Genomic DNA, 109,718 nt, shown 5'->3' on the forward strand with positions numbered 1-109,718 from the left:
CCGGTCGGCCTCGGCCAGGGTGGAGGCGATCACCACCGGCAGTTCCAGGCGCTGCTCGATGGCTTCGCGCAGCATGCCGGTGAACGCACGGGAGTTTTCGACCAGCAGGATCCGCTGCGGCAGCGGATCGGCCAGGTCGCCATCGACGGCGGCCTGCGGCAGCACGGGCATGATGCGGTGGCTCACGAGGGAGGGGCTCGGCACGGATAGCGGCGGTTTCGGGTGTAACTTTAGCGGAGCAGCGTGCCCTGCGCGTCGTTCCCGGTCAGGCAGGCGATGCGAATGCCGCCGCTGTACCCGCAATCGATTCGTGCAGGACGAGCCGGAGCCGGTTGCTACGGCAATGCACCGTGCCGCCGTAGGCCATTATCCGGCCGGCCAGACGCTCGGTGGCTTGCTGAACGGTCCGGTTCGACAGCGTGCAACCACGGTCAAGCAGGCCCACAACCACCACGATGCCGCGGCGTTCGCCAGCCTGGCCGCTCCGGGCGCGCACGCTGACCTGTCCCGATTCCAGCTCCAGCAGCAGCGACACCGCCTCGATCAGCGAGCGATAGATGGCGAGTTGCAGGTCCACCGTCAGCAAGCAGGGGTTGCCCTCCAGCCGGGGCGGAATCACGCGATGGGAGTTGTTCCAGGTCTCGCATGCGCCGCCAACCCGAAGCGCGATATACAGCCCAACCTGCTCCAGCCCCGTGGGGTAGACCAGACTGGCCTGTTCACGGAACAGCCGCGAGTGCACGGATGAGGCGTGCTGCAGGCTGTTGGCCACGGCATGATGCCCCTGCGCCTTCAGCCAGCTGACCATCTCGCCGAGCGAGCTGTCCATGCCTTCGCCGAGTTGCTTGAGATGGGAGGCGCGCTCGCGAAGCTCACGCTCACGGGTCTGATGCGAACTGCGTGCCAAGCGCAATGTGGTTTCCTCAGCCAGTCCACGGGACCGTGCACGCTCATGGTGATAGCTGATGCTGGATCCCAGTGCGAGCAGTGCGACACTCATCACGGCCATGTTCTGCTGGGTGGCGAAGGTGCCCAGGTCGAACGAGGACGGTAGGCCGGTGCTGGGTGTGGCGAAATGGAGTGGAAGGTTCAACAGCGGAATCGCGATGGCAGCGCCACGCCACCCATGCATGAAGGTCAGGGCGATCGCTGGGAGGGAGGACAGCAGCACCAGGTGGGTGCGTGTGGTGTGGGCGCTGATGGCCGTCAGCTGCATGCACAGGCCCAGGACCAGCATCACCAGGATGGCCGTGACCGTAGGCGCAGCAAAGCGGCGCGTCCAATTGGGATCCGCGTGTCGTCGCGACCAGAGGAATGCCAACGGCACGAGGGTGATGATGGCGGCGAAGTGGCCAAAGATCGTGCGATCAACTGCGCTAAGCAGGTTGCTGGGCGGCGGGTTCGACCACAGAGCAAATGAAATGCCCATATTGAGAGCCGGGACGAACAATGCCGTGCAGAAGGTCAGCGACAGCAGCCAGAGGCCGGTGGCGGACTCTGATGGCATTCTCATGCGATGCAAGTAGACCACCAGCATCGCCAGCGGCATCAGCAGAGTCGAGGCCAGGATGACCCAGACCAGGCCGTAGCTATCGATCATGGGGATGCGCAGGGTTGCGAAGTACGCGTACTCCCCAAGCAGCAGGTAGGGCCACAGGCGGGTCGGGACGATCAGTAGTGCCGCTGCCCGGATGCCCGCAGGCAGGAAGAACTGATCCAGCGAGAACTGACGGGAGGCAAGGCAGCTCAGGGCGTAGACGGCCGCGAGTGCGATTCCGACGGGTCGGATCCGGAAGCTCAGTTCAATCGATTCTTTGAATCGCTCCAAGCCCGCGTCTCCCGTCTCCCGGCCAATGATGACTGGCCACTTCCGAAGACATTATCGACAGTTGGAGAAGGGCGCAATCGAGGTGCGTGGCCTCCCTTTGCGCTGCAATTGGCGGCTTCCTGTGCTTCGTGGCCCTACACGCCCGGCAGTGCGGCGGCATAGCCACCAACGGACGGTTAATCTTCCACAATCAGCGCGCCCACGGTTCGATCACGTTTTAGCCGTTGCACCAGGCACATTGGGCAGTTGATGCTGTCCGCTGTGTTCCCCATCACACAATCGACGATGTCCTGCAGTTACACGCGCTTGTCCAGGTCCTTGTCTCAGATGCCACTGACCTGCACCGTGGCGGGTTTCGATGCAGGTATTGGCGATTTCGGACACAGCATCGGCGTGGCATGGGTTTGCATCGATCCAGTGGATTATGTCCCATGGGCACTACGGAGTCCGCCCGGTATATGCTGATGCGATTGGCGGTAGCATCCTTCTTGATCCGTATTGCATCCAACCTGGAGGTTAGTGTGAGAAGTTTCCGAATTCATGCATTTGCTGGTGCATTGATGTTGGTGCCGGTATCCGTTTTTGCTTTTGCCCCGGGTGACGACCATGGAATCAAGATGGCCGGCCAAGGACTCGGCCAGTCGATTCCGCAGGCACAAGACCTGAGCGTGGATCCCGGCTGGTTGGTCTATGGGTTCGAGCGCGATGGCATGGACTATTTCCAGGTAAACGATCTCGCAGGGCACGTGCACATCGTGATCGGCAATGCTGCGGGCACGTTCTGGGTGCTGCCGGCAGGTGACCCATCTGCGAGGGTGTCGTTGCCGGAGCAGCGCCTGCCTGTTCCCGCAAAAGCCACCAGAACGGTTGTCTATCGGTCTTCCGCATTCACGCTGGTCAGATATGCTGGCGGAGCTGATGTGTTGTGGGCGGTAGAGGCACCCTGATACTGCCTGTTGCCGGGATATCGGCGAGCTTGAGTGTCGGGCTGCATGGGCACCCGGATGTTCGCCGGGTGCCCATGACGCCCTTGGCCAGGGGATGAGCGGGACGCTTATGCGATTCCGCTGCTTTGGTTCGCTCCGGCCGCTTGACTGTGAAATGCACTACTGCAGCGCAGAGGGTGCGGGGCAGCTGTACTGCGATGGAGCGCTGGGCACTGCCTCAAGTTTTGATTCACGGTCGAGGAACAGAATCCTGACCCGGTTGCCATAGCAGTCAACGGTCCCGTCATAGGGCAGGGTTCGCCCGGACAGCCGCTCGAACGCTGCCATGGTTGTCTGCTGGGAAAGGCGCCGACGCGACTCCAGCAGCGACACGACCATGAGGATTCCGCGCCTGGAACCCATTCCGCCGCACCTTGCACGAATGCGAATCTGGCCACCTTCATGCTTGAGAAGAATGGAGACCGCATCAATGAGTGTTCGGTAAGCGGCCAACTGCAGTTCCACGCTCAGGTTGCAGGGGTCGCCCTTCAGATCCGGGCGGAGAACGCGCTCCGTCAGCTTCCATGACTCACGGATGCCGCCAGCCTGCAAAGCCACGTAAAGCCCAAGATGCTCCAGGCCCGAGGGATAGACCATGCTTGTCTGTTCGCGAAAGAGCCGCGAATGTACATTTGAGGTATGCAGAAGGCTGCTGGCCACTGCGTGATGTCCCTGGGCCTTGAGCCAGTCGGCCAGCTCAACCAGCGACGTATCAATGCCGTCGCCGAGCTTGCGAAGGTGCAGGGCACGCTCACGCAGCTCCATCTCGCTGGCCAATTGCGAGCTCCTCGCAAGATGGATGGCGTCCCTTTCCCCCATCTCGCGCAGCCTGTAACGATGGTAGAAGTGGGTGATGCGTGATCCGAGCAACAGCAATACGATGCCGCTGATCGCCATGATCTGCTGGGTGATGAAGGCCGCTGGATCGAATGCGGTTGGATGTGTGTTGGGCGTGGTCAGGCCGATGACCATGTTGAGCACCGGCACTGCAAGGGCGGCACCCTTCCAGCCATACAGGCAGGTAAGTGCGGCCGCGGGGAGTGCCAACAGCAGCAGGAGCGTTGCCTTCAGCGCAACCCAGTCTGCGGGCAGTTGAGTTGCTGCTATCCCGATCAGCAGCATCAACGAAAGTGCCGCCAGCATCGGGGTCTTTCGTCCAGCGTTCCACTCCTGCCCCACGTCCTGTCGCGCCCACAGCATGGCGATGGGGGCCACCGTCAGAATGCCGATGAAGTCGCCCACGCTGTAACGCGCCGCATTGGTCAGGAAGGGCGTGGAAGGGGGTGTTGGCCAGAGCAGATGGGAAAAGCTGAGGTTCAGCAGAGTAATAACGACGCTGGAAGCGGCGGCAATCAACAAGAGGCCGATCGTCTGCGACTCCGCCATCAGTCGCCGTTGCAGCTTCACAATCAACATCACTGCGGGCATGAGGAACGCGGAGGCAACAATGACCCATGTCAGGCCGTACTTCTCGATCATTGGCACGCGGGACTGTGCAAAGTACGCATATTCGCCCAGCAGCAGATAAGGCCACAGGCGCGGCGGGCACAACAGTACGGCCGCCACCCGGATGCCGGCTGGCAAATAGAACTGATCCAGCGACAGCTGTCGGGTTGCCCAATAGGCAACTGCATAAAGCAAGGCAAGCATCAGGCCAGCCGGACGAATGCGCACCTTCAGCAACAATCCTTCTTTCCACCAGTCCAATCGCACGTCCCCCTCTCCTACGTGTCCCCTGTCAGCTTCCATTCGCCGCGGGGCCCGGTTTCTCAGGACGTTATCGGTCTGCGAACGATTATGCAATTGCACAGCTGCGCATTTAGGTAATTGACCAACCATCCATCACACATGTTGCGTGAAAATCTGTGACGTGTGCAGCACGATCAGCGCTGCGGTGCGCTTGTCAGAACGTTCAATACAGGTGGAGATGCAGAATCTTCACCACAACGCATCCCGCAGCTTGTACCACGACATCGCCGCCACCAGCAGCGGCGTGCGCAGCAGCCGGCCGCCAGGGAAAGGCGCATGCCGCAGCCGCTGGAACACGTCCAGGCGCTCGCTCTGGCCGGCAATCGCGGCGGCGATGACTTCGCCGGCCAGCCCGGCGGCGGCCACCCCATGGCCGGAGAACCCCTGCGCGAAGTACAGGTTGCCGTCCAGCCGGCCCCAATGCGGGGCGCGGTTGCGGGTGATGTCCACGTAACCGCCCCAGACCTGCTCCAGCGGCACGTCGGCCAGTTGTGGAAACACCTGGTGCATGCGCCGCTGCATCACCCCGTGCAGGCCGGGTGGGGGCAACGCCGAGTAACTGGCGCGACCGCCGAACAGCAGCCGGTGATCGTGGCTGAGGCGGAAATAGTCCAGTGCCCACGCGGTGTCGGCCACGGCCATGTTGTTGCCGATCAGGGCGCGGGCGCGCTCGGCACCGAGCGGCGCGCTGGCGCCGATATAGGTGCCGACCGGCATGATCCGGCGTTCCAGCTCGGGCAGCAGGCCCTGCAGCCAGGCATTGCCGGCAACCACCAGGTGCGCAGCGCGCACGCTGCCCCGCGCGGTATGCAGGGTGGGCTGCGGTCCGCGCTGCACGCGGGTCACTGCGGAGTTCTCGTGGATCACCACGCCGGCCGCGCGCGCCGCATCGGCCAGGCCACGCGCATAGGCCAGCGGGTGCAAGTGCGCGCTGTGCGGATCGAACATCGCGGCGCGGTAGCGCGGGCTGTCCAGCTGCGCGCGCAGGGCATCACGGTCCCACCACTGCATCGGGTAGTCGTAGTGGCGCTGAAGGTGCTCGCAGTTGGCGTGCAGGTCGCGCTCGTGGCGTTCGCGGATGGCGACGCTGGCGTGGCCCTCCACCCAATGGCAGTCGATACCATGGCGATCGATGCGCCTGCGCATCGCCTGTACCGCTTCGCGCGACCAGTCGAACAGGTGGCGCGCATCGTCACGGCCGAGCTGACGCTCCAGTTCGTCCACCTCGCAGCCATAGCCGGCCAGCGCCTGGCCACCATTGCGGCCGGACGCGCCCCAGCCGACCCGCTGTGCGTCCAGCACCACCACGCGCTGGCCACGCGCGGCCAGTTCCAGTGCGGCGGTCAGGCCGGTATAGCCGGCGCCCAGCACCGCAACGTCGGCCTGCACCTGCCCCTGCAACGAGGGCAGTGCGGGTGGTTCGGGCAGGCTGGAGGCATACCAGCTGGGCGGAAACGCGGCGCTCACTGCAGGCCTCGCGGGTGCAGTGCGGGAGGGCGGAGCAGGGCAGGTCGATCAGCGTTCACCCCGGTAGTTTCGCCGATGCGCGGCAGCTGCGGTGTGACGACAGCGACTTGCCGCCGTTGCCAGGCGACGGGTAACGTGTCGGCACGCCAAGGAGTGACCCCATGCGCCGCCTGCCCTGGGTGGGCCTGCCCACCGACAGCACCGTGCTCGGCCACCACCGTTTCGCGGTGGCCGGCGAGAAGTACGTGCGCGCGCTGGCCGAGGCGGCCGAGGTGACCCCGGTGGTGTTGCCGAGCCTGCAGCCACCGTTGCCGGCCAGCGACTGGCTGCTTGGGCTCGATGGCCTGCTGTTGACCGGCGCGGTCAGCAATATCGAACCGCAGCACTACGAGGGTGGCCGCAGCTGGCCAGGCAATCCGCATGATCCGGCCCGGGATGCCAATGCCTTTGCGTTGCTGCACGAAGCGCTGGCGCTGGACCTGCCGGTGCTGGCGATCTGTCGTGGTTTCCAGGAATTGAACGTCGCGCTGGGTGGCAGCCTGCATCCGCAGGTGCATGCGGTGCCCGGCCTGGCCGACCATCGCGAAGACCCGCAGGCGCTGGTGGAAGTGCAGTATGGGCCGGCCCATGCGGTGACCCTGGCCGCCGATGGCTGGCTGGCGCAGTGGCACGGCAGTGGCCGCGCGCAGGTCAATTCGGTGCACGGACAGGGCATCGCCCGCCTCGCGCAGGGCCTGCAGGTCGAGGCCATGGCCGATGACGGACTGGTCGAGGCAGCGCGCAGCCTGCACCATGGATTTGTGCTCGGCGTACAGTGGCATCCGGAGCGGCGTGTCACGCAGACGCCGTTCTATCACGCTATTTTCCGTGCGTTCGGCCAAGCTTGCCGGCAGCACCAACAGAACCGACTGGATTCCCGATGAGTTCCCGAACGCGCCCGCGCAAGACGGCCACGCCCCCCGCACCGCAGGAAAGCAGCCTGCTGCGCTGGCTGAAGGAGCGGCGCATCACCGAGGTGGAATGCCTGGTGCCGGACATCACCGGCAACGCGCGCGGCAAGATCATTCCTGCCGACAAGTTCTCGCACGACTACGGTACGCGCCTGCCGGAAGGCATCTTCGCCACCACCGTCACCGGCGAGTTCCCTGACGATTACTACGACCTGACCTCGCCGTCGGACTCGGACATGATGCTGCGGCCCGATCCGGACACGGTGCGCATGGTGCCGTGGGCGGCCGACGCCACCGCGCAGGTCATCCACGATTGCTACACCAAGAACGGCGAACCGCACGAGCTTGCGCCGCGCAACGTGCTGCGCCGCGTACTGGCGGCTTATGCGGAACTGGGCCTGCGCCCGGTGGTGGCGCCGGAGCTGGAGTTCTTCCTGGTGCAGAAGAACACCGACCCGGACTTCCCGCTGCTGCCACCGGCCGGTCGCTCGGGGCGCCCGGAGACCGCGCGGCAGTCGTACTCGATCGACGCGGTCAACGAGTTCGACCCGATCCTCGACCTGATGTACGACTACGCCGATGCGATGAAGCTGGACGTGGACACGCTGATCCACGAATCCGGCGCAGCACAGCTGGAGGTGAACTTCACCCATGCCGATGCGATGGACCTGGCCGACCAGGTGTTCCTGTTCAAGCGCACCATGCGCGAGGCGGCGATGCGCCACGGGGTGTACGCCACGTTCCTGGCCAAGCCCATGGAGAACGAGCCCGGTAGTGCCATGCACATCCACCAGAGCCTGGTGCGGGTGAGCGATGGCAGCAATGTGTTCGCTGGCGAGACCGATGCTGAGGGTGAGTTCAGCCCGGTGTTCGGCCACTACCTGGGCGGTCTGCAGAAGTACGCGCCGCAGGCGATGGCGTTCTTCGCGCCGAACGTGAATTCCTACCGGCGCCTGGTGTTCGGCGAGGTCTCGCCGAGCAACGTGCACTGGGGTTTCGACAACCGTACCTGCGGCCTGCGCGTGCCGCTGGATACACCGGAAAACATGCGCGTGGAGAGCCGGTTCGCTGGTTCCGACGCCAATCCGTACCTGGCAATGGCGGCCACCCTGGCCTGCGGCCTGCTCGGCATCCGCGAGCGGCTGGCGCCGGACGCGCCGGTGACCGGCAGCGCGAAGGAACTGGGCTACAACCTGCCGCGCTCGCTGGGCGAGGCGCTGGACGGGCTGGAGCAGTGCAGCGAGCTCCAGGCCCTGCTGGGCGAGCGTTTCTGCCGCGCCTACATCTCGGTCAAGCGCAAGGAATACGAGACCTTTTTCCGCGTCATCAGCTCGTGGGAGCGCGAGTTCCTGCTGCTGAACGTCTGAGCATCTGGAATAGAAAAATCCGCCGCCGGGGGGTAGGCTGGCACCCGTCGCCGGCCCCGCCGGCCCCCCTTCCCGCATTCTGGAGCACCCGATGAAGCTGCGTATCCTCACGCTCGGCCTGGCCTCCGCCATGCTTGCCGCCTGTGGCGGTGGCAACGGCGGCGCGCTGGACAGCCAGGTCCTGAACGTCTACAACTACAGCGATTACATCGCCGAGGACACCATTCCGACCTTCGAGAAGGAGAGCGGCATCAAGGTGACCTACGATGTGTTCGACAGCGATGAGATGGTCGAGACCAAGCTGCTGGCCGGCAACAGCGGCTACGACGTGGTGGTGCCGACCCTGAACTTCTTCGGCCGCCAGATCCAGGCCGGCGTGTTCCTGCCGCTGGACAAGAGCAAGATCCCGAACCTGGCCAACCTCGATCCGGCGGTGATGAAGCGCATCGCCACCCAGGATCCGGGCAACCAGTACGGCGTGCCGTACATGATCGGCACCACCGGCATCGGCTACAACGTGGACATGCTGAAGCAGCGCTTCGGCGGCAGCACCGATATCGCCAACAGCTGGGACCTGGTGTTCAAGCCGGAGAACATCAGCAAGATGAAGGACTGCGGCGTGACCATCCTGGACACGCCGGCCGACATGATCCCGATCGCGCTGCATTACCTGGGCCTGGATCCGCACAGCGGCGACCCGGCCGAACTGCAGAAGGCGGCCGACCTGCTGAAGTCGATCCGCCCGTACGTGCAGAATTTCCACTCCTCGCAGTACGTCGGTTCGCTGGCCAATGGCGGCACCTGCCTGGTGGTCGGCTGGTCGGGTGACATCATCCAGGCCCGCGACCGCGCCGAGGAAGCCAGCAATGGCGTGCACGTGGCTTATTCGATCCCGAAGGAAGGTGCGCCGCAGTGGTTCGACATGCTGGCGATCCCGAAGGACGCCAAGCACCCGGAAGCGGCTTACAGGTTCATCAACTATCTGCTGGAACCGAAGGTCGCCGCGGCCAACACCAACTTCATCCACTACGCCAACCCGATCCCGGCCGCGACACCGCTGGTGGACGAGGCGATCCGCACCGACCCGACGATCTATCCGCCGGCTGACGTGGCCGAGAAGATGTTCACCTACTCGATCAACACGCCGGAGACCGACAAGCTCTACACCCGGCTGTGGACCGAGGTGAAGACCGGCCGCTAAGCCGGTCTGGCGCCGCCGGGCGTTGCCCGGCGGCCACCTTGCTCCACCGTGCCGGAATCGGTACCGCCGCTCTCGCCAAGGTGCCTCAGGATGGCTGGCAGCAGGTCGCGTGCATCGCGGCCGCCGTTGCACAGGAACGACGAACTCATCCGCTGCAGGTTGTGCATGCCGATGAAGAACAAGCCCGGTTGCGGGGAAACGCCAAACTCGCCCAGCGGATAGCCGTGGGCATCCAGCGCGCCCTGTACATCGAGCCAGGGCCACTCGGCGACGAAACCGGTGGCCAGCACCACCGAGCGGATGTCTGCGGACGGCAGATCCAGCTCGCACGGGGACGGTTCCGGCTCCCAGTGCAAGTAGACCTCTTCGGGAATGTAGCGGGCATCGTCGGTGCGCGGTTCGGGCCGCGTGGCGTAGTACGCGCTGGCCAGCGAATCGAGATAGGCATACTCGGCCCGCGTCGCTTTGATCGCGGCGCGAAGTTGCGGGCGGACATCGGCGAAGCGGGCGGTGTTCCCATTGAATTCCTGCAACCGGCCCAGCAACCTGATGCCTGCACGGTGCATCGCCAGCAGGCTGATCGAACTGCCCAGGCCGGCGCCTCCCTTGCCGGAAATCAGGGGGAACTCCGCGGTGCGGGCCTTGCGCAGCGCGTCCGGCTCGCCTGCCAGTACGGCCGCCGATTGGCTTACGTGTTGATGGATGCGCCCGGCCATGTCCCACCAGGTCATCGAGTCCTTGCCGCGCAGCCGACGGGTGTGCGAATGACGATCGGCCAATGACCAGTACACGCTGCGACCACCGTCGCGCAGGTCCTGGGCGATCTGCGCGCCGGACTGGCCGCCGCCGATGACCAGCACCGCGCCCTCGGGTAGCTGGCCGGGACCGCGGTAGTCGCTGGAGTGCAGCACGGTGAGGCCTGGTGCGGGCGCGAACGGGGCCCGGGGCAACCGCGCCCGGCGGTATTCACCGGTGGCAACCACCACCGCCTGGGCATGGATCAGTCCCCGGCTGCTGTCGATGGCATAGCCACCGGACTCGGGCCCGACCCGATGGACCACGCACCCTTCGCTGATCGGCAACGAGCGCTCGTCGGCATAGTCGCGGAGCCTCCGGATCACTTCCGGGGCCCCCATGAACCCTTCCGGGTCATCCCCGGCATAGGCATGGCCATGCAGGGCCATGGTCGCGTTGGCGGTGTTGGTCTGGAACGAATCCCAGCGTCGCCGCCAGCTGGCACCCACGGTTTCGGCCTCCAGCACGCGATGCTCGACGCCGGCCTCCTGCAGGAGCGCGCTGAGCGACAACCCGGCCTGGCCGGCGCCGATGATGACCAGCGGCAGCCGTGCAGGCAGGCAGCCTGGCAGGCGGGGCGGGAAAGGGGAGGGGCTGTCCGGGGAAATCACCAGGGTCGGTCCATGCAAGGCCTAGATCCGGGGCATTGCGCGGGGAATGTCCCGGGCTTTCAATGGATCCCGTTCTGAAAAATGTTGCAGATCGGGCTGCCGCCCGTGGTGTCTGGCCGGGTCGACCGCCCGGGCGTCGAGGAGGGGCCGGGCCTTCCGGCGGACAGGCCACCATGGCGGGGGAAAACCGACACGCGTCGGGGTCCCTGGGCGGGCCAGCGGCCGCTTCCACCCACTGCCGTCATATCCCCTGCGGCCCCCGGCCGTTAGAATGACCGCCGCTGTCCACCGCCCGCTCCCGGAGCCCCCATGCCCGTTGAAGCCCAGCCGGTAGCCGCCGTCGTCGACGTCGCTGGCGGTTGAAGCGGTCCGTAGCGACCCGACCATCTACCTGCCGCCTGACGTGGCCGAGAAGATATTCACCTATTCGATCTACACGCCGAATATCGACAAGCTCTACATCCGGCTGTGGGCCGAGGTGAAGATCGGGCATTGAGCGCTGGTCGGGAGGCGCGGGTGATTGCCGACCGTTGGTCAGCGCGCCTTTAGATGAAGGCGCATGCCGTGCAGTCAAGCAGCGATGGAAACAGCCCATGACGGAAAGCGCACAGTGGGGGTACAGGAGTGAAGCGGATGCAGACACGTCTCCCTAGCCGAGAATTCCTTTGAGCAGGGCTGCACTGCAAAAATTCTGAAAATGGCGAGTGGATCAGCATTCGTTCGTTGATTTCTTGCATTTTCATTCTCATGTCACGGATGCTTGTTCCATCCACCTCAAGGGAGTGAATAATGAAAGCCATATCCTGGATCGGTTCCGTAGTCATATTTCTGGCCGGGGCTGCTTCGGCAAATGCGCAGTTGTCCGTGCAAATGAAGCAGGCAACAGGAGCCGCCATGGCTGACGTAGTGGTCCACGTCACCTACATCAATTCGGGCGCAGTGGCGCTCAGTATTCCCGAGAGGGGGCTACCCAGAGTCCTGCAGGATGGAAGGCTGTGGAATGATGCGTTTCTTGTCGTTTCGCAGGATGGAGATGCAGCTGCATATCGCGGAATCATTGCCCACCTGAGTGCCGCAGCTCGAGAGAAAACGCTGACGCTGGAGCCTGGACAGCGGCTTGTTCGACAGGTCAATCTTTCCCTGAACTATGAGCTTCGTCCGGGTCAGACATACAAGATTTCCGCTCCGATTCTTAGATACCGGATTCTTGACGGTACGGAGACTGCGGGGGCGGCCGCGATCGACAAGGAGGCTTCCACATCTCCCGTCTCGTTGCTGATCGTCGCTCCGCTGCCTCGTGCAGGCCAGCGCGCCGAAACTGCGCCGCAGGAAGCATCCCGAGTGGCATCTTGCCCGCCAGCCCGATTAAAGGAGGTAACGGCGGGAATTGCCGCTGCGGCGGGTATCGCCCGCAGTTCGAAGAACTATCTGGAGTCGCTTTATGGATATGAGTCTGGAGAATCATCCATTATCGTGACGTTCAAAGAGACTGCTCGCTACAGGTCGTGGTTCGGTGAGCATGGCGATCCTAACATCGCAAATCCGGTCAATGACCGGATCAGAAAGACAGTCTCGGGAGTCGCTACCCGGTTCGCATTGCTCAAGCAACCTTCTTGCGATTGCCCGGAAGAGATGGTTGGAGACACCAATGCTTGGATCTCCACTGCAGTTCCCTATGTTGTGAATTATTGCCCACGTTTTTTCGATCTCCCGATAGGTCCCAATGTGCCCTCTGGGTCAAAGGCGGCGACCATCTACCATGAAGTAACTCATTTTTCCGATACCTTCGCACTTGGAACGACCGATCTGGACGAGCAGTTTCCAAGCCCGGAAGACGCGCGCTACGTCGCTAGGACGGCGCGTGATCTGGCATCTGAGCATTCATACGGATACGAGTACTTCGCTGACAATCATGGCAATGAGAACTGATCGGCGGCGCATGAAGGGAGGTGTTACTTTGTAACGATCGTATTGGTGCGTGGGGTAGCGGGCGGGAATGACGGGTCCGCGGCCGATGCATCGGCGTCCTCTTGCCAGCTCCCCGTCATATCCCCTGCGGCCCCCGGCCGTTAGAATGGCGGCCGCTGTCCACCGCCCGCTCCCGGAGCCCCCATGCCCGTTGAAGCCCAGCCGGTAGCCGCCGTCGTCGACACGACCGGTGCGCCCGGCTATCTCTCCATTCGTGATCTGCGCAAGGAATTCGACGGTTTCGTCGCCGTCGACGACGTCAACCTGGACGTGCGCAAGGGCGAGATCTTTGCTCTGCTCGGTGGCTCCGGCAGTGGTAAATCGACCCTGCTGCGCTGCCTGGGCGGCTTCGAGACGCCCACCAAGGGCATCATCACCGTCGATGGCCAGCGCCTGGACGCGCTGCCGCCGTACCAGCGGCCGGTCAACATGATGTTCCAGTCCTATGCCCTGTTCCCGCACATGACGGTCGAGCAGAACATCGCCTTCGGCCTGAAGCAGGATGGCCTGGGCAAGGACGCGATCAGCAAGCGCGTCGGCGAGATGCTCGACCTGGTGCAGATGGGCCACCTGGGCAAACGCAAGCCGCACCAGCTGTCCGGTGGCCAGCAGCAACGCGTGGCGCTGGCGCGGTCGCTGGCCAAGGGGCCGAAGCTGCTGCTGCTGGACGAACCGATGGGCGCGCTGGACAAGAAGCTGCGCTCGCAGATGCAGCTGGAACTGGTCAGCATCATCGAATCGTCGGGCGTGACCTGCGTGATGGTCACCCACGACCAGGAAGAAGCGATGACCATGGCCACCCGCATCGCGGTGATGGATGCCGGCTGGATCCAGCAGGTCGGCAAGCCGGACGAGGTCTATGAGCAGCCCGCCAACCGCTTCGTCGCCGAGTTCATCGGTTCGGTCAACCTGTTTGACGGGGTGATCGACGAGGACCTGCCCGAGTACGTGACCGTGCGCTCGCCGCTGTTCCCGGCGCCGATCTACATTGCCCATGGCATCACCTGCTATGAAGGGCAGCCGGTCGCGTTCGCGCTGCGCCCGGAGAAGGTGATGATCGGCAAGGACGAGCCAGAAGGGCACACCAACAAGGCGCAGGGCGTGATCGAGGACATCGCCTACTTCGGCAGCCACTCGGTCTATCACGTGCGCCTGCCCAGCGGCGCCAAGGTGCTGGCCAACTTCGCCAACTCGCAGCGCTGGGCCAGTGATGGCTTCACCTGGGGCGACGAGGTGTGGGTGCACTGGCGCGACAACGACGGCGTGGTGCTCACCTCATGAGCGTCGCCGGCCTGAAGCGCTGGCTGCCGGGGCTGCGTGCCACGGTGATCGGCATTCCGTACCTGTGGCTGCTGCTGTTCTTCGCAGTGCCGTTCCTGATCGTGCTGATGATCAGTTTCTCGCTCAGCCGGGTCGGCTCGCCGCCGTATACCTGGCTGTTGCAGTACGTGGACGGCGGGTTCTCGCTGAAGCTGAACCTGGAGAATTACCTGGCGCTGTTCCGCGATTCGATCTATGCGCAGGCCTTCCTGAGCTCGATCAGGATCGCGGCCATCTCCACCTTCCTGACCCTGCTGATCGGCTACCCGATGGCCTATGCCATCGCCCGCCTGTCGCCGGCCGCACGCAACGTGGCGATGATGCTGGTGGTGCTGCCGTCGTGGACCTCCTTCCTGATCCGCGTGTATGCGTGGAAGGCGATCCTGGACCGCAACGGCCTGCTTGACCAGTTCCTGCAGTTCACCGGCCTGCAGGCGCTGATGACGTCGATGGGCCTGCCGAAACTGCAGTTGATCGATACGCCGACCGCGGCCTACATCGGCATCGTCTACTGCTACCTGCCGTTCATGGTGCTGCCGCTTTACGCCAACCTGGTCAAGCATGACCACCGCCTGCTGGAAGCGGCCTACGACCTGGGTGCCAAGCCATGGCAGGCCTTCCTCCGCATCACCCTGCCGCTGTCGAAGGCCGGCATCATCGCCGGCTGCATGCTGGTGATGATCCCGGCAGTGGGTGAATTCGTGATTCCGGAAATGCTGGGGGGCTCGGAGACGCTGATGGTCGGCCGCCAGCTGTGGAACGAGTTCTTCAACAACCGCAACTGGCCGGGCGCGTCGGCGATGGCGGTGGCGATGATCCTGTTGCTGCTGGTGCCGATCCTGCTGTTCAACCGATCCCAGCAGCGCCTGCTGGAAGGGAAGCAGGCATGAGCCCGCGTACCGCCAAGGGCCTGGGGCTGGGCGTGCTGCTGCTCGGCTTCGCCTTCCTGTACCTGCCGATCCTGCTGTTGATGTTCTATTCGTTCAACAGCTCGCGGCTGGCGATGGTCTGGGCCGGGTTCTCCACCCGCGCCTACAGTGACCTGTTCGCCGACCGTGCGCTGATGGATGCGATGTGGACCAGCCTGGTGGTGGCGTTCTGGACCGCCTGTACCGCCACCGTGCTGGGCACGCTGGCGGCGATGGTGATGACCCGCTTCAAGCGCTTCCGTGGCAAGCCGCTGTTCGGTGCGCTGGTCACCGCGCCGCTGGTGATGCCGGATGTGATCCTGGGCTTCTCGCTGATGGCGCTGCTGGCCTCGATGGGCGCGATTCCGGGCTTCCCGGCGCGCGGCCTGGCCACCATCTGGATCGCGCACGTCACCTTCACCCTGTGCTTCGTCACCGTGGTGGTGTCTTCGCGCCTGCAGGAAATGGACCTGTCGCTGGAAGAAGCCGCGATGGACCTCGGGGCCAGCCGGCTGACCGTGTTCACCCGCATCACCCTGCCGATCATCGCGCCGGCGCTGGTGGCGGGCTGGCTGCTGGCGTTCACCCTGTCGCTGGATGACGTGGTGGTGGCCAGCTTCGTCGCCACGCCGGGCTCGACCACGCTGCCGATGAAGGTGTTCGCGTCGGTGCGCATGGGCATCAGCCCGAAGATCAATGCACTGGCCACGCTGCTGGTGTCGGCGGTATCGATCGCCGCGGTGATCGGCTGGTACATCAATGCCCGCGCCGAGAAGCGGCGCCAGCGCGACCTGCAGCTGGCGCGGCAGGACAACGGCTGAGTACACGATCCGTCCACTGTGCCGGCAACACCCGGCTCACGGCCGGCGGCGCACAATGGGGGTCTTCCAGATGGAGATCCCCCATGACCGTCGAGATCGTCGACCCGGCCACCGGCCAGGTGACCTACCGCCATGAACTGATGGGCGCTGCCGACATCGAGCAGCGCCTGCAGGCCGCCGCCGATGCGTTCCCCGGCTGGGCCGAGCGTTCGCTGCAGGAACGCGGCGCGATCCTGCGCCAGATCGCGGCGCAGCTGCGCACGCGCCGCGACGACCTGCAGCAGGCGATGACCCACGAGATGGGCAAGCTCAAGGCCGAAGCGCTGGCCGAGGTCGACAAGTGCGCTGCCGCCTGCGAGTATTACGCCGACCACGCGGCCGACTACCTCAAGCCGCAGTTGATCGACACCGAAGCCCAGCGCAGCTACGTGCGCTACGAGCCGATCGGCTGCGTGTTCGCGGTGATGCCGTGGAATTTCCCGATCTGGCAGGTGTTCCGCTTCCTCGCACCGGCGTTCATGGCCGGCAACGTGGCCCTGCTCAAGCACGCCAGCAACGTGCCGCAGTGTGCCGACCTGATCCTGGCGGTGTGCCGTGATGGCGGCCTGCCGGACGGCGTGTTCGACGTGCTGCACATCGACAACGACCAGGCCGCCGACGTGCTGCGCGACGCACGGGTGAAGGCGGTGACGCTGACCGGCAGCGAGCGGGCAGGGCGCTCGATCGCCTCCAACGCCGGCAGCCAATTGAAGAAGTCGGTGATGGAGCTGGGTGGCAGCGATGCCTTCGTGGTGCTCGACGATGCCGACCTCGGCAAGACGGTTGCGGCAGCGGTGAAGTCGCGCTTCGACAACAGCGGGCAGACCTGCATCGCGGCCAAGCGGTTCATCGTGGTCGAGGCGGTAGCCGATGAATTCACCCGCCGCTTCGTTGAAGCTGCGGCCGAGCGCCAGTACGGCGACCCCGATGAGCGGGGCACCACGCTGGCGCCGATGGCCCGTGCCGATCTGCGCGATGAACTGCACAAGCAGGTACAGGCCAGCGTGGCCAAGGGTGCGCGGGTGCTGATAGGCGGCGAGCCGATTGCCGGCACCCATGCCGGCTATCCGGCCACGGTGCTCGACCAGGTCGGCCCGGGCATGCCGGCCTACGACGAGGAACTGTTCGGTCCGGTGGCTGCGGTGATCCGGGTCGCTGATGAGAGCGAGGCACTGCGCGTGGCCAACGACACGCGCTTCGGCCTGGGCGGCAGTGTGTGGACGCGCGATCCGGTGCGCGGCGAAGCCTTCGCGCAACGCATGGAATGCGGTGCGGCCTTCGTCAATGCCATCGTCAAAAGCGATGCGCGGCTGCCGTTCGGCGGCAGCAAGCAGTCTGGCTTTGGCCGGGAACTGGCCGACCACGGCATCCATGAGTTCATGAACATCAAGACCGTTTACGTGGCTTGATGCCGAATGGCAATGCCGGCCGCTGGCCGGCATTGCCCTGGTTGCCGGCGAGCGGCCGGCACTACCACCAGCGGGTCACAACCACTTTGCGCGCTTGAACAACCGGTACAGGCCCACGCAGACGCCGCCCACACCAACGATCATCAGTGGGTAGGCCCACGGTTGGCTCAGCTCCGGCATGTGGCTGAAGTTCATCCCGTACCAGCTGGTGATCAGCGTCGGTGCCGCCAGCAGCGCGGCCCACGCACCGAGGCGCTTGACCGTCTCGCCCTGCGCCAGCGTGACCAGCGACAGGTTCACGCTGAGCGCGGTGCCCAGCATCTCGCGCAGGGTGTCGATCACATCGCTGATGCGTACCGCGTGGTCGTGCACGTCACGGATGTACAGCTTCACTTCGTCCGGAACCAGCTCGCCCTGGTAACGGCGCAGCTGGGCCAGCACATCCTGCAGCGGCGCCACCGCCATCCGCATCTTGTTCAGTTCGCGCTTGAGCTCGTACAGGCGCACCACGGTGCTGCGCTTGTAGTTCTCGGCGAAGATGTCCTTTTCCAGCAGGTCCAGGGTGTCGCGGAAGCGGTGCACGATCGGCAGGTAATTGTCGACCACGAAGTCGGTCACCGCGTACAGGCAGTACGACGGGCCCATCTTCAGCAGCTGCGGCTCACGCTCGACCCGAGCACGTACCGGCGCGTAGGACAGCGAGGCGCCGTGGCGCACCGTCACCAGGAAGCGCGGGCCGAGGAAGGCATGGGTTTCGCCATACTGGATGCGCTCGTCGACCATCTGCGCGGTGGTGACCACCACGAACATCGAATTGCCGTAGGTCTCGACCTTGGGCCGCTGGTGCGCGTTGCGCGCATCCTCGATGGCCAGGTCGTGCAGGCAGAATTCTTCCTGCAGTTTCAGCAGCACATCGTCGTTGGGATCGTACAGGCCGACCCACACGAAGCCATTGCCACTGGCGATGACATCGCTGATGGCGTCCAGGCTGATATCGTGGCGTATGCCCTCGTCATCATAGTGGACGCAGTTGATGACGCAGGCGGGGTTGGCTGAAGCAGGGGCGGAAGCGGAGGCGGGCAATGACATGCCCGCCATCGTGCGTCAGCGCCGTGTTTCGGACAAGTGAGGACGGCGCCCCAACACCCAGGCCAGTGCCGCGTGCACGGGCAACAGCAGTACGATCCACTGCACGTTGTACTGGGCCTGCAGGCTCAGCCAGTGCAGCACCAGCGCGGCCACGGCCTGTACCGCCAGCAGCCACAGCACGATCCTGAACATGCGCCCCGGCACGCGCCGGCGCAGCAGGCTGATTGCTCCGGGCAGCAGCAGCACGGCCAGCGGCGAAAGCAGCAGCAGGTTGCGGTTGGCCCAGGCGGCGTAGTGGGTGCTGAAGCCCCACAGGAACACCAGCAGGCTGCCGGCGACGGCGCACAACAGCCAGAACGGCAGGGCCAGCCCAGCCAGCAGGCGCGGCCGGTTGCGCAGCGCCAGCACGCCGCCGGCCACGACCAGACCAAGCAGCAGCCACGGCCACCAACGACGCGCGAACTCCTTCGGCTCCGGATCAATGCGGTGCGGCAGCAGTTCCTGTTCGGACTGCACCAGCGGCCGGCCATCACTGTTGCGTGCCTGGCGCAGCGCATCGGCCAAGCGCATCGGCACGAATGCTTCCTGCCAGCGCGACAGCGGCTGGTCGGCGAACGGCCCCAGGCCGACATCGAAGCCCAGCCACATCCACGGGGCGGGCGAGGCCAGGCGCACCGACTCGCTGCGGTAGGTGTTGCCGCGCGAACGCCCCGACAACTGCGACTGCAGGCCACCGCCCAGTGCCTTGTCCACCGTGTCGCGTACCATCGTGGCGCAGTTGGCGGTGTAGTAATCGTAGTGGTAGCGCGCGTTTTCCGGCTTGGCCCGCTCGGCCAGGTCAGCGGCCAGGGAACGCGCCTGTTCGGGGCGCAGGTCCAGCCACTGCACGCTGGCACCGCGGCCGGTCTCGTCGTAGTACGACAGGTCCTGCTGCAGCGGCAGCGCCACCAGGTAATACATCATGTCGCCGCGCACGAAGCGGCTGATGAAGTCGTCCTCGGACGGATCGAAGTAACCGAAGTTGTATGAGGTCGCTTCGCCACTGGCCGGATCGACCACGACGATGGCGTCATGGCCGAAGCGTTCGAAGAAAACCGTGCCCGGCTGCATGGTCACCACGCCGATGCGCGGGGCCGGGGCCTCCGCGTTGGCGGTGGCCGGTGCGGGCACGGCTGCCGCCGGCTGCGCGAAGGCCGCCAGCGGCAGGGCCATGGCCAGCACCCACAGTGCCAGCCACACCATGAGGATCAGGCCGCGGCGCTTCAAGCGTCGTCCTGCGCGTCCGGCGGCAGCACGGTTACGTGGAAGGCCTGAACCCGGCGCGCATCGGCGCGGGCCACGCGGAACATGAAGCGGTCCAGTGCCAGCTCATCGCCGACTTCCGGAAGGTGGCCCACGGCCTCGGTGACCAGGCCACCGATGGTGTCGTAGTCCTCGTCGGAGAACGTCGCGCCGAAGCGCTCGTTGAAGTCGCCGATCGGGGTCAGCGCGTCGACCACGTACTGGCCGTCGGACTGGATGGCGATCTGCGCGGACGGATCCTCGGCCTCGTCGTGCTCGTCGTCGATCTCGCCGACGATCTGCTCCAGCACGTCCTCGATGGTGACCAGACCGGCAACACCGCCGTACTCGTCGACCACGATGGCCATGTGGTTGCGCGACAGGCGGAACTCCTTCAGAAGCACGTTCAGCTTCTTCGCCTCCGGGATCAGCACCGCCGGGCGCAGCAGCTCGCGCACGTTGGCCGGGCCGTTGTCGGCGACCACGCCGCGCAGCAGGTCCTTGGCCAGCAGGATGCCAAGGATGTCGTCCTTGTTCTCGCCGTGCACCGGGAAGCGCGAATGGCCCGATTCGACCACCTGCTTCATCAGTTCCAGGAAGGGCGCTTCGACCGGCAGCGAGACCATCTGCGAGCGCGAGATCATCACGTCGCCCACGGTCAGCTCGGCCACCGAAATGGCGCCTTCCATCATCTTCAGGGTATCGGCGGCGATCAGACCCTCTTCCTGCGCGGTGTGCAGGACAGCGACCAGCTCGTCGCGGGTGTGGGGTTCGCCGGAGAAGGCCGAGGTCAGGCGTTCAAGCCAACCGCGCTTCTTTTCACTGTGCTCCGCAGGGGAGCTACTACTGTCGTCTTCTGACATCTCTGGAAAAAAGGCACCCGGCAGGCCGGGCGTTGGCCCAAGTCTAGCAGGATGTGGCGGCCTGTCAGTGACCGTCGCTGCCCGGTCCGGTGATCGGCGGCGGGGCCAGTTCAGGCCGGGCAGGGGCTTCTTCTTCAGGCAGGTCCAGGCTGTAGGTACAGCCGGCCAGGGTCTTGCCCGGATGGGAGGCCACGGTGGAGACGCTGAGGATGATCGACTCGATCTGGGCCTCGCCGCTCTTCGGGTCGGTCACGTCGCGGCTGACCAGCTCGCGGCCGGCCATGAACTTGCCGTCCTGGTCGTAGCCGGTCTCCAGCGCCAGGCGTTTGGCCAACGGCCGCGGGTCAGCCTGGTCGAGGATCGCCATGATGCTGGAGCCGGCCACGGCGACCCGTTCGGTGCGGTCGCCGAACACGCTGATCGGCTGGGCCAGTCGGTACTCGCTCATGAACTGGTTGCCCTGGGGCAGCGGCTGCAGGCCGTGGGCGACGGCCTTCAGCGGATCAGCCAGCAGCGGTGCCAGTGCAGCGTGATCGGCTACGCCCTGGCGGCATTCGATCAGCGCCGGCAGGTCCAAGGCAGCGGCCGGGGCGGACGCGACGAGCAGCAGGGGCAGGACAATACGCAGCACGGGCACTGGATCCGCAACGGAAGGCAGGCCGGTGATCGTACCGGTCCCGGTCGGCTATCGCGAGCGTCTCTACGCAGTCAGGGAGATTGCAGGTGCGATGCCGCTGGGTACCAGCGCAGCCTGACCGGGTAGCCCAGCAGCGCCTGCAGGTGGTCGCGCACGGTCGCCGCCGTTGCGCGCGCGCCAGCGGTATCCCGGAGTTCCAGCTCCAGTTCACCGGTCATGACGTCCAGGCCATAGCCGGTCAGGCCGGGCAGCTGCGGGATGAACCAGCCCTGCTGCGCCTGAAGACGGCGCTGCATCTCCGCTTCGGTCATTGAAGCGCCGATGATGTAGCGCACGCGTTGCGGGCCGTCCGCCCCTGGATGGGTCTCATCGGCCGCAGGTGCCGGCCCAGTCAGTCGAACGACGACGTTCCACCCCGTCGCATTGTCCACCCACATACCGGCCAGGCGTGCCGCGTGGCGCGCCCTCAAGCGTTCCATCAACGCGTGCTGCTGCGCCTCGGCGACCGCCTGGCGGGCCGTCTGTTGGCTGACGTCAAAGAAGGCCTGCACCTCGGCGACTTTGGCTGCAATGTCGGCGGCGCTGTCGCTGGCCGGGAACGGCGACGGTCGTTCCCGGTCGGGGTCGATGCCCGGGGCAGTGGTTACCTGCAGAAGAGCGGCAATGAGTGCGGGCAACAGCGCGATGGGGGTGTCCTCTGTGATGAACCCGGTATGCGTGGCCGTCAGCGCTCGCCCGCGTACGGGTCGTCAATGCCCAGCTCGGCCAGGATGTCGCGCTCGAGCTGCTCCATCGCCTCGGCTTCCTTGTCGTCTTCGTGGTCCCAGCCGAGCAGGTGCAGCACGCCGTGCACGGTCAGGTGCGCGTAATGGGCGTTGAGCGCCTTGCCCTGTTCGTCGGCTTCGCGGGCCACCACCGGTGCGCAGATCACCAGGTCGCCGAGCAATGGAAACTTGACGCCCTTGGGCAGGCCTTCGGGCACGTCGGCCGGGAAGCTGAGCACGTTGGTGGCGTAGTCCTTGCCACGGTAATGGCGGTTCAGCGACTGCCCCTCCTTGGCATCGACCACGCGGATGGCCAGGTCGGCCTCACGGATGCGGCCCTTCAACGCAGCGGCCACCCACTTGCGGAAGCTCACTGCGGCCGGCAGCCCGGTACGCGGCAGGGCATAACTGACGGCGACGTCCAGTCGCACGGGACCACGGGTCATGGCGTTGCTCCAGGCTGGATCTGATGCAGGTCGCGGCGGTCGTAGGCGCTGACGATGCGCGCCACCAGCGGATGCCGGACCACGTCGCGGGATTCGAAGAAGGTGAAGCTGACGCCCTCGACCTCGCGCAGCACATCGATCGCGTCGCGCAGGCCGGACTTCACGTGCTTGGGCAGGTCGGTCTGGGTCAGGTCACCGGTGACCACCGCCGTGGAGCCGTAGCCCAGGCGGGTCAGGAACATCTTCATCTGTTCGATGGTGGTGTTCTGCGCCTCGTCCAGGATCACGAACGCATCGTTGAGCGTGCGGCCGCGCATGTAGGCCAGCGGCGCGATCTCGATGACGTTCTTCTCCAGCAGCTTGACCACCTTCTCCACGCCCATCATCTCGTACAGGGCGTCGTACAGCGGTCGCAGGTACGGGTCGACCTTCTGGCTCAGGTCGCCGGGCAGGAAGCCCAGCTTCTCGCCGGCTTCCACCGCCGGGCGCACCAGGATAAGGCGCTGCACCCGTGACTCGTTCAGTGCTTCGACCGCGCTGGCCACGGCCAGGAAGGTCTTGCCGGTTCCGGCCGGGCCGATGCCGAAGTTGATGTCATGCGTGGCGATCTGGTGCAGGTAGCGGCCCTGGTTGGCGCCGCGGCCACGTACCGTGCCACGCTTGACCTTGATTGCCACGTCCTGCGCTTCGTAGGAGCGTTCGGCGATCTGCTCGACGTTGGCCTGCGCCAGGCGCAGGTGGATGGCGTGGTTGTCGAAGGTGGTTTCGCCGGCTTCGGCGTACAGCGCTTCAACCAGCTTCTGCGCCTCGACGATGGCTTCGTTGGGCCCGCTGATGCGGAACACGAAGCCACGATTGGCGATCTCCACGCCGAGCTTCAGCTCGATCTGGCGCAGGTGCCCGTCGAAGGGGCCGCACAGGTTGGCCAGTCGCTCGTTGTCTTCCGGTGACAGGGTGAAGTCTCGATGATCGATGCTTTTCATTGCTTGGGGTGGGGCGGGGGCGCCGTCCACCACGATGGACTCGGGGTGACAAGGTTACGCGGGTACCGGGCATGCGGCCAGCGGCGGGCCGATACGCGGTTTTCCACACCCGGTGTGGACGGAGGGCGCGAAAAGCTGTGGATAGGCCTTCGCAGTGCTTGTGCCACAAGGCGTATGAGGTGGTGGTGAAAAAACCGTCACGGTCGGCCGCTCCTGTGACGGCAGCGCATCTTCCGCTGCCAGGCAGCCAGTACGGCCGCCCCCGTCCGGTTCTCCACACCGGCTGTGGAATGATGCTGAATCAAGCTGTGGATAGGTGGCGAGGAACCTTGCAGCAAAAGGCTCGCCCGTACGTGGCGAAAAAACCGTCAGGGCTGATCGGAATCATTGAGGGTGCACGGGGCAGGTGGCACCGTGTCGCCGTCGCAGGAGGGGATGGCATGGGCATCGGCAACGGGATGCGTGGACTCGGGCTGGCGGGCATCGGCCTGCTGGCGGGCTGTGGGCAGTCAACGCCAACGGCGCTGGGCACACTGGAGTGGGACCGGATCACGGTGCCGGCGCCGGCGGCCGAGGTGATCGCCACGGTGGAGGTGCGCGAGGGCCAGCGGGTCAAGGCCGGGGCCGTGCTGATGCAGCTCGACCCCGCCCGCGGCGACGCGCAGTTCGCGGCGGCGCAGGCCGACACGGCGCGCGCGCAGGCCCAGCTGGAAGAGCTGAAGCTCGGCCCGCGGCAGGAACAGATCGCACAGGCCCAGGCACAACTGGCCGCGTTGCGCGCGCAGTCTGCTGAAGCCACTGCCTACTATCGTCGGGTGCAACCATTGGCACGCCAGCGCCTGATCGCCGCCGCCGAGCTGGACCGTGCACGGGCAGCCGCCGGCAATGCCGCGGCCAGCGTGCGTGCCGCCGAGCAGGCCTGGCTGGAACGGGTGCACGGCAGTCGCGCGCAGGACATCGCTCAGGGCCAGGCGGCCGCCGACGCCGCACAGGCGCAGCAGGTGGTGCAGGGCGTCAACCTGCAGAAGCTGCAGCTGCGCGCACCGCGCGATGGCGTGATCGATGCCTTGCCCTACCGGCAGGGTGACCAGGCACCGATCGGGGCGCCGCTGGCGGTGATGCTGGTCGGCGAGCGCCCCTATGCGCGCGTCTACCTGCCGCAGCCGCTGCGCCTGCAGGTCAAGGTCGGTCAGCCGGCACAGATACAGCTGGAGGGAGGGGGCACCACCGTACTGAAGGGCCATGTGCGCGCGATCCGCAGCGAGCCTTCTTTCACCCCGTACTACGCACTGACCGGCGATGACGTCGAGCGCCTGAGCTACCTCGCCGAGATCGAAGTGGATGCAGCCAGCGACATGCAGAAGCTTCCGGCCGGACTGCCGGTGCAGGTGCGCTTCTGAACACCGGTGCGGACATCGCGGTGCATGCGCAGGGCCTGACTCGCCGCTTCGGTGAACTGCTGGCCGTGGACAAGGTCGACCTGACCGTCCCGCGCGGGCAGGTGTACGGCTTCCTGGGCCCGAACGGGTCAGGCAAGTCGACCACCATCCGCATGCTGTGCGGCCTGCTGGAACCCAGTGCGGGGCAGATCGAGGTGCTGGGCCTGGCGGTTCCCGAGCAGGCCGAAGCACTGCGCCGGCGCATCGGCTACATGACCCAGCGCTTCTCGCTGTACGAAGACCTGTCGGTACGCGAGAACCTGGAATTCCTCGCCGCCATCCAGGACCTGCCGCGCAACCAGGCCCGGCAACGGGTCGATGCGCTGCTGCAGCAGTACCGGTTGCAGGACCGGCAGCCGCAGCTGGCCGGCACGCTCAGTGGTGGACAGAAGCAGCGCCTGGCCCTGGCCGGCGCCGTGGTGCATTCGCCCGAACTGCTGTTCCTGGATGAGCCGACCAGCGCGGTCGACCCGGAATCGCGCCGCGACTTCTGGGAGGCCCTGTTCGAACTGGCCGACGCGGGAACCACGGTGCTGGTTTCGACCCATTACATGGACGAAGCCGAGCGCTGCCATCGCCTGGCGATCCTTGATCGCGGCGCACTGGTGGCCGACGGCACGCCGGCCGAGCTCTGTTCACGGCTGCAAGGACGCACGCTGCAGGTCACGTCATCGCAGCCACGCCAGGCCAGCCGCGTGCTGGCCGAGCTGCCCGGCGTGCTGAGCGTGGCGCAGATCGGCACCCATCTGCGCGTGCTGTGCAATGAGGGCGCAGCGGATGTCGCAGTGCTGCGGCGCGCGCTGGCCAGCGCCGACCCGCAAGCGCATATCGAAATCGTGGCGCCGAACCTGGAGGACGTGTTCGTGGCCGCCACCCGTGGCCGTGGCAGGGAGCCAGCGGCATGAACCTGCGCAGGCTGTGGGCGATCATGCTCAAGGAGCTGCGGCAGCTGCGCCGCGACCGCATCACGCTGGCGATGATCGTCGGCATTCCGGTGATGCAACTGCTGCTGTTCGGGTATGCGATCAACCTCAACCTGCGCCACCTCGATGCGGGTATCGCCAACCAGGCCAACAGCGCCGCCTCACGCGCGCTGGTGCAGGACATGGCCGCCACCGGCGTGATCACGCCACGCAGCGAGGCCTACACGCCGGACCAGCTGATGCAGGCGCTGCGCCGCGGCGAGATCAGCGTCGGCATCGTGGTGCCGGCGGACTTCGAGCGTCGCCGCTTCGATGGACGCGAAGCAGTACAGGTGCTGGTCGATGGCAGCGACACCGTGGTGCAGAGTGCGGCGATCCAGCTGGCGCAGGTGCCACTGGATACGCGCCCGACCAGCAATACGCGGCCGCTGCGCGAAGGCAGCATTGCCGGTGGCCAGGTCAGCGTGACCAGTTTCTACAACCCGCAACGGCGCTCGGCGGTGAACATCGTGCCCGGCCTGATCGGGGTGATCCTGACCATGACCCTGGTGATGTTCACGGCGGTGGCGGTGGTGCGCGAACGCGAGCGCGGCAACATGGAACTGCTGATCGCCACGCCGGTATCGCGCAGCGAACTGATGGTCGGCAAGGTGCTGCCCTATGCAGCGATCGGTCTGCTGCAGACCACGCTGGTGCTGGTGCTGGGCACCTGGCTGTTCCAGGTGCCGATTCGCGGCAGCCTGCTCGACATCTACCTGGCCGCGGTGCTGCTGGTGCTGGCCAACCTGGCGCTGGGCCTGCTGATCTCCACGCGCGCGCGTTCGCAGTTCCAGGCGATGCAGATGACCCTGTTCCTGTTCCTGCCGTCGATCCTGCTGTCGGGCTTCATGTTCCCGTTCGCCGGCATGCCGCGGCCGGTGCAGTGGCTGGCCGAAGTGCTGCCGCTGACCCACTTCCTGCGCCTGGTGCGCGGCATCATGCTGCGCGGCGCCTCGCTGTGGGAGCTGTGGCACGACGCACTGGCGCTGCTGGCCTTCATCGTGGTGATGATGACCCTGGCGATCCTGCGTTTCCGCAAGCGCCTGGATTGAAGGCAGGGGGTCGGATCCCCGCAGGGGCTCCGACCCCCTTTGCCGGGGACTTATTCCGCCACCACGCGCCCGCGCAGCGAATTGGTCAGCGCTTCGGTGATCAACACATCCACGAACTGCCCGATCAGGCGCGCAGGCGCCGGGAAATTCACCGACCGCATGTTCTCGGTCTTGCCGGTCAGCTCGTTCGGGTTCTTGCGCGACGGCCCTTCCACCAGCACGGTCTGCACGGTACCGACCATCTTCTCCGAGATGCTGGCGGCGTGCGCATTGATGCGCTCCTGCAGGCGCGACAGGCGCGCATGCTTCTCGGCATCGCTGATCGTGTCCTCCAGATCGGCCGCCGGCGTACCCGGTCGACGCGAATAGATGAAGGAGAAACTGTGGTCGAAGCCGATGTCCTCGATCAGCTTCATGGTCTTCTCGAAGTCGGCATCGGTCTCGCCGGGGAAGCCGACGATGAAGTCCGAGCTGATTGAAATGTCCGGGCGCACCGCGCGCAGCTTGCGGATCTTCGACTTGAATTCCAGCGCGGTGTAGCCGCGCTTCATCGCCGACAGCACGCGGTCGCTGCCGGCCTGCACCGGCAGGTGCAGGAAGTTGGCCAGCTGCGGAACGTCGCGGAACGCATCGATCAGCGAATCGCTGAACTCGAGCGGGTGCGAGGTGGTGAAGCGGATGCGGCCGACCCCATCGATCTCGGCGATGGTGCGGATCAGCAGGCCGAGGTCGGCAAACTCACCGTCTCCATACGGGCCGCGATAGGCGTTGACGTTCTGGCCGAGCAGGTTGATCTCGCGCACGCCCTGCGCGGCGAGCTGCGCCACTTCCACCACCACGTCCTCGAACGGGCGGCTGACTTCGGTGCCGCGGGTGTAAGGCACCACGCAGAACGAGCAGTACTTGGAACAGCCTTCCATGATCGACACGAACGCCGAGGCACCTTCGGCGCGTGGCTCGGGCAGGCGGTCGAACTTCTCGATCTCGGGGAAGCTGATGTCCACCTGCGGGCGCTTCTGCTCGCGGCGTGCGCGGATCAGTTCCGGCAGGCGATGCAGGGTCTGCGGACCGAACACAAGGTCCACGAACGGGGCGCGCTTGATGATCGCTTCGCCTTCCTGCGAGGCAACGCAGCCGCCCACGCCGATGATGACCTCGCGGCCCTTGTTCTTCAGGCCCTTCCACACGCCGAGTTGGCTGAACACCTTCTCCTGCGCCTTCTCGCGGATGGAGCAGGTGTTGACCAGGATGACGTCGGCGTCGTCCGGGCTGTCGGTCAGTTCCAGGCCATCGCTGGCGGCAAGCACGTCGGCCATCTTGGCCGAGTCGTACTCGTTCATCTGGCAACCGTGGGTCTTGATGTACAGCTTGCCCTTGACCTGGTCAGGCTTGCGCGGACCAGCGGGCAGGGCAACGAGCGGGGTACCGCCCGGCGTGGCGGGCGGAAAGACGTCTGGCGTCCCGGTCATGGCGCTTAATCCATTCGGGTGGCGGGAAAGCGGGCAATTCTACCCGCATCCCGCGCCAGCCGCCGCGCCCTTGTAGAGCCGAGCCCACGCTCGGCTGCTCTTCCCGCTTCCCATGGGGCAGCCTGGCATGGCCTGGCTCTACTGAAGCCAGCCGAGCGTGGGCTCGGCTCTACAAGGAAAGCCAGCCGGCGCTGCTCCAGCCGGCGCTGCTCCAGCCGGCGCTGCTTATGCCGCCGCCAGCTCCGCATCGATCTGCCGCGAACGGTCGAAGGCGGTCATCGCGCTCATCCGTGCGATGTAATAAGCCGTGGCCGGCGCAGGCTGCACCAGGCCGAAGGCCGTGGTCCAGGCCAGCGCATTGCCCCACAGCACGTCGGCGGCACTCATCGTCTCGCCGAGCAGGTACGGGCCCTGCGCCAGCTGGGCCTCGACCACCTGCAGCACAGTCTCGGCGTCGTTGTACGGCGACATCAGGCGCGGCGGCGGCTCGCGGTGCATCGCCTTGTCGATCATCGCCGGCTCGAAACAGGCACCGTAGAAGGCCATCCAGCGCAGGTAGGGGCCGCGCAGGGCGTCGCCGATCGGCGGGGCCAGCCCCGCCTCCGGATACAGATCGGCCAGGTACAGATAAATGGCGACCTGCTCAGTCACCAGTGCGCCGTTGTGGACGATGGCCGGCACCTTGCCCATCGGGTTGATGGCCAGATAGGCCGGGGCCAGGTTGGCACCGGCCTTCAGGTCCAGCACCTGCATGCGGTAGTCGGCACCCAGCGCTTCGAGCAGGGCCACGGCGCCGCTCGAACGGGATCGGGCGGCGTGGTACAGGGTGATCTGGCGTGAGTTCATGGCATTGCTCCTTGCGGTGGGTGGTGAACTGGATGCCATCCTGAGGCACTATTGCGGACGACTTCTGTCCTCGATTCTTCATGCGCCATACCGCCCATCGACTGCTGCGCCTGATTGCCCTGCTGCAGGCCCGCCGCCAGTGGTCCGGGGCTGAGCTGGCCGAGCGCATGGGCGTGGACCGGCGCAGCATCCGCCGTGATATCGAACGCCTGCGCGAACTGGGCTATCCGGTGCGGGCCTCATCGGGGGTCGGCGGCGGCTATCAGCTCGGGGCAGGGGCACCGGTGCTGCCGATGCTGCTGGACGAGGACGAGGCGACGACCCTGGCGATCGCCCTGCGTGCCGCGTCAGCGACCGTCGCTGGCATCGACGACACCGCGCGGGGCCTGCTGTCCAAGCTCGATCCGCTGGTCCCCACCCGTCGCCGGCGGCAGGCCGGCGAGGTGCATGCGGCGACGGCCACCCTGTCCGACCTTCCCTCCACCGACGCACGCCTGCTGGGACGGCTGGCCCAGCACTGCCGGCAGGCGTCACGGCTGGCCTTCGAGTACCGCAGTGCGCAGGAGGAGGTGACCCAGCGCGAGGTCGAGGCGCAGCATCTGGTCAACTATGGGCGGCGCTGGTACCTGCTGGCCTGGGACCTGGGCCGCCAGGACTGGCGCACCCTGCGCGTGGACCGGATGGGCGCGGTGCGCGAATGCTCCGGGCCGGGCATGCATCGGCGCCCGCCCGCGCCCCCGGACGTGATGGTGCGGCAGGCGGTCAGCCAGGCGCCCTTCGCGCTGCAGGCCATTGTCCGCCTGGCCGGCAACCGCACCGAGCTGGAAGGGCGCATCCCGCCGTGGTGTGGTGTGCTGGAGGCTGATGGTGCCGACCATTGCCTGTTGCGCATGGGCGCCGAGAGCCGCGGCATGATGCTGGCGCAGATCCTCAGCCTGGACCGGGTGCCGGTGGCGTTGTGGACCACACCGCCGGGCCTGCGCGATGAGCTGGCACAGCGTTTGACCGGATTGGGCCAGGTGCTGGCTGTGCCGCCGGTCACAGGCTGAGCCACATCGCTTGGCAAGCCCCGGCGAAGCTGGGACACTCGCGGCATGAAGGGGATACTGGGGACAACGGCGATCATCATCGCTGCGCTGACCGCTGCGCCGGCCAGCGCTGGCACCCTGTACAAGTGCCAGGGCGCCGACGGGGTCACCAGCTACGTTAGCAAGCGAGTGGCCGGCGCGCGTTGCAGCAGCATCAGCTACAGCCGTGATACCCGCCCGGCACCGCGCCCCGTGGTGGCCGCACCGAAGCCTGCGCCGACCTCGGTGGCCAGCATCGAACGCAATCCGGTCGCCGTGGCGGCCAGCGCCGCTGCGCCCGCTGCAGTCGCGCCGACGCCTGCTGCACCCGCGCCTGCCGCGGTACCGACGGCCTCGCGGGCCGGGCGGATGGTCAGCGGCCAGGTCTATTCCTTCATGAAGGATGGGGTGCGCCACTACACCAGTGCGCGGCCGACCCAGGTCGCCAACCTCGGCCCGGTGCGTACCATCCGCTACAGTTTCATGGAGCGCTGTTATGCCTGTGGCGTCAACCCACGCGTGGACTTCGGTTCGGTGCGCTTGAACACCACCGCGTTCCAGACCGAGATCACCTCGGCCGCACGCGAGTTCGGCGTCGAGGAGGCCGTGGTGCGTGCCATCATCCACGCCGAATCGGCCTACAACCCGACCGCGCTCAGCCGCGCCGGCGCGCAGGGGCTGATGCAGCTGATGCCGCCGACAGCCGCGCGCTTCGGGGTCAGCGATTCCTATGATGCGGGGCAGAACATCCGTGGTGGCGTGCAGTATCTTGCGTGGTTGCTGAAGCGCTTCAATGGCGACCTGACCCTGGCCGCGGCCGGCTACAACGCCGGCGAAGGCGCGGTCGACCGCCACGGTGGCGTGCCGCCCTACAGCGAGACCCAGTACTACGTGCGCCGGGTTGGGCAGCTGGCCGAGCGTTACCGCACCGCATTGACACACCAGTAGTGCAGGCCGCTGGCCGGCAACCCCGTAATCAATGTTGTTGCAATGCGTTGTGTGGCGCGCGACGGTTCCGCTACACTCGCCCATGATTCAATGCGGCTCTGGCCCCCACCGGATCCGCTGGCAGCCTTAAAGCTACCTAATCAATATCGGAGTGCCGGATGGCCAACGATGGGGTACACGATCCAGTCAACACCGGACGTCGGCGTTTTCTTTCTGCCACCACTGCTGTGGTTGGCGCCGTCGGCGTCGGATTCACCGCCGTTCCTTTCATCAAATCCTGGAACCCCAGTGCCCGTGCCAAGCTTGCCGGTGCACCGGTGGTGGCCGACATCAGCGCCCTGCAGGAAGGCCAACGCCTGATCGTGGAGTGGCGTGGCCAGCCGATCTGGATCGTCAAGCGGTCCAAGGCGATCCTGGATGCACTGCACGGGCTGGATGGCCGCCTCAAGGACCCCGAGTCCGGCGAGAAGGACCAGCAGCCGGACTACGTGCTGAAGCAGAACCCCGAGCTGCGCTCGATCAAGCCGGACATCTCCGTGCTGGTCGGCCTGTGCACGCACCTGGGCTGCTCGCCGGAAATGGTCGCCGAGATCCGGCCTGAGCCCTACGACCCGCAGTGGAAGGGGGGCTACTTCTGCCCCTGCCACAAGTCGCGCTTCGACATGTCCGGCCGCGTCTTCAAGGATGTGCCGGCACCGATCAACCTGAAGGTGCCCGCGCACCATTACCAGGACGACAACACCATCATCATCGGTGTCGATCCGCAGGGGGCAGCCTGATGGCCAATATCCTCGCCCGTACCGCCAGCGGCGTCGCCGACTGGGTCAATGCCCGCGCGCCGGGCCTGATGCCGGTCTATCGCAAGCACGTCAGCGAGTACTACGCGCCGAAGAACTTCAACATCTGGTACTACTTCGGCTCGCTGGCACTGCTGGTGCTGGTCAACCAGATCGTCACCGGCATCTTCCTGACGATGCACTACAAGACCAGCGCCGCCGAGGCGTTCGGCTCCATCGAATACATCATGCGTGATGTGGAGTGGGGCTGGCTGATCCGCTACATGCACTCCACCGGCGCCTCGCTGTTCTTCATCGTGGTCTACCTGCACATGTTCCGCGGCCTGCTGTACGGCAGCTACCAGAAGCCGCGCGAGCTGGTGTGGATCCTGGGCATGCTGATCTACCTGGTGCTGATGGCCGAGGCCTTCATGGGCTATGTGCTGCCGTGGGGCCAGATGTCGTTCTGGGGCGCCAAAGTGATCATCTCGCTGTTCGGCGCGATACCGGTGATCGGCAACGGCCTGACCGAATGGATCATGGGCGACTACCTGCCCAGTGACGCCACGCTCAACCGCTTCTTCGCGCTGCACGTCATCGCACTGCCGCTGGTGCTGCTGTTGCTGGTGGTGCTGCATCTGGGCGCGCTGCACGAAGTGGGGTCGAACAACCCCGATGGCGTGGAGATCAAGAAGGGGCCGAAGGGCAACCGCTGGTCGCCGAATGCTCCGGCCGACGGTATTCCGTTCCATCCGTACTACACGCTCAAGGATGGTGTCGGCGCCGGCTTCCTGCTGATCATCGCCGCCTTCATCATCTTCTTCGCACCGGGCTTCGGCGGCCTGTTCCTGGAACACGACAACTTCACCGAGGCCAACCGCCTGGTGACCCCCGAACACATCAAGCCGGTCTGGTACTACACGCCTTACTACGCGATGTTGCGCGTGGTACCGAACAAGCTCGGTGGCGTGCTGGTGATGTTCTCGGCCATTGCGATCCTGTTCCTGGTGCCGTGGCTGGACAAGGCCAGGGTGAAGTCGGTGCGCTACCGCGGCTGGATCTCGAAGGTGATGCTGGGCGTGCTGGCGGTGTGCTTCGTGTGGCTGGGCGTGATCGGCTCCGGCCCGGGCACCGACGTGCATGAAACCTACATCGGGCGGGTGCTGACCTTCCTGTACTTCGCGTTCTTCATCACCATGCCGCTATGGACAAGGTTGGACAAGACCAAGCCGGTACCGGAGAGGGTGACCACGCATGACTGAGCGCTGGATGGTCCGGCTGGCCCTGACGGCCACCCTGATGCTGGGCAGTTTCCTGGCCTCCGCCGCCGAGGGCGGCACCAAGCTGCTGCAGGCCGGCAACGACCTCGGTGACCGCGCCTCGCTGCAGCGGGGTGCGCAGCTGTACATGAACTACTGCTCCGGCTGCCACGCGCTGAAGTACCTGCGCTACTCGCGGATGGCGCAGGACCTGGGCCTGACCGAAGAAGAGGTGATGAACAACCTCAACTTCACCGGCTCGGCGATCGGCGACCCGATCCCGGTGGCGATGCCCAAGGAGAACGCGGAGAAGTGGTTCGGCAAGATGCCGCCCGATCTCAGCCTGATCTCGCGCGTACGGGGCAGTGACTGGGTTTACACCTATCTCAAGTCGTTCTATCTGGACAGCAGTCGCCCGCTGGGCTGGAACAACGCGCTGTTCGCCAACGCCTCCATGCCCAACCCGCTGTGGGAGATGCAGGGGCTTCAGCATGCAGTGCACGGCAAGGCGGAAGCGCCCGGTATGGACCCGCCGGTGACCGGCCTGAAGATTGAAACGCCGGGATCGGTCGATGCCGGGCAGTACGACCAGGCCGTGCGGGACATCACCAACTTCCTCGAATACGCCGGCGAACCGGCCGCACTCAAGCGCCAGCAGCTGGGCGTGTGGGTGATCCTGTTCCTGGCCCTGCTGACCTTCCTGCTGTACCTGCTGAAGAAGGAATACTGGAAGGACGTTCACTGATTCTGCCACCGGCCATCGCATGGGCCTATTGGCTTTTGTGATGGTCGGTTGCACACTCGGGGAGGAGTCGACCGCTGGCACGGTGCCGGCGGCGCCGATGCGGCAGGCGGTCTCCTGTCGTGGGAGAGCCTTTGATGGCGGCGAGCGTACGCATGCGCAATACACTGACGCTGTTTTCCTCGAACGACGACGTACTGTGCCACCGTGTACGCCTGGTCCTGGCGGCCAAGGGCGTCACCTTCGACTTCGTTCCGGTCGATCCGCAGAACCCGCCTGAAGACCTGATCGACCTCAATCCGTACCACTCGGTGCCGACCCTGGTCGAACGCGAGCTGGTGCTGTACGCCGCATCGGTGGTCAGCGAGTACCTGGATGAGCGCTACCCGCATCCGCCACTGATGCCGGTCGACCCGTTGTCGCGTGCACGCATCCGCCTGGCCATGCTCCGCATCGAGCACGACTGGGTGCCGCAGGTGCAGGCCGTCCAGCTGGGCAACAAGACCCAGGCCGAGGCCGGGCGCAAGCGCCTGAAGGAACTGCTGACCGCCTCGCTGCCGCTGTTCAAGGCCAGCAAGTTCTTCCTCAACCCGGAAATGAGCCTGGCCGACTGCGCGATGGCGCCGATCATCTGGCGCCTGCAGTCGCTGGATGTGCCGCTGCCGAAGGACGGCAAGGCGATCGAGGACTACGGCAACCGCATCTTCCGCCATCCGGGATTTGTCCGCAGCCTGACCGAGCAGGAAAAGAAACTGCGCGACCTGCCGGTCTGATCCGGCCCCGCGTTACCCGTCTGCACGCCGACCGGCGTGCAGACGATCCGCCCCGGCGGGGCGCCGGGCGCGTACACTTCACGCATGACCGAAGACTTCTTCCACATGACCAGCCACCGCCCGTACCTGCTGCGGGCGCTGGTGGAATGGATCAACGACAACCAGCTGACCCCGCACATCCTGGTCGACGCCGGCGTCCCCGGCGTGCAGGTCCCGCCTTCGGCGGTCAAGGATGGCCGGGTCGTGCTCAACATCGCCGAACGTGCCGTGGTGCGGCTGATGATCGACAACGAAATGGTGAGCTTCTCGGCCCGCTTCTCCGGAACCAGCTACCCGGTGCAGGTGCCGATCAGCGCCGTGCTGGCGGTCTACGCCCGCGAGACCGGGCAGGGCATGGCATTGCCGGATGACATTCCGGGCAACGAAACCGCACCGACCCGCGATGAGCTGCTGCACGAGGAAGGCACGCCGCCGGACGACACGCCGCCGGCCAGTCCGCCGCCGAAGGGCCGCCCGAACCTGCGCGTGGTCAAGTAACCCTTCCGACGCCGCCTCGATGGGCGGCGTCTTCCTTTGCAGGTTTTACCGGTGGGTGCCGGAATTGTGTGGGTGCCGACCGTTGGTCGGCACACCTTCAGTTCTTACACATCCTCGGCGTCCTCCACATCCGGCCGGATCTGGCTGATCCGCGCGGCACCGGGGCCGGTGAACGAGATCAGCTGGTCGCCACGCAGCACCATGCGGCCCACGTGGCGATCGATGCCATCGTAGGAATACTCGAATTTGAAGGTGCGCTCGAAACCGAGCCGGCCATCCTCGCCACGCGACAGTCGCAGGCCGGTGGCGTGCACCGCCTGGTCCAGCCACTGCACGTCGGCGGCGCGGCAGGCATTGCGTCCCAGCTCGACCGCGCGCTCGGCGGCCGAGCGTGCGGCGTTCCAGAAGAAGTAGATGATTCCGCCGGCAATCAACAACAGCAGCAGGGTAGGCATGGCGTCAGCCGTCAGAGGTCGATCCGGGAAAGATGGCGGCGAACGTGCGCTGGATCAAGCACGGGTATCACCGCCTCGGCGGTGGCTGGCCCGTCGTCGGCGCTGCGGGCGCGTTGGCCGGTACGGCCTGCATCGGCGCTGCGGAGGGTGACGGCATCACCAATGGCGCAGTCGCGGTCAGCTGCAGCAGCGCTGCCCAGTCCTGGCGGTTGAAGCTGCATTCGTCCTCGCGGCCCGGCGTGCAGCTGGGGTCGATGCCGGTGCTGTTGCGTTCGCGTGCCGGGGGCAGCTTGATCAGCCCGGTGCGGTCCAGCGGCAGCAACCGCATCGCCACGGTGTTCATCACGTTGCCACCGACCAGGTACAGGGTCTGGTCGCCTCCCAGGTTGGCAGCCACCACCACTTCGCAATGCGATTTCCAGTGGCCCACCGAACCGTTGCCCAGCGCCTGCACCAGCCCGCTGTGGCTGAGCGTCGTGCTGCGGTCGCGCAGGAAGCACAACAGGTCGCCCGGTGCGGGCTTTGCGGTCGCGGGATCGACCAGCCGGTACGGCACGCCCGAGGGGCCGCCCTGGTACGCGGCACGGATGTAGTCGATGTGGCGCGGCGACGTGTTGAAGCCGGGAACGCCGGCCTGCACCATCACCCAGGAAATGAAAGCGGCCGACCACGGGTTGTCGATCAGGAACGCGCGGCAGTCGCTGTCGGTGTAGCGCGTGCCCAGTGGTGCCAGACAGCTGCTGGCGCCGGCGATGCTGCCCATCGCGTTGAGCGTGCCGCTGTTGCGCCAGTAGCCGGCCACGCGCTGCCAGGCGATCAGGCCGTTGTCGGCCAGGTGATCGCTTTCGGCTTCGGTGACGCTGAGGCTGGCGGCGCGGCCATCGCGATCGATGAAGGGCCGGAACCACAACCGGTGCTCGTTGCAGGCGGTATTGCGGATGGCCACCGCCAATGGGCTCAGGCCGAAGCGGGGAGGGACATCGCAGGCTTCAGCGGCTGCGGCGGACAAGGGGGCTGCCGCGAGCAGCAGACAGGCAGGCAAGAGCATCCGGCGCATGCGCGGCTCCTGTGGGGGATGCCCGCAGCGTCGCAGAGGCTGGCGTAGCCGAGCCGTGAAGGCGCCCGGGTCGTGTAGAGCCGAGCCTACGCTCGGCTCATCGCGCAAAGCGGGTGCCGGGCGCGCCGCAGATCGAGAAGCAGCCGAGCGTGGGCTCGGCTCTACAAGGTCCCGTAGGCCTCAAGCCGGCGGCGGGCCCAGCTTCAACGACAGATCGATGGCCTGCACATGCTTGGTCAGTCCGCCGATGGAGATGCAATCGACGCCATCCTCAGCGATCGAGCGCAGGCCGCCCAGGCCGACGCTGCCGGAGACTTCCAGCGGAATGCGTCCGGCGGTGATGCGCACCGCCTCGCGGCGCAGGTCGGGACTGAAGTCATCCAGCAGGATGCGTTCGCAACCGGCTTCGAGCGCCTGGCGCAGCTGTGCCAGGTCTTCGACCTCGACCACCAGTGGCAGCGCAGGCCACTGCCGGCGTGCGGCGGCCACCGCCGCGGCCAGCGAACCGGCGGCGCGGATGTGGTTCTCCTTCAGCATCACCGTGTCGTACAGGCCGAAGCGGTGGTTTTCGCCGCCGCCGCAGCGCACCGCGTACTTCTGCGCCAGGCGCAGGCCGGGCAGGGTCTTGCGGGTGTCGAGGATGCGGGTACCGGTACCGGCCACCGCGGCCACGTAGCGGGCAGTGGTGGTCGCCGTGCCGGACAGCGTCTGCAGGAAGTTCAGCGAAGTGCGCTCGGCACTGACCAGGCTGCGGCTGCGCCCGTGCAGCAGGGCCAGCACGGTGCCGGCGGTGACGGCATCGCCTTCGGCGATGTGCCATTCAATGCGCACGTCAGGGTCGAGCGCGCGATGGGTAGCGTCGAACCAAGGGCGCCCGGCGATCACCGCATCCTGCTTGCACAGCAGGTAGGCGCTGTCGGCCTGGTCGGGGAGCAGGGCGGCGGTGACATCACCGCTGCCCAGGTCCTCGGCCAGCGCGCGCGCGACATCGGCGGCGACAATGGCCGCATCCGGCGTCGGCAGCGTGCTCATGCCGCCGGGAAGTCGGCGATCTGGGCGGTCGGAATGGCTTCCTCGGCCAGCAGCACCGGGATGCCGTCGTCGACGCGGAACACCTGCTTGCGGTCACGGGTGACCAGCGCCTCGCGCAGCGGCTGCGCCAGCGGGTTGCCATCGGCCTTGGTCACCGTGCCGGCGGAAATGGCCTTGTTGAGGGCTTCCAGGCCCTTGCCATCCAGCAGGGACAGGGGCTGGCGGGTGTCCGGGGACACCAGCAGGTCGAGCAGCTTGCGATCCATGGTTCTTCGTCTTGCGTGGAAGACGGCTAGAATACGTCTTTAAGGCAGGTGACGGCCAATGACCCCCAACCCGATCGCGCCGCTTGTCGGCATCGTCATGGGTTCCCGTTCCGACTGGGAAACCATGCAGCACGCCGCCCAGAAGCTTGAAGCCCTGGGTGTTCCGTTCGAAGTGAAGGTGGTGTCCGCGCATCGGACGCCGGATGTGTTGTTCAGTTACGCCGAGCAGGCGGGCCCGCGTGGCCTGCGCGCGATCATCGCCGGTGCCGGCGGGGCCGCGCACCTGCCGGGCATGATCGCGGCCAAGACCGCCGTGCCGGTGCTGGGCGTGCCGGTGCAGTCCAAGGCCCTCAACGGAATGGATTCCCTGCTGTCGATCGTGCAGATGCCGGCCGGCATCCCGGTCGCCACCTTCGCCATCGGCAACGCCGGCGCCTCCAACGCCGCGCTGTTCGCGGCGGCGATGCTGGCCAGCGACCAGCCGGCGATCGGCCAGGCGCTCGATGCCTTCCGTGCACGCCAGACCGAAGACGTGATGGCCCACGACGATCCGCGCCAATGAGCCTGACTGTCGGCATCCTGGGCGGCGGCCAGCTCGCCCGCATGATGGTCCTGGCCGGTGCGCCGCTGGGGCTGCGCTTCGAACTGTACGACCCGGCCGCCGACGCCTGCAGCGGCCCGCTGGCGCCGCTCACCGTGGGCGCCTTCGACGACCCCCAGGCCTTGGCGGACTTCGCCGCCAAGGTCGATGTGGTCACCTTCGATTTCGAGAACGTGCCTGCCGACAGTGCACAGTTCCTGGCCGACCGCGTGCCGGTCTATCCGCCGCCGGCCGCGCTGGCGGTGGCCCAGGACCGGTTGAGCGAGAAGACCCTGTTCCAGCAGCTGGGTATTCCGCTGCCGGCCTTCGCCGACATCCGCAGCCGCGACGAGCTGGCGGCGAAGGTGGCTGAGTTCGGCCTGCCGTGCATCCTCAAGACCCGCCGCCTCGGCTACGACGGCAAGGGTCAGTTCCGCCTGCGCAGCGAAGCCGACATCGACGCCGCATGGGATGCGCTCGGTGCCCAGGTGGAGCGCACCGGACTGATCCTGGAAGGCTTCGTGGCCTTCCAGCGCGAGGTCAGCGTGGTGGCCGTGCGTGGCCGCGATGGCAGCTTCGAAGCCTGGCCGGTCACCGGCAACTGGCATGTCGACGGCGTGCTATCGGCCAGCGTGGCACCGGCGGTGCTGTCCGACGCCGAGCAGCAGGCAGCGATCGGCTATGCCCGCCGCGTCGCCGAGCACCTGCAGTATGTGGGCGTGTTCGCGCTGGAGCTGTTCTGCCGTGATGGTGAGCTGCTGGCCAACGAGATGGCACCGCGCGTGCACAACTCCGGCCACTGGACCATCGAAGGCAGCGAGACCTCGCAGTTCGAGAACCATCTGCGTGCGGTGCTGGGCCTGCCGCTGGGCAGCACCCGCATGCTCGGCCATGCCTGCATGCTGAACTGGCTGGGCGCGATGCCCGATCCGGCGCCGGTGCTGGGTCAGGCCAGTGGCCATTGGCACGACTACGGCAAGGAGCCGCGCGAAGGTCGCAAGGTCGGCCACGCCACGTTGCGCGACGATGATGCCGCTGCATTGGCCGATGCGCTGGACCAGGTCGGCCTGGAGCTGGACCGCCAGGCCCAGGTGGCGCCGGCGGTGCACGCGCTGCGCAACCGCTGAGCCCGGGCGTGCCGGCCAATGGCCGGCACAACCTTGTATGCCTGCAACGGTGTGGCGCGCCGGTGCAGGCATCGGCGCACCATTGCCGGTGGTAGCGTGGAGCTCCTTTCACAGGAGTCACGACCATGCTCGACTGGAATGCCTACCGCAAGGAACTGAAGGGCCGCATTGGCGAGATCGGCAAGCTCTCGCCGGACACGGTCAAGGGCTACGCCACCCTGGCCAATGCCGGTGCCCAGACCAACCACCTGGATGCCAAGACCCGTGAGCTGATCGCATTGGCGGTGGCGGTGACCACCCGCTGTGACGGCTGCATCACCGTGCACGTGGACGCGGCGCTGAAGCATGGCGCCAGCCGCGAGGAAATCGCCGAAGCACTGGGCGTGGCGGTGTCGCTCAACGCCGGCGCGGCGCTGGTGTACTCGGCGCGGGTGATGGACGCGGTGGCTGCGCACGAGAACGCGTGACGCTCCGCTCTGCATTTCGGTAGCGCCGGCCGCTGGCCGGCAACCCCGGTGTCCTTGTACGTCCAGTGGGTTGCCGGCCAGCGGCCGGCACTACCCCGTGACCGAGCCGCTGCCTCAGCGCAGTTGGCTCTCGGCGAATTCCCAGTTGACCATCTGCCAGAAGGCATCCAGGTAACGCGCGCGATCATTCTGGTAATCGGTGTAGTAGGCGTGCTCCCAGACATCGCAGCACAGCAGCGGGGTGCTTTCGCCGGTCAGTGGCGTGCCGGCGTTGCGGGTGGCCTGGATGCCGAGCTGGCCACCGGGGTGCTGCACCAGCCACACCCAGCCCGAGCCGAACAGGCCCAGCGCGGTGCGGTTGAATTCCTCGCGCAGGCGCTGCGCATCACCGAACTGGCGCTTGACCAGCTCGCCCAGCCGGCCCTGCGGCTCGCCGCCGCCGCGCGGGCGCAGGCACTGCCAATAGAAGCCGTGGTTCCAGGCCTGGGCGGCCGCATCGAACAGCGTGCCCTGGGCATGGCGCACGATCTCTTCCAGTGACGCCTCCTCCCACTCGGTGCCGAGAGTGCCGGCGTTGACCGCGTCAACGTAGGCGCGGTGGTGGCGGCCGTGATGCAACTCAACGGTCTGCGCGGACAGGTGGGGCTGCAGGGAGCCGGGGAGGTAGGGCAGGGCAGGCAATTCGACGGGCATGGACAGGTTCGTGGCCAGGGGGACGGCGGCAGCCTGTTCCATCCGCTTACAATGGCGGCTACCGTGGGCAGTCTAGCCGACCATCACGGTCGGTTTGTCCGGCGAAGCAAGGAGTGTGGTTGTGGCGGTAATGCAGCAAATCCAGGCCGAGGTCGATCGTTACCCGCTCGTGCTGTTCATGAAGGGCACCCCGCAATACCCGATGTGCGGCTTTTCCAGTCGCGCCGTGCAGGCGTTGATGGCAGCCGGCGCCGTCACCCTGCGCACTGTCAACGTGCTCGAAGAGCCGGAGATCCGCGCCAACCTGCCGCGCTTTTCCAATCTGCCGACCTTCCCGCAGCTGTTCATCAATGGTGAGTTGATCGGCGGCTGCGACATCGTCATGGAACTGTTTGAATCCGGCGAGCTCAAGCGCATCGTCGAAGAGGCGACCCAGGGATGAGTGCCTGGCCGTCGACGTCACCGACTGACGGGGCGATCGATGGCCGCCCGTTGCAGGATCGCGTCGTACTGGTCGCCGGCGCCGGGGGAGGGCTGGGCAGTGCCGCGGCGGTCGCCGCAGCCGCAGCCGGTGCCACCGTGGTCCTGCTGGGACGCAAGCCGCGCCGGCTGGACCGGGTCTATGCCCAGGTCCAGGCGGTCGGTCCGGAACCGCTTCTGTACCCGCTGGACCTGGAAGGCGCCAGCCCCGATGACTATGCCGAACTGGCCCAGGCCCTGCAGCGCGAGCTGGGGCGACTGGATGGACTGCTGGTCTGCGCCGCGCATTTCCCCGGGCTGACTCCGTTTGAACTGGCTGACCCGGCCAGTTTCGCCCGTGCGGTCCATGTCACCCTGACCGCACCGGCCTGGCTGGCCCAGGCCTGCCTGCCGCTGCTGCGGCAACGCGAGGATGCCGCCATGGTGTTCGCGGTCGATGCCCCCGACCGGGTGGGGCAGGCCTATTGGGGGGGGTATGGCGTAGCCCAGCACGGCCTGCGTGGCCTGATCGCCAGCCTGCACGATGAACTGGGCCGCAGTCCCGTCCGGGTCAGCGGCCTGTACCCAGGCCCCCTGCGCACGGCGCTTCGGGCCCGCGCCTATTCCGTGGACCAGGACCCGGCTGCGCAAGGCCCGGAAGCCGCGGCGGCCGCCGCGGTGACCCTGCTGTCCGCCGCTGGGAGCACCTGGCGCGGGCAGATTCTCGATGCCAGTGAGACGCCCCGGGAAGGTGAGCCCTGTGGAAAGACGGAGTGAAGAACCCGTCACGATTGCGTTGCGAACCGGTGCCGTTTGTCGCACAACCGTCACATTGATGGCGTAGCGTGTTAATCTAGTGTTAACCGTTAGGGCTGCCTTCAGCCGAGCGGTAGGGAACCCCAGATAACTCTCCGATCAGCCACCCGCAGGGCTGCTTGGATGCGCTTTTTTTCCGCCATCGCCAACTCGCATCGAGGCTACCGAAAAATGACCCACCCACTCCGGATGTCCAAGCTTACCCTTGGTCTCGTGGCTGCACTTGCTGCCGCTCCCGCCTTCGCCCAGAGCAGCACCTCCGCCGGTGTCGGCGGCCAGGTGATGTCCGCTGCAGGCCAGCCTGTCGCCGGCGCTGAAGTCACCATCACGCACACCGAGTCGGGCACTGTTTCGCGTGCCACCACCGATGCGTCGGGCCGATACAACGCGCGCGGCCTGCGCGTGGGTGGTCCGTACACCATCACCATCACCAAGTCCGGTGAAGGCACCAAGACCGAGGAAGGTGTCTACCTGAACCTGAACCAGGTCAACACCGTCAACGCCAACCTGGGCGGTGACCTGGCTGCAACCAACCTGGACGCGGTGAACGTTGTTGCCACCGCCGGCGGCCTGGACCTGTTCAGTGCCAACAAGATGGGCACCGGCACCAACGTGACCCGCGAAACGATGGATGCGCTGCCGTCGGCCAGCCGCAACATCCAGGACTACGTGCGTCTCGACCCGCGCATCTCGCAGGTCAGCAAGGCGGACGGCGCGATCTCGGCCGGCGGCCAGAACACCCGTTACAACGCCATCCGCATCGACGGCATCAGCGCCTCCGATCCGTTCGGCCTGGGGTCCAACAACCTGCCGACCGAGCGTCAGCCGGTGTCGATGGACGCCATCCAGGAAATCAACATCGACCTGGCCAACTACGACACCACCATCGCCGGTGGCACCGGCGCGGTGATCAACGCCGTGACCAAGTCGGGTACCAATGAATTCCACGGCACCGTGTACGGTTCGTACCGCGACAAGGACATGGTCCGCTCGCGCCTGGAAGGTGACAAGCAGGACTTCAACGGCTTCGAGGACGAGAAGACCTACGGCATGACCTTCGGCGGTCCGATCGTCAAGGACAAGCTGTTCTTCTTCACCAACTATGAAAAGTACGAGCGCTCGGCTGCCGGCGTCGCCCTGAGCGACACGCCGATCGGCCGTGGCACCATCACCCAGCAGCAGATCACCGACGTCCAGAACTTCCTGGGCAAGCTGGGCTACGACCCGGGCAGCCTGGCGGCGCCGAACAGCAAGACCGAGATCGAAGAGTACGCGGTCAAGCTGGACTGGAACATCAACGAGAACCACCGTGCGGCCCTGCGCTACAACAAGATGGAGCAGAACGTCGTTCGCTTCCCGCAGGTCAGCAGCAGCGCCATCTCGCTGAGCAACTTCTGGTACCAGCAGCCGACCCAGTACGAAACCTGGATGGGCGAACTGTTCAGTGACTGGTCCGAGAACTTCTCGACCGAGTTCAAGGTCTCGCACAAGGATTACTCGGCCAACCGCGTCCCGCTGGTGGACATGCCGCAGATCCGCATCAAGTCGGGCAACGATTCGCTGTACGTCGGTACCGAACAGAACACCCACGTCAACATCGTCGAGTCGAAGGAACTGAGCGCCTTTGGTGCCGGTACCTGGTACATCGGTGACCACACCGTCAAGTTCGGCTTCGATTACTCGAAGAATGACCTGATGAACTTCTACGGCCGCAACCTCAACGGCGTGTACGAATTCAACAGCGTCAACGATTTCCTGGCGGGCAAGGCTTCGCGCTACCAGCTGCGCGCTCCGCGCGCCGATGGCAGCCGCAGCGACATCCCGGCCGACTTCACCCTGAAGAACACCGGCGTGTTCGTGCAGGACACCTGGGCGATCAACTACAACCTGAACCTGATGTTCGGCGTGCGCATCGACATGCCTGACTTCAGCACCCAGCGCCTGTACAACCCGCGCATCGAGCAGCTGTACGGCTTCAACAACACCAAGCTGGTCGACAAGAACCTGGTGCAGCCGCGCGTCGGCTTCAACTACACCTTCGACAGCGATCGCCCGACCCAGCTGCGCGGTGGCGTGGGCCTGTTCGGCGGCGCCGCCCCGAACGTGTGGCTGGCAGGTGCCTACCAGAACACCGGCCTGAACTACATCGAGTACGACGAGCGCAGCATCCCGGCCGGTGCCTTCACTCCGGACGGCAACAACCCGTACATCCCGGCCGGTGGCCCGGCTTCGGCCCGTCAGAACGTCGACATCATCGCGCCGGGCACCCGCCTGCCGTCGGTGTGGAAGGCCAACCTGGCGTTCGACCATGAGCTGCCGTGGTACGGCATCGTCGCGTCGGCCGAAGTGCTGTTCACCAAGGTCAAGGACGGCATCTACTTCGACCGTCTGGACGTGTCGGCGCCGACCGCCTTCGGTCAGGATGGCCGCGCGATCTACTGGAACGCGGCTGGCCGCAACCAGGCCAATACCCGTATCGACAAGGGTGTCGACTACGGCATGTCGACCGGTACCAAGGGTGCGGTTGACCGCGCCAACCGTCCGTCCGACATCGGCGACGTGCTGGTCCTGCGTAACACCGACAAGGGCCGCGGCACCCAGGCCACCTTCTCGCTGGCCAAGCCGTTGACCGAGAACTGGGGCTGGTCGCTGGGTTACACCTACACCAAGTCCACCGAAGTCAGCCCGCTGTCCAGCTCGCAGAACACCTCGAACTGGAACAACACGCTGATCTTCAATGCCAACGAGAACGTGGCCTACAACTCGCGTTATGCGATGAAGGACCGCGTCACCGGCACCCTGGAGTGGAAGCACAACTTCTTCGGTGACAACGCCACCCGCGTCGGCCTGTTCTACGAAGGCCGTTCGGGCCGTCCGTACAGCTACATCTTCTACAACGATGCCAACGGCGACGGTGCTGCCACCAACGACCTGTTCTACGTGCCGAAGGGTCCGGGCGACGTGCTGTTCACCGGCGGTGCCGCGATGGAGAAGCAGTTCTTCGACTGGCTGGCGCAGAACCCGGAACTCGATGCCTACCGTGGCAGCGTGGTCCCGGCCAACCGCCACCGCGCCTCGTGGGTCAACAGCTTCGACGTCCGCGTCAGCCAGGAATTCCCGGGCTTCATGAAGGGTCACAAGGGTGAAGTCGCCCTGGACATCATGAATGTCGGCAACCTGCTGAACAAGAAGTGGGGCCTGATCGACGACTACGGCTTCTACTCGACCCGTCGCGTTGCCAACTACGCAGGTATCGATCCGGCCACCGGCAAGTACGTGTACTCCTTCACTGGTTCGACCGACAACCCGTCGGTGCAGGAAAACAACAACGACAAGGGCAACACCGCCGTGTCGCGTTGGTCGATGCAGCTGACCCTGAAGTACAAGTTCTGATCCATCAGCGCTTGAAGCGGTAAGTGGAAACGGCCGGGGAAACCCGGCCGTTTCCCGTTCAGGCGAAAGTCCTTGCAGGGCGTGGGGCAACGGCGTAGCATCCAGAAATGTGCGCGGTGCCAACGCCGCCGATGCGGTCCCGGAATGGCGGACGCGGGTGGCACACATCCAACGGTCGGGTTTCCCGGCCGTTTTGCTTTTTAAGGGGGCGGCAGTACAGTCGGAAACCTTGAAGGAAGCGAAAAATTGGATATGACCACGAACGAAAAATCGGCCCGTGCACTGCCGGTGCAGGATGCCCGGATCTACCCGCGCGGTGGGCTGGATGTGCTGTCGCGGGCCGAGGTGGCCCGCCTGCGCGATGCCTCCGCCGGCGGCATGCATGAGCTGCTGCGCCGCTGCGCGCTGGCCGTGCTGACCAGCGGCAGCGCCTCGGACGATCCGCGCGCCGCGCGCGATCTCTACCCTGATTTCGACATCCAGGTGGCGCAGCAGGATCGTGGCGTGCGCATCGATCTGGTCAACGCGCCGGCGATGGCCTTCGTCGACGGCGAGATCATCCGCGGCGTCGCCGAACTGCTGTTCGCCGTCGTGCGCGACCTGGCCTACATGGCCATCGAAATGGGCCCGGCCTACGCGGCCGAGCTGGAGTCATCCGAGGGCATCACCAACGCGGTGTTCGGCCTGCTGCGCAACGCGCGCATCCTCAATCCGGGTGATCCGAACCTGGTGGTGTGCTGGGGCGGACACTCGATCTCGCGCGACGAATACCTGTACACCAAGCAGGTGGGCTATGAACTGGGCCTGCGCGGCCTGGACATCTGCACCGGCTGTGGCCCGGGTGCGATGAAGGGCCCGATGAAGGGTGCCACCATCGCCCACGCCAAGCAGCGCCGTACCGCGACGCGTTACATCGGCCTGACCGAGCCGGGCATCATCGCCGCCGAGTCGCCGAACCCGATCGTCAACCACCTGGTGATCATGCCGGACATCGAGAAGCGCCTTGAGGCCTTCGTCCGCATCGGGCACGGCATCATCGTGTTCGCCGGTGGCGTCGGCACCGCCGAAGAGATCCTGTACCTGCTCGGCATCCTGCTGCGCGAGGAGAACAAGGACCTGCCGTTCCCGCTGATCCTGACCGGCCCGACGGTAGCGGCACCGTACTTCGAGCAGATTGATCGCTTCATCCGCCTGACCCTGGGCGATGCGGCTGCCGAGCGCTACGAGATCATCATCGGCGACCCGGTGGCGGTTGCGAAGAAGATGGCCACTGGCATCAAGCGCGTGCGCGAGCACCGCCTGGCGCAGAAGGACTCGTTCTTCTTCAACTGGTCGATCGAGATTCCGTGGGAGTACCAGCAGCCGTTCGTACCCACCCACGAAGCGATGGCGGCGTTGGACCTGCACCACGGGCGTGCCCCGCACGCGCTGGCGGCCGACCTGCGCCGCGCGTTCTCGGGCATCGTCGCCGGCAACGTGAAGGAAGACGGCATGCGCCGCATCGAGCAGTTCGGGCCGTTCCAGATCCACGGCGACCCGGACATGATGCAGGCGCTGGATGCGCTGCTGCGCGCCTTCGTCGAACAGCGCCGGATGAAGATCTCCGGCGAGTACCAGCCCTGCTACCAGGTGCTGGCCTGAACCCGGGCCGGCGCGATGGGGATCGCGCCGGCACTGGCAGGGAAGGGCGGGTCGTCAAGCCTTTGACGCCCGTCGCCCCGGATTGACCGTTCATCCTGCCGCCGCTTGCCGGTGGCGGGGCGATGGCCCATCGTGGCCACCAACACGCTGGGGAGCGTCCAATGTCTTTGCGCCGGCAAAACGGCTTCACGCTGGTTGAACTGATGGTCACGCTGGCCGTCTTCGTGGTCCTGGCGTCGATTGCCTATCCGAGCTTCCGCGGCATGATCCGCTCGAACCGGCTGGCGACCGCCAACAACGAGCTGATCGCGCTGGCCAACCTGGCCCGCAGCGAAGGCATCCGCAACAGCAACGGTGGCGGCGTCTGTGGCAGCGCCGATGGCAAAGCCTGTGATGGCGACTGGTCCAAGGGGGTACTGGCCTGGTCGGACCTGGATGGCGACGGCCAGATGGGCAGCAATGACGTCGCGCTGCGCTTTTCACAGGGCAATCCGCAGCTGAGCGTAGTTGGCCCGCCGGGCGCGGTCATCGCCTTCGACGGGCGCGGCCGGCGCAGGGCGGTCGCCGATCAGACGCTGGTGCTGTCGCCGGATGCGTGCAAGGCCGGCGAATCGAAAAGCACGTTGACGATCAACCAATCCGGCCAGGTCCGGGTGACCAAGGGAACCTGCTCATGAGCCGCCGCAACCTGGCCCGCCCGCGTTCGTCGCAGGGGGGCTTCAGCCTGATCGAAGTGATGGTGGCGGTGCTGATCCTGGCATTCGGGCTGCTGGGCTTCGCCCTGCTGCAGACCACCAACGTCCGCTTCGTGCAGAGCGCGAACTACCGCACCCAGGCGACCAACCTGGCCAACGACCTGATCGAACTGATGCGCGCGCAGCGCACCGACACCCTGGCCGGTGGCGCCTATTCCTCGGCCTCGTTCTCGGCCGGCTCGGTGAAGCCCAGCGGCGCCTGCGCCTGGCCGACCGGCGCCGCCGTGACGCCGCAGGCGAACGTCGCGCGCTGGCAGTGCGAGGTCGCACGCACGCTGGGCGAGAAGGCCAGCGCACAGGTGACCTTCGTGCAGAGCACCGGCGAGGTCACCGTGGCCATCAGCTGGGGTGACCAGCGCTGGGATCCGAAGGACCCCGACAGCCTTACCACCTTCGGCCTGACGACCTTCCTGTGAACATGCCCATGAGTCCAATTTCGCGCACCCGAGGCCTGTCGCTGATCGAACTGATGATCGCCATGGTCATCGGCCTGGTCCTGATGCTGGGCGTCACCCAGATCTTCATCGCCTCGCGTGCGGCATCGCGCCTGTCCGAAGGTGCGGCCCGTACCCAGGAGAACGCGCGCTTCGCGCTGGACTTCCTGCAGCGTGACCTGCGCATGGCCGGCCACTTCGGCTGCGTCAACGACCAGGCCCATGTGGTCAAGAACACCGGCGATGTGGGTTATCACCTGGGCATCAGCTCGGGCAGTGGCGACCCGCAGGATTTCTCGGTTCCGGTGCAGGGGTATGAGGCGGCAGGTACGGCGCCGGGCGCCACCCTGACCCTGGGCCGCGCGTGGAGCGCGGCGCAGTCGGTGCCGAAGAGCATCGCCAACCTCAAGCCGGCGCCACTGCCGGGCAGCGACATCCTGGTGCTGCGCCTGATGAGTCCGGAAGGGGCCGTGGTGACCGGCATCTCCGTGGCCGCGGGCGCGACCACGCTGACCGTCTCCAGTGATGGCATGGCCCGGCTGAAGGCCAACGCCGCAGGTGCGCCGACGGTCTTCGGCATAGCCGACTGCACCCGTGCCGACGTGTTCCCGGCCACCATCAGCGGTTCGACGGTGAAGGTGGACAAGGTCGACCTGAGCAACTATTCGATCAACAACGCGATGACCATGCTGTATCGCGCCGATGGCATGGCGTACTACATCGCGACCAATCCCAATGGCGAGCCGGCGCTTTACCGGGCACGCGCGAATGGCGCCGGCGGCTACGCCGATGGCGAGGAGCTGGTGGAAGGCATCGAGAACATGCAGTTCCTGTACGGACTGGATGCCACCCCGGATATCGCCCTGCCCACGCCGCCGACCGGTCGCATCGTCGACCAGCGCGTGGCCAGTGCGGTCAGCACCGGTACCGATGCCACCGCCGCAGGGCAGTGGCGCCGCGTCGGCATGGTGCAGGTCGGCCTGCTGGCGCGCAGCCCGCAGCGTGCGTCGGCCGAGGCGCCGGGCAGCGCGGCCACCTATCCGGCCATCCTCGGGGTGGGCTTTGCCCCGGCCGATCCTTACGACCAGCGCCATCGGGGCGCCTATGAAGCGTCCGTTGCGCTGCGCAACCGCTTGTTCGGGAACTGACGACCATGCGCACTCATCCTTCCTCCCGACGCCGTCCCTTCGTTGCCCAGGCACGACAGCAGGGTGCCGTTCTCTACGTCGCGCTGATCATGCTGGTGCTGCTGGCCCTGCTGGGCGTCATCGGCATGCAGGTGGCCGGCATGCAGGAGCGCATGGCGGCCGGCTACCGGGCGACCAACATGGCGTTCCAGAACGCCGAAGGCGCGGCACGCAGCGCCGAGAACGCGGTGGAGAACATCGCCAATCGCAAGGATGCCGGTGCCAATCCGGCCGTAGCGTCCGCCGACATCAGCCAGCAGTGCGATGACGGCTTCGATCCGTCGGCCTGGGTCGCGAAAACCAAGCTGGGCAGCAAGCCGGCCATCTATGTCCGTGAGATCCAGGGTTGCATCCAGGGGGAGGGTGCGCTGGACATGGGCAAGTCGGTGGAGAAGCCAACGCCGGTCTACCAGATCACGACCTATGCCGGTGATACCACCAGTGATGCGACGTCGCGTGCGGCGATCGATACCGTATTCAAGCTGTGAGGGTGGGGAGCCCATGAACACTCGCAACCGCAGGATCCTGGCAGGCGTTGGCCTTGCCGTGTTGGCCGCTGGCGGCTATCTGGCGCATACCTTGTTTGCCGCACAGGCGCAGGGCGTGCTGGCACAGGAGCCGATGAACGTGCAGACCCGCGCGACACCGGCGTTCATCATGGCGGTGGACGATTCGGGTTCGATGAACTTCGAGCGCATGTTCCCCGGTGGTGACGGCCGCATGCGCTGGAACAGCAACACCAACAGCTTCTTCAACAACGACGGAAGCTTCTTCAGCGTGGGCTCGGCGTGTGCCAACAACTCGGTGGACTGTTACCTCTACCTTTACCCGCACGCGGAATTCAACAAGGAATATTCACCGGGCCGGGCCATTCCGCCGTTGGACATCTACGGTTTCGCGCGTTCGCATGTCTACAACGCCAGTTACTTCAATCCGGCAGTGACCTACCGGCCGTGGACCAATGCCGACGGCACGCTGTGGCCGAATGCCTCGATCACCCAGACCCGCGCCGATCCCCGGTCCGGGCAGCGCGGCTACAATGCCGTGTACAACATGACCGTCAATCGCGCCGAGACGTCGGAGAAGTTCCAGTTCGTCAGCGGCATGCGGATTCCCGACCTGTCCGGCACCGGCAATGAATACTATGTCGACAACTGGTGGGATGGCGGGTGGAAGACCGCTGCGATCAGCAACACCGGCAATACCACATACGCGATCAGCTACTTCCCGGCCACCTTCTACCTGCCGGCCGCAGCGCCTGCACCGGACGGATACAAGACCGACGACGCCAGTCGCCCGGTGATCAAGGGTGCCTGTGGTCCGGGCTGCGACATGCGCCGCTACCAGATCAAGCCGGGCAACTACTCGAGCCCGGCCGCCTACAACGCCGCGATCCAGAATTTTGCCAACTGGTTCCAGTACCACCGCAACCGCGTGCTGGCGATCGTCGGTTCGTCGACTGCGGCGCTGGTGAGCGTCGATACGATGCGCGTGGGCTACTTCACCATCAACAAGCTCAGCAACGCGACCATGTATGACATGGTCACCAATCGTGCCGATCTCTACAAGCAGATCTACACGCTCACCGGCAATGGCGGCACGCCCAACCGCCGCGCGGTTGAATATCTGGTCGACCAGTTCCGTCGTACCGATGCCGACGCCCCCGTGCAGCTGGCCTGCCAGCGCAATGGCGGCATGCTGTTCACCGACGGCTACACCAACTCCGGCAATGCACCCAACGGATCGTTCGGTGATGCGGACTCGGTGAATTCCACGCACCTGCCGTCCATTCCGTTCGCCGATGGCTACAGCAATACCATCGCCGACATCGCGGCGGCGGCCTATGCCGGCGCCCGCACACCCCTGCGCACCGGCACCAGCTTCCCGGCCGGCCAGGTGCCGGTCAGTGACAAGTGCAGTTCGCTGGACAAGAGCAGCCCGGACTGGAAGCGCCTGGACTGCCAGACCGACCTGCACATGAACTTCTACGGCGTGACCCTGGGCGCGCAGGGCAAGATCTATGGCGTCAACCAGGCAGCGACCGACGATCCCTACAAGAACCCGCCGAACTGGGCTGGCAACGGCAACCCGCTGAATGTCGACGACGGTACGGTCATCGATGAACTGTGGCACGCGGCCGTCAACAGCCGTGGCGAGTTCATCAATGCGCAGACGCCGGCCGACGTCACCGAGGCCATGCGCCGGGTACTGTCCTCGATCACCGGTGGTGCGTCGCCTTCAGGCACGATCGGTATCAGTGGTGCACGCATCGGTACCGGTTCGCTGGCGGTCACCCCGCGTTATGACATCACCAACAGCGGCACTGATTGGTCGAGCAAGCTGACCGCGTCCAGCGTCAAGGTCAACGCCAACCAGGTGGCCGAGCTCACCGAGGTGTGGGAAGCCTCCAGCCGCCTGACATCGTCCGGTCGCCGGATCGTCGCCAACAAGCTGGGTTCGCCGGTGGATTTCAACAGCGCCCGCATCAGCCTGCAGGACCTGTGCAGCAAGCCCAGCGGCAAGTACGCGACGATGCTGGTGTGCTCCACCGACAAGCTGACGGCGATCAAGGCTGATCTGGCCAGTGCCATCAACTATCTCAGTGCCGACAGCTCGACCGAGGTCCGCAACGGCGGCAAGTATCGTGACCGCACTACGCCGCTGGGTGACATCGTCAATTCGGCGCCGGTGGTGAGCTCGCCGCTGGACGACTACGGTTACCGCCAGTTGGGTGGCACCTACGCAAAGAGCTATACGGACTACCTGGCCACCAAGGCCAAGTCGCAGCGGTACATGGTCTATGTCGGCGCCAATGATGGCATGCTGCACGCCTTCGACGGCGGCATGAAGGCCGATGCCAAGCAGGACGGCACCGGTGGCACGGAGAGCTTTGCCTACATCCCGGCCACCGCGCTGGGCCACATGGCCAACCTGCTGTTCCCCTACAAGTCCGACACGGCCGACCAGACCTTCCGTCATCGTTACTACGTCGATGGTCCGGTGACGGTGTCCGATACGTTCAACGGCACCGCCTGGCAGACCAGCCTGGTAGGCACCACGGGTGCGGGTGGCCGTTCGGTGTTCGCACTGAACGTCACCACGCCGGGCAGCTTCGGCACCGGCAACGTGCTGTGGGAAATCAGTGACATCAATTCGTCGCTGCGGGATGAGGTGCGCAACAACATCGGTTTCGTGCTGGGCAAGCCGGTGATCGTGCCGGTGAAGAGTGGCACCGGCGTGGCCTGGAAGGCGATCTTCGGTAATGGCTACGGCAGCGCCAACGGCAAGGCGGTGTTGTTCGTGGTCGATATGGCCAGTGGCGACATCCGGATGATCGAAGCCGTCGAGGGTACCTCGGGCGCTGGCATCTCCGGTGACAACGGATTGGGCAATGTGGTCGTTGTCGATCGTTGGACCGGTACCAATCAGGATGCGCGCGGTCGTGATGGCCTGGCCGACACCGTCTATGCCGCCGATCAGCGTGGCGCCGTGTGGAAGTTCGACCTGACCAGCAGTGCGAATACCACGTTGACCGTGCCGATGTTCACCAGCCAGGTTGCCCAGGACTCCTCCAACAGGACCTACCGTCAGCCGATCACCGGAGGCATGACCGCCGCGACCGGTCCTTCGGGCGGCGTGATGCTTTACTTCGGCACCGGCAGCTTCTCCTTCACCAGCGACAAGGATGACAAGTCGCAGCAGGCGCTGTACGCCGTGAACGATCTGTCGGGCAAGACGGTGACCTCGACGGTGACCGCTGCCAACCTGGTTCCGTACACGGCCGCGGCCGCCGCTGCAGGCGTTGATGAGCGCAAGATCACCGCGGGTGCGGCGCCGGCCAACGCCCGCGGCTGGATGATCCAGCTGCCTGCCGGCAACGGTGAACGCGCAGTAGGTAACCCGATCCTGGTCAGTGGCATTGTCTTCATGCCGACCTATGTACCCAACATGGAAACGGTTGGCTGTTCGACCAGTGGTTCGAACTGGCTGTTCGGGTTGTCGTCGATCAGCGGCCTGCCGATGCTGGAGAACGTCCGTTATGGCTCGCCGACCGGCAGCCGACCCGCCTCCGGCACCGCAGCCATTGCATTGAAGACAGGAGGAACCGCGCCGGTGCGTGACGTTTCGCTGTCGGTGTTGCCACGTCCGACGGACAACAAGGCACCGCCCGGTGGCAGCTCCTGCTGGATGGCGGTGGGCGCTGCGGGCAGCCAGTCGCTGTATCTGCCTTACCCGTGCGGTCGCCAGTCCTGGCGCCAGCTCCAGTAACCCAAGTGCGAGGATCCACGCCCATGTTGCACACTCCCATGCCTCGCCGCGCGGCTGGCTTCACGCTGATTGAATTGATGATCGTGGTGATCGTCATCGGCATCCTGGCGGCGATCGCCATTCCGTCTTACCAGGAGTACGTGCGCCGATCGCATCGCGCCGTGGTGAAGGCGGACCTGGCCGAGTATGCGCAGCGTGCGGAGCGCTACCACACCAGCAACAACTCCTACACCGGCTACGCACTGCCGACCAAGGTGTCGCCGCGTGATGGAGGAACTGCGCGCTACAACCTGGATTACAAGGGAGACGGCACCAGCTTCACCATCACCGCCACCCCGCAGGGCACGCAGGCCAAGGACAGCTGTGGCAAGTTGAGCGTGGACCAGGCCAACCGCAAGACGGCCGACGGTGGCGTTGCCAGCTGCTGGTGAAACAGGTGTTGATCTTCCTGTAATCGACCAGTACAATGCGCCTCCCCGCCCGAATAGCTCAGCCGGTTAGAGCACTTGACTGTTAATCAGGGGGTCGTTGGTTCGAGTCCAACTTCGGGCGCCAGATACTGCAGAAGCCGCGAGAAATCGCGGCTTCTGCTTTTCTGCGCAGGCATTCAGCAGGGTGTATCGCGGTTCACGCGCTCACTCCGGACGCGGCCGCCATTGTTGACGATCAATGCGCCATGCAGCTGGTTGCCCGCGCAGATGCGCAGGGTCAGGTTGGCCCCCGGGCTGCGTCCATCTGCCTGGAAGAACAGCAGCGGACGCCCGCTGCTGGCCTGGGCAAGGATCGAGACGTCCGAGCGCCCGGTGTGGTGGCTCAGGATCGCCTCCGGCGAGGCAGGCTCCCCGCGCTGGTCGCCGCTGCGGTAGATGATCCAGCCGGCGCTCCAGTCGTCACTGCAGTGCCGGCCGTCGACACTGGCGCAGAGGCCGATCAGCTCCCGTCTGCGCACGGCCTCGCTGCGTGCGCCGGACAGGCTGGCATGCAGGGTCAGTTGCAGTGCATCGGCGCGTTGCCGCAGCAGCAGGGGCTGCAGCGCCGGCCAGGACGCGGCCAGCAGCACCGCCAGCACAGTGATGACCACCAGCAGTTCGGTCAGGTGCACGCCCCGCGCAGAGCGGGGGCCGAGCGGGCAGGGGGCTTGGGCAGTGCGCATGCATCCAGCCTCCGCGCCCGGCTGTGCGGCCGCCATCGGGAAACCCCGTAGCGTCCTGCCCGGCAACCCCTCAGCCGGCCGTCACCCCTCGCCCCGTATACTGCCCCTTCCCGGGAACTGGCAACACCATGAGCGACAGTTTTGAACTTGTCTCGCCGTATTCGCCGGCGGGCGACCAGCCCAACGCCATCGCGAAGCTGACCAGCAACTTCGAGGCCGGCATCGCCAAGCAGACCCTGCTGGGCGTGACCGGCTCGGGCAAGACTTACACCATCGCCAACGTCATCCAGAACGTTCAGAAGCCGACGCTGATCATGGCACCGAACAAGACGCTGGCGGCGCAGCTGTATGGCGAGTTCAAGGCGTTCTTCCCGCACAACGCGGTGGAGTACTTCGTCAGCTATTACGACTACTACCAGCCCGAAGCCTACGTGCCGTCGTCGGACACCTTCATCGAGAAGGACAGTTCGATCAACGAACACATCGAGCAGATGCGGCTGGCCGCGACCAAGACCCTGCTGTCGCGCCCGGACGCGATCGTGGTGGCCACGGTGTCCGCGATCTATGGCCTGGGTGCGCCGGAAGACTACCTTTCACTGCGCCTGATCCTGTCCAAGGGCGAGCGCATCGACCAGCGCGACCTGATCAACCACCTGACCCAGCTGCAGTACACGCGCAATGAGTACGAGCTGCAGCGCGGTACCTTCCGCGTGCGCGGCGAAGTGATCGACGTGTTCCCGGCCGAGTCGGACAGCGAAGCACTGCGCCTCGAACTGTTCGATGGCGAGGTCGAGAAGATCACCCTGTTCGATCCGCTCACCGGCGAGACGCTGCGCAACATGCAGCGCTTCACGGTCTACCCGAAGACCCACTATGCGACCACGCGCGAGCGCGTGCTGGCGGCGATCGAGACGATCAAGGTAGAGCTGAAGGAGCGGCTCGAGCAGCTCTACGCGCAGAACAAGCTGGTGGAGGCGCAGCGCCTGGCGCAGCGCACGCAGTTCGACCTGGAAATGATGGCCGAGGTCGGTTACTGCAACGGCATCGAGAACTACTCCCGGCACCTGACCGGCAAGAATGCCGGCGAGCCGCCACCGACCCTGTTCGACTACCTGCCGCCGGATGCGCTGCTGGTGATCGATGAATCGCATGTGACCATTCCGCAGATCGGCGCCATGTTCAAGGGTGACCGCTCGCGCAAGGAAACCCTGGTTGAGTTCGGTTTCCGCCTGCCGTCGGCGCTGGACAACCGCCCGTTGCGCTTCGAGGAATGGGAGGAGCGCTGCCCGCGCAGCATCTACGTGTCGGCCACGCCCGGGCCCTATGAACTGCGTGAAGCCGGTGACGAGATCACCGAACTGGTGGTGCGCCCAACCGGCCTGATCGACCCGGTGGTGGAGATCCGGCCGGTCGGTACCCAGGTCGACGACCTGATGAGCGAGGCCAACGCGCGCATCAAGGCGGGCGACCGCGTGCTGGTCACCACGCTGACCAAGCGCATGGCTGAAAACCTCACCGAGTACCTCACCGAACACGGTATCCGCGTGCGCTACCTGCACTCGGACGTGGATACGGTCGAGCGCGTGGAGATCATCCGCGACCTGCGCCTGGGCAAGTTCGACGTGCTGGTCGGCATCAACCTGCTGCGTGAAGGCCTGGACATGCCCGAGGTATCGCTGGTGGCGATCCTCGATGCCGACAAGGAAGGCTTCCTGCGCTCCACCGGCTCGCTGATCCAGACCATCGGCCGCGCCGCACGCAATGTGCGCGGCAAGGCGATCCTGTACGCCGACAAGATCACCCGCTCGATGCAGGCGGCGATCGATGAGACCGACCGGCGCCGTGCCAAGCAGGTCGAGTACAACGAAGAACATGGCATCGTGCCGCGCTCGGTGGCGCGCCCGATCGTCGATGTCCTCGAAGGCGCGCGTTCGGATGCCGCCGAGAAGGAAGCCAAGAAGGGTAAGGGCAAGGGCCGGGCGAGTGTGGCCGAAGAAGCGGCCGACTATCGTTCGCTGTCTCCGGCGCAGCTGGCGACCCGTCTCAAGGCGCTGGAACAACAGATGTACCGGCACGCCAAGGACCTGGAATTCGAAGATGCCGCACGGGTGCGTGACCAGATCCGGCAGCTGAAGGAAGCCAGCCTGGGCTGAACGTGGCAGTGCAGCATCATCTTCACAAAAGTGTTGCGCTTCACGGCCCGCATCCGTAATATACGCGGCCTGCACCGACGCAATCGCGGAAATGCAGAAGCAAAACGGGCGGTTAGCTCAGCGGTAGAGCACTACCTTGACATGGTAGGGGTCACAGGTTCGAACCCTGTACCGCCCACCACGAAGTCCTCGGAAGAGGGCTGTCGTGAACTGCAAAGCCCGGCCCTGGCGCCGGGTTTTTACGTAACAAGGCCAGCCTTCGGGCGGCAAGAACAAGATGGGCGGTTAGCTCAGCGGTAGAGCACTACCTTGACATGGTAGGGGTCACAGGTTCGAACCCTGTACCGCCCACCACCTGCTCCCGGCGTTGCCGGTGAAGTGGTGGAAACGATGAAAGCCGGCCCCGGGGCCGGCTTTTTTCGTTCCGGGGAGCCTGGCGTTCCCGCGAAGCTGCATCCGTGCCGGTTCAGTGGCATGAAATCAGTGGGTAATGCTGATCGAACGCTGGATGCGCCAGTGGCCGTCGACGCGTTCCCACAGCTGCGCCACACCTACCCGGGCCAGCGCAGGATGAGGGCTGGCGCCAGTGTCGTCTGGCGATTGCTGGCTGCCCAGCCGCAGCACGCGGTCCTGGCGCAGGTGATAGAGCTGAAGGGGCTGCGCTTCATGCATGGCCTGCCGATCTTCGTTGCGCAGGATCTGGCTGCGCAGGGCATCCTCGGTGGGCCCGCAGCCGTCGCCGAACAGGCTGGAGAACAGCAGGATCAGGGCAAGCATCGGCATGGCACGGTGCTCCAGCGGGAAAGTGCGTGCAGACTGGCATGGTCGGCCGGGCACCGCAGCCGGCCTGCGACGAAGGCGGGGATTGGGCCGCCAAAGGCAGGCAGATGGCGATGAATCCGGGCCGCGCAGGCGTAGACTCGGCGCTACTGCGCTACTGCGCAACTGCGCAATTACTGCAAGGAACTGCCGCATGAGTGATCACGTCCCGGTGTCCAGGCCCAATCCGCTCCTGGAACGCCTGTTCGGCGGCAACATGCTGGAAGGCACGTTCAAGGCAGTGATCTGGGTCGCAATCCTGAGCGCGCTGCTGGCGTGGACCACGCTGCGCTGAACGACGCTGCCGCGCCGGGCCTGCCGGGTGGCGGGACCTGCTGACCCGATGACTCCCGCTGCCGCTGGTGCGGCGGCAGTGCCTGTGCGGGTGCTGTCAGGCGCTGAAGGCCTGGCGCAGGCTGCGCAGGGTGGCCTGGCGATGTTCCCTGGCCGTTGGCTCGCCCATCTCCAGCTCCTGCAGGCGCAGTCCGACCAGAGTCATCGACAACGCATAGCCGCGTGCCGCGTCGGCAACGCGTGACAGGCCCACTGCACGGCGGGCCAGTGCATTCACATGTTCAAGGTCGGGCATCAGTCCCAGATAGGCGCGTTCTGCGCTGTCCAGGTCCGGTGCACGCAGGATCGCGTGAGCGTCTGCGGTGGGGAAGACGGAGGCCATGGGGGTCCTTGTCCGTAGCGGGGGCGCTCGTTCAGAACGAGCGCATCAGGGAAATGAAGGCCGAGGTCTGCGTGCCGCGTCGTGCCATCGGGCTGTCCTTCACTGCATCGCCGAACCACTGGTTGGCCACCACGCCGGTCGCGCGCCACTTCATGCCCAGTGGCGTGCTGACCGCGATCTGCAGACTCGGTGAGGTGGCACTACCCGGACGGTAGCTGGCAAGGCCTGAGCGCAGTGCCTCTTCGTCACTGATGCCGTAGTAGTAGTCGAGCAGCCGTGCACTGGAATGCACGACACCCACCCGCGGCACCCAGGTGAAGCGGCCTGCCTGGATCGGATGGCTGTAATGCAGGCGCGACTCGATACCACCGCCATGGCCGGTCACGTCCCGCATCACGCTGGCCTCGACCATGCCCCAGTCGGCACTGTACTCACCGTTGATGCCCGCCATGGCCGACATCTGCCGGCTGTGCAGGCGGCGCAGCTGAGCATCATTCACGTCGCCGGTCTTGAAGCGCAGGGTGTAGGGCGTGACCGCCGCCGACAGCCGCCACCCCTGATCCTTGTAGAGGTACATGCCAAGTGAACCGGGGCTGGCGAAGAAGCGCTCGCCCTGCCAGGCGATGGCCGGTACCACCAGCGGTTTGACGTCATAGTGCGCGTACGCACCGGAGGTCGCGCCAGCGCTGATGCCGGCCTGCACGCCGGGGTTCTGCCCGGCAGCGTGGGCGAGCAACGGCACGCCGAGGGCCGTGGTGAGCAGTAGCGGGCGCAGCAGGTGCGGGGACAGCGACGGCATCGATCAGCCACGTTGCAGGGGATGGCTGCGCATGGTGACGGGGCAACATTGTCAGAACATTGCGCCCGCGCGTTCGGCATGCGTGGGCGCAAAATCACGGCGCCAGGCACTATGATCGGCAGCGTTTCCGGTTGACGAGTCCCTGATGCGCATCCTCCTGGTCGAAGACGATCCTGATCTGTCCCGCGCCCTGCAATCGGGCCTGGAGCGGCAGGGCGTGGTCGCCGATGTGGTCGGCAGCCTGGCCGAGGCCGCGCTCGCCTTGCGCGAACCGGTGCACCAGCTGCTGCTGCTCGATCGCCAGCTGCCCGATGGCGATGGCGCCGGATTCGTCGCGACGGCGCGTGCGCTGCGGCCGAACCTGGCGGTGATCATGCTCACCGCCAAGGGGACGCTGTCGGACAAGGTCGAAGGCCTGGACGTCGGTGCCGATGACTATCTGGTCAAGCCGGTGGCGATCGAGGAACTGATGGCACGCATCCGCGCGGTATCGCGCAGGCCTTCGGCGATGGTGACGCCGAGCCTGCGGCTGGGGCGGCTCGAGTTCGATTTCGAATCGCTGCAGGCACAGGTGGAGGGCCAGCCCCTGGCATTGCCACGTCGGCAGGTGCTGGTGCTGCAGGCGTTGGCGATGCGGCAGGGCCGCACGGTTACCCGCAGTGCCCTGGAGGCTGCAGTGTACGGGTTCGATGATGAGATCCAATCCAATGCGCTCGATGCGCATATCTCCAAGCTGCGCAAAGCGCTGCAGCAGGCCGGGGCGGGGGTGGAGATCCACGTGATCCGCGGCGTCGGCTACCTGCTGGCGGAGGCCTGAGATGGCCCGTCCGATCCGTTCGATCACCCTTGGCCTGGCTTGGCGCCTCTTCCTGGCGCAGGCCTTCACCGTACTGTTCGCGGTGGTCGCATTGATCCTGACCTGGGGTGACAAGGACTCCTGGGGCATGGACATGTTCGTTGCCGAGGCGGTGGCCAAGGCGGTGCACAGCGAAGGCGGGCGCCTGGTGCTGGACCAGGCGCGCTGGGACAAGCTCGATGCCAACGCCGGGGGCAATCTCTGGTTCGCCGCGGTGGATGACAAGGGCATGTGGCTCGAGCGCGGCACCATCCCAGCCATCCACGCGCCGATGCTCGCGCGGCTGCCGACCGTGGGCGCCACGGAACTGGGCTCGCTGGTGCCCCCCTATCTGGACGTGGCGCGGGTGATGATCCGCAACGAGGACGGGCGCCGCATCACCGTGATGGTCGGTGGCGCGCCCAAGGGCGGGCTGCTGGATGGCGCGCTGATGGTGCTGCGCCTGATCGGCCTGTGGTTCTTCCTGCCACTGATCGTGGTCACCCTGCTTGTGATGCCGACCGTGATCCACCGTGCCATGCGCGGCGTGCGCCGTTCTGCGCAGCAGGCCAAGGAACTGGATATCGGCCAGCCCGGTGCGCGGCTGGATGCGCGGCTGGTCTCCACGGAAGTGGCGCCGCTGGTGGAAGCCTTCAACGATGCCATCGACAAGGTGCAGCAGGGCTATGCAGCGCGCGACAAGTTCCTCGCCGACGCGGCGCACGAATTGCGCGTGCCGATCGCCGTGGTGCAGGCGCGACTGTCTCAGCTGCCGCAGGGCGAGCTGAAATCGCAGTTGCTGACCGATGTGGCGCGGCTGGGCAATGTTGCCGAGCACCTGCTTGATCTGCAGCGCCTCGACCGCAATGTCGGCGCATTGCAGCGGCTGGACCTGGCCCTGCTGGTGCGTGAGGCAGCCGCGGACCTGGCGCCGTTGGTGGTGGGCGCCGGCTATGGATTCGAAGTGGACGCGCCGGAATCGCCGGTGTGGATCCACGGCGACAGTCTGGCGCTGGGGCGGGTGATTGCCAACCTGGTGCACAACGCGATCGTGCATGGTGGTGGCCGTGGCACCATCTGCGTGCGGTTGGATGCGCGCGGCTTGCTGGAGGTCAGCGATCAGGGTGCGGGCATTCCAGTGAGCGACCGCGAGGCGATCTTCGAGCCGTTCCATCGCCTGCGCGCGGCGGGCAGCGGCAGTGGCCTGGGCCTGCACCTGGTGAAGGAGATCGTGCAGCACCACGGTGGCTCGGTCAGTGTCGGTGAGGCTGCGGGAGGCGGCGCAAGCTTCCGGGTCAATTTCCATCGCGGTAGCGTCCGGCGCTGACGCGTTTGCGGGGAAAGTCCCGATAGGCAAGCTGCCGCCGGTAGCGGCAGGCTGGACCCATGGCCGTCCAGCTTTCCCCGTCTCCCTTGCTGGGCAGTGGCGCCGCTGCGGCGCTGACACTGGGGGCGCTGGCCTGCGTGCAGCTGCCGCGGCTGCCGCCGCTGTGGGTCTGCACGGTGATGATCGTGCTTGGCATGGCGGGGTGGGGCCTGCGTTGGCGGGGGCGCCTGCCCGCGGTCGTGCTGTTCGGTGCCGGATGGACGGCGCTGCACGGGCACTGGGCAATGCAGGAACAGCTGCCGCCAGGCCAGCCAGCACGGGATGTGGTGGTCAGTGGACGGGTCATCGATCTGCCGGACCATGGAGCCGCGCACACCCGCTTCCTGCTGCAGGTCAGCGAGAGCAGCGAACTGCCATCGCTGCGCGGCAAGCGCCTGCAGGTCACCTGGAACGATGCCTGGCGTGCCGCTGACGCCACCGACGCCGGGCGTGGGCGCCATCAGGTCCTGGCCGGCGCGCAGTGGCATCTGGCCTTGCGCGTGCGGGCGCCGCGTTCGCGGATCAATCCCGGTGGTTTCGACGGTGAACGCCACGCGCTGCTGCGCGGCGTGTCCGGCAACGGCACGGTGCGGGCGCCGGCCAGCGCGCGCGAGCTTCAGGCCGCGCATGGCCTGCCGGCATGGCGTGAACGCACCAGCGCCGCCATCGCCGCGCAGGTGGCCCATCCAGCCGCGCGCTTCGTGCAGGCACTTGCCCTGGGCGATACGCGTGGCCTGTCCGACGCCGATTGGGATCAGCTGCGGGCGCTGGGCCTGACCCATCTGGTGGCCATTTCCGGATTCCATGTCGGGGTGGTGGCCGGGCTGGGGGCGTTGCTGTGTCGAGGGCTGTGGTGGCTGTGCCCGCTGCTGGCCCGGCATTGGCCACGCCCCCAGGCGGCGGCCTGCGCCGCGGCCCTGTCCGCAGCGGGCTATGCGGTGCTGGCCGGCGGTGAATTGCCGACCGTGCGCACTGCACTGATGATCGGGCTGGTGGCGCTGGCGCGTAGCGGGCGGCGCCCACTGGGTCTCGTGCAGGGGCTTGCACTGGCGGCGCTGGCGCTGCTGCTGCCGGCGCCCCTGTCAGTGCTGTCCGCAGGCTTCTGGCTCAGCTTCGGCGGCGTCCTGTGGCTGGTCTGGTGCCTGCCGCAGGGACGTCCGCGTGGGGTGGTCGCCAACCTGCGCGGGTTCCTGGCCGCACAAGGGGTGGCCAGCGTCGGCCTGTTGCCGCTGGGCATCGCCTTGTTCGGTGGCACCGCCTGGCTGGGGCCGTTGGTGAACCTGCCGGTCATCCCGTGGTGGACATTGCTGGTGGTGCCCTTGTCGCTGCTCGGCACCGCCCTGCAGGTGCTGCATGACGGCGCCGGGCGCTGGGCGTGGCGCGCAGCGGCGTGGTTGTTCGAAACCAGCTGGCAGGCCCTGCAGCCACTGGCGGCGCATCCACAGGCGATGTGGTGGTTGGCCGAGGCACCGGCCTGGGCAGTGCCGGCGGCGCTGCTGGGCGTGTTCTGGTGGCTGCTGCCACGCGGTGCCGGGGGCGGGCTGGCTGGCCTCCTGCTGTGCCTGCCGCTACTGTGGCCGTTGCGCGAGCGGCCGGCCGAGGGAGAGCTGGAGCTGCTGGTGCATGACGTCGGGCAGGGCACGGCGGTATTGCTGCGTACCGCGCGGCATGCGCTCTGGTACGACGTGGGGCCGCCGATCGGGGGTGAGGGCAGCGAGCGGGTCCTGGTTCCGTCATTGCGGGCGCTGGGGCAGGCACGGCCCGACCGCGTGCTGATCAGTCACGACGATCTCGATCATGCCGGCAACCTGCCGAGCCTGCGCCTTCAGTTGCCGGAGCTGCCCCTGTTGGCGCCGCCGGGCAGCACGATCGCCGGGGCCGGGCGCTGCCAACGCGGCCTGCGCTGGCGCTGGGACGGCGTCGACTTCCAGGTGCTGCACCCGGATGCAGGCAGCCAGCGGGCTGAAAACGAGGACAGCTGCGTGCTGCGCGTGGCCAGCGCGTATGGTGGGGTCCTGTTGCCAGGGGACATCGGCCGCCCGGCCGAACAGGCGCTGCTGCGGGCGTCTCCGGCGGCGCTGAAGGCGGATGTGGTGCTGGTGCCGCACCATGGCAGCGGCGGCAGCTCCAGCGCGCCCTGGGTGGCGGCGGTGTCAGCCCGGCTGGCGCTGGTTTCGGCCGGGCACCAGAACCGCTTCGGCCACCCGCGCCGGGACGTGGTCCGGCGCTGGCAGGCGCAGGGAGCCGAGGTGGTGTCCACTGCGGAGTCCGGGGCGATCCGCGTATGGCTTGGCGCACAAGGGCTGCAGCTGCGTGAACAGCGTATCCATGCATCCCGGTGGTGGGATGCCGCTGGGCGGGCGCGGTCGGCTGTTATCCTATCGCCGATCAAACAAGCGGCCGTTGGGCCGGAGGGTTGAAACGTGTGGGAACTGGTCAAGGCCGGTGGCTGGCCGATGGTGCCGCTGCTGCTGTTGGGCGTACTGGCTTTGGCGATCATCCTGGAGCGTTTCTGGTCCCTGCGGCGGACTGAAGTGCTGCCGCCCGGCCTCGGCCAGGAAGTGCGCAACTGGGCCGCACGCGGCAAGCTTGACCCGGCGCACCTGCAGACCCTGCGTGCCAACTCGCCGCTGGGCGCATTGCTGGCGGCCGCGCTGGAAGCCCGCAATCGTCCGCGCGACCAGATCCGCGAGCGCATCGAGGACACCGGCCGCCACCTGGTGCACCGCATGGAACGTTTCCTCAACGCGCTGGGCACCATTGCCTCGGCCGGCCCGCTGCTGGGCCTGCTGGGCACGGTGATCGGCATGATCCAGATGTTCCTGGGCATCCTCGACCATGGGGTGGGCGACGTGAACCAGCTGGCCGGCGGTATCGGCAAGGCGCTGGTGTGCACCGCCACGGGCATGATCGTGGCCATTCCGGCACTGATGTTCCATCGCTACTTCAAGGGCCGCATCCACGGCTACGTGGTGGAAATGGAGCAGGAAGCCAGTGCCCTGCTGGACACGCTCGACGGTCGCCCCGGGGTGATGAACCCGGCCGCGCCGGCGCGACCGGCCAACGCCGCGACGGCGAAGGCCTGATCGATGCGTATCGGCAATGACCGCTCCCAGGATGAGCCGCATATCGATCTGGTTCCGCTGATCGACGTCATCCTGGTGCTGATCATCTTCTTCGTGGTCACCACCACCTTCGATGCGCGCTCGACGCTGCAGGTGCAGCTGCCTACCGCCAGCCAGCAGCCCAACAACGAGCCGCCGCGTTCGCTCAGCGTGCTGATCAACGCCGAAGGCCGCTATTTCATCAATGACCAGGAAGTGCTGCGCAGCGACGTCGAGTCGGTCAAGCAGACCATCGCGTCCGTGGCCGGCAGTGACCGCAGCCAGCCCGTGCTGCTGCGCGCCGACGCACGCACTCCCTACCAGGCCGTGGTGACCGCGCAGGACGCGCTCGGTCAACTCGGTTTCCGTCGTATCGCCATTGCAACTGCGCCAGAGGTGCGTCCATGAGTTCCCATCACGCGCCGGTGTGGCCGATCTACAAACGTCTGCTGGGCTACACCCGCACCTACTGGGTGTTCATGGTGGGCGCGGTCATCGCCATGGTGGTCGAGGCCCTGGCCGGCTACCACTTCACCAAGCTGATGGAGCCGCTGGTCAACGAAGGTTTCGTCGACCCGCAGCCGCGCGCGGCCGTGGTGCTGCCGCTGACCATCCTCGGCCTGTTCCTGATGCGTAGCGTGGCCACCTGGGTCAGCGACTACACGCTGGCCAAGACTGGCCGCAGCGTGGTCCGCGACCTGCGTGAGCAGGTGCTGCAGAAGTACCTGCACCTGCCGTCGTCGCACTTCGATACCGAAGCGACGCCGGTGATGGTCAGCCGCCTGAACTTCGATACCGAGCAGGTCACCCAGGCCAGCGCCGACGCGCTGAAGACCGTGGTGGCCGACACCCTCACCATCATCGCGATGCTGGCGGTGATGCTGCAGATGAGCGTCAAGGTGACCTTGGCAATGCTGCTGGTGGTGCCACTGATCGGTGGCATCGTGTCCTACGTGGGCAAGCGCTACCGCCGCATCAGCCGCGGCATTCAGGACGGCATGGGCACCATGGCGCAGACTGCCGAGCAGTCGCTGGCCGCGCAGCAGGAAGTGAAGGTGCACGGCACCCAGCAGCATGAGATCTCGCGCTACTCGCGCCTGGCCAACCGCATGCTGGCGCTGAACATGAAGGTCGAGGTCACCCGCGCCGCCGCCTCCAGCGTGGTGCAGTTCCTGGCCGCACTGGCGCTGGCGGTGATCGTCTGGGTATCGACCCGCGAGGCCCTGGCGGGCCGGCTCAATGCCGGCCAGTTCATGGGCCTGATGACATCGATGATGGCCATCATTCCATCGCTGCGCCGCCTGACCAGCGTACAGACGTCGATTTCGCGCGGTGTCTCTGCTGCCGAGCGCCTGTTCGGCATTCTCGACATGCCAGTGGAGCGCGACCAGGGGCAGCGACACGTGCAGCGCGTGCGGGGCGAACTGGCGTTCGACCACGTCATGCTGCGTTACCGCGAGGACAGCGGCATCGCCCTGGATGACATCAGCTTCGTTGCCAAGCCAGGCACGGTGACGGCCATTGTCGGCCGTTCCGGCAGTGGCAAGACCAGCCTGATCCGGCTGGTGCCACGCTTCTACGAGCCCAGCGGCGGTGTCATCACCCTCGACGGCGTGGCACTGGACGACTACCCGCTGGCCGACCTGCGCCGGCAGGTGGCAATGGTCGGGCAGAAGGTCATGCTGTTCGATGACACCATCGCTGCCAACATCGCCTATGGCATGGAAGCGACCGACGAGCAGATCCGCGCGGCGGCCGAGGCCGCCAACGCGTGGGAGTTCATCGCACGCATGCCGCAGCAGCTGCAGACCCCGGTGGGCGAGAATGGCGCGCTGCTGTCCGGTGGCCAGCGCCAGCGCCTGGCGATTGCCCGCGCGATCCTGCGCGACGCCCCGATCCTGATCCTCGACGAAGCCACTGCGGCGCTGGACAACGAATCCGAGCGCCTGGTGCAGGACGCGCTGCAGCGCCTGATGCCCGAACGCACCACGCTGGTCATCGCGCACCGGCTGTCGACCATCGAGCATGCCGACCAGGTACTGGTCATGGATCATGGCCGCATCGTTGAACGCGGCACGCACAAAGAGCTGCTCGAACTGGGCGGCCTGTACCAGCATCTGCACAGCATGCAGTTCCGCGAAAGGCAGGACTGATGGCCGGCAAGGGCACCCAGACCCCGCCGTACTGGTATGACGGCACCCCGGTTCCGTGGGCGATGCGCCTGCTGGCGCCGCTGTACGCAGGTGTCACCGCACTGCGCCGGCGCGCCTATCGGCGTGGCTGGCGCAAGCGCCACTCGCTGCCGGTGCCGGTCATCGTGGTCGGCAACATCACCGCCGGTGGTACCGGCAAGACGCCGCTGACGATTGCCCTGGTCGAGCGCCTGCGCGCGGCCGGCTGGAAGCCGGGCGTGGCCAGCCGCGGCTATGGTCGCGAAGACGCCGACAAGCCGCTGTGGGTGCAGGCCGATACGCCAACCGCGAAGGGCGGTGACGAACCGGTGCTGATCGCCTGGAAGACCGGCGTGCCGGTGCGCGTGGACCGTGACCGTGTCGCCGCCGGCAAGGCGCTGATCGAGGCCGGCTGCGATGTAATCGTCTGCGACGACGGTTTGCAGCACTACCGGCTGGCGCGCGACATCGAGATCGAAGTGGTCGATGCCCAGCGTCGCTATGGCAATGGCCGGATGATCCCGGCCGGGCCGTTGCGCGAGCCGGTCAGCCGCGCGAGCGAGTGCGATTTCCGCGTGGTCAACCTCGGCCAGGCCGATGAGCAGACCGCGGCACAGGCCTGTGGCTTCGGCCAGTGGCCAATGTCCCTGCACATCGACAGTGCGCAGCCGCTGGCCGGTGGCCGCGCGCGCCCGCTGGCGTACTTCAAGGGCCAGCGGGTGCACGCGGTGGCCGGCATCGCCCATCCACAGCGCTTCTTCGACATGCTGCGCGCGCGCGGGATCGGCGTGGTGCCGCATGCGTTCGCCGACCACCAGGCCTACCAGCCGCAGGATCTGTCCTTCGGCAGCCAGTTGCCGGTACTGATGACCGAAAAGGATGCGGTGAAATGCCGGGCGTTCGGCAACGACTGGCACTACGCGGTTCCGCTGCGCGCCGAGTTGCCCGCCGCGTTCTGGGTGGCGTTGACCGATCGCCTGGACAAGCTGCGACCGAACTGAGTGGCGCGGCGGCGCTTGCATTCACGCGCCGCTGGCCGCATTCCCGTTGTAACGAGCCTGCCGAGAACCGCCCGCATGACCGAATTCGTCGTCGCCATTCCGGCCCGCTTTGCCGCCTCGCGGCTGCCGGGCAAGCCGCTGCGCCCGCTGGGCGGTGAGCCGCTGGTGCTGCATGTGGCGCGCCGCGCGCTGCAGGCCGGTGCCCGCGAGGTCTGGGTGGCGACCGACGACCAACGCATTTCCGATGCGCTGTCCGGGTTGGCCGAGGTGAAGGTGGCGATGACCGCGACCACGCATGCCTCGGGCACCGATCGCCTGGCCGAGTGCGCACGCATTGCCGGCTGGGCCGATGACACGGTGGTGGTCAACCTGCAGGGCGACGAACCGTTCGCGCCGGCGACCGGCATCCGCGCGGTGGCCGATGCGCTGGTCGCTGGCACTGCGCCGATGTCGACTCTCGCCACGACCGTCGAGGACGCGCACACCCTGTTCGACCCGAACGTCGTGAAGCTGGTGCGCAACGTGCGCAACGAGGCGATGTACTTCAGCCGCGCGCCGATCGCCTGGCACCGCGACGGCTTCGCACGCAGCCGCGACACGCTGCCGGACGGCCATCACTGGCTGCGCCACATCGGCATCTATGGCTATCGCGCCGGCTTCCTGCAGCAGTTCGCGGCGATGCCGCCGGGCCAGCTGGAGCAGGTCGAATCGCTGGAGCAGCTGCGCGTGCTGGAAGCGGGCTACCCGATCAGCGTGGCGATCTCGCCCGAGCCGTTCCCGCCGGGCATCGATACGCCCGAGGACCTGGAGCGCGCCGAGGGGCTGCTGCAGGCGATGGCCGCGCGATGAGGCTGCTGGTCGTCTGCCTCGGCAACATCTGCCGTTCGCCGATGGCCGAAGGCGCGCTGCGCGCACGCCTGGATGCCTCGCCGCTGGCCGGGCGGGTGCAGGTCGATTCGGCCGGCACGGGCGACTGGCACGTGGGCGAGCCGCCGGACCGCCGCGCGATCGCCTGCGCGGCCGGGCACGGCGTGGACATCGGCGGCCTGCGCGCACGCCAGCTGCAGGCCGTGGATTTCGAACGTTTCGACTGGATCCTGTGTGCCGACGAGGCCAACCTGCGTGATGCCGGGCGCCTGGCGACGGCGGCCCAGCGTGAACGGCTGGCGTTGTATCTGCCCTGGTCCGGCGGGCAGGGGCGGGTAGCCATCCCTGATCCCTACACCGGCGGCAGCGATCATTTCGAACAGGTCTGGTCGCTGGTCGACGATGCTGCAAAACGTGCGGTGGCACGACTGTTGCATGACGCCGACTCCGGCATAATCAGGTCATGAACGTCCAGCCCGTCCCGGACCTGCCCGAATTCGCCACCTGGCTCAATGCCACTCCCTGCACCCTGACCGAACTGCGCGGCCGGCCGGTCGCGCTGCTGTTCGTCAATGCGGCCTCCGCCTGGAGTGCGCAACGCCTGGCCGAGTTCGGCCAATGGCTGTCGCGCCACCCGGGCAAGCTGCAGCCGCTGGTGCTGCAGGTGCCGCGTTTTGATTTCGAACGCGATGCCACGGCCGCACTGAAGCTGCTGCGCCGTCAGGGCCTGACCATGCCCGTGCTGCTCGATGCCGACTGGGATGGCTGGCGCCGCTTCGGCGTCACCGCCTGGCCGACCATGGTGCTGCTGGACGCGCAGGGCCGTGAACAGCAACGGCTGGTCGGGCAGGGCGCGCCCGGTGAACTGGAGCGCGCCTTGAACGCGCTGTGCCACGGCGCACCTTCGGCGCCGCCGCGTGGCGGCAGCGAACTGCATCCGGAACCGCGGCAGGCCCTGCGCTTCCCGCAGGGGCTGGCGGTCAGCACCGAACGTCTGTACATCGCCGACAGCGGTCATCACCGCATTCTCGAATGCAGCCATGGCGGCCGCATCCTGCGTCAGTTCGGCCTCGGCACCGCCGATTTCATGGATGGCAATCTCGCCGAAGCGGCGTTCCACCGCCCGCAGGCGCTGGTGCTGGAGCGCGATTCGCTGTACGTCGCCGATACCGGCAACCATGCCGTGCGCCGCATCAATCTGCTGACCGGCATCGTCGACACGCTGTGCGGCAACGGGCGACCCGGCGCGCCGGTGGAGGGCCCGGTGGCGCAGGCGCGGCAGGTCTCGCTGGACCATCCGGTTGGCCTGGCCATCGCCGACAACCAGCTGCACATCGCAATGGCCGGCGACAACCGCATCTGGAGCTACCACCTGGGCCAGCGCAGCCTGCAATGGCGCGCCGGCAGTGGTTCCATCGACGAGCGTGATGGCAGTGGCCATCTGGCTGCCTTCGCGCAACCGACCGCGCTGGCCGTGGTGCAGCAGGTGCTGTACGTCGCCGATGCGTTGGGATCCTCGATCCGTGCACTGCAACTGCGTGGTGACCTGGTGCAGACACTGGTCGGGCAGGGGCCGTGGCGCTTCGGCAGTGAAGACGGCCCGCGTGCGCAGGCCAGCCTGCAGTTCCCGCAGGCGATCGCACTGGGCGCGGACGCCCCGCTGCTGTGGATCGCCGACACCGGCAACGGTCGCCTGCGCACGCTGCGCCTGGGCGGTGGTGAACTGACCACCCAGCCGCTGCCGCGCCGCCTGCACGGCCCGGCTGGCCTGGCCGTGGGCGCAGGTGCGGTGTGGATCGCCGAGACCGACGCCCATGCCGTGCTGCGATTCGACCCCGACAGCGGCGTGCTCAGCGAAGTCCCGATCAGCGAATGACCGACGTTCCCGCCCCGGCCTTCGACGGCAAGGCCTTCGCGGCCCAGCTCAGCACCGCCCCCGGCGTGTACCGCATGTACGCGGCCGACGACACCCTGCTGTACGTGGGCAAGGCGCGCGCGCTGCGCAACCGCGTCGGCAGCTATTTCAACGGCAGCCCGAAGAACGCGCGGATCATGTCGATGATCTCGCAGATCACGCGCATGGACGTGACCGTGACGCGCTCGGAAGCCGAGGCGTTGCTGCTGGAGAATCAGCTGATCAAGTCGCTGTCGCCGCGCTACAACGTCTCGCTGCGCGACGACAAGACCTACCCGCATGTGCTGCTGACCCGCGAGGACTGGCCGCGCATCGCCCTGCATCGTGGCCCGCGCGCCATTCCCGGCCGCTATTTCGGGCCGTATCCGGGCGTGACCGCAGTGCGCGAAACGCTGAACCTGATGCACAAGCTGTTCAAGCTGCGCAGTTGCGAGGACAGCGTGTTCCGCAACCGCTCGCGGCCGTGCCTGCAATACCAGATCGGCCGCTGCAGCGCGCCCTGCGTGGAGCTGGTGCCGGCCGCGGACTACGCCGAATCGGTGCGCCGCGCTGCGCTGTTCCTGGAAGGCAAGAGCGACGAGCTGACCCGCGAGCTGGGCGAGCAGATGCAGGCCGCCAGCGAGGCCCTGGAGTTCGAGCAGGCCGCGCGCCTGCGCGACCTGATCTCCTCGCTGCGCAGCATGCAGACGCGCCAGTACGTGGACGGCCGCGCCGCCGACCTGGACGTGCTGGCGGTGGCCATGCAGGGTTCGCAGGCCTGCGTGCTGCTGCTGGCTTTCCGCGATGGCCGCAACCTCGGCACCCGCCCGTTCTTCCCGCGTACCAACGGCGAGGAGAGTCCGGAGGAAGTGCTGGCCGCGTTCGTCTCGCAGTACTACATCGAATTCGAGCCGCCGCGCGAGATCCTGCTGGATCGCGAGATTCCCGATGCCGACCTGCTGGTCGCGGCGCTGTCGGCCTCGGCCGAGCGCAAGGTGCAGCTGAAGTGGAACGTGCGTGGCGAGCGCGCCGGCTATGTGGAGCTGGCCAGCCGCAACGCGCAGCTGACCCTGGCCACTGAACTCAACAGCCGCAATGCGCAGCATGCGCGCAGCGATGCACTGCGCGAGATGCTGGGCCTGGCCGAGCCGGTCAAGCGGGTCGAGTGCTTCGATATCAGCCATACGCTGGGCGAGGCCACTGTGGCCTCGTGCGTGGTGTTCGACGCCGCCGGTCCGGTACGCGCGCAGTACCGCCGCTTCAACATCAGCGGCATCGAGCCGGGCGACGACTACGCCGCGATGCGCCAGGCCATCGATCGGCGCTTCCGCCGTGCGGTGGAAGAGCAGGGCGTGCTGCCGGACGTACTGCTGATCGACGGTGGTGCCGGTCAGCTGGCGCAGGCGCAGGCCGCGCTGGCCGACCTGGGCGTGGAAGGCGTGCTGCTGGTGGGCGTGGCCAAAGGCGTGGAGCGCCGCGCCGGCCACGAAGCGCTGGTGATGCCCGATGGCCGCGAGCTGCGCCCGGGCGCGGCCAACCCGGCGCTGCAGTTCATCCAGCAGGTGCGCGACGAGGCGCATCGCTTTGCCATCACCGGCCACAGGGGGCGCCGCCAGAAGGCGCGGATGACCAGCAAGCTGGAGGATATCCCCGGCATCGGGCCGCGCCGCCGCGCCAGCCTGCTCAAGCATTTCGGCGGTCTTGTGGGCCTGAAAGCCGCTGGCGAAGCGGAAATCGCCAAGGTGGAAGGCATCAATGACGCCCTCGCGGCACGTATCTACGCTAACCTGCACGGGTTGGCCACGCCTGATGCGGCCGAGTAGAGAGAGAAGCACGCAAGCATGAAGTTGACCCTGCCCACCTGGCTGACGTTGTTGCGGATCGTGATGATCCCGGTGCTGGTGCTGGTGTTCTACCTGCCCTACACCTGGACCAACTTCGCTTCGGCGGCGATCTTCGGCCTGGCCGCGATCACCGACTGGCTCGACGGCTGGATCGCACGCCGTTACCAGCTGGAGTCGGCCTTCGGCGCCTTCCTCGACCCGGTCGCGGACAAGCTGATGGTGGCAGTGGCACTGTTCCTGATCGTGCAGGGCCACCCGACGCCGTGGATGGCATTCTGGGCGGCGGTGATCGTCGGCCGCGAGATCGCGGTATCGGCGCTGCGAGAGTGGATGGCCGAGCTGGGCCAGCGCGCCAAGGTGCGCGTGGCGATGATCGGCAAGATCAAGACCACCGCGCAGATGGTCGCGCTGCTGTGCCTGCTGTATTCGGTGGCGCCGAACGTGCCGGTGGAAGACATCTGGATGGGCTGGCCGGTGTTCCACATCGGCGACTGGACCCTGGCGATTGCCGCGGTGCTGACCCTTTGGTCGGGCCTGCAGTACCTGCACGCCGCCTGGCCGAGCCTGCGCGACGACGAGCGCGCGGCGCGCGAGCGTGCACGGCAGAAGAAGCTGGGCAACTGAGCCCGGGGGCTGACCCCATCGATGCGCCTATCCACGCCATGCGTGGATACGCGGTGCCAGGTGCCTCGGTAGACCCTGAAAAAAGCGCTTGACGCCATCCTTGGAATAGGTAAAATTTCGCCTCCCAAGCGGGAATAGCTCAGTTGGTAGAGCGCAACCTTGCCAAGGTTGAGGTCGCGAGTTCGAGTCTCGTTTCCCGCTCCAGATTCAAGAAAAACGCTCCCGCAAGGGGGCGTTTTTCGTTATGCGCGGCGGTACCCGCGCAGATCAATCATTGTCCTGCGCCGTCGCGCGCCAACGCATGCCGGTGATGCGCGCTTCCTCGCGTGCCACCTGGCGGTCCGCGAACCACTCCTGCACATCACCGGCGAATCTCGCCGGGCGTCCCTTGCCCTGCACGCCCTCGGCAATCGAGGCCAGGTTGGAACGTGCCAGTTCTTCGCGCATGGCCTTCTGCGCATTGATCATCACCGCGTGGATGCCGCACATACCGCGGCTGGCGCAGCGGGTGGGGCACCATCAAACAGCGCGCAGCGCCCACAGGGAGTTGGGTGTGTCCTGGCGTCTGGGCTCGGGCGTCGCTCGCGTGGATGCGGAGGGCGTGACGTTGGAAAACGGAGAACGCATCGACGCCGCCACCGTTGTCTGGACGACCGGTGCACGTGCCAGTGCGTTGACTGCTCAGATTCCTGGCTAGCACGATGCGGTGGGTCGCCTGCATGTGGATCGCACTCTCAAGGCGAAGAGTGTCGACGCGGTGTTCGCCACCGGCGACTGCGCGCATGCCGCCACCGATGACGAGGGCAACGTGGCGATGATGTCCTGCCAGCACGCGATGAACCTGGGGCGCTCCACCGGACACAACGCCGCGGCTGACCTGATCGGGGAAGCGATGATTCCGTATGCGCAGCCCAAGTACGTGACCTGCCTGGACCTGCGGCCGTGGGGTGCTGTCTACACCGAGGGCTGGGATCGCCAGGTAACGCTGTCCGGCGCTGAAGTCAAGGCGCTCAGGACCCGGATCAACACCGAATGGATCTATCCGCCCACGGGTGAGCGTGCGGAGATCCTGGCGTCTGCAGATCCGCTGCGGATTGTGGTGGCCTGACGGCGCAAAGAAGTCCTGCAAGCAACGTTCTCCAACCGGGGCGTTGCTTCTGCCCGATAGTGGACGCTGCGATCTTTCTCCACCTGGGATCTCGACATGGTCATCGTTGGTGTCAGCTTTGCGGACGGCACCTACCTGTTGGTCGTCGCACGAAACGGTTGTGGCTGGATGCAAGGTGGACGTCGGTGGCGAGTGAACAACGCGGGCGACTTTGAATGAATTGATCGTAGTGCTCGACAGCTGCGCAGAATGTCGCAAATGGTCAGCTGACATGGCAGAGACCTCGGTGTTGTGCGATATCCAGAGCATCGGTAGCGCTTTCGCAAGCGACCTCTCTCTCACAGTGAGTTCAGCCGGGCTTGCCCCTTGGTACAGTTGCCATTGCTGACGTGATGGGCCAGGAAGAACCAAGAAAGTACGAGTTGATGGAGAAGCTGTGTTGGTGGGCCCCTTGCGCTCAGCTGCTTTTCCATCTGCATATTGACTGCACGGCGCAATGCTCATCGCTCAATGGACGGGCGTTGGCATGCCAGCTTCATTGATATGAATGGACGCCGAAACCTTCTATTCATCTACATCCGGAGTTCCATGATGATTCGACCGCTGGTTGCCGTCGGGATGCTCGTTTTTTCTGTCAATGCGCATGCGACTCCTCTGGGATATGACAAGCAAGCCGAAGTTTCCCTTATTGATGGGCGGCCTGCGATCTGCCTTCCGAAAAAGGCCCGATCACCTTTCCCCATAGGCTGGGCAACGTTGTCTGAAGCCAGTGATCAGAACGATGGGGTCTGGAGCATTGAACTGAAGGATGGTGCTGCACCATTGATGCTGAAACCCGGTGACTGCTTCTCATATGGGCGTGTGCCCAGCTCATACGCTGTCGAACCCTTGAGAGGAAAGGAGAGAGTGTTGGAACTGCGGCCAGGCTTGGCGTACGTGTTCAGGCTGAATTCTTCTGTGCACTCAGCAGAGGCCTATTCGGTGTTGTTCTGCACTGGCCGGAAGCAGACGGAAGGTCGCGAAATTGAATCCATCAAGAAGGTAGACGACAGGACGAGGCAGTCCTCATGCTGATTCATAAGGTCGGAGTCTGATGCGGCGGTCCTTTCGTAGCGCGCGGTGCTTCGTTGGCTGCGATGCATGGTGCGTGGATCAGTAGCGCTCTCTGACAATCCGTGTCATTTTTCTGATAGAGAGGAGCTTCGATCGGGTCCAGCGTAACGTGTAGGCGAACGCTCACTTCTTTAAGATTCTTACGATCGAGATTGACCTCTTCTCTCCCGTCGCAGATCAATAACTTCCTCAACTCTTCATTGGAAGAGCTGCTTCGATGAACGAGTTGCTTGCAGTGCTGGGTGAGTCGAAGCTCCTTGATCCCTGCATTCAGAGAAGTAGCGTCTTCGGTTGCATCTCGGACATGTAGATGGAAGCGGTACTCCCCTGAATTGATTGCGCTCTTTCTAGGTTCGTTCTGGAGTGTTAGTCCGACCGTTTCCAGTGGCAGTTTGCAAGCTCCGATGGAGTAATGCACGGGGATGTCTACACGTGATGGCTTGGATTCATCCGGGCTGGATAGATGAAATGCCTTTGTGACAGATCTCGGGCCGGGGATGTTGCTCACAAAGGAAGTTACTCCGCTGCAGTTCAGATCTTTCGCATCTCGTGGTGCATAGTGTGCGACAAGAGTCATGTGCAGCTGTGCCGGCAGTTGGGCTGTCAAGTTGAATGTTCTCGAAGATGCGCGCGTGGTCGTGGAAAGTGCAATTTCCTTGCTGATGACAGCCGCCGTCCGGCATCCCGATGTGATTAATGCCATCGAAACCAATAGCAGTGAAAGGGTGGTGCGGCTGGTTGCCAAGATGAGAGGTCCTGTCGAGGCCCAATGGGTTGTGCGAAGTGACATTCGATAGTGCTGCCAGAGCGATGGAGTCGCGACATTTCGTTATAGATGCTCGAAGTAGGATCAAACATGCAACTAGTTGCAGAATATGCTGAATAGGTAAGAATGAATGCATCAGGAGAGTAAGTTGCGTTTCCTGATGAGGTGATGCGCAAAGAGTCGAAGCAGAAAAGCGATCCCGAAACTGAAGACGTTTTCCCGTTGGCAAATTGCATGCTTCATCCCCACTTCACCCACACTCCATCGCCCCTCCATCCGCGCTAGCGAAGCTGCATCTCCGACTCTCCACGGCGATGCCGCAATGCCTCACACTTCCCCCGCCTGCGATCACGATGTGGTCATCGTCGGCGCCAGTTTCGCCGGTGCCGCCTGCGCATTGGCCGCTGCCCAGTACGGGCTGCGCGTCTGCGTGGTGGAACGCAAGGCCGACCCCGGCGAGCGCTTGCACACCACCGGCATCGTGGTGAAGGAAGCGATGGAGCAGACCTGGCTGGGGCGCATGCCCGAACATCTGGTGCAACGGGTCGCCAACGTGCGCCTCTATGCGCCGAACCTGCGCAGCGTATTGCTGGCCGCACCGGGTTACTACTTCCTCACCACCGATACGCCGAACCTGATGCGCTGGGTGGCCAGCGAACTGCATGCGAACGGTGTCGACCTGCGCCTGCAGCAGTCCTTCACCGACGCCCATCGCCGCGGTGACGGCTGGCAGGTGGAAGGGGCAGGGAGCTGCGCCTATCTGGTTGGCGCCGATGGCGCGCGCTCACGCGTGGCCTGGCGCACCGGCCTCGGCCAGGTACGTGACAACCTCTACGGCGTAGAACGTGAGTTCGCCGGTCAGCAGGTGGCGCAGGGCGATGCGCTGCATTGCTTCGTCAGCAAGCGCTACGCCCCGGGCTACATCGGCTGGGTCGCCCAAAATCCGAGCGGTCTGCAGGTCGGGTTGGCGCTGCGTCACGATCCGCAACGGGTGCGGCCGCCGGACATTGAGGGTTTCCTCGACCACGTGCGCGGTGTGGTCAACATTCCGCCTTCTGCGCGCCCCTCGGCCACCCGCGCCGGCCTGGTGCCCTGCGGCCGACCGGATGGCCCGATCACTGGCCACCGGCTGATCCTGACCGGCGACGCGGCGGGCATCGTCTCGCCGCTCTCCGCCGGGGGTATCCACTCCTCGTGGCGGCATGGCTGGGCGGTCGGCGAGGCGATTGCCCGCCATCTGCGTGGGCAAGGGCCAGAAGCGGAACGGGTGGCGCGTCAGGTCGCCCCGGCGTTCCATGGCAAGCGCGTGCTGCGCTGGGCGATGGATCATCTGCAGGCCGGTTGGCCGCTTGATGTACTGCTGCATACAGCGGTCATGCGGCGCATCGCCGAACAGGTCTACTTCCATCGCCGCGGGCTGCGCACGTGAAGGGAACAGGCAGGGGCGCCTGAACGCCACCCCTGACCCCACGTGAAAATTCCTGTTGACGCCGTGCAGCGATATCGACACAATAGCGCTCCTTCGACGCAGGTCGAACGAAATCTGCGGGAATAGCTCAGTTGGTAGAGCGCAACCTTGCCAAGGTTGAGGTCGCGAGTTCGAGTCTCGTTTCCCGCTCCAGATTCAAGAAGAACGCTCCCGGAAGGGGGCGTTTTTCGTTTGTCGGACCGGATGCGCCCATGGGTCGCCAGCGAGCGTTCGAGGCCCGCGGAGTGGTCAGCGCGACCACGATGCACCGACAGCCACCGCCGTGATCGAAGCGATTGGCTGCCAGCGGCGAGGATGTTCACGCGTGTGGCACGTCGAGGCGGGGAGACGTCCCAATGTGCAATGCGCCGTGAAAAGCATCCAGTGTTCTGTCCCGGGAACACGTTGAAAGCGCAGTGAAAGGCTGGGTCGGCGTTGCCTGAACCGCACGCGTGTTGTGACCGTTTTCGGACCAATTCTCCATGTTCGCTCCACAATCGCACGGTAGCCTTCATGCTCCTTCTACACGTTGGCGGGCTGGTGGTCAGGCGTATCACTCCAGTGGCAGTGCCCGGGACCGGGCGCGGACTCTCCCTGCAGGCATTGCTGCGCCCGGGCGCACTGCTGACCAGCCTGGCGCTGGCAGGTTGCATGTCGGTGCCGGCTCCGGACCTGCCTGATCGCACCCCCAGCACCTGGACCCAGGTGCCGCAGGGCCAGGGCGTGGCGGTGGAGGCCAGGCAGTGGTGGAAGGTGCTGGCCGACCCGGCGCTGGACGGCCTGGTCGATCAAGCCATCGCCGGCAACCTTGATCTGCAGCAGGCCACGTTGCGCCTGCAGGCAGTGCGGATCGTCGCCGGCACCTCGGATTCGCGCTTCCTGCCGGAGATCTCGGCCAGCGCCAAGCAGGTACAGGACGCCGCCGCGGTCGACACCTATTTCCATGCAGGCATCGAAGCGATCTGGGACCTGGGCCTGTTCGGCGCCGCCGAGAGTGCCCATCTCAGCGCGCAGGCCTCGGCCGGCAATGCCGAGGCGTTGCGCAATGCCGCACAAGTGGCGGTGATTGCCGACGTGGTGCGCAGCTATCTGGATCTGACCGTAGCGCAGGCCCAGCAGGATCTGCTGGTCAGACAGCAGGCCGTGGATGATCGCGGCGAACAACTGGCACGGGTTCGCCTGCGCCTGCGCCTGGATGAGCCGGGCGAGCTGGAACGCCTGCGCGCGCGCCAGGCGGCGACCCGGGCAGCGACGGCGCAGGCCCGCGAAAATGCGGACAACGCGGCCCGCGCGCTGGCGCTGCTGCTGGGGCGTGACGGGCCGGATCCCGCCTGGCGCGCGTACCGCGCGCCGCCGAAGCTCGGTGCATTCTCGCTGCAGCAGGTCCCTACGGATCTGCTGCGCTACCGCCCGCAGATCCTGCTGGCCGAATCAGAGGTGATGCAGGCAGCGGCCAGCAAGGGTTCGGCGCGCGCAGCGATGTATCCACGGGTCAGCCTTGGCGGCTCCATCCTGTACGCGTACAACCTCACCCAGAACGCCCGCTCCAATTCCGATTCGAGCCCGTCGATCGGCCCGTACATCGATATTCCGCTATGGGACTGGGGCCAGCGTCGCGCGCGCTTCCATGCCAATGAAAAGCAGCTGGATGCCGCCTTGCTCGGATACCGCAAGGCGGTGCTGGAAGGCGTGAGCGAAGTGGAAGGCGCGCTGGGCAGCCTGGCGCGGCAGGACAGCAGCATCCAGTCGTTGCGCGCGGCCAACGACGCCGCCGGGCAGCAGGTCAAGCGCCAGGCGCGGCAGGTGCAGCTGGGTCTGTCCAGCGAGTTCGATGGACTCGACACGCAACGCGCCGCACTCGCCTCGCAGGCTGATCTGATCGCTGCGCAGGGTGCGCGCGTTCTGGCCTTTGCATCGCTGTACCGCGCCCTCGGCGGCGCCCCGCTGCCTGCCGAGGGTGAGGGCGAACCACAATGATCGCACTCGCCCGCAAGACCCTGGCCTATGAGTGGCGCCGGTTCCTGCCGGTGGTGCTGGCGATGTGTTTCGCCGGTGTGCTGTTGATCGTGCAGGCCGCACTGGTGCTTGGCATCTTCGGTACCGCTGCGATCTACGTGAAAGCGTCCTCGGCTGATATCTGGGCTGGTTTCCCCGGCACCCAGAGTGTCAATTACGGCCATGCAATCAGCGCGGATGTGGAAAGCCATCTGCGCATGGACCCGGATGTCACCCGCGTCGAGCCCTACGAGTGGGTCGATGGCGAATGGCGATCCTGCGCGCAGGGCACCGGCAATGTGTCGGTGTACCTGTCCGGTATCTCCACCCGGGACGATGCGATGATGTTCGCGCGCATCCTCCCTGCCAACCTGCGCGCGCAGCTGCGCGAGCCGGGTGCGGTGATCGTCGACAGCGCCGATCTGGATACGCTGGGCGTGGACCTGCAGAACAACCGTGCCTGGATCAATGGCAAGGCGGTGCGCGTGGTCGCTGCACAACCGGGCCTGCGGGGCCTTGGCGGTGTCAATGTACTGGCCTCGCTGGACACCGCGCGCGCCATCGCCGGCACCGACCCACACGAGGGAAGCACCTATTTCGTGGCGGGCCTGCGCTCGCCGCAACTGGCCGACCGCGTGCGTGACCGCCTGGCCGCGTCGATGGGCCAGGCCACACCGGTCGAGTTCTGGACCGCGCCGGCGTTCGCCAGCCGTTCGCAGCAGTATTGGCTGTTCGATACCGGCGCAGGTATCGCCGTGTTGTTCATGGCCGTCATCGTCTGCTTCGTCGGTGCGGTGATCACCAACCAGTCGTTCGCCTCGGTGGTGGCCGGCTCGGTACGCGAGTACGCCACGCTCAATGCACTCGGTGCAGGCCGCTATGCGCTGGCACGGGTGGTGTTCGAGCAGGCATTGCTGATCGGTGGCGTGGGCATGCTGCTGGCGGCGGCGTTCAGTACCGTGGTGCTGCTGATCGCGCAGACCCAGCGCGTACCGGTGCAGCTGACGCCGATGGTGATCCTCGGCTGCGTGGCGCTGGTGGCGGTGATGGCCATGCTCTCCAGCATCATGGCGGTGCGCAGTGTCGTCCGCTCCGATCCATCGTTGCTGCTGCGTTGAGGACCGGCCGATGACTTCCGCACGCACCGTCGCCCCGACCCTGCAGGCCGACGCATTGGAAAAAGGCTTCATGTCCGGTGATGTGCAGGTGCCGGTGCTGCGTGGCCTGTCGCTGGACATCTATCCCGGCGAGCTGACCCTGGTATCCGGCCCGTCCGGCTGCGGCAAGAGCACGCTGCTGTCGCTGCTGTCCGGCCTGTCCGCGCCCGATGGCGGTCGCGTGCACGCGCTGGGCCAGGACGTGGGCCACATGACCCGCAGTGAAGTGGAGCGTTTCCGCCTGCACCATGTCGGCTTCGTGTTCCAGGGCTTCAACCTGTTCCCGGCACTGACTGCGTTGGAGCAGGTACAGCTGCCACTGGGCTACCGCGGCATGCGCAATCGCGAAAGCGAGCCGCTGGCCCGCAAGGCGCTGGAAGAAGTCGGCCTCGGCCATCGAAGCCACATGCGCCCGGCGCAGCTGTCCGGTGGCGAGAAACAGCGCGTGGCGGTTGCCCGCGCGTTTGCCAAGTCGCCGACCCTGATCTTCGCAGACGAACCCACCAGCGCGCTGGATGCCGAGAACGGCCAGCGCGTGATCGACATCCTGCATCGCTACGCACGTGCGCATGGCGCCACCGTGCTGTGCGTGAGCCACGATCCGCGCCTGATCCGGCATGCCGATCGGGTGATCGCCATGGAAGACGGCATGGTCCGTGATGACCGCCGCCAGAACGAAACCGTAGAGTCCGCCCCATGACCAAGACGTCGCATCTGCTTCCCCTCAGCCTGGCCCTGTCCGCGGCACTGCTGCTCGGCGCCTGTTCCAGGGAAGCGCCTACCGCTGCATCGGCCCCCTCAGGCAAGGAGGGTACTGCCGCCGCCGGCAAGGTCGCCGTGGCGCGGGGCATCATTGACGTCGAAGGTGGCCTGATCGCACTGGCGCCGCCGGTGGATGGCTCGATCACTGCAGCGCCGGTGAAGGAAGGTGCCACGGTGAAGAAGGGGCAGTTGCTGCTGTCGCTGGATGGTGCCCTGCTGCAGCAGGAGGTGGCGATGGCCACCGCCGATCTGGCCTTGGCCAATGACCGCCTGAAGGGCAGCCAGGCGCAGCTGCGCGAACTGGAGCGCAGCGCCACCCGTCTGTCCACGGGCGCCAGCGAAGGCGTGTCCTCGAACCAGCAGGCCGATGCGGCCAAGCAGCAGCTGGCCGGTGTGCGTGCCGATGTCGAGGTGGCCGGTGCGCAGGTCGACATGGCGCAGCACAAGCTGGAGCACGCGAAGCTGAAACTGCAGCAGATGTCGTTGAGCGCGCCGGAAGCCGGCACCGTGGTCGGCCAGGTGCCGGGCGTCGGTGCCTTCGTGCAGGCGGGCAAGCCGGCGATCTCGTTGTTGCCGGCGCGCCCGCTGCAGGTGCGTGCCGAACTGAGCGCCGCCTACGCCGATGCCGTGCAGGTGGGCATGAAGGCTACCGTTGTGCCGGACAGTGATGGTGCGGAGAACATGGGCACGCTGCCGCCTGCACGCGTGGTGCGCATCAGTCCGGTGTTTGCGCAGGCACGCCTGCCTGAAGACGCAGGACGTGGCATGGCCAAGGTGGTGGAGTGCGTGTTGGAGTTCGACGGGCAAGCCAAGGCGCGCTTCGGCCAGCACGTGCGGGTGGAGTTCCGGAAGTAAGCCTCTAGCGCTGCGGCGGGGGAGTCTGTGGTGACCCGCGCCGCCAGAGCGCCCGCCACGCGCTCACCGCCGACACCACGCACAGCGCCAGCAGCAATCCCACGTCCAGCAGCAGCAACCACAGCAGGTGCATGCCTTGTACCGGCGGCTGGTGCATCGCCGACAGCATCCACGGTATCGACCACACCAGCAGCAGGGCGAAGGCGATAAGCAGGCGCAGCCACAGGCGTTTGAGTTTCCACGGGCGTACGATCAGTGCCGCCACCACCAGTTCAACCGTGCCCAGCAACGCGAACACGATGACGGTGCTGGTCGGATAGGGCAGCTGGGCGCCTTCCAGGCGATGCAGCAGCCAGTAGTCCGGAGTGAAGCCAGCATTGACAAGTGCGGCGATCAGCGCCAACCAGGTCAGCGCGACCAGCAACCAGAACAGGCGGACGTAGCGTCTTGGCATCGGGGGTGTCCGTGCTTGGGCGGGGCAGCGTAACCCAGTGCGGACGCCCGTGACCGCATGATGTGAAGACTGTTGACGGCGTGAAGGAATTTGGACACAATAGCGCTCCTTCGACGCAGGTCGAATGGAATCTGCGGGAATAGCTCAGTTGGTAGAGCGCAACCTTGCCAAGGTTGAGGTCGCGAGTTCGAGTCTCGTTTCCCGCTCCAGATTCTACAGGGCCCCGGTAGGGGCCTTGTTTTTCTCCCGCCCCGGCAAGGCGGGGCACGTTGGGCCACAAGGCTTTACGCGCAGTCAGAAAAGTGAAATCGCTGGTGTGTTTTCCGGATTTCCGGTAGCATGTCGGCCTACGCGGGAATAGCTCAGTTGGTAGAGCGCAACCTTGCCAAGGTTGAGGTCGCGAGTTCGAGTCTCGTTTCCCGCTCCATGTTCCGACAGGCCCCATCTTGGGGTTTTGTCTTGTCAGGGCTAGGTTCCTGGCGCGCAGTACGTTGGCCTCATGGCAGAGTGGCTATGCACCGGATTGCAAATCCGTTTACAGCGGTTCGATTCCGCTTGAGGCCTCCAATTGAAAAGCCCTGACTCCGGTCAGGGCTTTTTTGTTGGCTGCGATCGCTTTTGCGCTCGCACGATCGTTGCGCGGCTGGCGGTCAGTCATGGCGGAGGCGGCGGCGCTACACTTGCCTGATGAACCAGATTGATCACTTCCGCGGCGCCTTGCTCGGCCTGGCGTGCGGCGATGCCGTCGGTACCACGCTGGAGTTCAAGCCTCGTGGCAGCTTCATCCCGATCACCGACATGGTGGGTGGTGGGCCGTTCCAGCTGCAGCCGGGGCAATGGACCGACGATACCTCCATGGCGATGTGCCTGGCCGAGAGCCTGGTGCGTTGTGACACCTTCGATGTGCACGATCAGATGAACCGCTACGCCAACTGGTACCAGCATGGGTACTGGAGTGCGACCGGCGAGTGCTTCGATATCGGTATGGCAACGCGGGCTGCCATCGACCGGTTCCTGCAGGACGGCCAACCGCTGGCGGGTAGTGACGACCCACGCAGCGCTGGCAATGGCTCGATCATGCGTTTGGCGCCGGTGGCATTGCGCTACGCCGGGACTCCCGACCTGCAGGCCATGGCCGAGCTGAGTTCGCGAACGACGCACGCTGCGCAGGAGTGCCTGGAGGCGTGCCGCTTGCTGGCGGTCGCGCTGGAGCGGGCGTTGGCAGGTGGCACCCGTGACGCGGTGCTGGATCTCAGCAATGTCCCTGTCGAGAGCGCGCGGCTGCGGCAGATCGCGGCGGGCGGCTACCGCGGTGCCGCGCGTGAGCAGATCCGTGGCAATGGCTATGTTGTCGACAGTCTGGAAGCTGCACTCTGGTGCTTTGATCGCCACGACACCTTTGAAGCCGTCGTACTCGAGGCGGCCAATCTTGGCGAGGACGCCGACACCACGGCCGCCATTGCGGGGCAGCTGGCGGGCGCATTCCATGGTGCGCGCGGAATCCCCGGGCGGTGGTTGCAGCGGCTGGCCCTGCGTGCCGAAATCCAGGCGCTGGCCGATGCGCTGCACGCCTTGAATCAGGGCAGCGACTGCGCTGCGTGAGTCGGGTTGCCTGCCTGTGAACTGCGCCGGCAGGGCGCTCCCTGCGGCCGCCATTTCCGACGCCGCGCTGCTTCACCTGCAGCCGTTCGCCGCGCCCCGGTCGCCAGTCTCAGCCGGCCACGACATGGAAAGGCGCTATGGTCGAGTTCCACGTCTCAGGGAGCCGCAATGGCGAGCAAGGACATCACGCGTCGTTCCAGCCACGGAGCGAAACGGAAATGAGCAAAGTCACGGCAGATGTGCGCTGGTTGACCTTCCGCTTGAAGAACGGGCAATCCATTGGCCCTGATCGGCTGAAGGACGGATGGGTCATCGCCTCGGAAACCGCCCGCTGCGGGGTGCGCCGCGAGCATATCGAAGGGTCGGGCCTGGTGTATGCCCTGTACGCGCCGGCCAACCTGGCCTCACCACGGCGCGCGGAAATGCGCATGCGCGAATTCCTGATGAGCTCGGGCTATACCTTCACGATGGGCACGCTGGGCGGCTGAGCTGCGCGCGGGCCGCGATTGCTCAACGCTGCGCGGCCTTCAACGCCTCGATGATCTGCGCGCCGGAGAAGCCACAATGGCCTTCGCCAACGGGCGGCAGCACCTGTGGCAGCGGACGGGCGCCGGCCCGTGCGGCCGTCTGCGGATACACCGTCTGCATGCGCGGCACGATCGTCGGGTCGTTGTTGTTGAACTGGATCACCAGCGGTCGCCTCAACGCACCGCTCAATGCCAGCTCCCTGCGGACAGCGGCCTGCGCGGCAGGCACGGCGTCGACACGTTGCACGCCGGCATTGAACGCCATGTCGTCACCGAAGCCGCTGTAAGCCACACCTCTGTTGCCCACCGGCATGCCGCCACTGCGCGTGGCCAGTTCGTGCAGGACCAGTGAATGCAGGCTGATCGTGCCGGCCAGTGCATCAGCGGACACCTGCAGCCGCTGTGCCAGCAACGCGGCATGCGAGGGGCTGCGTTGCAGCGCATTGGAGATGCCTTGGTACAGTTCGCCCTGTGGCAGCGCAGCCGCTTCGCGTGAGACCAGTCCCGCAGCCGGCAGGCCTTCGGCCTTGGCAAAGAAGTAATCGAAAGCGACCAGCGTGGTCAGCAGATTACTCGCGATCTGTTCGCCACTGAGATTGGCGCCGCATAGCGACACACCACCGGCGTAGTGTTGCGGGAACCGCTCGAGGCTGGCGAGGGTCACGGCGCCGCCCATCGAAAATCCCAGCATCCAGACATGGCGCACATGCTTGAGTTCAGCCACTGCATGCCGGCGCAGGCGTTCCATGTCGGTGATCGCATCGGCCACCGCCCAGCCCTGGCTGGCATAGGCGCTCTGCGCGACGGCGTAGCCTGCAGCCAGCAGTGGCGCGGTGCCGTCATTGGCGGCCATCGGCGTAGCACGTGGCACGCCTACCGGCTCGTAGCCGTGCGCCAGCATCACCAGGTCACCGTTCCAGTCGGCCGGCACGTCCAGGCGCCACGGCGCGCCCTGCAGCTCGCCGCTCAGCGTGCGTGCCGCCGTTGGCGCTGACGCCAGCAAGGTCGTCGAAGGCAGCAGCAGGCCGAGGGCGAGGGCGCATCGAAGCAGGGCGGGCATCGGGGTCATTCCATGCGGGAATGACCCCGAGCATAGATGCCAGCGAAATGTTGCGCGCGCTGCACTGCCGCAGGAAGGGCGGGCTGGGGGGGGGGGGCACCCGCTCCCCGAGTTGATCACGTCCGCTACGGGGGTGATTCCGATACGATGTGTCGCCTTGATCTCTTTCTACTTTACCCAGGGTCCCGTCATGGTCGACCGTCTCGCCATTCTGCTTGAACGCTTTGCGGTTACCGCCTCGGTGTTCCATGCCGGCGCGCTGTGCGGCATCAACTCGCTGGCGGGCGAGGATGACGCTGGGCAGCTGCATCTGGTGCGACGTGGCCCGTTGCAGGTCAGCCATGGCCAGCAGACCGTCCAGGTCGAGGTGCCGAGCCTGCTGCTGTACCCACGGCCGATGCCGCATCGGTTCAGCACCGATCCGCAGCACGGCGCCGACATGGCCTGCGCTAATCTGAATTTCGAGGGCGGGCGGCTCAACCCGATCAGCGCGGCGTTGCCCGATTTCATCTGCCTGCCGCTGGCCGATCTGTACGGCGGCAACGCAGCGCTGGAGCTGCTGTTCGAAGAAGCCTTCGAGCAGCGCTGCGGGCGTGCGGCGATGGTCAACCGGCTGTTCGAGGTGGTGATGATCCAGGTGCTGCGGCAGCTGATGGAAGGGGGCGAGATGCGTGGTGGCCTGTTTGCCGGGCTGGGGCATCCGCGGCTGCGGCTGGCGCTGGTGGCGATGCATGAGGCGCCCGCACAGTCTTGGACCTTGGAAGACCTGGCCGAGGTGGCCGGCATGTCACGCAGCGTCTTTGCTGCCAGTTTCCGTGAGGCGATGGGCACTACCCCGGGCCAGTACCTGCAGGGTTGGCGGGTGGGCCTGGCACAGCAGGCGCTGCGCCAGGGGCGCCCATTGAAGCGGATCGCTGACGACGTCGGCTATGGCAGCGAAGCCGCACTGTCGCGTGCATTCAAGGCACATACCGGACAGTCGCCGCGGGAGTGGCGCGGACAGGCCCGCGCCGGCGCGGGCTGAGCCTCAGCCCAGCACCAGCCGGGCCAGTTTCATGCCACCGAACAGGCCAACCAGGCCCAGTGCCACCGAACCGCCGGCGTACAACGCTGCCAGGCCATGCTGGCCGCGCTGCAGCAGCAGTCCGATTTCCAGTGCGTAGGTAGAAAATGTGGTGTAGCCGCCGAGGACGCCGGTGGCCAGCAGAAGGCGCAGCTGCGGCGACGCGCCATTGCGCAGGGCGAAGGCTTCGACCAGCGCGCCCATCAGCAGTGCACCGCTGATGTTGATCAGGAAGGTCGACCACGGCCACGGGCTGCCGACCGCTACCCGCGTACCGATCAGGTTGCAGGCATGGCGAAGGCAGGCGCCGAGCCCGCCGCCGACGAAGACCAGCAGATAATTGTTCAATGCGTGCATCACATGCCTCGGTTGCGGGTTCGCTGATTTGATGGCGAACGCCGACGGCAGGCACGGCCCGCCATCGACGAAGACCGGTTCGTCCTGGCAGGAGCCATCAGCCCTTTCGGGCGGTTATCGGGGGAGCCCCATCCCCATCCGCGACCATGCTACCAGTGGTAGTGCATTCACGTCATCGAGGTCGTCAGCACCCGGATGACCTTGCTGCGGCTGAAGCCGTCCATCAGCAGTTCGAAGGCCAGCAGGTCCAGGGCCGCGTGGCGGCGATGGTCGATCTGCAATCCCTTCTCCTCCACCAGATGGCTGACCAGTTCGTAGGCGTCCTGCCAGACATCCAGGTGGGCCTGGCTGGGGATATAGGTATTGCCCCGCTCACCGACGCCAAGCCCGCTCACGCCGTACAGCAGTTCACGCGCGTCCAGTTTGGCCGCATCGGCGATGCGGAACAGCTGTTCGGCCTTCACATGGGCGGGGCTGACATGGTCGTTGAGCCAGTTGCTGATGGTTGCCGTCGTCGAATCGGCGGCGCGGGCCAGATCGGCCGGGCGAGGGTGCCCGGCTTTCTTCATGGCAATGGCGAGTCGTTGGCCGAGAGTATTCATCTATGCAAGCCAGCTTAACGCGTGGATCGCAAAGTTCCCTTGTTCCAAGAATAAGTCTGGTTAACAGAAGGACCGACCGTGACCGAATTCTGGAGCAAGGGGCAGGTACGCGCCCGGCTGGGTTTCCGGACCGATGCCGAACTGGCGCGCTTTTTTGGCATAAGCCGATCTGCCGTGTCGCAATGGCCCAAGAACTTCCCGATTCCTGCGCTACGCCAATACATCCTGCATCAGCGCTATCCCAACCTGTTCCCCGCGACTGAGGATACGCAGGGCGAGTAAGCCTCAACTGCGCCGCCTTTTGTCGCATATAGCACCCTAAGCGGCATTTGCTAAGTATGCTTAGCAATATTGGAAACTTCGATGAAACGGGGCTGGCCCATCGATGGCGCCTACCAGGGCGGGACCGGGGAAATCGGGGCAGTGTGTCGGGTCCGACCCATCCGGGCACCCCGTCTCCCCGTATGTGGTTTCGTGAACGATTAATAATTTCGATCACGAAAGTCGCGGTATGTAATTGACCTGTCGTGAAATCTATGACTAATTGGGATCAACCGGACGTGAAGCCCGGGAGTCTTTCAGTAGCTCGCAAGTGAGTCGGTAGACCGTCAACGATGCAGAACAAGTCCAACGGAGGTCGTATGGAATACGGCATGCATGGCTTGGCTGAACGGGTACGCCGCGAACTGGAAGCCAGTTATCACAAACACGGATGCGGTCCGGCGTTCTGGGATACCTACCAGCAGGTGCTGGACCGCCTGGTCCCGCAGGGGACCGAGCGTACCGAAGTCACCAATGAAATGGCGCTGATCATCGAGCAGCTGGGCATCGTGCGACGTGCGCAGCTGGTGCCGCCGCACGCCAACGGGCCGCGTTGATCCGTTGATTCAAAGCAGGCGCCAGGCGCCGCAGGCCAACAGCGTCAGCAGCATCGACAGCAGTGCCAGGGTCCGCGGTCGCCACCATTGCCGCGGTTGCCCGGCCATGGCCTGCGGACTGCAGTAGCGCACCAGCCCCGGGCCGAAACCGGCCTGGTGCTGCTGCCGCGAGCAGGCCTCCAGGCAGGCGCCGCAGGCCAGGCAATCGGCCTGAGGTCCCTGGCGGATATCCAGTTGCATTGGGCAGGCGCTGACACAGGCAGCGCAATCGGTGCAGTCGCCCAGGCGGTCGGCGCTGAAGGTGGGCATCGGTCCGGCCAGCAGCGGATGTGTAGCGCGGAACACGTAGTCCTGTGCGGTGGTCGGGTCGAGCAGGCCACGGCCGCGTCCGAGCACGCCCCCCAGCCCCGACGGACGCATGCCGCGCGGTTCGCCGCGGCGCGCGTCGTACAACATGCGGGGTGTATGCGGATCGGTCAGCAGCGGCTGCAGGCGCGCGAACGGGCACAGCGAACGGCACACCTGCTCGCGCAGGAAGCCGGCATTGCCCCAGGTGGCGGCGGCATAGAACAGCACCCAGAACGTTTCCCAGCCGCTCCAGCCGGCATGCGGCGCGGCGGCCACCAGTTCTTCGATCGGGCTGAACAGACCGACGAACGTGACGCCGGTCCACAGCGACAGCAGCCCCCATGCCACCTGGGTGGCAGGGCGCACGGCGGGCGCTGGCAAGGCCCGGGCCATGGCGCGCGCAATCCAGTCGAAGGCGCGGCGCCATAGCGTCTGTGGGCAGGCGTGGCCGCACCAGATGCGGCCGGCGAGGTGGGTGAGCAGCGCGAGGCCCACCGCCAGCACCGCCAGCAACCCTATCAGCACGCCAACATCGCCGGGCCACAATGTCCAGCCAAACAGGTCAAAGCGCCGTGCGTTGATGTCCAGCAGCAGGGCCTGCCGCCCATTCCAGCGCAGCCATGGCAGGGCATAGAACAAGGCCAGCAAGAGCATGCTGAGCGCGGCGCGCCAATGCCAGCGGCGTGGGATTCCGGTGCAGGCCGTACTCATCCCAGCGGCAGCTCGTCGTCGTCGTCGCTTGGCATCGGTCGCTGCAGGTACCAGGTGACCGCGCTGGACAGTGCGGTCACCGACCAGAACATGAAGAATCCTGCCGTATAGCCCAGTTCGCGGCTGATCGCCGTACCCGGAAAGCTGATCGCCTGCAGACGCAGCGGGTCGACAAAGGCGAAGAACACCACGCTGGCCAGGCCTGCAGCGATGAAGCTGGGCCAGAGGATGGCGCCCCAGTGCTGGATCAGCTGCTGGCGGCGGCTGGGAGAGGGTCTGTTCATGCTGTCCCGGGTCGGAATGAGGGCGGCGCGTATACTCCGCCGAGGCTGGCGCAGCATCCGCAGGGCATGCTTCCTGCAGGAATGCCAGACTAGGTGCAGCGGACTGCGCCGACATTGATCTGGATCAACGGCGGTGCCGGCCAGCTACGGCACACTGCCGGCAAGCTTTGGGTACCCCGATGAACGCAATATCGCCGCCTGTCCTGCCCGTCGCCTCGCCCGGGCTGTGCACTGAGCAGGAAGTGACCCGCCTGGTCCACGACTTCTATGCACGCGTGCGCGAGGAAGAGCGGTTGGGGCCTGTGTTCGAGGCACACGTCCACGACTGGCCGGAACATCTGGCGCAGCTGGTCGATTTCTGGTCGGCAATGCTGCGCGGCACGCGCCGCTTCAAGGGCTCGCCGATGTCCAAGCACATGGCCATCGAGCTGGACAAGGACCTGTTCGACCGCTGGCTGGTGCTGTTCCGGATCACCACCGCCGAGTGCGGCAACCCGCCCATGCAGGCGCTGGCCAACGACGTGGCCGCGCGCATCGGTGACACCTTCTGGAAGCGCTACCAGATGCTGCGCTGGCCGCAGGTCGGCCTGCCGGTGCTGGAAATCCCCACCCGCGATTGATCTGGGTCAAGGCGGTGGCGTCCGCCCGGCGCGATGCTGGCGGCATGGACACGTTCTCACCCGCCGCCGGCGGTCTTGCCTGGACCTTCGACCCCGACCTGCTGCGCCGGCATGACCGGCCGGGGCCGCGCTACACCTCGTATCCGACCGCGCCTCACTTCCACGATGGCTTCGATGCGCCGGCACTGCGCCAGGCAATCGCCGACAGCAACCAGCTGGCCCGCGCGCTGTCGCTGTACGTGCATGTACCGTTCTGCTCCAGTCCCTGCTTCTACTGCGGCTGCAACCGGGTGATCACCCGCGACCGCGGCCGTGGCCACAGCTACGTCGCGCGCGTGCTGGCCGAGGCCGACCTGCTGGCGCCGCAGTTCGAGGACGGCCGTGAAGTCATTCAGCTTCACCTGGGCGGTGGCACGCCGAATTTCCTCGAGGCCGAGGCGATGACCACGCTGGTGGAAGGGCTGCGCCGGCGCTTCGATTTCAGTGATTCACCGCAGCGCGATTTCTCGATCGAACTCGATCCGCGCTTCATCGATACCCGCGATGTCGCCATGCTGGCGCGGCTGGGCTTCAACCGCGCCAGCCTGGGCGTGCAGGATTTCGACCCACAGGTACAGGAAGCGATCAACCGCGTGCAGGGCGTGCAGCAGACGCTGGACATCCTGCAGGCCTGCCGCGACAGCGGCATGCGTTCAGTCAACGTCGACCTGATCTATGGGCTGCCGGGACAGAGCCTGGAAGGGTTTGGCCGCACCCTGGAACGGGTGCTGGCATTGCGCCCGGATCGCCTGGCGGTGTACGGCTACGCACACCTGCCGCATCTGTTCCGCGCACAGAAGCAGATCGACGAACGCCGCTTGCCTTCGCCGGAAGACAAGCTGGCGCTGCTGGGCCTGGCGGTGGAGAGGCTCTCCACTGCGGGCTACCAGTACATCGGCATGGATCACTTCGCACTGCCGGAAGAAGATCTGTCACGCGCGCAGCGCGCCGGGCAGCTGCATCGCAATTTCATGGGCTATACCACCCACGCCGATACCGATCTGCTCGGCCTGGGCGTGAGTGCGATCAGCCACATCGGTGCCACCTACAGCCAGAATCCGCGCGACCTGCCGTCATGGGAGGATGCCGTGGACCAGGGGCAGTTGCCGGTGTGGCGCGGCGTGGCGCTCAGCGCCGACGACCAGCTGCGCGCAGAACTGATCCAGCAGCTGATGTGCCAGGGCGAAGTGGACGGTGCGGTGCTGGGCCAGCGCCATGGCGTGGATTTCGAGCAGTACTTCGCCGAAGACCTGCGTTCGGTGCAGCGGCTGCAGGAGGACGGTCTGGCCGAGTACCGTGACGGTATAGTGCGCGCCAGCGAGCCTGGACGGCCGTTGCTGCGGCTGCTGGCGATGTGCTTCGACCCGTACCTGCGTGCGGCCTGCGAGCAGCCGCGCTACTCGCGTGCGATCTGACGTTCGTCGTGAAAAGTGCGATGGTGCCCGGAGCCGGAATCGAACCGGCATGGGGTTGCCCCCGGCGGATTTTAAGTCCGATGCGTCTACCAGTTTCGCCATCCGGGCCTGCAGCGCGGCGCCGATTGTAGCCCAGCTGCGGAATCCCGACTGGATTGCAGTGGAGCGGCGGTGTGCTTAACTGTCGCTCCCATTCATGTCATAGTCCAAAGCATCGTTCCCAGGGGGGGAGCCACCCGATGTCGCTGCACGCGATTGCCTATGCCAGCGAGGCCCGCGCCGACCTGCAGACAACCGATCTTGACCGCCTGCTGGCCGATGCCACCGCATTCAACCGAGTGGCCGGTGTCACGGGTGTGCTGATGTTCGATGGCAGCCGTTTCCTGCAGTACCTGGAAGGCCCGGAGGATGGCATCGATTCGGTGTACCAGCGCATCGCCAATGCGCGTAGCCATGGACAACTGAAGGTGCTGTGCCGCGCGCCGGTGGCGCAGCGGGCATTCCCGCGCTGGTCGATGGGGACCCGGCGCATTGAGGCAGAACTCCTGGTACAGATCGTCGACGCCTCATGGCCGGGCTTCGTGCTTGGCTGCGGTGGCTTCGAGCGCCTGCTGCAGGCCTGGACCGGCGCCGATGGTGAACTGGAGCCGGCCGCGGTCGCACTGGGCTCCTGACCCCACCTTGGCGGCCGGGCACCCGGGCCGTTAGGCTGTAGCCTTTCTGGCATGGATCTTCCCGGAGTGGCAAAGCGAATGAGTAGGTCGGCCATGCCCATGGCAGTACGCATGCGATTTCAGCCGTTGCATGGGATGCGGCGTTGAGCGCGCCGCTTGCGGCAGCAGCGGCGCCGCGCTTCGCGGTGATCGGGCTGGGCTACGTGGGCCTGCCGCTGGCGGTGGCCTTCGGCCGGCACTGGCCCACGCTGGGCTTCGACATCGATGCTGATCGCATCGCCGAGCTCCGCGACGGCCAGGACCATACGCTGGAAATGGAGGCCGATGAGCTGGCCAGTGCACAGCAGTTGCAGTACGGCAGCGATCCGGCATTGCTCGATGCCTGCAATGTCTACATCGTTACCGTGCCGACCCCGATCGACGCCTACGAGCAGCCCGATCTGGAGCCGCTGCGTTCGGCAACGCGGCTGATCGCCAGCCACCTGCGTGCGGGTGACCTGGTGATCTACGAATCCACGGTGTACCCCGGCACCACCGAAGAGGTCTGCGTGCCGTTGCTGGAGCAGCTTTCCGGGCTGCGCTTCAACGAAGACTTCTACTGTGGTTACAGCCCGGAGCGGGTCAGCCCCGGCGACCGCCAGCGGCGCCTGGCCGATATCCGCAAGATCACCTCGGGGTCGACACCGGAAGTGGCTGCGGTGATTGATGGCCTGTACCAGCGCATCATCGCCGCCGGCACCTTCCCGGCGCCGTCAATGCGTGTGGCCGAAGCGGCCAAGGTGGTGGAGAACATCCAGCGTGACGTCAACATCGCGCTGGTCAATGAGCTGGCGCTGATCTTCGACCGGCTCGGCATCGACACCCAGGATGTGCTCGACGCCGCCGGCAGCAAGTGGAACTTCCTGCCATTCCGGCCGGGCCTGGTCGGCGGCCACTGCATCGGCGTGGACCCGTACTACCTGCTGCACAAGTCCGAGAGCGTGGGCTACCACCCGGACCTGATCCACACCGCGCGGCAGGTCAACAACCGCGTCGGCGAGCATGTGGCGTCGCGTGTGCTGGCAATGCTGGCCGAACGTGGCCGCGTACCTGCGCAGTCGCGTATCCTGGTGCTGGGCGTGACCTTCAAGGAGGATTGCCCGGACCTGCGCAACAGCCGCGCGCTGGAACTGGCGCAGCGCCTGCGTGATGCCGGCGCACAGGTGGAGGTCAGCGATCCGTGGGTCGGCCCGGCGGCATTGGCCGACGCGGGCGTGCACTGGCTGGCCGAGCCGGTGGCGGGGAGTTACGACGCCGTAGTCCTGGCAGTGGCCCATGCCCTATTCAAAGCCATGGATGACGCCGCAATCCAGGCGCTGCTGGCACCCGGCGGCATCGTCTACGACGTGAAATCGGCCTGGCCGCGCAATGTGGTTGACGGTCGCCTGTAAACGCCGGTGACGGCCGGCGCGGTAGACTCGCAGGCAGTTGCAACCAAGGAACGCCATGCACCGGTATATCGTCTACCTGCTCGCCATCCTGATGTTTCCCATCTGCCTGTGGTTGGCCACGATCTGGCCGGCCTGGTACTGGGGCGTCGGCCTGACTGCCGCGATGGTGGCGCTGGGGACCTGGGATCTGCTGCAGAAGCGCAGCACGCTGCGCCGCAACTATCCGGTGATGGCGCATTTCCGCTATGGCCTGGAATCAATCGGCCCGGAAATCCGCCAGTACTTCGTGCAGAGCGACCTGGAGGACGTGCCGTTCTCGCGCCAGCAGCGTGCGCTGATCTACCAGCGCGCAAAGAACGAAATGGACACGGTGCCCTTCGGTACCCTGCGCAGTACCTATGCGGTGGATTACGAGTGGATCAACCATTCGCTGGCTCCCACCTCCATTGCCAAGCATGATTTCCGCGTGCTGATTGGGCCGAACTGCGCCAAGCCTTATTCGGCCAGCGTGTTCAACATCTCGGCGATGAGCTTCGGTTCGCTCTCGGCCAACGCGATCCGCGCATTGAACGAAGGTGCGCGGCGCGGCGGCTTCTACCACGACACCGGCGAAGGTTCGATTTCGCCCTACCACCGCGAGATGGGCGGCGATCTGGTCTGGGAAATCGGCTCGGGCTACTTCGGCTGCCGTGACGAGAAGGGTGGTTTCAGCGAAGAGCGCTTCGTCGCCAACGCTACCGATGACCAGGTCAAGATGATCGAGATCAAGCTGTCGCAGGGTGCCAAGCCGGGCCACGGCGGCGTGCTGCCGGCACCAAAGGTGACCGCCGAAATATCGGTGACCCGTGGTGTTCCGATGGGGGTGGACTGCGTATCGCCGTCGCGTCACTCGGCATTCTCGACGCCGGTCGAACTGTTGCAGTTCGTGGCCCGGCTGCGCGAGTTGTCCGGTGGCAAGCCGGTCGGTTTCAAGCTGGCCATCGGCCACCCCTGGGAATGGTTCGGCATCGCCAAGGCGATGCAGGAAACCGGGCTGCTGCCGGACTTCATCGTGGTCGATGGCGCCGAGGGAGGCACCGGCGCGGCACCGGCTGAATTCGTCGATCATGTCGGCGTGCCGATGCATGAAGCACTGCTGCTGGTGCACAACACCCTGGTCGGCCTGGACCTGCGCGAGCGCATCCGCATCGGCGCCGCTGGCAAGATCACCAGTGCGTTCGACATCGCGCGCACCATTGCGCTGGGTGCCGACTGGTGCAATGCCGGCCGAGGCTTCATGTTCGCGCTGGGCTGCATCCAGTCGTTGAGCTGCCACACCGACAAATGCCCGACCGGCATCGCGACCCAGGACCCTGCGCGCTGGAAGCATCTGGATGGACCGGACAAGGCCACCCGTGTGTACAGCTATCACGAGCACACGCTGCATGCCTTGAAGGAACTGTTGTGCGCGGCGGGCCTGAACGATCCGGCCGAGCTGGGGCCGGAGCACATCCTGCGTCGCGTGTCGCCGGTGGAAATCCGTTCGCTGGCGTCACTTTACCGCTACCTGGAACCGGGCGAGCTGCTGCACAAGGTGCCCGACCATGCGGTATTCCATGCCTTCTGGGCCGATGCGCGCAGCGACTCATTCCAGCCGCCGCCGAAGATCCAGGCTCTGCGCGCCAGCAAGTCGCGGTAGCGTGATGTTGTAGAGCCGAGCCCATGCTCGGCTGTTCTTCGTTCCGACCTCGCGATGACTGATTGAAAAGCAGTCAAGCATGGCTTGACTCTACAGAAAGGCAGCCGAGCATGGGCTCGGCGCTACAAGGAGGCGCCATGCAGTTCAGGACCGGTAGCATCGACGATGTCGCCACGCTGTGGGCGCTGCGCACGCGCTGTGTGCGCGAAACCTGCAGCAGCCATTACCCTCCCGAGGTCATTGCACCGTGGTCGGCCTCGCCGCCACCGTCGCAGTACGCGCGGCTGTTGTCGCAGGGCGGATGCGTGGTGGCCGAGGACGGGCAGGGTGGCCTGCTCGGCTTCGGCGTCTTTGATGTCGATGCCAATGAAGTCGACGCGTTGTTTGTCAATCCCGATCGTGGCGGCGAGGGGATCGGCCAGGCGCTGATGCAGCGCCTGTTGGCAATGGCCGATCGTGAGCGCGAGGTGGTGCTGTCGGCGTCGCTCAATGCCGTGCCGTTCTATCAACGGCAGGGCTTTGTCAGCGTGCGTGAGGAAGCCTATGCGCATCCCAGCGGTGTGGCGTTGGCCTCGGTGAGCATGCGCAGGCCGTGGTGATGTGGCGTCGAGCATGGGCTCGACGCTACCCCGCAGGCGTCACCGCTCCGCCAACCAACCGATCACGCCCTCGGCGGCACGCCGGCCACTGGCGTAGCACGCGGTCAGCAGGTAGCCGCCGGTGGGGGCTTCCCAGTCCAGCATTTCACCGGCGCAGAACACGCCGGGAACGGCCCGCAGCATCAGGCCGTCATCCAGCGCATCCAGGCGCACGCCACCGGCGGTGCTGATCACCTCGGCCATCGGCCTTGGGCGCAGCAGGCGCAGCGGCAGGCGCTTGAGCGTGGCAGCCACAGCCGGCAGGTCGTTGCCGGCCTCCCTGCCAAGAATCTCGAACACGAGTGCGGCCTTCACCGCATCCAGACCCGCCTGGCGGCGCAGGTGCTCGCCGAAGCTTCGGCCCTTGCGCGGACGTGACAGGTCGGCCAGCAGGCGCGCCTCGTCGCGACCCGGCACCAGGTCCAGCCACAGCATTGCGTGGCCATCGCGGTTGATGGTCTCGCGCAGGTCGGCGGCCAACGCGTAGACCAGGCTGCCTTCAATGCCATATTCGCTGGCCACGCACTCGCCCTGCAGCGACCGCGGTTGTCCAGCCAGGTCGATCCAGTGCGCGACCACCGGCTTCAATGGTGCGCCGGCATTGCGCTGGGCAAAGAACGGCGTCCAGTCCACGTCGAAGCCACAATTGGCTGACTGCAGCGGCGCGATGTCCACGCCACCCGCCTGCAGTGGCACGACCCAGGCGCCATCACTGCCCAGCTGCGGCCAGCTGCCCCCGCCCATCGCCAGCACGGTGGCATTGGCGCGGACATCGACTTCGCCCGCATCGGTGGCAAAGCGCAGGGCGCCGTCGTCGCTCCAGCCGATCCAACGGTGGTTGGCGTGCAGGCGCACGCCCTGTTCCTTCAACCGGCGCACCCAGCCGCGCAGCAGCGGCGCCGCCTTGCGGTCGACCGGGAACACGCGGCCGGAGCTGCCCACATAGGTTTCCACGCCCAGGCCGTTGGCCCAGTCACGCAGTGCCTGTGCGTCGAAGCCGTCCAGCCAGCTGCCGACCACAGCGGCCTGCTCGCGGTAGCGGCTGTCGAACAACGGCCGCGGATCGGAATGGGTGAGGTTGAGGCCGCCCTTGCCGGCGATCAGGAACTTGCGGCCAGGCGACCCCTTGGCCTCGTACAGGTCGACCTCCAGCCCAGCGGCACGCAGGTGTTCGGCGGCGAACAGGCCGGCCGGGCCGCCGCCAATGACGACGACCCGATGGGGCATGGCGGCATTACGGTTTGACATCGAGCAGCTCGACGTCGAACACCAGCGACGAGCCCGCCGGAATCGGGCCGACCTTGCGGTCCCCGTAACCGTAGTCCGGCGGAATCATCAGCGTACGCTTGCCACCGACCTTCATGCCGGCCACGCCCTCATCCCAGCCGCGGATGACCTGGCCGGCGCCGAGCGCGAAGGTGAACGGCTCGCCGTGCTTGAAGGAGCTGTCAAAGGTCTTGCCGTGCTTGGTTTCGGTACGGTTGTCGTAGATCCAGCCGGTGTAGTGCACCGTGACCTTGTTGCCGGCGATGGCTTCGGCGCCGGTGCCGGGCACGGTATCGATCCGCTCGAAGGTGGTCAGCGTGCCGCCGGGCGGCGGGCCGGATGGTTCGGTCGAGCAGCCAGCGGCGGCGAGGGACAACAGCAGGGGAAGCAGCAGGCGGCGCATCGGGCGTCTCCAGAAGGGCGCGGGGCGAGGGCGGCAAGGGTAGCGCATCGGCGCCGGGTATCATGGGGCCATGGCAAAACTCCTGCTCAATCTGCGCAATGTCGGTGACGACGAATATGCCGATGTCTGCACGCTGCTCGACCAGCACGGCATCGCCTGGTATCGCACTGAACCCAGTCCGTGGGGCATTTCCAATGGTGGCCTGTGGCTGCGCGACGACGATGATCATCCGCGTGCGAAGGTGTTGATGGCGGAGTACCAGGCGGCGCGCGGCGTGCGCGTGCGGGCTGAACGCGAGCAGGCATTGCGCGAGGGGACGGCGGAGACATTCGGCAGCCTGTTCCGGCGCCGGCCGGCCTATGTGGTGCTGGTGCTGCTGGCGATGGCCGGTGCGGCGGCACTGGTGTTGCTGCCGTTCGTGCTGTTGCGGGGGTAAGGGGGCGCGGCCGGGTTACACCCGGCACCCGCAGAGGCAACGGCAACGTCAAAAGCTGGTTTCCGTGGGATGGCGCGGCGGTGTGGGCAGGCGGGACACGCCGTAGACCCCGCTTCGCGGTCCGGCCCAGCCGCTGGCGGCTGTGCGTTCGGGCGCCTGCGAAGCAGTGCTTCGCAAGCAAAGCGCCTCACCCCTGGGGGCTCGATGGCGCCTTGCTCGTGTGCGCTGTCCTGCGCACACGGCAAGACCGGGGTTGGGCGTCCTGCCCAACCCGCCCGAGGCATGCCTCGGGCCCATGGCGCCAACGGTCCCGCCTGCCCACACCTCCCCGCCTCTGACAAGTTCTGGGTACCTGCCGGGGTCGGATCCCTCTGCCGCGCAGAGGGCCCTGACCCCTGAATCTGTCTGTGCGGGCGGGAGGCGCTAAAATGGCGGGATGATCGCCAATACCGCTGCCTATCATTTCGCCGTCATCGACGCCCCCCGGGCCCTGTGCGACCAGCTGCTGGCCCGTGCCGAGACGGCGGAGCTGCGCGGCACGATCCTGGTGGCGGGCGAGGGACTGAACCTATTCCTGGCGGGGGCGCCGGAGGCGGTTGAGGGCTTCTATGCAGCGCTGCATGCCGATGCGCGTTTCGCCGGCATGCGGGTCAAGACCAGCCTGAGCAAGCATCAGCCGTTCGCGCGGCTGAAGGCCAAGGTGAAGGACGAGATCATCAGCTTCCGCCGCGATGACGGCCAGCCGCTGGACTATCCGCGCGCACCGTCGGTCGATCCTGCCACCGTGCAGCGCTGGCTGCGGCAGGGCCATGACGATGCCGGCAAGCCGGTGGTGATGCTCGATACGCGAAATCTGCAGGAAGTGGAGTACGGCACCTTCAAGGATGCGCTGGTGTTGCCCATCCGCAAGTTCACCGACCTGCCCGAGGCGCTGGCGCCGCATCGCGATGCGCTGCGGGACAGCACCGTGGTCAGTTTCTGCACCGGCGGCATCCGCTGCGAGAAGGCCGCGCTGTGGATGGTCAATGACGGCATGGAGAATGTGCTGCAGCTCGATGGCGGCATCCTCGGCTACTTCGAGGAGGTGGGCGGCGAAGGCTACGAAGGCCGCTGCTTCGTGTTCGATGAGCGCGTGGCGCTGGATGCCGAGCTGAAGCCGATGGTCGACCAGCCGCTGCCCGAGCCGCGCCCCAGCGCGTTCTGACGCTTGCCCGGTAGAGCCGGCCGCTGGCCGGCTGCCAGGGCACGTTGCCCGCCGGCCAGCGGCCGGCTCTACCGGACCAAGCGCGGTGGGCGCTGAACCTGCCCTGCGGGAATCAGCATCCCGCCACCGTCACTGGCCGCTGCGCCCGGCCGCCCCCATGCAAGGGTGATCCTGTGACGGAAAACCGCCTGATGATCCCGTTGTCGATCCTTGACCTGGCCCCGGTCTGCGAGGGCAGTGACACCACCGCCGCCTTCGCCAACATGCTGGAACTGGCGCAGCACGCCGATGCGCTGGGCTACCGCCGCTACTGGCTGGCCGAACACCACAACATGCCCGGCATCGCCAGTGCCGCCACCGCCGTGCTGATCGGCCATGTTGCCGGTGGCACCCGGCGCATCCGGGTCGGCGCGGGCGGCATCATGCTGCCCAATCATGCCCCGCTGCAGGTGGCCGAGCAGTTCGGAACGCTGGCCTCGCTGTATCCGGACCGCATCGACCTTGGCCTGGGCCGTGCGCCGGGCACCGATCAGCCGACCGCACGTGCACTGCGCCGCTATTTCGACAGCGCCGACCAGTTCCCGCAGGACGTGCGCGAGCTGCTGCACTACTTCGAGCCGGTCCAGCCTGGACAGGCAGTGCAGGCCGTTCCGGGTGGTGGCCTGCGGGTGCCGACCTGGATCCTCGGTTCAAGCCTGTTTGGCGCACGCATGGCCGCCTCGATGGGCCTGCCGTATGCATTCGCCTCGCATTTCGCGCCGGACGTGATGGACGAAGCGCTGGCGGTGTACCGCCGCGAATTCCGCCCCTCGGCCACGTTGAAGCAGCCGCACGCGATGCTGGCCCTGAACGTTGTTGCCAGCGACAGCGAGGCCGAGTCGCGTCGCCTGTTCACCAGCCAGCAGCAGAGTTTCGTCAACCTGCGCCGCGGCCGGCCGGGCAAGATCCCGCCGCCGATCGACGACATTGAAGCCTTCTGGGAGCCGCACGAAAAGCTGGGCGTGGAACGGGCCCTGGCCTGCACCGTGCTGGGCGATCCGCAGCAGGTGGCCGAGGGTATCGCCGCTTTCGTTGAGCGGCACAAGCCTGACGAGCTGATGCTTACTGCCAACCTGTATGACCATCGTGCGCGCCTGCGTTCCTTCGAGCTGGCGATGAACGCCTGGCATGGCCGCCACGCGGGCTGAACAACCGCGTCACGGCCCGTTGCGGCCGATCCGCGTCTGATGGGGGCTCCCCACTTCTGGAATCCCCACCATGGCCGAGACCCGCGCCGAACACATTGCCCAGCTGGCTGAACTGATCAAGGACGTGGAGGTGGCGATGTTCACCACCACCGGCGTCGACGGGCGACTCTACAGCCGGCCGTTGGCCACCCAGCAGGTCGCCTTCGACGGTGACCTGTGGTTCGTGATCACCGCCGACAGCCCGAAGGTGGCCGAGATCGCGCTCGACCCGCGCGTCAATGTGGCCTATGCCTCGCCATCGAAGAACACCTATGTGTCTGTGGCGGGGCGGGCGCGGGTTGTCGATGATCGCGCGAAGATCGAAGAGCTGTGGTCGCCGGCGATGAAGCTGTTCTTCCCCGCCGGCAAGGAAGACCCCAACCTTCGCCTGATCCACGTGCGCGCCGATAGCGCCGAATACTGGGATGGCCCGGGCACCTTGCTGGGCAAGGCGTTGAGCTTCGTGCTGTCGGCGGTGCAGGACGATCCGGCACCGCTGGCGGACAACGGATTCGTCGACCTTCGGTGATTGCTGCATCCATGCGTGGCGTGGATCTACCGGATGCGGGAAGTGCCAGCCGCTGGCCGGCAACCCTGGAAACGTGGCAGCCGGCCAGCGGCCGGCTCTACCGGATGCCACTTCAGAACCAGCGCTGGAACAGCTCCACTGTATAGCCCACCAGCTGCCCGGAACTGAAGCCGAAGAACGCGATCGCCACCAGCGCTGCGATCCAGTTGAACAGCATCAATGCACCATCGCGCTCCAGCAGCGCCAGCGAGAACAGCAGCAGCTGGAAACCGAACAGGAAGTTGGTGAACGGAATCGGCAATGACAGCAGGATGCCCAGCAACACCAGCAGCAGGCCGCTGAAGGCGTGCGCGGGCAGCGGTGTCAGCAACTGCGGCAGGCGAGGCTTCAGCATCCTGTCCAGTCGCCGCAACGGGCGATCGATACGGTCCAGGAAGCGGTGCATGGTGCCGCGCTTCGGCCCGCGTCGGGCAATGAAACCGGGCAGCCAGGGCCGGCGCAGGCAACACAGCATCTGCAGTCCGATCAGGACCACGAGTGGGCCGCTGACCGCCCCCCCCATGCCCGGGATCGGGATGAACGAGGGCAGGATCGCCACGAACAGGAACACGCCGAACGCGCTCTGCTGCAGGTTGCTGAGGATCTGGCCAAGCGGCATGTGCTCGGCAGGATCGCCGGAGGCGAACATCTCCAGCAGGGTGCGGATGCCCTCGTTGCGGTAGGTCGGGCGCTGCGCGCCCTGGCCCTGGCCGGCCTCAGGCGGTGAGCTCATCGGCCTGCTCGTCGGATAACGTGCGCAGCAGCAGCTTGTCCACCCGCGCACCGTCCAGGTCGACCACCTCGAAGCGCCAGCCGGCCCAGTCGAAGTACTCGCCTGCGTGCGGGATGCGGCCGAAGTAATGGATGCACATGCCGGCCAGCGTGTAGTAGTCGCCATCCTCGGCATCGGGCAGGTCGTTGCTTCCGATCAGCTCGCGCAGGTCCTCGATCGGCAGCGAGCCGTCGACCAGCAGCGAGCCGTCCTCGCGGGTCACCACCAGTGCGTCTTCATCGGCATTCTCCACCGCCTGCAGGCGGCCAACCACGGCGCCCATCAGGTCGCTGATGGTCACCAGGCCCTGGATCTCGCCGTACTCGTCCACCACCAGCGCCATCGACTGCTGCTCCTCGCGGAAGATCTCCAGCAGCTTCATCGCGTGGGTCGATTCGGAGACGTACAGCGGTTCGCGCAGGGTCTGGAACAGCGCGTTGTCGCCGCGCGCCATGCGCGTGGCCAGCGATTTCAGCTCCAGCACGCCGACCACGTCCATGTCGTTGTCGCGGTACACCGGGTACCGCGAGAACTCGTGCTCGGCCATGATGTCCAGATTGCGCTCCAGCCCGGCCTGGGTGTCGAGCCAGGCAATGCGGTTGCGCGGGGTCATCAGGCTGTCGGCGGTGCGGTCGCCCAGGCGCATGACGCGGTTCATCATGTCGCGCTCGTGGGCGTCGATCACGCCAGCTTCGTGGCTCTCGGCCACCAGCATCCGGATCTCTTCTTCAGTCACCTGCGCGGCCTCGTCCTTGCCCAGGCCCAGCACCTTCAGTACCAGCTGGGTGGTCTTGGACAGGAGCCAAACGAAGGGCAGGGCCAGCCTGGCCAGCCAGCTCATCGGCATCGCGACCAGGCCGGCAATGGCCTCGGAGCGGGTCAGGGCCAGACGCTTGGGCACCAGTTCGCCGAAGATCAGCGTGATGAAGGTGATCAGCGAGACCGCCAGGGCGGTGCCTACTTCGCGCGCGTACGCAAAGCCGGGCATCAGGCCCTGCAGCCAGCCGGCGATCGCGTCGCCGATCGCATCACCACCGAGGTAGCCGGTCAGTACGCCGATCACGGTGATGCCGATCTGCACCGTGGACAGGAAGCTCTCTGGCTTCTCCGAAAGCTCCAGCGCCTTGGCGGCGCGCTTGGAGGTGGCGGCCATCTGCTTCAGGCGGCTCTTGCGCGAGGTCATGACCGACATCTCGGACATGGCGAAGAAGCCGTTCAGTAGAACCAGCGCGAAGACAATCAGGATCATTTCAAACACGGGCGTCGTCCCCGGTTGGTGGCAGGGAGGGCGGGTGCTTGCGATGGCGGCTGGCGCTCAGGAACAGGGTCCGGCGCGGCGCAGGGGGATAAGGGTCGTCGTCCATAAGGTGCGCCCGAAGGCGCGCTGGCATCTTAGCAAAGGGGCGTGGCAGGGTGGCAACCGCCTGTTCAGGTTGGGGGTCCCAGAGCCAGGAAAGGGCGCGGGGATACCCGTGATGGTCATCTAGCCGTCATAATTCGCTCTGGTGCCGTCCTTCCCGCGACGGCTGACAGGTTTCTCAATGTTCTCTCTGCAGACCATTTTCGGTTCCGGCAAACAGTTCTACACCCTGCTCGATGAGGCTGCCGTCGCGGCTTCCGATGCCGCCAAGGCGCTGCATTCCATGCTGCGCGAGGCCGACCGCCAGCCCGCGCTGGACGCCTTCAAGCTGGCCCGCCTGCGCGAACGCGCGGCCTCGGACAAGATCAGCCAGGCGCTGGTCGACAGCTTCATGACCCCGATCGAGCGCGAAGACATCGAAGCGCTGGGTTCGGCCCTGTACAAGATTCCGAAGCAGATCGAGAAGTTCGCCGATCGCTATTCGCTGGCCACGACCCACCTGGAGCACATCGACTTCGCGCCGCGCGCGGCGATGCTGGAACAGGCCGCCGGCGTGGTGGTGGAGATGGTGGCCGACCTGCGCCACATGAACCTGGACCGGATGACCGCGCTGAACGAGAAGCTGCGCTCGCTGGAGAACGAGGCCGACCGCCTGATGCTCGAGCTGTACCGCGACATCTACTCCGGTCGCCTGGACAACCTGCAGATGTTCCTGCTGAAGGAATTCTTCGAGATCCTGGAAAAGGCCATCGACCGTTGCCGCGAGGCCGGCGTGGTGGCGTACCAGATCGTGTTGAAGAACAGCTGACGGACGCCGCCGCATGTTGACCCTTGTCCTGGTGGTGATCCTGGCCGCGCTCGTCTTCGAGTTCATCAACGGCTTCCACGACACTGCCAACTCCATTGCCACCGTAGTGGCGACCAAGGTGCTCTCGCCCGGCTGGGCGGTGATGCTGGCCGCCTTCATGAACCTCATCGGTGCGCTGACCGGTACGGCGGTGGCGCTGACCATCGCCTCGGGCCTGCTCAACACCAACGTGGTCGAGGTTACTCCGCAGGTGATCCTGTGCGCCCTGCTGGGCGGCATCATCTGGAACCTGATCACCTGGTGGAAGGGCCTGCCGTCCTCGTCCTCGCACGCCCTGATCGGTGGTCTCTGCGGTGCCGGCCTGGCCGCGGCCCACAACAACTGGGACGCGCTGATCTGGTCGGAGCGACTGGGCAGCTGGGCGCAGAACAAGGGCCTGCTGTGGAAGGTGTTCGTGCCGATGATCACCTCGCCGATCGCCGGCTTCCTGCTCGGCATCGTGGTGATGGTGCTGCTGTGGGCGCTGATCGCCGGCCTGGCCAAGGTCGGTGGCGCCATCGGCCGCCTGGCCCGTCCGCGCATCGTCAATGCCTTCTTCGGCAAGGCGCAGATCGCCTCGGCGGCCTACATGGGCTTCGCCCACGGCCACAACGACGCGCAGAAGACCATGGGCATCATCGCGATGACCCTGATTGGTGCCGAAGCCACCGGCGCACTGAACGATCTGCCGTCCTGGCTGGCCTTCATGCACCCGGACGCGCACGCCGGTGACGGCATCGCCATGTGGATCGTACTGACCTGTGCAGTGGTGATGGCTGCCGGTACCGCCTCGGGTGGCTGGAAGATCATCAAGACCCTGGGCCACAAGATGGTCAAGCTGCACCCGATCCACGGCTTCGCCGCGGAGACCAGCTCGGCCACCATCCTGACCCTGGCGGCCCACTTCGGCATGCCGGTCTCGACCACGCACAGCATCTCCACCGCGATCATGGGCGTCGGTTTCGCCAAGAACCCGCGTTCGCTGAAGTTCGGCGTGATCGAGCGCATTGTCTGGGCCTGGATCCTGACCATCCCGGCCGCCGGCGGCTGTGCGTACCTGATCCTGAAGCTGTTCGAGATGTTCGGCTGGACCTGATGCCAACGGCCTTGGGATCAGAGCCCTTTCCCTGCGGGAAAAGGATCTGATCCCGGTAAACGAAAAAGCCCGCCGGATACCGGCGGGCTTTTTTCATGGCAGATCATTCCTCTGTATCCAAGCGTGCCGACCAACGGTCGGCACCCACCAACAGCAGCAGGAACCTGTCAGCGGCGGGGTGGGGTGGATATGCAGGACCGTTGGCGCCATGGATGGCGCCATCGAGCCCCCATGGACGGGTTTACGGCGTGTCCTGCATATCCACCCCACCTCGCCAGCCCTCAGGAAGCCCGCTTTTGCAGTTGATCTTGCCGTGGACCTTGCCGTTGCCGTTGATCCGGCGGGTGCCGGGCCGCAGTCCCGGCCGACCCTCCTCAATTGCGTTGGAACAGCGCCTGCACATCCCTGCGGAACGCCGCCTGGCTGTCGGCCCGGCTGTAGAACATGTGCCCGCCCGGATAACTGCGCACCTGCACCCGGTCCGGATTGCTGCCCATCGTCGGCATCTGGTCCACGGTCAGGATCGAACCCATGAACGGGCACGACAGGTCGTTCCAGCCATGCACGATCAGCACCTGCAGGTGCGGGTCGATCGCCACGGCCTGGCGCAGCTGGGTCACCGCGCCATCGCGCAGCTCGCCATTGCGGTCCCACAGCCGGTTCACGTCGTAGTTCAGCGCCTGGTACCGCGCATCCACCTTCCAGCCGACCACGCGCGTCACGAAGTCGACCATCGCCGTGGTGGTCGGCGCGATGATGCTGTCCAGCAGCGGATCGTTGGCGCGCTGCTCCGGATCGTTCGGGAATGGATCGAACGCGGTTACGTTGGAATCGTAGCGGCTGCCCAGCGTGCCCTTGTCGCGGAACACTTCACGCAGGTAGGCCTGGGTTTCCAGCCGACCACCGGCACGGCGCACGAACTGCGGGTCCAGCCCGGTCAGTTCGGTCACCCGGCGCAGCATTGCCTCGGTCGCCTGCGGATCGCTGCGGCCCTTCATCAACGCGGTGGCGTAGTCGCCACGGGTGTATTCCACTACTTCGCGCATCGCTGCATCGGTCAGCTTGCCCTGGCGCTCCAGGTGCGCGGCGGCGATCGACGGCAGGGTCTGCATCCACGCCATCGGCGAGACATCGGCGTTGTCTTCCAGGGTCGGGCTCAGGTACGGCGAGACCAGTACCAGGCCGTTCATCGCAACACCCAGCCGGGTCTGCAGGTAGTGGGTGATGCGTGGGCCGCGGTAGCCGCCGTAGCTCTCGCCGGTCAGGTACTTGCGCGACGCCATGCGCTGGTTGCGCAGCAGCCAGTCGTAGATCGAGCGTGACAGGTATTCGATGTCGGCGCTGGGGTTGTACAGCGCCTTCTTCGCTTCGTCGTCGCCGATGCGCGCGCGGCTGAAGCCGGTCCCGACCGGATCAATGAACACCAGATCGGTGAAGTCCAGCCAGGTGCCGGGGTTGTCGTGCAGCGTCGCCGGCGCCGACGCGCTGTCACCCTCGGAGCCGAAGGTCACCACCTTGGGCCCGATCGCGCCCATGTTGAGGTAGACCGACGATGCCCCGGGGCCGCCATTAAGCGCGAAGGTCACCGGCCGGTCCTTGCCCGGCATCGTGTAGGCGGTAAACACCACGTCGGCGATCACCTTGCCCTTGGCATCGCGTACCGGCAGGGTGCCGACGGTGGCGGTGTAGTCCAGGGTGCGGCCGGCCAGGCGCATGCTCTGGCGGGCCGAGGCGTCTGCGGGCAACGCAGGTGCCTCGGTCTTGTCGTCCTTCGGATCGGGCTTGGCGTCGGCATCAGGCGCGGCCAGCACGCTGGCTGGGGCGATGAGCAGGCCGACGCAGAGCGCGGCAGTGTGCAACAGGGACTTCATGGCACCGGGTGGGCAGCGGAAGGGGATTGCGATGCTAGGCCGGTGGCGGCCCATGTCGTATGTGTCCAAAGGCATGGCCGTGCGTTGAGCCCGCTACTGGCCAGATTGGGTCAAGCGGGCAGGGTGGCTGCCGCGTCGTCATCGGCCAGCAGGCCGTAGACGGCCGAGTCGGCCAGTTCCCCCTGGATGCGCCAGCGCTGGCGCAGCACTCCCTCGCGGCGGAAGCCCAGGCGTTCGAGTACGTGCGCGGAGGGTGCGTTGCGCGGGTCGATCTCGGCTTCCACGCGATGCAGGTGGAGGGTGCCGAACAGGTAGGCCAGTACCTGCTGCAGGGCCTCGTGCATGTAGCCCTGGCCCTGGCGGTCCGGTGCCAGCAGGTAGCCGATCTCGGCGCGGGCTGCAGTGCGGTCCACTGCAAACACCACGCAGATGCCCAGCAGTGGACCTTCCAGTGATTCGCGCACGGCCAGCTTCAGCTGGGTACCGATGGCATGGGCGGCGAGATCATCGTCGATCTGTTCGCGCGCCTCGGCCTGTCGCGTCCAGGCCGGATGATTCCACCAGCGCATCACGTCGGGATTGGACTGCAGCGCGAACAGCGCGGCGGCGTCGTCACGGCGGATCGGGCTCAGGACCAGCCGTGCGCTGTGCAGCGGCAGGTCGGGGAACAGCAGCGAGTGGCTGGCCAATACGGTGGTCCACGCGGATGGACGCGCATTATGGCGCCGCCGGGTTTGCCGATGGGGGCGGCATGCCCGGGGCGGATGGGTCGGATCCCTTTCCCGGCGGGAAACGGATCCGACCCCGCGAGGGATCAGACTTCCAGCGAAGCCAGGTCGCCCTTCGACTCCAGCCAGCCCTTGCGGTCGGACGCGCGCTTCTTGGCCAGCAGCATGTCCATCAGCGAGCGGGTCTGCTCGCCATCGTCCACGGTCAGCTGGACCAGGCGGCGCGTATCCGGGTGGATGGTCGACTCGCGCAGCTGTGGCGGGTTCATCTCGCCCAGGCCCTTGAAGCGGGTGACGTTGATGGCACCCTTGATCTTCTCGCGCTCGATCTTGTCCAGCATCGAGCGCTTTTCTTCCTCATCGAGGGCATAGAACACCTGCTTGCCCACATCGATGCGGAACAGCGGCGGCATCGCCACGAACACATGGCCGGCATCGACCAGTGCCGGGAAGTGCTTCAGGAACAGCGCGGTCAGCAGCGTTGCGATGTGCAGGCCGTCGGAGTCCGCGTCGGCCAGGATGATCACCTTGCCGTAGCGCAGGCCGCTGATGTCGTCCTTGCCGGGGTCGCAGCCGATGGCGATGGCCAGGTTGTGTACTTCCTCCGAGGCCAGCACGCTGTTGGACGAGACTTCCCAGGTGTTCAGGATCTTGCCACGCAGCGGCATGATCGCCTGGAAATCCTTGTCGCGGGCCTGCTTGGCGCTGCCGCCTGCCGAGTCACCTTCCACCAGGAACAGCTCGGTGCGCGACAGGTCTTGGCTGATGCAGTCTGCCAACTTGCCGGGCAGGGCCGGGCCCTGGGTGATCTTCTTGCGGACGACCAGCTTCTCGGTCTTCAGGCGCGCGCTGGCACGCTCGATGGCGATCTGCGCGATCTTCTCGCCCAGTTCCACGTTCTGGTTCAGCAGCAGGCTGAACGCATCATGGGCGGCACCTTCGACGAAACCGGCGGCCTGGCGCGAGGACAGGCGCTCCTTCGTCTGGCCGCTGAACTGTGGGTCGGTCATCTTCAGCGACAGCACGAACGACACGCGGTCCCACACGT

General features: G+C 66.1%; 109 protein-coding genes, 9 tRNA genes and 1 riboswitch (2 of these 119 only partly in view). Of the genes, 79 read left to right on the forward strand and 39 right to left on the reverse strand.

Translation table 11 applies throughout. From position 1 onward, the window contains the following. A protein-coding gene (locus ACSYHF_RS06885; protein WP_065177473.1) for a diguanylate cyclase crosses the window boundary here: on the reverse strand, positions 1-171 show its 5' end (the start). The gene continues 1,167 nt to the left of window position 1, outside the view; 171 of the gene's 1,338 nt are visible here — the first part of the coding sequence; it begins with the start codon at positions 169-171; the stop codon falls past the left edge of the window. Positions 172-265: 94 nt separating this feature from the next. Then, positions 266-1,828: an MASE1 domain-containing protein gene (locus tag ACSYHF_RS06890; RefSeq protein WP_005415918.1), complete on the reverse strand. Its 1,563-nt coding sequence runs from the start codon at positions 1,826-1,828 to the stop codon at positions 266-268. A 458-nt stretch (positions 1,829-2,286) separates the two neighbouring features. Between ACSYHF_RS06890 and ACSYHF_RS06895 the strand changes: the two genes are divergently transcribed. Then, positions 2,287-2,775 carry a hypothetical protein gene (locus tag ACSYHF_RS06895; protein ID WP_032954065.1) on the forward strand — a complete coding sequence of 163 codons (489 nt, stop codon included), beginning with the start codon at positions 2,287-2,289 and terminating at the stop codon, positions 2,773-2,775. A gap of 159 nt (positions 2,776-2,934) precedes the next feature. Here the strand turns inward: ACSYHF_RS06895 and ACSYHF_RS06900 are convergent, their stop codons facing one another. Together ACSYHF_RS06900 and ACSYHF_RS06905 are read right to left on the reverse strand one after the other, a co-directional pair. Then, complete coding sequence (locus tag ACSYHF_RS06900; RefSeq protein WP_032954066.1) at positions 2,935-4,527, reverse strand: MASE1 domain-containing protein; 1,593 nt, start codon at positions 4,525-4,527, stop codon at positions 2,935-2,937. 225 nt (positions 4,528-4,752) lie between these two features. Then, positions 4,753-5,991, reverse strand: a complete 1,239-nt coding sequence (locus tag ACSYHF_RS06905; RefSeq protein ID WP_194442127.1) for an NAD(P)/FAD-dependent oxidoreductase — start codon at positions 5,989-5,991, stop codon at positions 4,753-4,755. A 200-nt stretch (positions 5,992-6,191) separates the two neighbouring features. On the opposite strand from ACSYHF_RS06905, the gene ACSYHF_RS06910 reads away from it, so the two are divergent. The 3 genes from ACSYHF_RS06910 to ACSYHF_RS06920 all read left to right on the forward strand — a co-directional run bounded on the left by ACSYHF_RS06910 (position 6,192) and on the right by ACSYHF_RS06920 (position 9,548). Continuing rightward, on the forward strand, positions 6,192-6,953 hold the full coding sequence (locus tag ACSYHF_RS06910) for a gamma-glutamyl-gamma-aminobutyrate hydrolase family protein (RefSeq protein ID WP_447576200.1): 762 nt from the start codon (positions 6,192-6,194) through the stop codon (positions 6,951-6,953). Then, positions 6,950-8,347 (forward strand): glutamine synthetase family protein, encoded by a 1,398-nt coding sequence (locus tag ACSYHF_RS06915; RefSeq protein WP_088025507.1) that lies wholly within the window; start codon positions 6,950-6,952, stop codon positions 8,345-8,347. The genes ACSYHF_RS06910 and ACSYHF_RS06915 overlap by 4 nt, the downstream gene beginning before the upstream one ends. 91 nt (positions 8,348-8,438) lie before the next feature. Then, on the forward strand, positions 8,439-9,548 hold the full coding sequence (locus ACSYHF_RS06920) for a polyamine ABC transporter substrate-binding protein (protein WP_447576201.1): 1,110 nt from the start codon (positions 8,439-8,441) through the stop codon (positions 9,546-9,548). Here the strand turns inward: ACSYHF_RS06920 and ACSYHF_RS06925 are convergent. Continuing rightward, complete coding sequence (locus tag ACSYHF_RS06925) at positions 9,545-10,972, reverse strand: flavin-containing monooxygenase (protein WP_447576202.1); 1,428 nt, start codon at positions 10,970-10,972, stop codon at positions 9,545-9,547. The genes ACSYHF_RS06920 and ACSYHF_RS06925 overlap by 4 nt on opposite strands. Before the next feature lie 771 nt (positions 10,973-11,743). Between ACSYHF_RS06925 and ACSYHF_RS06930 the strand changes: the two genes are divergently transcribed. The 5 genes from ACSYHF_RS06930 to ACSYHF_RS06950 all read left to right on the forward strand — a co-directional run bounded on the left by ACSYHF_RS06930 (position 11,744) and on the right by ACSYHF_RS06950 (position 17,419). After that, on the forward strand, positions 11,744-12,883 hold the full coding sequence (locus ACSYHF_RS06930; protein WP_447576203.1) for a M35 family metallo-endopeptidase: 1,140 nt from the start codon (positions 11,744-11,746) through the stop codon (positions 12,881-12,883). A gap of 183 nt (positions 12,884-13,066) precedes the next feature. Next, positions 13,067-14,203: an ABC transporter ATP-binding protein gene (locus ACSYHF_RS06935; RefSeq protein WP_329888358.1), complete on the forward strand. Its 1,137-nt coding sequence runs from the start codon at positions 13,067-13,069 to the stop codon at positions 14,201-14,203. Next, entirely contained in the window at positions 14,200-15,132 is a 933-nt protein-coding gene (locus ACSYHF_RS06940) for an ABC transporter permease subunit (RefSeq protein WP_005415927.1), read from the forward strand. The genes ACSYHF_RS06935 and ACSYHF_RS06940 overlap by 4 nt, the downstream gene beginning before the upstream one ends. Further along, positions 15,129-15,971: an ABC transporter permease subunit gene (locus tag ACSYHF_RS06945; RefSeq protein ID WP_005415928.1), complete on the forward strand. Its 843-nt coding sequence runs from the start codon at positions 15,129-15,131 to the stop codon at positions 15,969-15,971. The genes ACSYHF_RS06940 and ACSYHF_RS06945 overlap by 4 nt, the downstream gene beginning before the upstream one ends. An 83-nt stretch (positions 15,972-16,054) precedes the next feature. Continuing rightward, positions 16,055-17,419: an NAD-dependent succinate-semialdehyde dehydrogenase gene (locus ACSYHF_RS06950; RefSeq protein WP_005415929.1), complete on the forward strand. Its 1,365-nt coding sequence runs from the start codon at positions 16,055-16,057 to the stop codon at positions 17,417-17,419. Positions 17,420-17,494: 75 nt separating this feature from the next. Here ACSYHF_RS06950 and ACSYHF_RS06955 read toward each other — a convergent pair whose 3' ends face one another. The 7 genes from ACSYHF_RS06955 to ACSYHF_RS06985 all read right to left on the reverse strand — a co-directional run bounded on the left by ACSYHF_RS06955 (position 17,495) and on the right by ACSYHF_RS06985 (position 23,482). Continuing rightward, entirely contained in the window at positions 17,495-18,517 is a 1,023-nt protein-coding gene (locus tag ACSYHF_RS06955; protein ID WP_065177395.1) for a magnesium and cobalt transport protein CorA, read from the reverse strand. Between the two features lie 6 nt (positions 18,518-18,523). Then, positions 18,524-19,774, reverse strand: coding sequence for a lipoprotein N-acyltransferase Lnb domain-containing protein (locus ACSYHF_RS06960; protein ID WP_065177394.1), 1,251 nt, complete (start codon positions 19,772-19,774; stop codon positions 18,524-18,526). After that, the gene (locus tag ACSYHF_RS06965) at positions 19,771-20,652 is read right to left on the reverse strand and encodes an HlyC/CorC family transporter (protein WP_005408827.1); all 882 of its coding nucleotides are present in this window, start codon (positions 20,650-20,652) and stop codon (positions 19,771-19,773) included. Before ACSYHF_RS06965 ends, ACSYHF_RS06960 begins: the two co-directional genes overlap by 4 nt. Before the next feature lie 64 nt (positions 20,653-20,716). After that, a complete protein-coding gene (locus ACSYHF_RS06970; protein ID WP_005415933.1) occupies positions 20,717-21,283 on the reverse strand; it encodes a hypothetical protein in 567 nt (188 codons plus the stop codon). Between the two features lie 77 nt (positions 21,284-21,360). Beyond that, positions 21,361-21,966 (reverse strand): hypothetical protein, encoded by a 606-nt coding sequence (locus ACSYHF_RS06975; protein WP_065177392.1) that lies wholly within the window; start codon positions 21,964-21,966, stop codon positions 21,361-21,363. A 47-nt stretch (positions 21,967-22,013) separates the two neighbouring features. Continuing rightward, a complete protein-coding gene (ybeY, locus tag ACSYHF_RS06980; protein WP_053498641.1) occupies positions 22,014-22,499 on the reverse strand; it encodes an rRNA maturation RNase YbeY in 486 nt (161 codons plus the stop codon). Further along, a complete protein-coding gene (locus ACSYHF_RS06985) occupies positions 22,496-23,482 on the reverse strand; it encodes a PhoH family protein (protein WP_005415936.1) in 987 nt (328 codons plus the stop codon). Before ACSYHF_RS06985 ends, ybeY begins: the two co-directional genes overlap by 4 nt. Positions 23,483-23,922: 440 nt before the next feature. Here ACSYHF_RS06985 and ACSYHF_RS06990 point away from each other — a divergent pair, with 440 nt between their 5' ends. The 3 genes from ACSYHF_RS06990 to ACSYHF_RS07000 are packed head-to-tail and all read left to right on the forward strand — an operon-like array spanning position 23,923 to position 26,935. After that, on the forward strand, positions 23,923-24,882 hold the full coding sequence (locus tag ACSYHF_RS06990; RefSeq protein ID WP_053498639.1) for an HlyD family secretion protein: 960 nt from the start codon (positions 23,923-23,925) through the stop codon (positions 24,880-24,882). Positions 24,883-24,902: 20 nt separating this feature from the next. Next, positions 24,903-25,826 (forward strand): ABC transporter ATP-binding protein, encoded by a 924-nt coding sequence (locus tag ACSYHF_RS06995; protein WP_005415939.1) that lies wholly within the window; start codon positions 24,903-24,905, stop codon positions 25,824-25,826. Further along, positions 25,823-26,935 (forward strand): ABC transporter permease, encoded by a 1,113-nt coding sequence (locus ACSYHF_RS07000; RefSeq protein ID WP_134956189.1) that lies wholly within the window; start codon positions 25,823-25,825, stop codon positions 26,933-26,935. Before ACSYHF_RS06995 ends, ACSYHF_RS07000 begins: the two co-directional genes overlap by 4 nt. Before the next feature lie 50 nt (positions 26,936-26,985). Here ACSYHF_RS07000 and miaB read toward each other — a convergent pair whose 3' ends face one another. Both miaB and ACSYHF_RS07010 read right to left on the reverse strand, forming a co-directional pair. Continuing rightward, on the reverse strand, positions 26,986-28,404 hold the full coding sequence (miaB, locus tag ACSYHF_RS07005; protein WP_111127091.1) for a tRNA (N6-isopentenyl adenosine(37)-C2)-methylthiotransferase MiaB: 1,419 nt from the start codon (positions 28,402-28,404) through the stop codon (positions 26,986-26,988). Between the two features lie 225 nt (positions 28,405-28,629). After that, positions 28,630-29,250, reverse strand: a complete 621-nt coding sequence (locus ACSYHF_RS07010; protein WP_447576204.1) for a glutathione S-transferase family protein — start codon at positions 29,248-29,250, stop codon at positions 28,630-28,632. 80 nt (positions 29,251-29,330) lie between these two features. Between ACSYHF_RS07010 and ACSYHF_RS07015 the strand changes: the two genes are divergently transcribed. The 7 genes from ACSYHF_RS07015 (at position 29,331) to ACSYHF_RS07045 (ending at position 35,352) form a co-directional block, all read left to right on the forward strand. Beyond that, a complete protein-coding gene (locus tag ACSYHF_RS07015; RefSeq protein ID WP_447576205.1) occupies positions 29,331-30,299 on the forward strand; it encodes a helix-turn-helix transcriptional regulator in 969 nt (322 codons plus the stop codon). 45 nt (positions 30,300-30,344) lie between these two features. Continuing rightward, complete coding sequence (locus ACSYHF_RS07020) at positions 30,345-31,265, forward strand: lytic transglycosylase domain-containing protein (RefSeq protein WP_111174708.1); 921 nt, start codon at positions 30,345-30,347, stop codon at positions 31,263-31,265. A gap of 158 nt (positions 31,266-31,423) precedes the next feature. Further along, positions 31,424-32,044 (forward strand): ubiquinol-cytochrome c reductase iron-sulfur subunit, encoded by a 621-nt coding sequence (gene petA / locus ACSYHF_RS07025; protein WP_004151998.1) that lies wholly within the window; start codon positions 31,424-31,426, stop codon positions 32,042-32,044. Next, positions 32,044-33,303, forward strand: coding sequence for a cytochrome b (locus tag ACSYHF_RS07030; protein ID WP_049454044.1), 1,260 nt, complete (start codon positions 32,044-32,046; stop codon positions 33,301-33,303). Before petA ends, ACSYHF_RS07030 begins: the two co-directional genes overlap by 1 nt. Then, entirely contained in the window at positions 33,296-34,045 is a 750-nt protein-coding gene (locus ACSYHF_RS07035; RefSeq protein ID WP_005415947.1) for a cytochrome c1, read from the forward strand. Before ACSYHF_RS07030 ends, ACSYHF_RS07035 begins: the two co-directional genes overlap by 8 nt. A 134-nt stretch (positions 34,046-34,179) precedes the next feature. Beyond that, positions 34,180-34,815, forward strand: a complete 636-nt coding sequence (locus ACSYHF_RS07040; protein ID WP_111127095.1) for a glutathione S-transferase N-terminal domain-containing protein — start codon at positions 34,180-34,182, stop codon at positions 34,813-34,815. 84 nt (positions 34,816-34,899) lie between these two features. Further along, the gene (locus tag ACSYHF_RS07045; RefSeq protein ID WP_005415949.1) at positions 34,900-35,352 is read left to right on the forward strand and encodes a ClpXP protease specificity-enhancing factor; all 453 of its coding nucleotides are present in this window, start codon (positions 34,900-34,902) and stop codon (positions 35,350-35,352) included. Positions 35,353-35,456: 104 nt separating this feature from the next. On the opposite strand, the gene ACSYHF_RS07050 is transcribed toward ACSYHF_RS07045, so the two are convergent. From ACSYHF_RS07050 to ACSYHF_RS07065, 4 genes are all read right to left on the reverse strand, one after another. Next, positions 35,457-35,807, reverse strand: coding sequence for a DUF3301 domain-containing protein (locus tag ACSYHF_RS07050; RefSeq protein ID WP_005415950.1), 351 nt, complete (start codon positions 35,805-35,807; stop codon positions 35,457-35,459). A 67-nt stretch (positions 35,808-35,874) separates the two neighbouring features. Next, on the reverse strand, positions 35,875-36,864 hold the full coding sequence (locus ACSYHF_RS07055; RefSeq protein WP_111127097.1) for a DUF2272 domain-containing protein: 990 nt from the start codon (positions 36,862-36,864) through the stop codon (positions 35,875-35,877). 180 nt (positions 36,865-37,044) lie between these two features. Further along, on the reverse strand, positions 37,045-37,896 hold the full coding sequence (gene nadC / locus ACSYHF_RS07060; RefSeq protein WP_069137946.1) for a carboxylating nicotinate-nucleotide diphosphorylase: 852 nt from the start codon (positions 37,894-37,896) through the stop codon (positions 37,045-37,047). Continuing rightward, positions 37,893-38,162: a Trm112 family protein gene (locus ACSYHF_RS07065; protein ID WP_005415953.1), complete on the reverse strand. Its 270-nt coding sequence runs from the start codon at positions 38,160-38,162 to the stop codon at positions 37,893-37,895. The genes nadC and ACSYHF_RS07065 overlap by 4 nt, the downstream gene beginning before the upstream one ends. A 58-nt stretch (positions 38,163-38,220) precedes the next feature. Between ACSYHF_RS07065 and purE the strand changes: the two genes are divergently transcribed. The 3 genes from purE to ACSYHF_RS07080 all read left to right on the forward strand — a co-directional run bounded on the left by purE (position 38,221) and on the right by ACSYHF_RS07080 (position 40,336). Further along, positions 38,221-38,724 (forward strand): 5-(carboxyamino)imidazole ribonucleotide mutase, encoded by a 504-nt coding sequence (gene purE / locus ACSYHF_RS07070; RefSeq protein WP_005412808.1) that lies wholly within the window; start codon positions 38,221-38,223, stop codon positions 38,722-38,724. Further along, on the forward strand, positions 38,721-39,869 hold the full coding sequence (locus ACSYHF_RS07075) for a 5-(carboxyamino)imidazole ribonucleotide synthase (protein WP_447576206.1): 1,149 nt from the start codon (positions 38,721-38,723) through the stop codon (positions 39,867-39,869). Before purE ends, ACSYHF_RS07075 begins: the two co-directional genes overlap by 4 nt. 125 nt (positions 39,870-39,994) lie before the next feature. Next, entirely contained in the window at positions 39,995-40,336 is a 342-nt protein-coding gene (locus tag ACSYHF_RS07080; RefSeq protein ID WP_019659022.1) for a carboxymuconolactone decarboxylase family protein, read from the forward strand. A gap of 114 nt (positions 40,337-40,450) precedes the next feature. Here ACSYHF_RS07080 and ACSYHF_RS07085 read toward each other — a convergent pair whose 3' ends face one another. Continuing rightward, on the reverse strand, positions 40,451-41,029 hold the full coding sequence (locus ACSYHF_RS07085) for a superoxide dismutase (RefSeq protein ID WP_032954072.1): 579 nt from the start codon (positions 41,027-41,029) through the stop codon (positions 40,451-40,453). 121 nt (positions 41,030-41,150) lie between these two features. Between ACSYHF_RS07085 and grxD the strand changes: the two genes are divergently transcribed. From grxD to ACSYHF_RS07140, 11 genes are all read left to right on the forward strand, one after another. Then, positions 41,151-41,471: a Grx4 family monothiol glutaredoxin gene (gene grxD, locus ACSYHF_RS07090; protein ID WP_005415957.1), complete on the forward strand. Its 321-nt coding sequence runs from the start codon at positions 41,151-41,153 to the stop codon at positions 41,469-41,471. Beyond that, a complete protein-coding gene (locus tag ACSYHF_RS07095) occupies positions 41,468-42,265 on the forward strand; it encodes an SDR family NAD(P)-dependent oxidoreductase (protein WP_065177381.1) in 798 nt (265 codons plus the stop codon). The genes grxD and ACSYHF_RS07095 overlap by 4 nt, the downstream gene beginning before the upstream one ends. A 210-nt stretch (positions 42,266-42,475) precedes the next feature. Next, complete coding sequence (locus tag ACSYHF_RS07100) at positions 42,476-45,697, forward strand: TonB-dependent receptor (RefSeq protein ID WP_072166746.1); 3,222 nt, start codon at positions 42,476-42,478, stop codon at positions 45,695-45,697. A gap of 252 nt (positions 45,698-45,949) precedes the next feature. Then, a complete protein-coding gene (gene ppnN, locus ACSYHF_RS07105) occupies positions 45,950-47,338 on the forward strand; it encodes a nucleotide 5'-monophosphate nucleosidase PpnN (protein ID WP_005415960.1) in 1,389 nt (462 codons plus the stop codon). Positions 47,339-47,499: 161 nt separating this feature from the next. Continuing rightward, positions 47,500-48,015, forward strand: coding sequence for a pilus assembly FimT family protein (locus ACSYHF_RS07110; protein ID WP_005415961.1), 516 nt, complete (start codon positions 47,500-47,502; stop codon positions 48,013-48,015). Continuing rightward, positions 48,012-48,509, forward strand: a complete 498-nt coding sequence (gene pilV / locus ACSYHF_RS07115) for a type IV pilus modification protein PilV (protein ID WP_005415962.1) — start codon at positions 48,012-48,014, stop codon at positions 48,507-48,509. The genes ACSYHF_RS07110 and pilV overlap by 4 nt, the downstream gene beginning before the upstream one ends. An 8-nt stretch (positions 48,510-48,517) precedes the next feature. After that, the gene (locus ACSYHF_RS07120) at positions 48,518-49,675 is read left to right on the forward strand and encodes a PilW family protein (RefSeq protein ID WP_005415963.1); all 1,158 of its coding nucleotides are present in this window, start codon (positions 48,518-48,520) and stop codon (positions 49,673-49,675) included. Positions 49,676-49,680: 5 nt separating this feature from the next. Next, complete coding sequence (locus ACSYHF_RS07125) at positions 49,681-50,202, forward strand: pilus assembly PilX family protein (RefSeq protein WP_032954069.1); 522 nt, start codon at positions 49,681-49,683, stop codon at positions 50,200-50,202. 13 nt (positions 50,203-50,215) lie between these two features. Then, positions 50,216-53,983: a pilus assembly protein gene (locus tag ACSYHF_RS07130; RefSeq protein ID WP_447576207.1), complete on the forward strand. Its 3,768-nt coding sequence runs from the start codon at positions 50,216-50,218 to the stop codon at positions 53,981-53,983. Between the two features lie 23 nt (positions 53,984-54,006). Further along, the gene (locus tag ACSYHF_RS07135) at positions 54,007-54,414 is read left to right on the forward strand and encodes a type IV pilin protein (protein ID WP_005415966.1); all 408 of its coding nucleotides are present in this window, start codon (positions 54,007-54,009) and stop codon (positions 54,412-54,414) included. A gap of 47 nt (positions 54,415-54,461) precedes the next feature. Then, positions 54,462-54,538: transfer RNA gene (locus tag ACSYHF_RS07140), tRNA-Asn, on the forward strand. A gap of 52 nt (positions 54,539-54,590) precedes the next feature. On the opposite strand, the gene ACSYHF_RS07145 is transcribed toward ACSYHF_RS07140, so the two are convergent. Continuing rightward, on the reverse strand, positions 54,591-55,136 hold the full coding sequence (locus tag ACSYHF_RS07145) for a GspH/FimT family pseudopilin (RefSeq protein ID WP_005415967.1): 546 nt from the start codon (positions 55,134-55,136) through the stop codon (positions 54,591-54,593). A 128-nt stretch (positions 55,137-55,264) separates the two neighbouring features. Here ACSYHF_RS07145 and uvrB point away from each other — a divergent pair, with 128 nt between their 5' ends. The 3 genes from uvrB to ACSYHF_RS07160 all read left to right on the forward strand — a co-directional run bounded on the left by uvrB (position 55,265) and on the right by ACSYHF_RS07160 (position 57,643). Continuing rightward, positions 55,265-57,289, forward strand: coding sequence for an excinuclease ABC subunit UvrB (uvrB, locus tag ACSYHF_RS07150; protein WP_111174712.1), 2,025 nt, complete (start codon positions 55,265-55,267; stop codon positions 57,287-57,289). 106 nt (positions 57,290-57,395) lie between these two features. Beyond that, positions 57,396-57,470, forward strand: a tRNA-Val gene (locus ACSYHF_RS07155). Between the two features lie 98 nt (positions 57,471-57,568). Continuing rightward, positions 57,569-57,643 (forward strand) — tRNA-Val (locus ACSYHF_RS07160). 126 nt (positions 57,644-57,769) lie between these two features. On the opposite strand, the gene ACSYHF_RS07165 is transcribed toward ACSYHF_RS07160, so the two are convergent. Further along, positions 57,770-58,072 (reverse strand): hypothetical protein, encoded by a 303-nt coding sequence (locus tag ACSYHF_RS07165; RefSeq protein ID WP_005415969.1) that lies wholly within the window; start codon positions 58,070-58,072, stop codon positions 57,770-57,772. Between the two features lie 190 nt (positions 58,073-58,262). Between ACSYHF_RS07165 and ACSYHF_RS07170 the strand changes: the two genes are divergently transcribed. Continuing rightward, a complete protein-coding gene (locus ACSYHF_RS07170) occupies positions 58,263-58,403 on the forward strand; it encodes a hypothetical protein (RefSeq protein ID WP_005415970.1) in 141 nt (46 codons plus the stop codon). 96 nt (positions 58,404-58,499) lie between these two features. On the opposite strand, the gene ACSYHF_RS07175 is transcribed toward ACSYHF_RS07170, so the two are convergent. Both ACSYHF_RS07175 and ACSYHF_RS07180 read right to left on the reverse strand, forming a co-directional pair. Further along, on the reverse strand, positions 58,500-58,784 hold the full coding sequence (locus ACSYHF_RS07175; protein WP_005415971.1) for a hypothetical protein: 285 nt from the start codon (positions 58,782-58,784) through the stop codon (positions 58,500-58,502). A gap of 31 nt (positions 58,785-58,815) precedes the next feature. Then, positions 58,816-59,583 carry a MipA/OmpV family protein gene (locus ACSYHF_RS07180; RefSeq protein WP_005415972.1) on the reverse strand — a complete coding sequence of 256 codons (768 nt, stop codon included), beginning with the start codon at positions 59,581-59,583 and terminating at the stop codon, positions 58,816-58,818. 145 nt (positions 59,584-59,728) lie between these two features. On the opposite strand from ACSYHF_RS07180, the gene ACSYHF_RS07185 reads away from it, so the two are divergent. The 13 genes from ACSYHF_RS07185 (at position 59,729) to ACSYHF_RS07245 (ending at position 73,493) form a co-directional block, all read left to right on the forward strand. Further along, positions 59,729-60,400 (forward strand): response regulator transcription factor, encoded by a 672-nt coding sequence (locus tag ACSYHF_RS07185; RefSeq protein WP_005415973.1) that lies wholly within the window; start codon positions 59,729-59,731, stop codon positions 60,398-60,400. Between the two features lies 1 nt (position 60,401). Beyond that, positions 60,402-61,745, forward strand: a complete 1,344-nt coding sequence (locus tag ACSYHF_RS07190) for a sensor histidine kinase (protein ID WP_095378765.1) — start codon at positions 60,402-60,404, stop codon at positions 61,743-61,745. A gap of 59 nt (positions 61,746-61,804) precedes the next feature. Further along, positions 61,805-64,204: a DNA internalization-related competence protein ComEC/Rec2 gene (locus ACSYHF_RS07195; RefSeq protein ID WP_095378768.1), complete on the forward strand. Its 2,400-nt coding sequence runs from the start codon at positions 61,805-61,807 to the stop codon at positions 64,202-64,204. Positions 64,205-64,207: 3 nt separating this feature from the next. After that, entirely contained in the window at positions 64,208-64,870 is a 663-nt protein-coding gene (locus tag ACSYHF_RS07200) for a MotA/TolQ/ExbB proton channel family protein (protein WP_005415976.1), read from the forward strand. Positions 64,871-64,873: 3 nt separating this feature from the next. Beyond that, positions 64,874-65,296, forward strand: coding sequence for an ExbD/TolR family protein (locus ACSYHF_RS07205; protein ID WP_005415977.1), 423 nt, complete (start codon positions 64,874-64,876; stop codon positions 65,294-65,296). Continuing rightward, the gene (msbA, locus tag ACSYHF_RS07210) at positions 65,293-67,041 is read left to right on the forward strand and encodes a lipid A export permease/ATP-binding protein MsbA (protein ID WP_005415978.1); all 1,749 of its coding nucleotides are present in this window, start codon (positions 65,293-65,295) and stop codon (positions 67,039-67,041) included. The genes ACSYHF_RS07205 and msbA overlap by 4 nt, the downstream gene beginning before the upstream one ends. Then, the gene (lpxK, locus tag ACSYHF_RS07215; RefSeq protein WP_262221447.1) at positions 67,041-68,060 is read left to right on the forward strand and encodes a tetraacyldisaccharide 4'-kinase; all 1,020 of its coding nucleotides are present in this window, start codon (positions 67,041-67,043) and stop codon (positions 68,058-68,060) included. The genes msbA and lpxK overlap by 1 nt, the downstream gene beginning before the upstream one ends. A gap of 75 nt (positions 68,061-68,135) precedes the next feature. Beyond that, positions 68,136-68,909, forward strand: a complete 774-nt coding sequence (kdsB, locus tag ACSYHF_RS07220; RefSeq protein WP_053500516.1) for a 3-deoxy-manno-octulosonate cytidylyltransferase — start codon at positions 68,136-68,138, stop codon at positions 68,907-68,909. Continuing rightward, on the forward strand, positions 68,906-69,394 hold the full coding sequence (locus ACSYHF_RS07225) for a low molecular weight protein-tyrosine-phosphatase (RefSeq protein ID WP_065177369.1): 489 nt from the start codon (positions 68,906-68,908) through the stop codon (positions 69,392-69,394). Before kdsB ends, ACSYHF_RS07225 begins: the two co-directional genes overlap by 4 nt. After that, on the forward strand, positions 69,391-70,803 hold the full coding sequence (locus ACSYHF_RS07230; RefSeq protein WP_111174715.1) for a hypothetical protein: 1,413 nt from the start codon (positions 69,391-69,393) through the stop codon (positions 70,801-70,803). Before ACSYHF_RS07225 ends, ACSYHF_RS07230 begins: the two co-directional genes overlap by 4 nt. Continuing rightward, on the forward strand, positions 70,800-72,644 hold the full coding sequence (gene uvrC / locus ACSYHF_RS07235; protein ID WP_053500510.1) for an excinuclease ABC subunit UvrC: 1,845 nt from the start codon (positions 70,800-70,802) through the stop codon (positions 72,642-72,644). The genes ACSYHF_RS07230 and uvrC overlap by 4 nt, the downstream gene beginning before the upstream one ends. Positions 72,645-72,662: 18 nt before the next feature. Beyond that, a complete protein-coding gene (gene pgsA / locus ACSYHF_RS07240) occupies positions 72,663-73,289 on the forward strand; it encodes a CDP-diacylglycerol--glycerol-3-phosphate 3-phosphatidyltransferase (protein WP_005412825.1) in 627 nt (208 codons plus the stop codon). A gap of 128 nt (positions 73,290-73,417) precedes the next feature. Beyond that, positions 73,418-73,493 (forward strand) — tRNA-Gly (locus ACSYHF_RS07245). 63 nt (positions 73,494-73,556) lie between these two features. Here ACSYHF_RS07245 and ACSYHF_RS07250 read toward each other — a convergent pair. Next, positions 73,557-73,778 (reverse strand): hypothetical protein, encoded by a 222-nt coding sequence (locus ACSYHF_RS07250; RefSeq protein WP_005415985.1) that lies wholly within the window; start codon positions 73,776-73,778, stop codon positions 73,557-73,559. On the opposite strand from ACSYHF_RS07250, the gene ACSYHF_RS07255 reads away from it, so the two are divergent. From ACSYHF_RS07255 to ACSYHF_RS07265, 3 genes are all read left to right on the forward strand, one after another. After that, a complete protein-coding gene (locus tag ACSYHF_RS07255) occupies positions 73,768-73,986 on the forward strand; it encodes an FAD-dependent oxidoreductase (protein WP_447576428.1) in 219 nt (72 codons plus the stop codon). The genes ACSYHF_RS07250 and ACSYHF_RS07255 overlap by 11 nt on opposite strands. 9 nt (positions 73,987-73,995) lie before the next feature. Then, on the forward strand, positions 73,996-74,397 hold the full coding sequence (locus tag ACSYHF_RS07260) for a hypothetical protein (RefSeq protein WP_005415986.1): 402 nt from the start codon (positions 73,996-73,998) through the stop codon (positions 74,395-74,397). A gap of 591 nt (positions 74,398-74,988) precedes the next feature. Continuing rightward, on the forward strand, positions 74,989-75,471 hold the full coding sequence (locus ACSYHF_RS07265) for a hypothetical protein (RefSeq protein ID WP_146205507.1): 483 nt from the start codon (positions 74,989-74,991) through the stop codon (positions 75,469-75,471). 1 nt (position 75,472) lies between these two features. Here ACSYHF_RS07265 and ACSYHF_RS07270 read toward each other — a convergent pair whose 3' ends face one another. After that, on the reverse strand, positions 75,473-76,255 hold the full coding sequence (locus tag ACSYHF_RS07270; RefSeq protein ID WP_447576208.1) for a hypothetical protein: 783 nt from the start codon (positions 76,253-76,255) through the stop codon (positions 75,473-75,475). Positions 76,256-76,598: 343 nt separating this feature from the next. Between ACSYHF_RS07270 and ACSYHF_RS07275 the strand changes: the two genes are divergently transcribed. The 6 genes from ACSYHF_RS07275 (at position 76,599) to ACSYHF_RS07300 (ending at position 82,513) form a co-directional block, all read left to right on the forward strand. Then, the gene (locus ACSYHF_RS07275; RefSeq protein WP_447576209.1) at positions 76,599-77,705 is read left to right on the forward strand and encodes an NAD(P)/FAD-dependent oxidoreductase; all 1,107 of its coding nucleotides are present in this window, start codon (positions 76,599-76,601) and stop codon (positions 77,703-77,705) included. A gap of 116 nt (positions 77,706-77,821) precedes the next feature. After that, positions 77,822-77,897: transfer RNA gene (locus ACSYHF_RS07280), tRNA-Gly, on the forward strand. Positions 77,898-78,257: 360 nt separating this feature from the next. Then, positions 78,258-79,721, forward strand: a complete 1,464-nt coding sequence (locus tag ACSYHF_RS07285) for a TolC family protein (RefSeq protein WP_447576210.1) — start codon at positions 78,258-78,260, stop codon at positions 79,719-79,721. Continuing rightward, positions 79,718-80,857 (forward strand): ABC transporter permease, encoded by a 1,140-nt coding sequence (locus tag ACSYHF_RS07290; protein WP_447576211.1) that lies wholly within the window; start codon positions 79,718-79,720, stop codon positions 80,855-80,857. The genes ACSYHF_RS07285 and ACSYHF_RS07290 overlap by 4 nt, the downstream gene beginning before the upstream one ends. Positions 80,858-80,867: 10 nt before the next feature. Next, entirely contained in the window at positions 80,868-81,596 is a 729-nt protein-coding gene (locus ACSYHF_RS07295; protein WP_069137933.1) for an ABC transporter ATP-binding protein, read from the forward strand. Further along, positions 81,593-82,513 (forward strand): HlyD family secretion protein, encoded by a 921-nt coding sequence (locus ACSYHF_RS07300; protein WP_447576212.1) that lies wholly within the window; start codon positions 81,593-81,595, stop codon positions 82,511-82,513. The genes ACSYHF_RS07295 and ACSYHF_RS07300 overlap by 4 nt, the downstream gene beginning before the upstream one ends. A 4-nt stretch (positions 82,514-82,517) precedes the next feature. Here the strand turns inward: ACSYHF_RS07300 and ACSYHF_RS07305 are convergent, their stop codons facing one another. Beyond that, complete coding sequence (locus ACSYHF_RS07305) at positions 82,518-82,967, reverse strand: hypothetical protein (protein ID WP_065179822.1); 450 nt, start codon at positions 82,965-82,967, stop codon at positions 82,518-82,520. Between the two features lie 133 nt (positions 82,968-83,100). Between ACSYHF_RS07305 and ACSYHF_RS07310 the strand changes: the two genes are divergently transcribed. The 5 genes from ACSYHF_RS07310 (at position 83,101) to ACSYHF_RS07330 (ending at position 85,057) form a co-directional block, all read left to right on the forward strand. Beyond that, positions 83,101-83,176, forward strand: a tRNA-Gly gene (locus ACSYHF_RS07310). A gap of 142 nt (positions 83,177-83,318) precedes the next feature. Then, a tRNA-Gly gene (locus ACSYHF_RS07315) sits at positions 83,319-83,394 on the forward strand. 66 nt (positions 83,395-83,460) lie between these two features. Further along, a tRNA-Cys gene (locus ACSYHF_RS07320) sits at positions 83,461-83,534 on the forward strand. 120 nt (positions 83,535-83,654) lie between these two features. Next, positions 83,655-84,569 (forward strand): ADP-ribosylglycohydrolase family protein, encoded by a 915-nt coding sequence (locus tag ACSYHF_RS07325; RefSeq protein ID WP_338167715.1) that lies wholly within the window; start codon positions 83,655-83,657, stop codon positions 84,567-84,569. Between the two features lie 218 nt (positions 84,570-84,787). Beyond that, the gene (locus tag ACSYHF_RS07330; RefSeq protein ID WP_005415995.1) at positions 84,788-85,057 is read left to right on the forward strand and encodes a hypothetical protein; all 270 of its coding nucleotides are present in this window, start codon (positions 84,788-84,790) and stop codon (positions 85,055-85,057) included. Between the two features lie 22 nt (positions 85,058-85,079). Here the strand turns inward: ACSYHF_RS07330 and ACSYHF_RS07335 are convergent, their stop codons facing one another. Then, complete coding sequence (locus tag ACSYHF_RS07335) at positions 85,080-86,156, reverse strand: alpha/beta hydrolase family protein (RefSeq protein WP_338167714.1); 1,077 nt, start codon at positions 86,154-86,156, stop codon at positions 85,080-85,082. A gap of 190 nt (positions 86,157-86,346) precedes the next feature. Here ACSYHF_RS07335 and ACSYHF_RS07340 point away from each other — a divergent pair, with 190 nt between their 5' ends. Continuing rightward, on the forward strand, positions 86,347-87,180 hold the full coding sequence (locus ACSYHF_RS07340) for an AraC family transcriptional regulator (RefSeq protein WP_095377482.1): 834 nt from the start codon (positions 86,347-86,349) through the stop codon (positions 87,178-87,180). 3 nt (positions 87,181-87,183) lie between these two features. Here the strand turns inward: ACSYHF_RS07340 and crcB are convergent, their stop codons facing one another. Together crcB and ACSYHF_RS07350 are read right to left on the reverse strand one after the other, a co-directional pair. Beyond that, a complete protein-coding gene (crcB, locus tag ACSYHF_RS07345; RefSeq protein WP_053500374.1) occupies positions 87,184-87,576 on the reverse strand; it encodes a fluoride efflux transporter CrcB in 393 nt (130 codons plus the stop codon). Positions 87,577-87,657: 81 nt separating this feature from the next. After that, positions 87,658-87,721, reverse strand: a riboswitch (Fluoride riboswitch). 22 nt (positions 87,722-87,743) lie between these two features. Beyond that, on the reverse strand, positions 87,744-88,145 hold the full coding sequence (locus ACSYHF_RS07350; protein ID WP_061478466.1) for a helix-turn-helix domain-containing protein: 402 nt from the start codon (positions 88,143-88,145) through the stop codon (positions 87,744-87,746). Positions 88,146-88,256: 111 nt separating this feature from the next. Between ACSYHF_RS07350 and ACSYHF_RS07355 the strand changes: the two genes are divergently transcribed. Both ACSYHF_RS07355 and ACSYHF_RS07360 read left to right on the forward strand, forming a co-directional pair. After that, positions 88,257-88,460 (forward strand): hypothetical protein, encoded by a 204-nt coding sequence (locus tag ACSYHF_RS07355; protein WP_005416000.1) that lies wholly within the window; start codon positions 88,257-88,259, stop codon positions 88,458-88,460. 359 nt (positions 88,461-88,819) lie between these two features. Beyond that, entirely contained in the window at positions 88,820-89,056 is a 237-nt protein-coding gene (locus ACSYHF_RS07360; protein ID WP_005416001.1) for a hypothetical protein, read from the forward strand. Positions 89,057-89,065: 9 nt separating this feature from the next. Here ACSYHF_RS07360 and ACSYHF_RS07365 read toward each other — a convergent pair whose 3' ends face one another. Next, positions 89,066-90,115 (reverse strand): 4Fe-4S dicluster domain-containing protein, encoded by a 1,050-nt coding sequence (locus ACSYHF_RS07365; RefSeq protein ID WP_262221454.1) that lies wholly within the window; start codon positions 90,113-90,115, stop codon positions 89,066-89,068. After that, entirely contained in the window at positions 90,112-90,399 is a 288-nt protein-coding gene (locus ACSYHF_RS07370) for a hypothetical protein (RefSeq protein ID WP_014036651.1), read from the reverse strand. The genes ACSYHF_RS07365 and ACSYHF_RS07370 overlap by 4 nt, the downstream gene beginning before the upstream one ends. Before the next feature lie 179 nt (positions 90,400-90,578). Between ACSYHF_RS07370 and ACSYHF_RS07375 the strand changes: the two genes are divergently transcribed. Next, on the forward strand, positions 90,579-91,019 hold the full coding sequence (locus ACSYHF_RS07375; protein WP_032954077.1) for a group III truncated hemoglobin: 441 nt from the start codon (positions 90,579-90,581) through the stop codon (positions 91,017-91,019). A 44-nt stretch (positions 91,020-91,063) separates the two neighbouring features. Further along, entirely contained in the window at positions 91,064-92,473 is a 1,410-nt protein-coding gene (gene hemN, locus ACSYHF_RS07380; protein WP_032954102.1) for an oxygen-independent coproporphyrinogen III oxidase, read from the forward strand. Positions 92,474-92,494: 21 nt separating this feature from the next. Here the strand turns inward: hemN and ACSYHF_RS07385 are convergent. Next, positions 92,495-92,581 (reverse strand) — tRNA-Leu (locus tag ACSYHF_RS07385). Between the two features lie 131 nt (positions 92,582-92,712). Here ACSYHF_RS07385 and ACSYHF_RS07390 point away from each other — a divergent pair. From ACSYHF_RS07390 to ACSYHF_RS07405, 4 genes are all read left to right on the forward strand, one after another. Next, complete coding sequence (locus ACSYHF_RS07390) at positions 92,713-93,147, forward strand: BLUF domain-containing protein (RefSeq protein ID WP_005416006.1); 435 nt, start codon at positions 92,713-92,715, stop codon at positions 93,145-93,147. Between the two features lie 143 nt (positions 93,148-93,290). Beyond that, positions 93,291-94,577 (forward strand): nucleotide sugar dehydrogenase, encoded by a 1,287-nt coding sequence (locus ACSYHF_RS07395; protein WP_095377481.1) that lies wholly within the window; start codon positions 93,291-93,293, stop codon positions 94,575-94,577. A 55-nt stretch (positions 94,578-94,632) separates the two neighbouring features. After that, positions 94,633-96,255, forward strand: coding sequence for an FMN-binding glutamate synthase family protein (locus ACSYHF_RS07400; protein WP_095377480.1), 1,623 nt, complete (start codon positions 94,633-94,635; stop codon positions 96,253-96,255). A gap of 137 nt (positions 96,256-96,392) precedes the next feature. Continuing rightward, on the forward strand, positions 96,393-96,854 hold the full coding sequence (locus ACSYHF_RS07405; protein WP_053500365.1) for a GNAT family N-acetyltransferase: 462 nt from the start codon (positions 96,393-96,395) through the stop codon (positions 96,852-96,854). A gap of 39 nt (positions 96,855-96,893) precedes the next feature. On the opposite strand, the gene ACSYHF_RS07410 is transcribed toward ACSYHF_RS07405, so the two are convergent. After that, positions 96,894-98,141, reverse strand: coding sequence for a TIGR03862 family flavoprotein (locus ACSYHF_RS07410; protein WP_095377479.1), 1,248 nt, complete (start codon positions 98,139-98,141; stop codon positions 96,894-96,896). Continuing rightward, positions 98,128-98,562 (reverse strand): FKBP-type peptidyl-prolyl cis-trans isomerase, encoded by a 435-nt coding sequence (locus ACSYHF_RS07415; RefSeq protein WP_065179310.1) that lies wholly within the window; start codon positions 98,560-98,562, stop codon positions 98,128-98,130. The genes ACSYHF_RS07410 and ACSYHF_RS07415 overlap by 14 nt, the downstream gene beginning before the upstream one ends. A gap of 70 nt (positions 98,563-98,632) precedes the next feature. Here ACSYHF_RS07415 and ACSYHF_RS07420 point away from each other — a divergent pair, with 70 nt between their 5' ends. The 4 genes from ACSYHF_RS07420 (at position 98,633) to ACSYHF_RS07435 (ending at position 101,957) form a co-directional block, all read left to right on the forward strand. Next, a complete protein-coding gene (locus tag ACSYHF_RS07420) occupies positions 98,633-98,998 on the forward strand; it encodes a DUF6164 family protein (protein WP_053500359.1) in 366 nt (121 codons plus the stop codon). A 436-nt stretch (positions 98,999-99,434) separates the two neighbouring features. Next, positions 99,435-100,202 carry a sulfurtransferase gene (locus ACSYHF_RS07425; RefSeq protein WP_134955817.1) on the forward strand — a complete coding sequence of 256 codons (768 nt, stop codon included), beginning with the start codon at positions 99,435-99,437 and terminating at the stop codon, positions 100,200-100,202. 191 nt (positions 100,203-100,393) lie between these two features. Beyond that, positions 100,394-101,389, forward strand: coding sequence for an LLM class flavin-dependent oxidoreductase (locus tag ACSYHF_RS07430; RefSeq protein WP_111127140.1), 996 nt, complete (start codon positions 100,394-100,396; stop codon positions 101,387-101,389). A 70-nt stretch (positions 101,390-101,459) separates the two neighbouring features. Then, entirely contained in the window at positions 101,460-101,957 is a 498-nt protein-coding gene (locus ACSYHF_RS07435; RefSeq protein WP_005416015.1) for a pyridoxamine 5'-phosphate oxidase family protein, read from the forward strand. Between the two features lie 112 nt (positions 101,958-102,069). On the opposite strand, the gene ACSYHF_RS07440 is transcribed toward ACSYHF_RS07435, so the two are convergent. Next, positions 102,070-102,729: an exopolysaccharide biosynthesis protein gene (locus ACSYHF_RS07440; RefSeq protein WP_053501113.1), complete on the reverse strand. Its 660-nt coding sequence runs from the start codon at positions 102,727-102,729 to the stop codon at positions 102,070-102,072. Beyond that, on the reverse strand, positions 102,713-104,017 hold the full coding sequence (locus tag ACSYHF_RS07445; RefSeq protein WP_005416017.1) for a hemolysin family protein: 1,305 nt from the start codon (positions 104,015-104,017) through the stop codon (positions 102,713-102,715). Before ACSYHF_RS07445 ends, ACSYHF_RS07440 begins: the two co-directional genes overlap by 17 nt. Before the next feature lie 292 nt (positions 104,018-104,309). Between ACSYHF_RS07445 and ACSYHF_RS07450 the strand changes: the two genes are divergently transcribed. Together ACSYHF_RS07450 and ACSYHF_RS07455 are read left to right on the forward strand one after the other, a co-directional pair. Beyond that, positions 104,310-104,936, forward strand: a complete 627-nt coding sequence (locus ACSYHF_RS07450; RefSeq protein ID WP_004152833.1) for a DUF47 domain-containing protein — start codon at positions 104,310-104,312, stop codon at positions 104,934-104,936. 13 nt (positions 104,937-104,949) lie between these two features. Then, entirely contained in the window at positions 104,950-106,071 is a 1,122-nt protein-coding gene (locus ACSYHF_RS07455) for an inorganic phosphate transporter (protein WP_005416018.1), read from the forward strand. A 374-nt stretch (positions 106,072-106,445) separates the two neighbouring features. On the opposite strand, the gene ACSYHF_RS07460 is transcribed toward ACSYHF_RS07455, so the two are convergent. From ACSYHF_RS07460 to parE, 3 genes are all read right to left on the reverse strand, one after another. Continuing rightward, positions 106,446-107,942 (reverse strand): S10 family peptidase, encoded by a 1,497-nt coding sequence (locus ACSYHF_RS07460; RefSeq protein WP_032954081.1) that lies wholly within the window; start codon positions 107,940-107,942, stop codon positions 106,446-106,448. A gap of 110 nt (positions 107,943-108,052) precedes the next feature. Next, positions 108,053-108,631, reverse strand: coding sequence for a GNAT family N-acetyltransferase (locus ACSYHF_RS07465; protein WP_005416020.1), 579 nt, complete (start codon positions 108,629-108,631; stop codon positions 108,053-108,055). A gap of 125 nt (positions 108,632-108,756) precedes the next feature. Next, positions 108,757-109,718, reverse strand: the 3' portion of a protein-coding gene (parE, locus tag ACSYHF_RS07470) for a DNA topoisomerase IV subunit B (protein WP_005416021.1). Its footprint extends 928 nt past the window's final position; only the last 962 of its 1,890 coding nucleotides appear in the window; its start codon lies off the right edge, out of view; the stop codon is at positions 108,757-108,759.

The organism is Stenotrophomonas maltophilia group sp. P373 (genome assembly GCF_053295075.1).

What these genes read in the sequence shown, in the direction of transcription:
- ACSYHF_RS06895 (WP_032954065.1), top strand. Translation starts at nt 2,287, where the DNA reads ATGCTGATGCGATTGGCGGTAGCATCCTTCTTGATCCGTATTGCATCC.
- ACSYHF_RS06910 (WP_447576200.1), top strand. Translation starts at nt 6,192, where the DNA reads ATGCGCCGCCTGCCCTGGGTGGGCCTGCCCACCGACAGCACCGTGCTC.
- ACSYHF_RS06915 (WP_088025507.1), top strand. Translation starts at nt 6,950, where the DNA reads ATGAGTTCCCGAACGCGCCCGCGCAAGACGGCCACGCCCCCCGCACCG.
- ACSYHF_RS06920 (WP_447576201.1), top strand. Translation starts at nt 8,439, where the DNA reads ATGAAGCTGCGTATCCTCACGCTCGGCCTGGCCTCCGCCATGCTTGCC.
- ACSYHF_RS06930 (WP_447576203.1), top strand. Translation starts at nt 11,744, where the DNA reads ATGAAAGCCATATCCTGGATCGGTTCCGTAGTCATATTTCTGGCCGGG.
- ACSYHF_RS06935 (WP_329888358.1), top strand. Translation starts at nt 13,067, where the DNA reads ATGCCCGTTGAAGCCCAGCCGGTAGCCGCCGTCGTCGACACGACCGGT.
- ACSYHF_RS06940 (WP_005415927.1), top strand. Translation starts at nt 14,200, where the DNA reads ATGAGCGTCGCCGGCCTGAAGCGCTGGCTGCCGGGGCTGCGTGCCACG.
- ACSYHF_RS06945 (WP_005415928.1), top strand. Translation starts at nt 15,129, where the DNA reads ATGAGCCCGCGTACCGCCAAGGGCCTGGGGCTGGGCGTGCTGCTGCTC.
- ACSYHF_RS06950 (WP_005415929.1), top strand. Translation starts at nt 16,055, where the DNA reads ATGACCGTCGAGATCGTCGACCCGGCCACCGGCCAGGTGACCTACCGC.
- ACSYHF_RS06955 (WP_065177395.1), bottom strand. Translation starts at nt 18,517, where the DNA reads ATGGCGGGCATGTCATTGCCCGCCTCCGCTTCCGCCCCTGCTTCAGCC.
- ACSYHF_RS06965 (WP_005408827.1), bottom strand. Translation starts at nt 20,652, where the DNA reads ATGTCAGAAGACGACAGTAGTAGCTCCCCTGCGGAGCACAGTGAAAAG.
- ybeY (WP_053498641.1), bottom strand. Translation starts at nt 22,499, where the DNA reads ATGACCCGTGGTCCCGTGCGACTGGACGTCGCCGTCAGTTATGCCCTG.
- ACSYHF_RS06985 (WP_005415936.1), bottom strand. Translation starts at nt 23,482, where the DNA reads ATGAAAAGCATCGATCATCGAGACTTCACCCTGTCACCGGAAGACAAC.
- ACSYHF_RS06990 (WP_053498639.1), top strand. Translation starts at nt 23,923, where the DNA reads ATGGGCATCGGCAACGGGATGCGTGGACTCGGGCTGGCGGGCATCGGC.
- ACSYHF_RS07000 (WP_134956189.1), top strand. Translation starts at nt 25,823, where the DNA reads ATGAACCTGCGCAGGCTGTGGGCGATCATGCTCAAGGAGCTGCGGCAG.
- miaB (WP_111127091.1), bottom strand. Translation starts at nt 28,404, where the DNA reads ATGACCGGGACGCCAGACGTCTTTCCGCCCGCCACGCCGGGCGGTACC.
- ACSYHF_RS07010 (WP_447576204.1), bottom strand. Translation starts at nt 29,250, where the DNA reads ATGAACTCACGCCAGATCACCCTGTACCACGCCGCCCGATCCCGTTCG.
- ACSYHF_RS07015 (WP_447576205.1), top strand. Translation starts at nt 29,331, where the DNA reads ATGCGCCATACCGCCCATCGACTGCTGCGCCTGATTGCCCTGCTGCAG.
- ACSYHF_RS07020 (WP_111174708.1), top strand. Translation starts at nt 30,345, where the DNA reads ATGAAGGGGATACTGGGGACAACGGCGATCATCATCGCTGCGCTGACC.
- petA (WP_004151998.1), top strand. Translation starts at nt 31,424, where the DNA reads ATGGCCAACGATGGGGTACACGATCCAGTCAACACCGGACGTCGGCGT.
- ACSYHF_RS07030 (WP_049454044.1), top strand. Translation starts at nt 32,044, where the DNA reads ATGGCCAATATCCTCGCCCGTACCGCCAGCGGCGTCGCCGACTGGGTC.
- ACSYHF_RS07035 (WP_005415947.1), top strand. Translation starts at nt 33,296, where the DNA reads ATGACTGAGCGCTGGATGGTCCGGCTGGCCCTGACGGCCACCCTGATG.
- ACSYHF_RS07040 (WP_111127095.1), top strand. Translation starts at nt 34,180, where the DNA reads ATGGCGGCGAGCGTACGCATGCGCAATACACTGACGCTGTTTTCCTCG.
- ACSYHF_RS07045 (WP_005415949.1), top strand. Translation starts at nt 34,900, where the DNA reads ATGACCGAAGACTTCTTCCACATGACCAGCCACCGCCCGTACCTGCTG.
- ACSYHF_RS07050 (WP_005415950.1), bottom strand. Translation starts at nt 35,807, where the DNA reads ATGCCTACCCTGCTGCTGTTGTTGATTGCCGGCGGAATCATCTACTTC.
- ACSYHF_RS07055 (WP_111127097.1), bottom strand. Translation starts at nt 36,864, where the DNA reads ATGCGCCGGATGCTCTTGCCTGCCTGTCTGCTGCTCGCGGCAGCCCCC.
- nadC (WP_069137946.1), bottom strand. Translation starts at nt 37,896, where the DNA reads ATGAGCACGCTGCCGACGCCGGATGCGGCCATTGTCGCCGCCGATGTC.
- ACSYHF_RS07065 (WP_005415953.1), bottom strand. Translation starts at nt 38,162, where the DNA reads ATGGATCGCAAGCTGCTCGACCTGCTGGTGTCCCCGGACACCCGCCAG.
- purE (WP_005412808.1), top strand. Translation starts at nt 38,221, where the DNA reads ATGACCCCCAACCCGATCGCGCCGCTTGTCGGCATCGTCATGGGTTCC.
- ACSYHF_RS07075 (WP_447576206.1), top strand. Translation starts at nt 38,721, where the DNA reads ATGAGCCTGACTGTCGGCATCCTGGGCGGCGGCCAGCTCGCCCGCATG.
- ACSYHF_RS07080 (WP_019659022.1), top strand. Translation starts at nt 39,995, where the DNA reads ATGCTCGACTGGAATGCCTACCGCAAGGAACTGAAGGGCCGCATTGGC.
- ACSYHF_RS07085 (WP_032954072.1), bottom strand. Translation starts at nt 41,029, where the DNA reads ATGCCCGTCGAATTGCCTGCCCTGCCCTACCTCCCCGGCTCCCTGCAG.
- ACSYHF_RS07095 (WP_065177381.1), top strand. Translation starts at nt 41,468, where the DNA reads ATGAGTGCCTGGCCGTCGACGTCACCGACTGACGGGGCGATCGATGGC.
- ACSYHF_RS07100 (WP_072166746.1), top strand. Translation starts at nt 42,476, where the DNA reads ATGACCCACCCACTCCGGATGTCCAAGCTTACCCTTGGTCTCGTGGCT.
- ppnN (WP_005415960.1), top strand. Translation starts at nt 45,950, where the DNA reads ATGACCACGAACGAAAAATCGGCCCGTGCACTGCCGGTGCAGGATGCC.
- ACSYHF_RS07110 (WP_005415961.1), top strand. Translation starts at nt 47,500, where the DNA reads ATGTCTTTGCGCCGGCAAAACGGCTTCACGCTGGTTGAACTGATGGTC.
- pilV (WP_005415962.1), top strand. Translation starts at nt 48,012, where the DNA reads ATGAGCCGCCGCAACCTGGCCCGCCCGCGTTCGTCGCAGGGGGGCTTC.
- ACSYHF_RS07120 (WP_005415963.1), top strand. Translation starts at nt 48,518, where the DNA reads ATGAGTCCAATTTCGCGCACCCGAGGCCTGTCGCTGATCGAACTGATG.
- ACSYHF_RS07125 (WP_032954069.1), top strand. Translation starts at nt 49,681, where the DNA reads ATGCGCACTCATCCTTCCTCCCGACGCCGTCCCTTCGTTGCCCAGGCA.
- ACSYHF_RS07130 (WP_447576207.1), top strand. Translation starts at nt 50,216, where the DNA reads ATGAACACTCGCAACCGCAGGATCCTGGCAGGCGTTGGCCTTGCCGTG.
- ACSYHF_RS07135 (WP_005415966.1), top strand. Translation starts at nt 54,007, where the DNA reads ATGTTGCACACTCCCATGCCTCGCCGCGCGGCTGGCTTCACGCTGATT.
- ACSYHF_RS07145 (WP_005415967.1), bottom strand. Translation starts at nt 55,136, where the DNA reads ATGCGCACTGCCCAAGCCCCCTGCCCGCTCGGCCCCCGCTCTGCGCGG.
- uvrB (WP_111174712.1), top strand. Translation starts at nt 55,265, where the DNA reads ATGAGCGACAGTTTTGAACTTGTCTCGCCGTATTCGCCGGCGGGCGAC.
- ACSYHF_RS07165 (WP_005415969.1), bottom strand. Translation starts at nt 58,072, where the DNA reads ATGCCGATGCTTGCCCTGATCCTGCTGTTCTCCAGCCTGTTCGGCGAC.
- ACSYHF_RS07170 (WP_005415970.1), top strand. Translation starts at nt 58,263, where the DNA reads ATGAGTGATCACGTCCCGGTGTCCAGGCCCAATCCGCTCCTGGAACGC.
- ACSYHF_RS07175 (WP_005415971.1), bottom strand. Translation starts at nt 58,784, where the DNA reads ATGGCCTCCGTCTTCCCCACCGCAGACGCTCACGCGATCCTGCGTGCA.
- ACSYHF_RS07180 (WP_005415972.1), bottom strand. Translation starts at nt 59,583, where the DNA reads ATGCCGTCGCTGTCCCCGCACCTGCTGCGCCCGCTACTGCTCACCACG.
- ACSYHF_RS07185 (WP_005415973.1), top strand. Translation starts at nt 59,729, where the DNA reads ATGCGCATCCTCCTGGTCGAAGACGATCCTGATCTGTCCCGCGCCCTG.
- ACSYHF_RS07190 (WP_095378765.1), top strand. Translation starts at nt 60,402, where the DNA reads ATGGCCCGTCCGATCCGTTCGATCACCCTTGGCCTGGCTTGGCGCCTC.
- ACSYHF_RS07195 (WP_095378768.1), top strand. Translation starts at nt 61,805, where the DNA reads ATGGCCGTCCAGCTTTCCCCGTCTCCCTTGCTGGGCAGTGGCGCCGCT.
- ACSYHF_RS07205 (WP_005415977.1), top strand. Translation starts at nt 64,874, where the DNA reads ATGCGTATCGGCAATGACCGCTCCCAGGATGAGCCGCATATCGATCTG.
- msbA (WP_005415978.1), top strand. Translation starts at nt 65,293, where the DNA reads ATGAGTTCCCATCACGCGCCGGTGTGGCCGATCTACAAACGTCTGCTG.
- lpxK (WP_262221447.1), top strand. Translation starts at nt 67,041, where the DNA reads ATGGCCGGCAAGGGCACCCAGACCCCGCCGTACTGGTATGACGGCACC.
- kdsB (WP_053500516.1), top strand. Translation starts at nt 68,136, where the DNA reads ATGACCGAATTCGTCGTCGCCATTCCGGCCCGCTTTGCCGCCTCGCGG.
- ACSYHF_RS07225 (WP_065177369.1), top strand. Translation starts at nt 68,906, where the DNA reads ATGAGGCTGCTGGTCGTCTGCCTCGGCAACATCTGCCGTTCGCCGATG.
- ACSYHF_RS07230 (WP_111174715.1), top strand. Translation starts at nt 69,391, where the DNA reads ATGAACGTCCAGCCCGTCCCGGACCTGCCCGAATTCGCCACCTGGCTC.
- uvrC (WP_053500510.1), top strand. Translation starts at nt 70,800, where the DNA reads ATGACCGACGTTCCCGCCCCGGCCTTCGACGGCAAGGCCTTCGCGGCC.
- pgsA (WP_005412825.1), top strand. Translation starts at nt 72,663, where the DNA reads ATGAAGTTGACCCTGCCCACCTGGCTGACGTTGTTGCGGATCGTGATG.
- ACSYHF_RS07255 (WP_447576428.1), top strand. Translation starts at nt 73,768, where the DNA reads ATGCCGCACATACCGCGGCTGGCGCAGCGGGTGGGGCACCATCAAACA.
- ACSYHF_RS07250 (WP_005415985.1), bottom strand. Translation starts at nt 73,778, where the DNA reads ATGTGCGGCATCCACGCGGTGATGATCAATGCGCAGAAGGCCATGCGC.
- ACSYHF_RS07265 (WP_146205507.1), top strand. Translation starts at nt 74,989, where the DNA reads ATGATTCGACCGCTGGTTGCCGTCGGGATGCTCGTTTTTTCTGTCAAT.
- ACSYHF_RS07275 (WP_447576209.1), top strand. Translation starts at nt 76,599, where the DNA reads ATGCCTCACACTTCCCCCGCCTGCGATCACGATGTGGTCATCGTCGGC.
- ACSYHF_RS07285 (WP_447576210.1), top strand. Translation starts at nt 78,258, where the DNA reads ATGCTCCTTCTACACGTTGGCGGGCTGGTGGTCAGGCGTATCACTCCA.
- ACSYHF_RS07290 (WP_447576211.1), top strand. Translation starts at nt 79,718, where the DNA reads ATGATCGCACTCGCCCGCAAGACCCTGGCCTATGAGTGGCGCCGGTTC.
- ACSYHF_RS07295 (WP_069137933.1), top strand. Translation starts at nt 80,868, where the DNA reads ATGACTTCCGCACGCACCGTCGCCCCGACCCTGCAGGCCGACGCATTG.
- ACSYHF_RS07300 (WP_447576212.1), top strand. Translation starts at nt 81,593, where the DNA reads ATGACCAAGACGTCGCATCTGCTTCCCCTCAGCCTGGCCCTGTCCGCG.
- ACSYHF_RS07305 (WP_065179822.1), bottom strand. Translation starts at nt 82,967, where the DNA reads ATGCCAAGACGCTACGTCCGCCTGTTCTGGTTGCTGGTCGCGCTGACC.
- ACSYHF_RS07325 (WP_338167715.1), top strand. Translation starts at nt 83,655, where the DNA reads ATGAACCAGATTGATCACTTCCGCGGCGCCTTGCTCGGCCTGGCGTGC.
- ACSYHF_RS07330 (WP_005415995.1), top strand. Translation starts at nt 84,788, where the DNA reads ATGAGCAAAGTCACGGCAGATGTGCGCTGGTTGACCTTCCGCTTGAAG.
- ACSYHF_RS07335 (WP_338167714.1), bottom strand. Translation starts at nt 86,156, where the DNA reads ATGCCCGCCCTGCTTCGATGCGCCCTCGCCCTCGGCCTGCTGCTGCCT.
- ACSYHF_RS07340 (WP_095377482.1), top strand. Translation starts at nt 86,347, where the DNA reads ATGGTCGACCGTCTCGCCATTCTGCTTGAACGCTTTGCGGTTACCGCC.
- crcB (WP_053500374.1), bottom strand. Translation starts at nt 87,576, where the DNA reads ATGCACGCATTGAACAATTATCTGCTGGTCTTCGTCGGCGGCGGGCTC.
- ACSYHF_RS07350 (WP_061478466.1), bottom strand. Translation starts at nt 88,145, where the DNA reads ATGAAGAAAGCCGGGCACCCTCGCCCGGCCGATCTGGCCCGCGCCGCC.
- ACSYHF_RS07360 (WP_005416001.1), top strand. Translation starts at nt 88,820, where the DNA reads ATGGAATACGGCATGCATGGCTTGGCTGAACGGGTACGCCGCGAACTG.
- ACSYHF_RS07365 (WP_262221454.1), bottom strand. Translation starts at nt 90,115, where the DNA reads ATGAGTACGGCCTGCACCGGAATCCCACGCCGCTGGCATTGGCGCGCC.
- ACSYHF_RS07370 (WP_014036651.1), bottom strand. Translation starts at nt 90,399, where the DNA reads ATGAACAGACCCTCTCCCAGCCGCCGCCAGCAGCTGATCCAGCACTGG.
- ACSYHF_RS07375 (WP_032954077.1), top strand. Translation starts at nt 90,579, where the DNA reads ATGAACGCAATATCGCCGCCTGTCCTGCCCGTCGCCTCGCCCGGGCTG.
- hemN (WP_032954102.1), top strand. Translation starts at nt 91,064, where the DNA reads ATGGACACGTTCTCACCCGCCGCCGGCGGTCTTGCCTGGACCTTCGAC.
- ACSYHF_RS07390 (WP_005416006.1), top strand. Translation starts at nt 92,713, where the DNA reads ATGTCGCTGCACGCGATTGCCTATGCCAGCGAGGCCCGCGCCGACCTG.
- ACSYHF_RS07400 (WP_095377480.1), top strand. Translation starts at nt 94,633, where the DNA reads ATGCACCGGTATATCGTCTACCTGCTCGCCATCCTGATGTTTCCCATC.
- ACSYHF_RS07405 (WP_053500365.1), top strand. Translation starts at nt 96,393, where the DNA reads ATGCAGTTCAGGACCGGTAGCATCGACGATGTCGCCACGCTGTGGGCG.
- ACSYHF_RS07410 (WP_095377479.1), bottom strand. Translation starts at nt 98,141, where the DNA reads ATGTCAAACCGTAATGCCGCCATGCCCCATCGGGTCGTCGTCATTGGC.
- ACSYHF_RS07415 (WP_065179310.1), bottom strand. Translation starts at nt 98,562, where the DNA reads ATGCGCCGCCTGCTGCTTCCCCTGCTGTTGTCCCTCGCCGCCGCTGGC.
- ACSYHF_RS07420 (WP_053500359.1), top strand. Translation starts at nt 98,633, where the DNA reads ATGGCAAAACTCCTGCTCAATCTGCGCAATGTCGGTGACGACGAATAT.
- ACSYHF_RS07425 (WP_134955817.1), top strand. Translation starts at nt 99,435, where the DNA reads ATGATCGCCAATACCGCTGCCTATCATTTCGCCGTCATCGACGCCCCC.
- ACSYHF_RS07430 (WP_111127140.1), top strand. Translation starts at nt 100,394, where the DNA reads ATGATCCCGTTGTCGATCCTTGACCTGGCCCCGGTCTGCGAGGGCAGT.
- ACSYHF_RS07435 (WP_005416015.1), top strand. Translation starts at nt 101,460, where the DNA reads ATGGCCGAGACCCGCGCCGAACACATTGCCCAGCTGGCTGAACTGATC.
- ACSYHF_RS07440 (WP_053501113.1), bottom strand. Translation starts at nt 102,729, where the DNA reads ATGAGCTCACCGCCTGAGGCCGGCCAGGGCCAGGGCGCGCAGCGCCCG.
- ACSYHF_RS07445 (WP_005416017.1), bottom strand. Translation starts at nt 104,017, where the DNA reads ATGATCCTGATTGTCTTCGCGCTGGTTCTACTGAACGGCTTCTTCGCC.
- ACSYHF_RS07450 (WP_004152833.1), top strand. Translation starts at nt 104,310, where the DNA reads ATGTTCTCTCTGCAGACCATTTTCGGTTCCGGCAAACAGTTCTACACC.
- ACSYHF_RS07455 (WP_005416018.1), top strand. Translation starts at nt 104,950, where the DNA reads ATGTTGACCCTTGTCCTGGTGGTGATCCTGGCCGCGCTCGTCTTCGAG.
- ACSYHF_RS07460 (WP_032954081.1), bottom strand. Translation starts at nt 107,942, where the DNA reads ATGAAGTCCCTGTTGCACACTGCCGCGCTCTGCGTCGGCCTGCTCATC.